Source organism: Xanthomonas phaseoli pv. dieffenbachiae (assembly GCF_008639345.1).
Lineage (GTDB): Bacteria > Pseudomonadota > Gammaproteobacteria > Xanthomonadales > Xanthomonadaceae > Xanthomonas > Xanthomonas phaseoli.
Window position 1 is genome coordinate 2,239,989 of sequence record NZ_CP041380.1, and the last position, 115,343, is coordinate 2,355,331.

Annotated in this window: 87 protein-coding genes, 3 other RNA genes and 6 pseudogenes (2 of these 96 cut by a window edge); 52 read left to right on the forward strand and 44 right to left on the reverse strand. The window is 64.9% G+C overall.

From position 1 onward, the window contains the following. The 3 genes from FLG15_RS10210 to FLG15_RS10220 all read left to right on the forward strand — a co-directional run. Window positions 1-2,367: the 3' portion of a nitrate reductase gene (locus tag FLG15_RS10210; RefSeq protein ID WP_150147618.1), read on the forward strand. The gene continues 381 nt to the left of window position 1, outside the view; 2,367 of the gene's 2,748 nt are visible here — the last part of the coding sequence; its start codon lies off the left edge, out of view; its stop codon occupies window positions 2,365-2,367. Between the two features lie 81 nt (window positions 2,368-2,448). Continuing rightward, entirely contained in the window at window positions 2,449-3,195 is a 747-nt protein-coding gene (gene cobA / locus FLG15_RS10215) for a uroporphyrinogen-III C-methyltransferase (protein WP_170922334.1), read from the forward strand. 785 nt (window positions 3,196-3,980) lie between these two features. Continuing rightward, a complete protein-coding gene (locus FLG15_RS10220) occupies window positions 3,981-4,238 on the forward strand; it encodes a KGG domain-containing protein (RefSeq protein ID WP_005916070.1) in 258 nt (85 codons plus the stop codon). A gap of 84 nt (window positions 4,239-4,322) precedes the next feature. Here the strand turns inward: FLG15_RS10220 and FLG15_RS10225 are convergent. Next, window positions 4,323-4,520: pseudogene (locus FLG15_RS10225) on the reverse strand (hypothetical protein); the annotation flags it as partial. Between the two features lie 360 nt (window positions 4,521-4,880). On the opposite strand from FLG15_RS10225, the gene FLG15_RS10230 reads away from it, so the two are divergent. The 4 genes from FLG15_RS10230 to FLG15_RS10245 all read left to right on the forward strand — a co-directional run bounded on the left by FLG15_RS10230 (window position 4,881) and on the right by FLG15_RS10245 (window position 7,508). After that, entirely contained in the window at window positions 4,881-5,390 is a 510-nt protein-coding gene (locus tag FLG15_RS10230) for a ferritin-like domain-containing protein (protein WP_057679397.1), read from the forward strand. Window positions 5,391-5,491: 101 nt separating this feature from the next. Beyond that, window positions 5,492-6,412 (forward strand): M14 family metallopeptidase, encoded by a 921-nt coding sequence (locus FLG15_RS10235; protein WP_057679398.1) that lies wholly within the window; start codon window positions 5,492-5,494, stop codon window positions 6,410-6,412. Between the two features lie 79 nt (window positions 6,413-6,491). Then, window positions 6,492-6,563, forward strand: a non-coding RNA gene (locus tag FLG15_RS10240) — sX9 sRNA. Between the two features lie 246 nt (window positions 6,564-6,809). Then, window positions 6,810-7,508, forward strand: coding sequence for a DUF1349 domain-containing protein (locus tag FLG15_RS10245; RefSeq protein WP_017158273.1), 699 nt, complete (start codon window positions 6,810-6,812; stop codon window positions 7,506-7,508). Window positions 7,509-7,639: 131 nt separating this feature from the next. Here the strand turns inward: FLG15_RS10245 and FLG15_RS10250 are convergent, their stop codons facing one another. After that, complete coding sequence (locus tag FLG15_RS10250; RefSeq protein ID WP_057679400.1) at window positions 7,640-9,451, reverse strand: EAL domain-containing protein; 1,812 nt, start codon at window positions 9,449-9,451, stop codon at window positions 7,640-7,642. Between the two features lie 744 nt (window positions 9,452-10,195). Here FLG15_RS10250 and FLG15_RS10255 point away from each other — a divergent pair. Then, complete coding sequence (locus tag FLG15_RS10255) at window positions 10,196-20,389, forward strand: autotransporter-associated beta strand repeat-containing protein (RefSeq protein ID WP_150146032.1); 10,194 nt, start codon at window positions 10,196-10,198, stop codon at window positions 20,387-20,389. 293 nt (window positions 20,390-20,682) lie between these two features. Here FLG15_RS10255 and FLG15_RS10260 read toward each other — a convergent pair whose 3' ends face one another. From FLG15_RS10260 to FLG15_RS10290, 6 genes are all read right to left on the reverse strand, one after another. After that, entirely contained in the window at window positions 20,683-21,294 is a 612-nt protein-coding gene (locus FLG15_RS10260) for a response regulator transcription factor (protein ID WP_057679337.1), read from the reverse strand. Next, window positions 21,291-22,313: a sensor histidine kinase gene (locus FLG15_RS10265; protein ID WP_150147621.1), complete on the reverse strand. Its 1,023-nt coding sequence runs from the start codon at window positions 22,311-22,313 to the stop codon at window positions 21,291-21,293. Before FLG15_RS10265 ends, FLG15_RS10260 begins: the two co-directional genes overlap by 4 nt. 118 nt (window positions 22,314-22,431) lie before the next feature. After that, window positions 22,432-23,916 (reverse strand): efflux transporter outer membrane subunit, encoded by a 1,485-nt coding sequence (locus FLG15_RS10270; RefSeq protein WP_150146035.1) that lies wholly within the window; start codon window positions 23,914-23,916, stop codon window positions 22,432-22,434. Beyond that, window positions 23,913-27,005: an efflux RND transporter permease subunit gene (locus FLG15_RS10275; RefSeq protein ID WP_150146038.1), complete on the reverse strand. Its 3,093-nt coding sequence runs from the start codon at window positions 27,003-27,005 to the stop codon at window positions 23,913-23,915. Before FLG15_RS10275 ends, FLG15_RS10270 begins: the two co-directional genes overlap by 4 nt. Next, on the reverse strand, window positions 26,998-28,113 hold the full coding sequence (locus FLG15_RS10280; protein ID WP_057679341.1) for an efflux RND transporter periplasmic adaptor subunit: 1,116 nt from the start codon (window positions 28,111-28,113) through the stop codon (window positions 26,998-27,000). The genes FLG15_RS10275 and FLG15_RS10280 overlap by 8 nt, the downstream gene beginning before the upstream one ends. A 488-nt stretch (window positions 28,114-28,601) precedes the next feature. Next, window positions 28,602-31,337, reverse strand: coding sequence for a S8 family serine peptidase (locus FLG15_RS10290; RefSeq protein WP_150146041.1), 2,736 nt, complete (start codon window positions 31,335-31,337; stop codon window positions 28,602-28,604). Window positions 31,338-32,461: 1,124 nt separating this feature from the next. On the opposite strand from FLG15_RS10290, the gene FLG15_RS10295 reads away from it, so the two are divergent. The 4 genes and pseudogenes from FLG15_RS10295 to FLG15_RS10310 all read left to right on the forward strand — a co-directional run bounded on the left by FLG15_RS10295 (window position 32,462) and on the right by FLG15_RS10310 (window position 36,212). Then, window positions 32,462-32,737 carry a hypothetical protein gene (locus FLG15_RS10295; protein ID WP_057679343.1) on the forward strand — a complete coding sequence of 92 codons (276 nt, stop codon included), beginning with the start codon at window positions 32,462-32,464 and terminating at the stop codon, window positions 32,735-32,737. A 476-nt stretch (window positions 32,738-33,213) separates the two neighbouring features. Then, window positions 33,214-33,630, forward strand: a complete 417-nt coding sequence (locus FLG15_RS10300; protein WP_017155034.1) for a hypothetical protein — start codon at window positions 33,214-33,216, stop codon at window positions 33,628-33,630. Further along, a pseudogene (locus FLG15_RS10305) lies at window positions 33,627-34,940 on the forward strand (PQQ-dependent sugar dehydrogenase). The gene FLG15_RS10300 and the pseudogene FLG15_RS10305 overlap by 4 nt, the downstream one beginning before the upstream one ends. A gap of 237 nt (window positions 34,941-35,177) precedes the next feature. Further along, on the forward strand, window positions 35,178-36,212 hold the full coding sequence (locus FLG15_RS10310) for a Gfo/Idh/MocA family protein (protein ID WP_150146044.1): 1,035 nt from the start codon (window positions 35,178-35,180) through the stop codon (window positions 36,210-36,212). A gap of 333 nt (window positions 36,213-36,545) precedes the next feature. On the opposite strand, the gene FLG15_RS10315 is transcribed toward FLG15_RS10310, so the two are convergent. The 4 genes from FLG15_RS10315 to FLG15_RS10330 form a co-directional block, all read right to left on the reverse strand. Continuing rightward, a complete protein-coding gene (locus FLG15_RS10315; RefSeq protein WP_057679345.1) occupies window positions 36,546-36,824 on the reverse strand; it encodes a hypothetical protein in 279 nt (92 codons plus the stop codon). A gap of 137 nt (window positions 36,825-36,961) precedes the next feature. Beyond that, window positions 36,962-37,384 carry a YqaA family protein gene (locus tag FLG15_RS10320; protein ID WP_057679346.1) on the reverse strand — a complete coding sequence of 141 codons (423 nt, stop codon included), beginning with the start codon at window positions 37,382-37,384 and terminating at the stop codon, window positions 36,962-36,964. A 260-nt stretch (window positions 37,385-37,644) separates the two neighbouring features. Next, window positions 37,645-38,835, reverse strand: coding sequence for an FAD-dependent monooxygenase (locus tag FLG15_RS10325; RefSeq protein WP_150146047.1), 1,191 nt, complete (start codon window positions 38,833-38,835; stop codon window positions 37,645-37,647). 159 nt (window positions 38,836-38,994) lie between these two features. Beyond that, the gene (locus FLG15_RS10330) at window positions 38,995-39,111 is read right to left on the reverse strand and encodes a hypothetical protein (RefSeq protein ID WP_057679348.1); all 117 of its coding nucleotides are present in this window, start codon (window positions 39,109-39,111) and stop codon (window positions 38,995-38,997) included. A 4-nt stretch (window positions 39,112-39,115) separates the two neighbouring features. On the opposite strand from FLG15_RS10330, the pseudogene FLG15_RS10335 reads away from it, so the two are divergent. Further along, window positions 39,116-39,457 (forward strand): annotated as a pseudogene (locus FLG15_RS10335) (hypothetical protein). Here the strand turns inward: FLG15_RS10335 and FLG15_RS10340 are convergent. Together FLG15_RS10340 and FLG15_RS10345 are read right to left on the reverse strand one after the other, a co-directional pair. Then, window positions 39,458-40,465 (reverse strand): RDD family protein, encoded by a 1,008-nt coding sequence (locus FLG15_RS10340; protein ID WP_237377019.1) that lies wholly within the window; start codon window positions 40,463-40,465, stop codon window positions 39,458-39,460. 391 nt (window positions 40,466-40,856) lie between these two features. Further along, the gene (locus FLG15_RS10345; protein WP_057679350.1) at window positions 40,857-41,819 is read right to left on the reverse strand and encodes an AraC family transcriptional regulator; all 963 of its coding nucleotides are present in this window, start codon (window positions 41,817-41,819) and stop codon (window positions 40,857-40,859) included. 80 nt (window positions 41,820-41,899) lie between these two features. Here FLG15_RS10345 and FLG15_RS10350 point away from each other — a divergent pair, with 80 nt between their 5' ends. From FLG15_RS10350 to FLG15_RS10360, 3 genes and pseudogenes are all read left to right on the forward strand, one after another. Further along, window positions 41,900-42,712, forward strand: a complete 813-nt coding sequence (locus FLG15_RS10350; RefSeq protein ID WP_244665561.1) for an alpha/beta fold hydrolase — start codon at window positions 41,900-41,902, stop codon at window positions 42,710-42,712. A gap of 273 nt (window positions 42,713-42,985) precedes the next feature. After that, window positions 42,986-43,558: pseudogene (locus FLG15_RS10355) on the forward strand (hypothetical protein); the annotation flags it as partial. 153 nt (window positions 43,559-43,711) lie between these two features. Continuing rightward, window positions 43,712-44,488, forward strand: coding sequence for a M61 metallopeptidase family protein (locus FLG15_RS10360; RefSeq protein WP_057679361.1), 777 nt, complete (start codon window positions 43,712-43,714; stop codon window positions 44,486-44,488). A gap of 54 nt (window positions 44,489-44,542) precedes the next feature. Here the strand turns inward: FLG15_RS10360 and FLG15_RS10365 are convergent, their stop codons facing one another. After that, the gene (locus FLG15_RS10365; protein ID WP_057679351.1) at window positions 44,543-45,364 is read right to left on the reverse strand and encodes an AraC family transcriptional regulator; all 822 of its coding nucleotides are present in this window, start codon (window positions 45,362-45,364) and stop codon (window positions 44,543-44,545) included. Between the two features lie 218 nt (window positions 45,365-45,582). Here FLG15_RS10365 and FLG15_RS10370 point away from each other — a divergent pair, with 218 nt between their 5' ends. Together FLG15_RS10370 and FLG15_RS10375 are read left to right on the forward strand one after the other, a co-directional pair. Further along, window positions 45,583-46,326: an SDR family NAD(P)-dependent oxidoreductase gene (locus tag FLG15_RS10370; RefSeq protein ID WP_057679352.1), complete on the forward strand. Its 744-nt coding sequence runs from the start codon at window positions 45,583-45,585 to the stop codon at window positions 46,324-46,326. Then, complete coding sequence (locus FLG15_RS10375; RefSeq protein ID WP_057679353.1) at window positions 46,310-46,771, forward strand: nuclear transport factor 2 family protein; 462 nt, start codon at window positions 46,310-46,312, stop codon at window positions 46,769-46,771. Before FLG15_RS10370 ends, FLG15_RS10375 begins: the two co-directional genes overlap by 17 nt. A 14-nt stretch (window positions 46,772-46,785) precedes the next feature. Here the strand turns inward: FLG15_RS10375 and FLG15_RS10380 are convergent. Together FLG15_RS10380 and FLG15_RS23415 are read right to left on the reverse strand one after the other, a co-directional pair. Continuing rightward, window positions 46,786-46,859: non-coding RNA, sX9 sRNA (locus FLG15_RS10380), on the reverse strand. Between the two features lie 458 nt (window positions 46,860-47,317). Next, a complete protein-coding gene (locus FLG15_RS23415) occupies window positions 47,318-47,476 on the reverse strand; it encodes a hypothetical protein (RefSeq protein ID WP_160320940.1) in 159 nt (52 codons plus the stop codon). Window positions 47,477-47,757: 281 nt separating this feature from the next. Here FLG15_RS23415 and tssB point away from each other — a divergent pair, with 281 nt between their 5' ends. From tssB to FLG15_RS10430, 10 genes and pseudogenes are all read left to right on the forward strand, one after another. After that, entirely contained in the window at window positions 47,758-48,264 is a 507-nt protein-coding gene (tssB, locus tag FLG15_RS10385; protein WP_014090188.1) for a type VI secretion system contractile sheath small subunit, read from the forward strand. Window positions 48,265-48,268: 4 nt separating this feature from the next. Further along, window positions 48,269-49,774 (forward strand): type VI secretion system contractile sheath large subunit, encoded by a 1,506-nt coding sequence (gene tssC / locus FLG15_RS10390; RefSeq protein WP_057679355.1) that lies wholly within the window; start codon window positions 48,269-48,271, stop codon window positions 49,772-49,774. Window positions 49,775-49,871: 97 nt separating this feature from the next. Next, window positions 49,872-50,375: an Hcp family type VI secretion system effector gene (locus FLG15_RS10395; protein WP_057679356.1), complete on the forward strand. Its 504-nt coding sequence runs from the start codon at window positions 49,872-49,874 to the stop codon at window positions 50,373-50,375. A gap of 32 nt (window positions 50,376-50,407) precedes the next feature. Further along, window positions 50,408-51,241 carry a type VI secretion system accessory protein TagJ gene (locus FLG15_RS10400; protein WP_057679362.1) on the forward strand — a complete coding sequence of 278 codons (834 nt, stop codon included), beginning with the start codon at window positions 50,408-50,410 and terminating at the stop codon, window positions 51,239-51,241. After that, complete coding sequence (gene tssE / locus FLG15_RS10405; RefSeq protein WP_057679357.1) at window positions 51,229-51,732, forward strand: type VI secretion system baseplate subunit TssE; 504 nt, start codon at window positions 51,229-51,231, stop codon at window positions 51,730-51,732. Before FLG15_RS10400 ends, tssE begins: the two co-directional genes overlap by 13 nt. A 3-nt stretch (window positions 51,733-51,735) precedes the next feature. Further along, on the forward strand, window positions 51,736-53,616 hold the full coding sequence (tssF, locus tag FLG15_RS10410; protein WP_150146050.1) for a type VI secretion system baseplate subunit TssF: 1,881 nt from the start codon (window positions 51,736-51,738) through the stop codon (window positions 53,614-53,616). Further along, on the forward strand, window positions 53,580-54,590 hold the full coding sequence (gene tssG, locus FLG15_RS10415) for a type VI secretion system baseplate subunit TssG (RefSeq protein WP_057679359.1): 1,011 nt from the start codon (window positions 53,580-53,582) through the stop codon (window positions 54,588-54,590). The genes tssF and tssG overlap by 37 nt, the downstream gene beginning before the upstream one ends. Before the next feature lie 36 nt (window positions 54,591-54,626). Continuing rightward, a pseudogene (tssH, locus tag FLG15_RS10420) lies at window positions 54,627-57,363 on the forward strand (type VI secretion system ATPase TssH). A gap of 63 nt (window positions 57,364-57,426) precedes the next feature. Beyond that, window positions 57,427-58,257, forward strand: a complete 831-nt coding sequence (locus FLG15_RS10425; RefSeq protein ID WP_057678996.1) for a hypothetical protein — start codon at window positions 57,427-57,429, stop codon at window positions 58,255-58,257. 263 nt (window positions 58,258-58,520) lie between these two features. After that, on the forward strand, window positions 58,521-59,642 hold the full coding sequence (locus FLG15_RS10430) for a hypothetical protein (RefSeq protein ID WP_150146053.1): 1,122 nt from the start codon (window positions 58,521-58,523) through the stop codon (window positions 59,640-59,642). 31 nt (window positions 59,643-59,673) lie between these two features. On the opposite strand, the gene FLG15_RS23420 is transcribed toward FLG15_RS10430, so the two are convergent. Then, window positions 59,674-59,796, reverse strand: a complete 123-nt coding sequence (locus tag FLG15_RS23420; protein WP_257721559.1) for a hypothetical protein — start codon at window positions 59,794-59,796, stop codon at window positions 59,674-59,676. Between the two features lie 64 nt (window positions 59,797-59,860). Here FLG15_RS23420 and FLG15_RS10435 point away from each other — a divergent pair, with 64 nt between their 5' ends. The 11 genes from FLG15_RS10435 to FLG15_RS10485 all read left to right on the forward strand — a co-directional run bounded on the left by FLG15_RS10435 (window position 59,861) and on the right by FLG15_RS10485 (window position 75,197). Beyond that, window positions 59,861-60,430, forward strand: a complete 570-nt coding sequence (locus FLG15_RS10435; RefSeq protein ID WP_170922394.1) for a toll/interleukin-1 receptor domain-containing protein — start codon at window positions 59,861-59,863, stop codon at window positions 60,428-60,430. Between the two features lie 175 nt (window positions 60,431-60,605). Then, complete coding sequence (locus tag FLG15_RS10440) at window positions 60,606-62,543, forward strand: type VI secretion system Vgr family protein (protein ID WP_057679011.1); 1,938 nt, start codon at window positions 60,606-60,608, stop codon at window positions 62,541-62,543. 8 nt (window positions 62,544-62,551) lie between these two features. Then, entirely contained in the window at window positions 62,552-63,091 is a 540-nt protein-coding gene (locus FLG15_RS10445; protein ID WP_057678998.1) for a DUF6931 family protein, read from the forward strand. Beyond that, complete coding sequence (gene tagH, locus FLG15_RS10450) at window positions 63,088-64,497, forward strand: type VI secretion system-associated FHA domain protein TagH (protein WP_057678999.1); 1,410 nt, start codon at window positions 63,088-63,090, stop codon at window positions 64,495-64,497. The genes FLG15_RS10445 and tagH overlap by 4 nt, the downstream gene beginning before the upstream one ends. Then, entirely contained in the window at window positions 64,494-65,831 is a 1,338-nt protein-coding gene (gene tssK / locus FLG15_RS10455) for a type VI secretion system baseplate subunit TssK (RefSeq protein ID WP_057679000.1), read from the forward strand. Before tagH ends, tssK begins: the two co-directional genes overlap by 4 nt. A gap of 1 nt (window position 65,832) precedes the next feature. Further along, the gene (gene icmH, locus FLG15_RS10460) at window positions 65,833-67,146 is read left to right on the forward strand and encodes a type IVB secretion system protein IcmH/DotU (RefSeq protein WP_057679001.1); all 1,314 of its coding nucleotides are present in this window, start codon (window positions 65,833-65,835) and stop codon (window positions 67,144-67,146) included. 3 nt (window positions 67,147-67,149) lie between these two features. After that, window positions 67,150-70,608, forward strand: coding sequence for a type VI secretion system membrane subunit TssM (tssM, locus tag FLG15_RS10465; RefSeq protein ID WP_057679002.1), 3,459 nt, complete (start codon window positions 67,150-67,152; stop codon window positions 70,606-70,608). Then, a complete protein-coding gene (tagF, locus tag FLG15_RS10470; RefSeq protein ID WP_150146055.1) occupies window positions 70,605-71,255 on the forward strand; it encodes a type VI secretion system-associated protein TagF in 651 nt (216 codons plus the stop codon). The genes tssM and tagF overlap by 4 nt, the downstream gene beginning before the upstream one ends. Continuing rightward, on the forward strand, window positions 71,252-71,974 hold the full coding sequence (locus tag FLG15_RS10475) for a PP2C family protein-serine/threonine phosphatase (protein ID WP_150146058.1): 723 nt from the start codon (window positions 71,252-71,254) through the stop codon (window positions 71,972-71,974). The genes tagF and FLG15_RS10475 overlap by 4 nt, the downstream gene beginning before the upstream one ends. Next, on the forward strand, window positions 71,971-74,874 hold the full coding sequence (locus tag FLG15_RS10480) for a bifunctional serine/threonine-protein kinase/formylglycine-generating enzyme family protein (RefSeq protein ID WP_057679005.1): 2,904 nt from the start codon (window positions 71,971-71,973) through the stop codon (window positions 74,872-74,874). Before FLG15_RS10475 ends, FLG15_RS10480 begins: the two co-directional genes overlap by 4 nt. Then, window positions 74,871-75,197 (forward strand): hypothetical protein, encoded by a 327-nt coding sequence (locus FLG15_RS10485; protein ID WP_057679006.1) that lies wholly within the window; start codon window positions 74,871-74,873, stop codon window positions 75,195-75,197. Before FLG15_RS10480 ends, FLG15_RS10485 begins: the two co-directional genes overlap by 4 nt. Window positions 75,198-75,233: 36 nt before the next feature. Here FLG15_RS10485 and FLG15_RS10490 read toward each other — a convergent pair. The 6 genes from FLG15_RS10490 to FLG15_RS10515 all read right to left on the reverse strand — a co-directional run bounded on the left by FLG15_RS10490 (window position 75,234) and on the right by FLG15_RS10515 (window position 81,737). Beyond that, a non-coding RNA gene (locus FLG15_RS10490) (sX9 sRNA) lies at window positions 75,234-75,309 on the reverse strand. 60 nt (window positions 75,310-75,369) lie between these two features. Then, a complete protein-coding gene (gene tssA, locus FLG15_RS10495; protein ID WP_057679012.1) occupies window positions 75,370-76,398 on the reverse strand; it encodes a type VI secretion system protein TssA in 1,029 nt (342 codons plus the stop codon). 8 nt (window positions 76,399-76,406) lie between these two features. Next, complete coding sequence (locus FLG15_RS10500; protein ID WP_150146060.1) at window positions 76,407-77,390, reverse strand: LysR family transcriptional regulator; 984 nt, start codon at window positions 77,388-77,390, stop codon at window positions 76,407-76,409. 113 nt (window positions 77,391-77,503) lie between these two features. Then, window positions 77,504-79,963, reverse strand: a complete 2,460-nt coding sequence (locus FLG15_RS10505) for a two-component system VirA-like sensor kinase (protein WP_150146064.1) — start codon at window positions 79,961-79,963, stop codon at window positions 77,504-77,506. Beyond that, the gene (locus FLG15_RS10510) at window positions 79,960-80,952 is read right to left on the reverse strand and encodes a cytochrome-c peroxidase (protein WP_150146066.1); all 993 of its coding nucleotides are present in this window, start codon (window positions 80,950-80,952) and stop codon (window positions 79,960-79,962) included. The genes FLG15_RS10505 and FLG15_RS10510 overlap by 4 nt, the downstream gene beginning before the upstream one ends. Beyond that, window positions 80,949-81,737, reverse strand: coding sequence for a response regulator (locus FLG15_RS10515; protein WP_209228157.1), 789 nt, complete (start codon window positions 81,735-81,737; stop codon window positions 80,949-80,951). Before FLG15_RS10515 ends, FLG15_RS10510 begins: the two co-directional genes overlap by 4 nt. 848 nt (window positions 81,738-82,585) lie before the next feature. Here FLG15_RS10515 and FLG15_RS10520 point away from each other — a divergent pair. Continuing rightward, window positions 82,586-83,092 carry a hypothetical protein gene (locus FLG15_RS10520; RefSeq protein WP_150146069.1) on the forward strand — a complete coding sequence of 169 codons (507 nt, stop codon included), beginning with the start codon at window positions 82,586-82,588 and terminating at the stop codon, window positions 83,090-83,092. Between the two features lie 990 nt (window positions 83,093-84,082). On the opposite strand, the gene FLG15_RS23425 is transcribed toward FLG15_RS10520, so the two are convergent. From FLG15_RS23425 to FLG15_RS10545, 4 genes are all read right to left on the reverse strand, one after another. Then, window positions 84,083-84,457, reverse strand: coding sequence for a hypothetical protein (locus FLG15_RS23425; RefSeq protein ID WP_209228158.1), 375 nt, complete (start codon window positions 84,455-84,457; stop codon window positions 84,083-84,085). Next, window positions 84,454-84,807, reverse strand: coding sequence for a hypothetical protein (locus tag FLG15_RS10535; RefSeq protein WP_139791025.1), 354 nt, complete (start codon window positions 84,805-84,807; stop codon window positions 84,454-84,456). The genes FLG15_RS23425 and FLG15_RS10535 overlap by 4 nt, the downstream gene beginning before the upstream one ends. Window positions 84,808-85,057: 250 nt before the next feature. Beyond that, window positions 85,058-85,525 carry a VC1465 family Xer recombination activation factor gene (locus tag FLG15_RS23430; RefSeq protein WP_244665535.1) on the reverse strand — a complete coding sequence of 156 codons (468 nt, stop codon included), beginning with the start codon at window positions 85,523-85,525 and terminating at the stop codon, window positions 85,058-85,060. 266 nt (window positions 85,526-85,791) lie between these two features. Then, complete coding sequence (locus tag FLG15_RS10545) at window positions 85,792-86,100, reverse strand: ArsR/SmtB family transcription factor (protein ID WP_057679727.1); 309 nt, start codon at window positions 86,098-86,100, stop codon at window positions 85,792-85,794. A gap of 260 nt (window positions 86,101-86,360) precedes the next feature. On the opposite strand from FLG15_RS10545, the pseudogene FLG15_RS10550 reads away from it, so the two are divergent. From FLG15_RS10550 to FLG15_RS10570, 5 genes and pseudogenes are all read left to right on the forward strand, one after another. After that, window positions 86,361-87,229 (forward strand): annotated as a pseudogene (locus tag FLG15_RS10550) (MBL fold metallo-hydrolase). 44 nt (window positions 87,230-87,273) lie between these two features. Continuing rightward, a complete protein-coding gene (locus FLG15_RS10555) occupies window positions 87,274-87,666 on the forward strand; it encodes a YeeE/YedE family protein (RefSeq protein ID WP_150146072.1) in 393 nt (130 codons plus the stop codon). Then, a complete protein-coding gene (locus tag FLG15_RS10560; RefSeq protein ID WP_057679729.1) occupies window positions 87,663-88,094 on the forward strand; it encodes a DUF6691 family protein in 432 nt (143 codons plus the stop codon). Before FLG15_RS10555 ends, FLG15_RS10560 begins: the two co-directional genes overlap by 4 nt. Then, on the forward strand, window positions 88,091-88,531 hold the full coding sequence (locus FLG15_RS10565; protein ID WP_057679730.1) for a protein tyrosine phosphatase family protein: 441 nt from the start codon (window positions 88,091-88,093) through the stop codon (window positions 88,529-88,531). The genes FLG15_RS10560 and FLG15_RS10565 overlap by 4 nt, the downstream gene beginning before the upstream one ends. 24 nt (window positions 88,532-88,555) lie before the next feature. Next, the gene (locus FLG15_RS10570; protein WP_057679731.1) at window positions 88,556-89,317 is read left to right on the forward strand and encodes a sulfite exporter TauE/SafE family protein; all 762 of its coding nucleotides are present in this window, start codon (window positions 88,556-88,558) and stop codon (window positions 89,315-89,317) included. 177 nt (window positions 89,318-89,494) lie between these two features. On the opposite strand, the gene FLG15_RS10575 is transcribed toward FLG15_RS10570, so the two are convergent. The 9 genes from FLG15_RS10575 to FLG15_RS10615 all read right to left on the reverse strand — a co-directional run bounded on the left by FLG15_RS10575 (window position 89,495) and on the right by FLG15_RS10615 (window position 98,248). After that, a complete protein-coding gene (locus tag FLG15_RS10575) occupies window positions 89,495-90,298 on the reverse strand; it encodes an SDR family NAD(P)-dependent oxidoreductase (protein ID WP_150146075.1) in 804 nt (267 codons plus the stop codon). Window positions 90,299-90,340: 42 nt separating this feature from the next. Further along, entirely contained in the window at window positions 90,341-91,867 is a 1,527-nt protein-coding gene (locus tag FLG15_RS10580; protein ID WP_057679733.1) for a GMC family oxidoreductase, read from the reverse strand. Continuing rightward, window positions 91,864-93,228, reverse strand: a complete 1,365-nt coding sequence (locus FLG15_RS10585; protein ID WP_057679734.1) for an alpha/beta hydrolase — start codon at window positions 93,226-93,228, stop codon at window positions 91,864-91,866. Before FLG15_RS10585 ends, FLG15_RS10580 begins: the two co-directional genes overlap by 4 nt. A gap of 293 nt (window positions 93,229-93,521) precedes the next feature. Continuing rightward, window positions 93,522-94,190: a glycosyltransferase family 2 protein gene (locus FLG15_RS10590; RefSeq protein WP_057679735.1), complete on the reverse strand. Its 669-nt coding sequence runs from the start codon at window positions 94,188-94,190 to the stop codon at window positions 93,522-93,524. Then, on the reverse strand, window positions 94,187-94,789 hold the full coding sequence (locus FLG15_RS10595; RefSeq protein ID WP_057679736.1) for a class I SAM-dependent DNA methyltransferase: 603 nt from the start codon (window positions 94,787-94,789) through the stop codon (window positions 94,187-94,189). Before FLG15_RS10595 ends, FLG15_RS10590 begins: the two co-directional genes overlap by 4 nt. After that, window positions 94,786-95,544 (reverse strand): PIG-L deacetylase family protein, encoded by a 759-nt coding sequence (locus tag FLG15_RS10600; protein ID WP_057679737.1) that lies wholly within the window; start codon window positions 95,542-95,544, stop codon window positions 94,786-94,788. The genes FLG15_RS10595 and FLG15_RS10600 overlap by 4 nt, the downstream gene beginning before the upstream one ends. Beyond that, window positions 95,532-96,050: an acyl-CoA dehydrogenase family protein gene (locus FLG15_RS10605; protein WP_057679738.1), complete on the reverse strand. Its 519-nt coding sequence runs from the start codon at window positions 96,048-96,050 to the stop codon at window positions 95,532-95,534. The genes FLG15_RS10600 and FLG15_RS10605 overlap by 13 nt, the downstream gene beginning before the upstream one ends. Window positions 96,051-96,905: 855 nt before the next feature. After that, window positions 96,906-97,496 carry an O-methyltransferase gene (locus FLG15_RS10610; protein ID WP_057679739.1) on the reverse strand — a complete coding sequence of 197 codons (591 nt, stop codon included), beginning with the start codon at window positions 97,494-97,496 and terminating at the stop codon, window positions 96,906-96,908. A 272-nt stretch (window positions 97,497-97,768) separates the two neighbouring features. After that, entirely contained in the window at window positions 97,769-98,248 is a 480-nt protein-coding gene (locus FLG15_RS10615) for a BLUF domain-containing protein (RefSeq protein ID WP_017156640.1), read from the reverse strand. Window positions 98,249-98,570: 322 nt separating this feature from the next. Between FLG15_RS10615 and FLG15_RS10620 the strand changes: the two genes are divergently transcribed. After that, a complete protein-coding gene (locus tag FLG15_RS10620) occupies window positions 98,571-98,987 on the forward strand; it encodes a hypothetical protein (RefSeq protein WP_150147631.1) in 417 nt (138 codons plus the stop codon). Between the two features lie 147 nt (window positions 98,988-99,134). On the opposite strand, the gene FLG15_RS10625 is transcribed toward FLG15_RS10620, so the two are convergent. Further along, window positions 99,135-100,289: an epoxide hydrolase family protein gene (locus FLG15_RS10625; RefSeq protein ID WP_057679741.1), complete on the reverse strand. Its 1,155-nt coding sequence runs from the start codon at window positions 100,287-100,289 to the stop codon at window positions 99,135-99,137. A 1-nt stretch (window position 100,290) separates the two neighbouring features. Then, complete coding sequence (locus FLG15_RS10630; protein WP_057679742.1) at window positions 100,291-101,205, reverse strand: NmrA family NAD(P)-binding protein; 915 nt, start codon at window positions 101,203-101,205, stop codon at window positions 100,291-100,293. A gap of 178 nt (window positions 101,206-101,383) precedes the next feature. Between FLG15_RS10630 and FLG15_RS10635 the strand changes: the two genes are divergently transcribed. After that, window positions 101,384-102,025, forward strand: coding sequence for a TetR/AcrR family transcriptional regulator (locus FLG15_RS10635; protein WP_057679743.1), 642 nt, complete (start codon window positions 101,384-101,386; stop codon window positions 102,023-102,025). Window positions 102,026-102,240: 215 nt separating this feature from the next. Here FLG15_RS10635 and FLG15_RS10640 read toward each other — a convergent pair whose 3' ends face one another. After that, window positions 102,241-104,061 carry a transmembrane repetitive protein gene (locus tag FLG15_RS10640; protein ID WP_150146078.1) on the reverse strand — a complete coding sequence of 607 codons (1,821 nt, stop codon included), beginning with the start codon at window positions 104,059-104,061 and terminating at the stop codon, window positions 102,241-102,243. Between the two features lie 13 nt (window positions 104,062-104,074). After that, window positions 104,075-104,674 carry an NfuA family Fe-S biogenesis protein gene (locus tag FLG15_RS10645; RefSeq protein WP_057679745.1) on the reverse strand — a complete coding sequence of 200 codons (600 nt, stop codon included), beginning with the start codon at window positions 104,672-104,674 and terminating at the stop codon, window positions 104,075-104,077. A gap of 88 nt (window positions 104,675-104,762) precedes the next feature. Between FLG15_RS10645 and FLG15_RS10650 the strand changes: the two genes are divergently transcribed. From FLG15_RS10650 to FLG15_RS10665, 4 genes are all read left to right on the forward strand, one after another. Next, window positions 104,763-105,119 carry a 4a-hydroxytetrahydrobiopterin dehydratase gene (locus FLG15_RS10650; protein WP_017156633.1) on the forward strand — a complete coding sequence of 119 codons (357 nt, stop codon included), beginning with the start codon at window positions 104,763-104,765 and terminating at the stop codon, window positions 105,117-105,119. Further along, window positions 105,116-105,538, forward strand: a complete 423-nt coding sequence (locus FLG15_RS10655) for an energy transducer TonB (RefSeq protein ID WP_017156632.1) — start codon at window positions 105,116-105,118, stop codon at window positions 105,536-105,538. The genes FLG15_RS10650 and FLG15_RS10655 overlap by 4 nt, the downstream gene beginning before the upstream one ends. Before the next feature lie 264 nt (window positions 105,539-105,802). Further along, entirely contained in the window at window positions 105,803-106,621 is an 819-nt protein-coding gene (zupT, locus tag FLG15_RS10660; protein ID WP_039574590.1) for a zinc transporter ZupT, read from the forward strand. 292 nt (window positions 106,622-106,913) lie between these two features. Next, window positions 106,914-108,731, forward strand: coding sequence for a DUF3300 domain-containing protein (locus FLG15_RS10665; protein ID WP_150146080.1), 1,818 nt, complete (start codon window positions 106,914-106,916; stop codon window positions 108,729-108,731). A gap of 32 nt (window positions 108,732-108,763) precedes the next feature. Here the strand turns inward: FLG15_RS10665 and FLG15_RS10670 are convergent, their stop codons facing one another. Then, the gene (locus FLG15_RS10670) at window positions 108,764-109,750 is read right to left on the reverse strand and encodes an RluA family pseudouridine synthase (protein ID WP_057679747.1); all 987 of its coding nucleotides are present in this window, start codon (window positions 109,748-109,750) and stop codon (window positions 108,764-108,766) included. 410 nt (window positions 109,751-110,160) lie between these two features. Here FLG15_RS10670 and FLG15_RS10675 point away from each other — a divergent pair, with 410 nt between their 5' ends. After that, window positions 110,161-113,823: a ribonuclease E/G gene (locus FLG15_RS10675; RefSeq protein WP_150147634.1), complete on the forward strand. Its 3,663-nt coding sequence runs from the start codon at window positions 110,161-110,163 to the stop codon at window positions 113,821-113,823. A gap of 521 nt (window positions 113,824-114,344) precedes the next feature. On the opposite strand, the gene FLG15_RS10680 is transcribed toward FLG15_RS10675, so the two are convergent. Together FLG15_RS10680 and FLG15_RS10685 are read right to left on the reverse strand one after the other, a co-directional pair. Next, window positions 114,345-114,992, reverse strand: a complete 648-nt coding sequence (locus FLG15_RS10680; RefSeq protein WP_003489223.1) for a response regulator — start codon at window positions 114,990-114,992, stop codon at window positions 114,345-114,347. Window positions 114,993-115,216: 224 nt separating this feature from the next. After that, window positions 115,217-115,343, reverse strand: partial view of a sulfurtransferase gene (locus tag FLG15_RS10685; protein WP_057679749.1) — the 3' end only. Its footprint extends 635 nt past the window's final position; only the last 127 of its 762 coding nucleotides appear in the window; its start codon lies off the right edge, out of view; it ends in the stop codon at window positions 115,217-115,219.

Below are 115,343 nucleotides of genomic sequence, written 5' to 3' on the forward strand. Positions count from 1 at the left end.
GGCTTGCTCGGTACCAACAACATCGACACCAATTCGCGGCTGTGCATGTCCAGCGCCGTGAGCGCCTACAAGCTTGCGCTGGGTGCCGATGGCCCGCCCACCTGTTACGACGATCTGGAGCTGGCGCACACCGTGCTGTTTGCCGGCAGCAACATGGCGTATGCGCATCCGGTGCTGTTCCGCCGGCTGGAGGAGGCACGCGCGCGCAACCCCGACATTCGCTGGATCGTGATCGATCCACGGCATACCGACACGGCGGCCATGGCCGATCTGCACCTGGCGATCGAACCCGGCACCGACGTCGCCTTGTTCAACGGCATGTTGCATCACCTGATCTGGGAGAACCTGGTAGACGCGCGTTTCGTGGCGGCACACACGGAAGCATTCGATGCCCTCAAGCGGATGCTGCGCGAATACACGCCGCGCATGAGTGCCGAGATCTGCGGCATTTCGCACGAGGATCTGGTGCAGGCGGCCGAGTGGTTCGGGCGCAGCCCTGCAGCGTTGTCGCTGTATTGCATGGGCTTGAATCAGTCCGTGCACGGCACCGACAAGAACCTGGCGCTGATCAACCTGCATCTGGCCACCGGGCAGATCGGCAAGCCGGGCGCGGGACCGTTTTCGTTGACCGGCCAACCCAATGCGATGGGCGGGCGCGAGGTGGGCGGCATGGCGACCATGCTGGCGGCGCATCGCGAGATCGCACATGCCGACGACCGCGCCGAACTGGAACGGCTGTGGGGCGTGCCAGCGGGGCGACTCTCGCCAACGGCAGGCGCACCGGCCGTGCAGTTGTTCGAGCGGTTGCGCGCGGGCACGCTCAAGGCGGTGTGGATCGTGTGCACCAACCCCGTGCATTCGATGCCGGAGGTCGCCGGGATTCGGGCCGCGCTGGAAAACGCCGAGGTGGTGATCGTGCAGGAAGCCTTTTCCGGCACCGACACCGTGCCCTATGCCGACGTGTTGTTGCCGGCCGCCAGCTGGGGCGAAAAGGACGGCACGGTGACCAACTCCGAACGCCGCATCACCCGCGTGCGCAAGGCGGTGGAAGCGCCCGGGCAGGCACGTGCGGATTGGTGGATTGCCAACGAAGTGGCGCGCCGGCTGGAAGCGCGCCTGGCACCAGCGAGCGGGCCGGGCCTGTTCGCATTCAACCACCCTACGCAGATTTTCGACGAGCATCGCGCCCTCACGGTTGGCCGCGACCTGGATATCAGCGGTCTGGATTACGCGCTGCTGGATCATGGGCCGCAGCAATGGCCGTTCCCGGCAGGCAATACGCAAGGGCAGGCGCGTCGTTACACCGACGGCATATTCGCGCATGCCAACGGACGTGCGCGCTTCCACGTCACGCCGTACCGCAAGGTGGCCGAGTCCACGTCGGCACGGTTCCCGCTGCGGCTGCTCACCGGACGCCTGCGCGACCAGTGGCATGGCATGTCGCGCACCGGGCGGGTGGCGGCGGCATTCGCGCATAGTCCCGAGCCGACGCTGCGCATGCATCCAGGCGATGCGCAGCGGCGTGGGCTGGTGGCCGGCGAACTGGTGCAGATCGAAAGCAAGCGCGGCGCGCTGGTGCTGCCGCTGGAACTGTCGGATGAGCTGCGCTCGGGCACGGTGTTTGCCCCCATGCACTGGAGCGGGCAAAACCTGTCCAGCGGCGGCATCAACGAAGTCAGCACGCCGGCAGTGGATGCGCGATCGCAACAGCCCGAGCTCAAACACACGGCGGTGCGGGTGGAAAAGACCACGTTCGGCTGGCATCTGCTGGCAGCGCGGCGCGGGGATGCAATCGCCTTTCAGCAGGCGTTGCAGCCGCTGTTGCGCGACTGCGGCTATGCATCCCTGCGTCTGCATGCCGAGCCCTCGAGCGGCACCAAGCGCCATGCAGCCGGGGATTGGGTCGTGCTGCATGCCGCCTGCGAACGCGCGCCCGATGCCAGCTGGCTGGATCGCCTGATTGCCGCCTTGCAACTGCCAGCTGGTGCGGATGTGCTGGAGTACCGCGACCTGCGCCGCGGGCTGATGCGCCGCGTTGGCTGGCGCATGCAAGACGGGCATCACCATATCGACGGCGTGCTGCTCACTGCCGCGCAACCCAGCGACGCCGATCGGTTGTTGCTCGCCACCGCATTGGCGGGCAAGCCGTGGCGTGAGGCGCGGCTGTCGGTGTTCGCGCATGCCCACAGCGTAGCCAGCGACCCGGTCGTGTGCACCTGCATGCAGGTCTCGGCCGCCGCGATCCACGCGGCCATCGACGACGGCGCCGATGTTGCGCAGCTCAAGCAACGCCTGGGCTGCGGCACCGTGTGCGGCTCCTGCGTGCCGCAACTAACTCGGCTGTGCCGGCAATCGCGGCTTGCGTGAGCGCACCTGTCCTACGAATGCACCGTCCCTCCACACCCAGCGAGATCTCCAATGTCAGTCACACCTTCCTGCGCACGTGATGTGGTGTTGTTGTCCGCCGGCCCGGGCGATCTGGAATTGCTCACCATCAAGGCGGTGAAGGCGCTGGCGTCGGCGCAGGTGCTGCTGCTCGACGATCTGGCCAACCCGGAGATCGTCGAACTCGCACCGCAGGCGCGCGTGATCCGGGTCGGCAAACGTGGCGGATGCCGTTCGACACCGCAGGAGTTCATCTGCCGGCTGATGCGTCGCTATGCGTTGCAAGGCCTGCGCGTGGTGCGCGTGAAAGGGGGCGATGCGCTGCTGTTCGGACGCGCTGGCGAAGAGATCGCCTTCCTGCGTCGTGCCGGTGTCGGGGTGCAGGTGATCAACGGCGTGAGTGCGGCATTCGCTGCGGCGGCCGCACTGGAGGTCTCGTTGACCCATCGCAGCCACTGCCATGGCATCACCTTCGTCACTGCGCACACCCACGACCACGGCGAGCCGAATTGGGGTGCGCTGGCGGCCAGCGGCACCACGCTGGGCATCTACATGGGCCTGCGCCGCGCAGATGCGCTGGCCGCTGCATTGCTGGCACATTTGCCGGCCAGCACGCCCGCTGCCATCGTGCAGGCCGCCACACGGCCGGAGCAGCAACGTCGCCTCACCACCCTGGGCGACCTGGGGATGACAGCCAGCGCGCTGCCGCCGGGTTTGCCGACCTTGTTGCTGGTGGGCGATGCGCTGTCCGAAGCTGCTGCCGGGTGCGACGACCGCGGTGGGCCGATGGTGGTGCAGGCAATGGGGTGAGGGCAGCGCACTCCGGATGACGCGGCTGCAGGGCAGGGCGATTCGGGTTCACGACGTCCGCCTGACATGGTGCGCGTGCGCCCGGGGACTGCTTGCCGGGGCTTGGGGCCAGCCGCATGCGTACATGGACGGCACGGCACGCGTAATGGTTCCGGCCTGGCATCGACGTCGGCCAGTGGTACTGACCTGCACGCAGTCGCGAAGTTTTCGCCGGGCATAAATCAACGCCTGGTGCGTTGAGGGCGCATCAGTGCGCGCCAGGATGTACGCGCAGTCTGGTACGGGCACTGCCAGTTTCGTCCTGTGGCTGCGTCGCCGTCTTGGCATTCCGGTGGCAGATTGATCAAGCGATCTTGCGGGTTACCAGGATGCGCGCTGCGAGGTGTTGCGCACACCATCGTTTAGACGACTGCCTCACGCAGACGATCGAGTGAGCCGAACGCCAGGTCCGATGCCTGACGTGCGTGGCAATCCGACTACGCCAGATTCGAACGTGCCTGGATCAGGGCAGCCGCTTGACCTAGGCACGGCCGCTGTTGCTGCGGCGCCGCGCAAGCCGTCTCGCCACATCCGCACCGCAGTAGCGCCACGTGATAGCGCTATCCACCTATGAGGTAGGCCCCATCGTCCGGCGACGCGAAGGTGTGCAAGATTTGCGCAGCGAGCGCAGCCGTTTTTTCCTGCATCCGTCCGCAATCCACCGCCGGGCCTGCCTTTCCGGGTTGGCACGAATGTTGCGGTTAGCCCAATACCCAGGCGTAACCGAAGCATCGAGAGGAGGCACAGTGGAAGACGGACAAAACACGACCCGTAGCCGGCGCGGCTTTGCCGCATTGGATCCGGAGAAGCGCCGCCTGTTGGCGAGTAGCGGCGGCAAAGCCGCGCATGCCAGCGGCAATGCGCACGAATTTACCAGCGACGAAGCGCGCGAAGCTGGCCGTAAGGGCGGTCAGGCGGTGAGCCGCGATCGCGATCACATGTCGCGGATCGGCAGCAAGGGCGGGCGTTCCAAGCAGGCCAAGCCGCAAGAAGAATCCGCTTAATCCAGCCATCGTCGCGCGATGACGCGCCGGTTTGGGAGCGAATTTTGCGGTTCGTTGGACACAGGCGCTACGCCCACGCGGCCAGCGCCTGTGCTGTTTTAGGCTTGAAGCCAATCGATTGCTCCACGCGGAAATGCGCAATCGATTGCAGATTTTGTGCACGTCATCGTCGCGCGTGATGTCATGCGCACCAGGAAAGATCCATGAGTGCTTGGTGTGCAACGCATCAAGCGCAAGCGAGAAATTTTTGCACTCCTGCATGACGTCCGACATCGATTGCATGGAAAAATTTCCCGCGTGCCCTGTTGCAGCTCCCAACCCGGCAGGATTTGCAGCCCACCGGTGTGTGGCGCTTGCAGCACCGCTTAGGAATAAAGCATCCCAACGACCGGTGCCGGGCATAGAACTAGGATGGTCAGCGCGGTCAGCGGCGCTACGCTGCATGCAGTGCCTCAGTAATCGCCGCGCGGTCCCCAGTTCCGTTGCGATTGCGTACAACCGCCTTTGGATGGCGCAGCCGTCGATTCCTCTGTGCCATGTCAATGCCACGTAGACGTCGCACGCAGCGTTCACTTGGAACAGGCGCGTCTTTCATCCACGCCGCTGCAGGCTGGATATATCGCAAACAAACAGGAGAACCCCATGGCCGAACCCCAAGAAAATCTGATGGACTGGCTGCGCGATGCGCATGCAATGGAGCAGCAGGCCGAGCAGATGCTCAAGGCCCAGGCTGCACGCATCGAGCACTACCCTCAGCTCAAGGCCCGCATCGAGCAACATTTGGAAGAGACGCTCGGGCAACAGCGCTTGGTCGAGTCGTGCATCGAGCGTCTGGGCGGATCACCGTCAATCATCAAGGACGCCATGGGCAAGATGGCCGCATTCGGGCAGGCGATGGGCGGCATGACCACCTCCGACGAAATCGTCAAGGGCGCGATGGCCAGCTACGTGTTCGAGAACCTTGAGATCGCCACCTACACCGCGTTGCTGGGTGCCGCCAAGACGGTGGGCGATGTCGAAACGCAGCGCGTGTGCGAGCAAATCCTGCCCGAGGAACAGGCCATGGCCGATTGGCTGCTGGCGCATCTGCCGGAGTTGACCGAAGAGTTCCTGGTGCGCGACGCCACGCCAGGGGTCACGGCAAAGAAATAAGCGTCAGCAATACAAGCTTCATCGGCCCCGCACTGCGGGGCCTTTTTGCTTCTGTGCGCAGAGCGCTTACCCTTGGCGTCTTCTTAGCACCGGTATCTGCAATGACGACAATCCCCATGTATCCGATCGGTACGCCCGGGCAACCGTGGGGCGAGCCGGAACGCGCCATGTGGCGCGCACGCCAGCTGCAGCAGCGCAGCTACGCGGACGACGTCGTGCAGCAGGTCGCCGCACTGGCCGTGCGGTACCAACGCGTGCGGTACAGCACCATTGCACATGCGCAAGGGGAGTATCCCTTGCTGGCACTGCGCAGCGCGCAGTGGGACGACAGCCTGCCATGCGTGTTGGTCACTGGCGGCGTGCACGGCTACGAAACCAGCGGCGTGCAAGGTGCGCTGCAATTTCTGCATCAGCGTGCTGCCGATTACGCAGGCAAATGCAATTCACTGGTGGCGCCGTGCATCAATCCCTGGGGCTACGAACGCATCCAGCGTTGGAATGCCGATGCAGTCGATCCGAATCGCGCCTTTCGCCACGACAGCCCGGCCGAAGAGTCGGCTGCGCTGATGCGGCTGGTGGCTGCGAACTCCGCGCGAATGCTGGTGCATATCGACCTGCACGAAACCACCGATAGCGACGAGAGCGAGTTTCGCCCTGCGTTGGCGGCGCGCGACGGTGCGGTGTTTGTGCCGGGGAGCATTCCGGACGGGTTTTATCTGGTCGGCGACAGTGAAGATCCGCAGCCGGCCTTCCAGCAGGCGGTGATCGCAGCGGTGGCCCAGGTGACGCATATCGCGCCTGCCGATGCCGATGGGCAACTCATCGGTGCACCGGTGGTCGGGCATGGTGTCATCAATTATCCGGTGCGGCGGCTGGGCTTGTGCGCCGGCGTCACCGATGCGCGGTATCGCACGACCACCGAGGTCTATCCGGATAGCCCACGCGCCACGCCCGACCAATGCAATGCTGCGCAGGTCGCGGCCATCTGCGCGGCAATCGACTACGCATTGGCGCAGCACTGAGGGCAGGGCGGGCGCCTAGAGTAGCCAGCAACACTGCTGTGCAGCCGCCAGGCCGGCGCGGCCGGTGCTCGGAATCGGCATGTACCGCGCGTACCCCGGTTCCTCCGCGCCGTCCACGCCACCTGACGACTGCTCGCTACGTTTGTTAGCCGCTCTCGGGCGCGTACACGACAGGGTTGGCCGGCAAATCGCCGTATGCCGCACGCAGCGATTGCGCGCGCGGATTCGGACCTGGGTCCTGCGGCTGCGTCGCCTGTCTGCGACGCGTCTGCACGGCTGCGCATCGTCGACGCACCGGCGCCTTGCCCGTCTGGCGAACACAGGACGAGCGCACGCATGCAGCCTTGCGCGTACAGCTCGTAGACTACGCGTTCATAAGTCGCAGGAGCGCAGATCCATGCAACACGATGCATTCAATGGCGCACGCAGGCGCGTAGTGGCTGGCGTGGTCGGGATGACGTTCAGTGGTGGCGCGTTTGCACAACAGACCAACCCGAGGAATACCATGGCGCAGGACAGCAGCTGGCACGCCGGAACCTGGCTCAACCGGCCGAAGACACTCGCTATCAACGGCGACACGTTGGATGTGGTCACCGACCAGGCGACCGACTTCTGGCGCAAGACGCACTATGGGTTCACCCGCGATAGCGGGCACTTTCTGGGCATCGAGACGGGTGCAGGCTTCACCGCGCAGTTGCGCGTGCGCGCGCAGTACGAAGCCCTGTACGACCAGGCCGGCATCATGGTGCGCGTGGACGAGCAGCACTGGGTCAAGGCCGGAATCGAACTGAGCGACGGGCGTGCCATGCTCAGCAGCGTGTTGACCAACCCGGTATCGGATTGGGCCACTGGTCCTTACGAAGCCGACCCCAAGGATTTCTGGATCCGTGCCACGGTTGCCGACGGTGTGCTGCGCCTGCAGGTCTCTGCGGACGGCCGTCACTGGCCGCTGGTGCGGTTATGTCCATTCCCGCCAGCAAGCGCCTATCGGGTCGGACCGATGTGCTGCACGCCCGAGCGCGCCGGGCTGAAGGTGCGCTTCTCCGATTGGGCACTGAGCGCGCCGCTGGGCAAGGACCTGCACGATCTCAGTTGAGCAGTTGGAGTATTGATTCAGTGCAGGCGAAAGGGTGGACGTGCATCGCATCGCAAGGCATCGCGCATCCATCCGCACAGCGCGGCGCGGTGTGATTGCCTATGCGGCAGCATCCGCGCGCCGCCGCGGCTTTACGGCAGACGCTGCAGCGCCGCGGCCTGTGTGACGTAGTCGGCCACCAGATGCGCTTCCATGGGTTTGGCGAGCAGATACCCCTGCGCCTCATCGCATCCCCAGCTCCGCAGCAAGGCAATCTCATCGGCATGCTCGATGCCCTCGGCCACGGTGCGATAGCCCAATGCGTTGGCCAGGCGCACCACCGCTTCTGCGCGCATCTGCATGCCGGTTTTGGTGGCGATGCCGGTCACCAGCGACCGGTCCAGCTTGAGCACATTGACCGGCAACTCGGTGAGATAGCCGAAGTTGCTATAGCCGGTGCCGAAATCGTCGATGGCCACGCTCACGCCTGCATCGCGCAACGCGCGCAGCCGCGGCACCGCTTCGACATTGCTGCGCAGCCAGCGGCCTTCGGTGATTTCCAGTTCGATGCAAGTGGTGGGAATCGCCAGGTCCTTGCAGCGGTTGATGACATCCGCTGCCAGATTGATGTTGCCGAAATCGCGCGAGGACAGGTTGATAGAGATGGAAACATCCAAGCCCTGGGCACGCCATTTCGCCAGCTGGACCAACGCGCTTTCGATCACCCAATTGGTGACCGTGCACATCAATGCGGTTTTTTCGAAGAGCGGGATGAACTCGTCGGGACCGATCGGGCCGAGACTGGTGTGATGCCAGCGCAGCAATGCTTCGAAGCCGGTCACCGAGAGGTCTTCAAGATTGATGCGCGGCTGGAACACCAGCCGGAAATCGCCGGCTTTCAGGGCCTGTTCGGCATCCAGCGCCAGGCGGTAGGAGCGTTGGATCGCATCGTCGTGCGACGCGCTGTACCAACACACGATGGCATGGTTGTTGATGGCATCGCCCAGCGCCACCAGGCCCTTGCGCATCACATCGTTGGTGTCCGGCTGCTGCGGGGCGAAGCGCACCACCCCGGCATGAAAGGTCAGCGACATCGGTACGCCAGCGGCATCCACCGGCTTGTGCAACATATCGCGCAGATCCAGCAGCAGGTCTTCCATCTCATCCGGCGCGGAGTTGAGCAGAAAGAACGCAAAGCGCATCGAGGCCACGTGGTAGACGGTGGCCTTGCCGCGCAGGGCGCGCGTCAATACGTAGCTGGCGTGGCGAACCAGCTCTTCCAACGGCTGCATGCCCAGCGCCTGGCGCGCCTCGTTGGCGGCCTGGGTGTCGTAGACCTCGATGAATGCAGCAATGGTGGGCACGCTATGGCTACCGAAGGCGAGGGCGTCCAGATCCGACTGCAGCTGACGCGTATTGAGCAAGCCGCTGTGCGGCTCGCGTCGGCCCGCACCGAACTGCAATTCCAGCTGTGCGGCAGCCACGTTGGCGAACATCAGCAGTTGCTGATGCTCCTGGCTTGCCAGCCGCCGCTCACGCGTGTCGATCACGCACAGGGTGCCGGAAATTCCCGTCTGCGGCGCACCCACGGGCACGCAGGCGATGAAGCGCGCGGGCAAGCCGGGGAAGGCAGCATCGCCGAGTTGCATTTGCGCAAGCGCTGCATGCTCGATCAACTCGATCACGCCATTGGGCGCTGGCGGTACCTGCTGGCACAGCTCCATGGCCTGCCTGACATGACTGCTGCTGATGCCACGTGCTGCCAGCACACGCAGGCGCCCGCCCTCGGTGATGGTCAGCGCAGCAGCCGGTGCAACCAGGGCGTGGCAAAGCAATCGTGCGATTTGTTCAAGCGGCTCCATGCCGCCCAGGTCGATCGGCACCCCTGACCAGTCGAAGTGGCGATCCTGCGGTTTGTCGTCCGGGGCAAGCGTCATGGCATCGGGTTCCGTGTCGAAGATCACACTGCACCGCTACTAGAAACAAACCGAGGTCATCGATAGGTGACGGAATCTACCAATTGCGCATCAGGCCGATCAACTGCTGGGTTGTTGCAAACGTCGAGCGGCCTAGCAGTCCCGACAATAACCGCTGCTGTGGCGCTCGCGATATACAAATACCGTACTCGGCCGGTCGATGTCGACTACAAACTGGTCTTACCCTCTAAAACAAACTCATAAACTGATTGGAGCCCTTGTTCGATGATGTGCGGGCCTTTGCGATGCGGCAATTTTCATTGAAGACGATTGGTTATAAGGCAAGGCGCCTAATTAGTTTAATCCTGTAGAACCCTGCTTCAGGATTCGGGCTCATCCAATCGCCGTCGATGGAAAAACCTCAAATTCCGCTGTCATGGCGCGCATTTGCCGCGGATAGTGTGAGTTGTTACAGATGAGGCTGCAGGAATCCACATTTAGCGGACGCGAGCAAGCCAGCGCACAGATTTGGCCTTTGTCATGGATGAGATTGGAGTTAGTGATATTCGGCACAGTTTCAGGTGTATTGAATCGCCTATTAATTTAGTGGCGCAGTGATTTGAGAGTGGTATTAACTCCGTTGCGCCCTGCAAGTGCTGTCAGCAGCTACTCGCCATGATGCGTCGAGGCGGCCTGGCTGCCTAAACCGGCTCTACCGTTATTCCAATCCCGTCTTTGGAGGCGCGTGCATGGGTGCGCGCCGGTCTCTGCTCGGCAATCAGGGGGAATCAAATGAATCGTGCATTTGCGTTGGTCTGGAACGCAGCCATTGGCAATTGGGTAGTGACGCATGAATTGGTGCGTCGGCGTCGCAAGCCTGGCTCTACCCGTCGCCAATTGCCGGCCCTGGTGGTCCTCGCGGCGGGGGCCACCGCACCGATGCTGGCCTGGGGGGCATGCACGCCGGCCATTCCCGCGGCGGGCGCAACGGTCACCTGCTCGGGTACGCCGGTCACCAGTAACAGCTTTTCCAGTAGCGCCAACAACCTGACCGTGAATGTCGCCTCCGGCAGCCAGATGACCGCAGGTTTGTTGGGCGGCACCGCCATCGCCCTGAGCGGTACCAATTCCACACTCAACAACGCCGGCACCATCGACCCTTCCGTGCTTGGGCTGCTCTCGGTATTGAGCAGCGGCGTGACCATGGGCAATGCCAGCTCCACCGCCGTCACCGTCAACAATCTTGCCAGCGGCACGCTCTATGGCACCGGCGGCGTGCTCGGCGCCAATCTGCTCAATCTCGACGGCATGGCGCTGGGGCTGACGTCGGCCAACAACGGAACGGTGCAGATCAATAACGCCGGCGTGATCGATAGTCGCCCGTTGCTGGGGTTGTCAATCCTCGGGTCGGACACGCCGGTGATCGCGGTGTCCGGTGGAGGCACCGTCAACGCGGTCAATACCGGCACCATCAACGGACGGGTGGGCTTTCAGAGTTCGGCCACTGGCAACACGTTCGTCAACTCAGGCACCATCAACGGCAGTGTTTCGATGGGGGCGGGCAGCACCAACAGCTTCACTGCCGTCACCGGTGGCAGCGTCAACAGCGGGGGAGGGCTCGCCCTGGAATTGCTCGGCCCGGGCGGTTTGCTGAGATTCGCGCAAACCGGTGTGGTGGATGGAGGCCTGGGAGGAAACAACACGTTGATCCTGCAGAATTCTGCGGTCGGTACCGGCAGCGGCAGCACCGGCACCGGGACGTTGAGCACCGCGCAATACATCAACTTCGGCAATTTGCGTGTCAATAGCGGCACCTGGTCGGTGGGCGGGGCGAGCAACTTCGCCAACAGCGCGCTCAACGGCGGTGTGCTGCAGTTCGCCAATCCTGCGCAGTTGGGCACCACCATCACCGCCAACGGCGGCACGCTCGAAGCCACGGCTGCCGGTCTGACCCTTGCACCGACCAATGGCATTGCGCTTGGCGCGGGCGGCCTGACCGTGCAGGGGACCAATAACCTGACCGTGGGCAGCGCAATCACCGGCACCGGTGGATTGACCAAGACCGGCACCGGCGGACTGGCGCTGACCGGTACCAGCACGTTCAGCGGCGGCGTCAATCTGCTCAATGGCGCATTGACGGTGGGCGCCAACAGCGCCTTGGGCACCGGCACGGTCACTGCATCCGGCGGCAGCGTATTGGCAGGTGCCGCAGTGAACCTGACCAATGCGTTTTCGTTGAGCAACACGGTTGGTATTGGCGGCGCAAACACACTGCGAATCGGAGGGACGATCAGTGGTACGGGGGCGCTCAACAAGATCGGCGCCGGCACGCTGACCTTGGGCGGCAGCAATACCTACAGCGGCGGCACCACGCTGGGTGCGGGCAGCGTGCTGCTGGAGACCTCCGGTGCGCTTGGCACTGCCACGGTCACTGCGGCAGGCGGTTTGCTGGATACCACTGCACCGCTGACCCTGACCAACAACTTTGCGCTCACCAATACGCTGGGCCTGGGTACCAGCGGCAACGCGTTGACCTTGAGCGGCACGCTGGCCGGCGTTGGCGGTGTCAATAAACTGGGCACCGGGACGCTTTCACTCAGCGGCAGCAATACCTACAGCGGTGGCACCACGCTGGCAGCGGGCACGCTGCAACTGGGTGCCGCGTCCGCGCTGGGCACGGGTGCATTGAATGTCACCGGCGCATCCAGTCTGAGCACCACTGCACCATTGACGGTGGCCAATGGCATCAGCCTGGCTGCGCCGTTGAACTGGATCGGCACACAAGCGCTCACGCTCAGCGGTGCCATCAACGGTGCCGGCAGTTTGATCAAGAGCGGCACCGGCGATCTCACACTGACCAATGCCAACACCTACACCGGCGGCACCACGCTCAGCACCGGGCGACTGGTGGTCGGTTCGAATGCGGCCCTGGGCACCGGCACGCTCACCGCCAGCGGTGGTGAGCTCGATGCCACCGCAGCGTCCACGCTGGGCAACGCGATTGCGCTGACCGGAACCTTGGGCATCGGCAGTAGCGGCAATGCGTTGAATCTCACCGGCACCATCAGTGGCGCCGGCGCGTTGAACAAACTTGGTGGCGGGACGCTGACGTTGGGTGGTCTGAATACCTACACCGGCGGCACCAGCCTCAACGCCGGCACCTTGCAGGTGGCCAGCGGCAACGCACTGGGCACCGGGACGTTGAATGTCGCTGGCTCTGCGACCTTGCAAAACACCGCCGCTGCCACGCTGAGCAACGCAGTGACGCTGAGCACCGGCGCGCTGACCCTCAATGGCGCGCAAGCGCTGACCCTGGGCGGCACCATCAGCGGTGCCGGCAGCCTGGTCAAGGCCGGCGGCGATCTCACGCTAACCGGCAACAACACGTATAGCGGTGGTACCTCGCTCAATGCCGGCAAGCTCACGGTGGGCAGCAATACCGCGCTGGGTAGCGGAGCCTTGACCGCAGCGGCCGGCACGACGTTGGACAGCGCAGCAGCGAGCACGCTGGCCAATGCAATTGCGCTGGCAGGGCAGCTCACTGTGGCTGGCAGCAACGCACTCACGCTGACCGGGGGCATCAGTGGCGCCGGCAGCCTGGACAAACTCGGCCCTGCCAGCTTGACCCTCAGCGGCAACAACACCTATCTGGGCGGCACCCGCCTGACGGCCGGCAGCCTGATCCTGGGCAGCGATAGCGCGCTCGGGGCGGGCAGCCTGAGCGTGAGTGGCGGCCTGCTCGATAGCACCGCTGCACGCGTGGTGGCCAACAACGTGGTGCTGGATGCAGATCTGCAACTTGGCGGCAACCAGGACCTCACCCTCAATGGCGGCATCAGCGGCGCCGGTGGCCTGATCAAAGACGGCGCAGCAGCGCTGACACTGACCGGCGCCAATACCTTCAACGGCGGCGTGGATCTCAACGCGGGAAGCTTGTCGGTCGGCAGCGGCGCGGCGCTGGGCAGCGGTGTGTTGACCGCAGCCGGAGGCACGCAACTGCAGGCCACCACGGCCACCACGCTTGGAAATGCGGTGGTGCTCAATGGTGCGTTGTCGTTGACCGGCAACAACAACCTGGGCTTGAGCGGTACCGTGAGCGGTGCCGGCAGCCTGGTCAAGCAAGGCAGCGGAGCGCTCACGCTCAACGGAACCAACAGTTACACCGGTGGCACCTTGTTGAACGACGGTGCCGTGGTCGTTGGCAGCAATACCGCGCTCGGTAGCGGCGCACTCGCTGCTGCCAACGGCACGCGGCTCACCGCTGCTTCTGCGGTGACCTTGCAGAACGCGCTCACCACCAATGGTGCGCTGACGATCGATGGACAAAACCTCACGCTCGATGGCGTCATCGATGGCGCCGGCAGCCTGATCAAGACCGGCGCACAAACGCTCACCCTCAACGGCAACAACACCTGGAGCGGTGGGCTGCAATTGCAGAGCGGTTCGTTGCTGGTTGGCAGCAACACGGCATTGGGCGCAGGTACCTTGACTGCCGCAGGCGGTACCACGCTGGATGCAAGCACCGCCGTGGCGCTGGGCAATGCAGTCGCCTTGAATGGCACGCTGACCCTGGCTGGCACGCAGGAGATTGCGCTCGACGGCGTCGTCAGCGGCATCGGTGGCATCGACAAGCAGGGCAGCGCCACGCTGACGTTGAGCAACGCCAATACCTTCAGTGGCGGCGTTGCGCTGGATGCGGGCAGGCTGGTGCTCGGGAACAATGCCGCGCTTGGCGTAGGTGACATGCTGGTCAACGGCGCTGCCGAACTGGATGCCACGGCCGCGTTGACGGTAGGCAACAACCTCGCGTTGAACGATCAACTGACGCTGGTGGGCAGCAACGACCTGGCCTTGAACGGCAGCATCAGCGGCACCGGCAACCTGGTCAAGAACGGCACCACCACACTGTCGCTCACGGCCGGCAACAGCTACAGCGGCGGCACCAGCCTGACCGCGGGCACGATTGCGGTGGGCGCCGACAATGCACTCGGCACCGGCAGCCTGTCGGTGCTCGGCAATTCGGTCTTGAGCAATGCCCTTGCCGTGGCGCTAGGCAACGACATCGCGCTGGGCGCCGCGCTCACCGTGGATAACGCCGCAGACATGTTGGCCAGCGGTGCCATCAGCGGCAGCGGAAGCCTGATCAAGACCGGCCTCGGCACGCTGACCTTGAGCGGCAACAACAGCTACACCGGCCCGCTGGCGATCCAGGCCGGTACCGTGGTGGCCAGCACCGCGGCCTCACTGGGCAACGCCAGCGCTGTCGATGTGGCGGCAGGCGCGCTGTTGAATCTGACCAATGGCGGGCTGATCAACGCGCTCAGCGGTGCGGGCGGTGTCGATACCGAAACCGGCGCCACACTCCAGCTGGGCGGCGGCGATTTCGCCGGCAGCCTGGGCGGTGGCGGCAACATGGACAAGGTGGGGACCGGCACCGTGCGTCTGCTCGGTACCAGTGCGATCGGTGGCAGCACGCAGGTCAGTGCGGGCACGCTCGATGTGGTCGGCAGTCTCGGCACCAGCGCCTTGAACGTGGCATCGGGCGGCACACTGACCGGCACCGGCGCCGCCGGCAATGTGGGTGCGGCGGTCACCGTCAGCGATGGCGGCAGGCTCGCACTCACCAGCGGTGCGTCGTTGAGCGTGGGTGCGTTGACGCTCGCGCCAGGCGCATTCGTCGATGTGGCGTTGGGTGCGCCAAGCGCAACTGGCTTGCTGGCCGTCAATGGCGATCTCACCCTGGACGGTACGCTCAACATCACCGATCTCGGCGGCTTCGGCACCGGCGTGTATCGCTTGATCGACTACACCGGCGCGCTCACCAACAACGGCATGCTGATCGGCCTGTTTCCGGGCAGCGTGGACATCAGCCAGCTCGCCCTGCAGACCGCCATCGGCCAGCAACTCAATCTGGTGGTCACCGCGCCGGGCAGCATCGTGCAATTCTGGGACGGTGTGCAGACCACGGCCAATGGCACTGTGGATGGCGGCGCCGGCACCTGGGGTGCGGCCACCAACTGGACCGGCCAGGACGGTAGCGCCAACAGCACCTGGCAAGGCGACTTCGCAGTGTTTTCCGGTACGGCAGGCACGGTGGGCGTGCAGGGCACGCAGGACATCGGCGGCCTGCAGTTCGTGACCGATGGATATCAGCTGAGCGATGCCGGCGCGGGCGCACTGGCAGTGACCGACCCGTTGACTGCCATCCGCGTCGACCCGGGTGCCACGGCGAGCATCGATGTGGCCATCACCGGCACCGGCGGCGTGCAGAAGCTCGATACCGGCACGCTGGTGCTGAGTGGTCCCAACACCTACACCGGTGGCACTGCGCTGGGCGGCGGTAGCCTGGTGTTGGGCAATGCACAAGCGCTGGGCAGCGGCACGCTGACCGCCGCAGCGGGCACCACGCTCGATACCAACCAAGCGTTGGCGCTCGGCAACGCGGTGGTGCTCGATGGTGCGTTGACGCTGCCTGGCAGCAACGACCTGACATTGGCCGGCGCCATCAGCGGTGCCGGCAGCTTGATCAAGAACGGCACCTCCACGCTGACGCTGGACGGCAGCAACGGCTACCTCGGCGGCAGCGTGTTGAATGCCGGCACCCTGGCAGTGGGCAGCAACACCGCACTCGGCACAGGCAGCCTGTCGGTGCTGGGCGATGCGACCTTGAGCAATGCCATTGCCTTGGCCCTGGGCAACAACGTCAACCTGGGCGCCAACCTGACCATCGCCAGTGCAGACGATCTGGCGTTGACCGGCGTGCTCAGTGGTGCGGGCGCGCTGACCAAGACGGGCCTGGGCACCTTGACCTTGTCGGGCAGCAACCTGTTCAGTGGTCCGGTGTCGGTGCAGGGCGGCGTGCTGGCCACCTCCGCCACCGGCACGTTGGGGACGACCGCCAGCGTGGATGTTGCGGCAGGGGCAGGGCTCTCGCTCGGCAGCAATACCGCGTTGAGCAGCGTCACCGGCCTTGGCAATGTGGCGATCCAGGGTGGCAGCACCTTGCAACTGGGCGTGGGCAACGTCAGCAGCACGTTTGCAGGTGCGTTGAACGATGCCGGCAATCTGGAAAAGGTCGGCACCGGCACCGTACAACTCTCCGGCACCAGCGCGATCGGCGGCACCACACAGATCACGGCAGGCACGCTGGATGTAGATGGCACGCTGGGCAGTGCCGGTGGCGTCACCGTGGGCACCGGCGGCACGCTGAGCGGCAGCGGCGTGGTCGATGCCGCGGTCACGGTGAATGACGGTGGCCGCCTGGTGGTGACCAGCGGTGCGCTGCTGACCACCGGCAGCCTGAGCATGGCGTCCAATGCCACGCTCGATGCGTTGCTGGGAATCCCCAGCCAGACCGGGGTGCTTGCGGTCAACGGCGACCTCACGCTGGATGGCACGCTCAACATCACCGACATCGGCGGCTTCGGCACTGGCGTGTATCGCCTGATCGATTACACCGGCACGCTGACCAACAATGGCATGGGTTTTGGCACAATGCCGGGCACGGTCGACCCCGCCCAGCTCACGCTGCAGACCTCGCTGGCGCAGCAGGTCAATGTGGTGTTGTTGGCGTCCGGTAGCAACGTGCAGTTCTGGGATGGCGCGCAGACCGTCGCCAACGGCAGCGCCGATGGCGGGACTGGCACATGGACTGCCGGTTCCACCAATTGGACGTCGGTCGATGGGCTGACCAACAGCGATTGGCAGAACAGCTTTGCGGTCTTCGCAGGCACCGCCGGCAACGTAGGCGTGCAGGGCACCCAGGGCATCACCGGCATGCAATTCATCACCGATGGCTATGTGCTGAGCGATGCAGGCGGTGGCGCATTGAGCGCCAACGCAGCGAACACCATCATCCGTGTCGATCCGGGCGTGACCGGCACCATCGATGTCGCCATCGGCGGCACCGGCACGCTGCAAAAGCTCGACACCGGCACGCTGGTGCTGACTGCTGCCAACACCTACACCGGCGGCACCGCGCTCGGCGGCGGCACCCTGGTGTTGGGCAATGCGCAAGCGCTGGGCACCGGCACGCTCACTGCCGCAGCGGGCACCACGCTCGATACCAATCAAGCATTGGCGCTCGGCAATGCGGTGGTGCTCGATGGCGCGCTGACGCTGCCGGGCAGCAACGATCTGGCATTGACCGGTGCGATCAGCGGTGCAAGCAGTTTGATCAAGAACGGCACGTCCACCCTCACGCTCAGCGGCAACAACAGCTATGCCGGCGGCACGACGCTCAGCGATGGCACGCTGGCGGTGGCCAGCAATACCGCCCTGGGCAGCGGCACCTTGTCGGTCACCGGCGATTCGGTGCTGAGCAATGCGGTTGCCGCGGCATTGGGCAACGCGGTCACGCTGGGCGCGGCGCTTACCGTCGACAACCCGGCCGACCTCACGCTTACCGGCAACATCAGCGGTAGCGGGAGCTTGATCAAGACCAACACCGGCGTGCTGACGCTCGGCGGCAGCAATACCTACAGCGGTGGCATCACGGTCGCTGCCGGCACGCTGGTGGGAGATGGCGCAAGCCTGCAAGGCGCCATCGTCGACAACGCAACCCTGGCGTTCAATCAGGTGGCCGATGGCGTGTTTACCGGTTCGATCACCGGCACCGGTACGGTGATCAAGGAGGGCGCCGGCGCATTGCGGCTCAACGGCGCCAATGGCTACACCGGTGGCACCACCATTGCGGCCGGCACCCTGATCGGCGATACCGCCAGCTTGCAGGGCGATATCACCAACAATGCAGCGTTGGTGTTCGACCAGATCACCGGTGGCGTGTATGCCGGCGCGGTCAGCGGGAGCGGCTCGCTGGAAAAGACCGGCAGCGGCGTGCTGCAATTGCTTGGCGCCAACACCTATACCGGCGGCACCGTCATCAGCGCCGGCAGCCTGGTCGGCAACACCACCAGCGTGCAGGGCGATGTGGTCGACAACGCGACCTTGGTCTTCGATCAGGCCAGCGACGGCGCGTTCGCCGGGGTGGTCAGCGGCACCGGTAGCGTGATCAAGCAAGGTGCCGGCGCGTTGACTTTGGTGGCGCCCAACACCTACAGCGGCGGCACCACCATCGCCAGCGGTAGCTTGATCGGCACCACCGACAGCCTGCAGGGCAACATTGTCGACAACGCCGTGCTGGTGTTCGACCAGGCAACCGATGGGACCTACGCTGGCAACGTCACCGGCAGCGGCGTGCTGGTCAAGAATGGCACCGGTGCGCTCACCCTGGATGGCGTCAACGGCTACCTGGGCGGTACCACCGTCAACGCGGGCACGCTGGTTGGCAACACCGCCAGCCTGCAGGGCGACATCACCAACAACAGCACGCTGACCTTCCTGCAAACCAGTGCCGGCAGCTACGCAGGCAGGTTGTTCGGGCTCGGTCGCTTCATCAAGCTGGGAACCGGCACGCTATTGCTCACCGCCAACAGCAGCAGCTTCACCGGCCCGACCGAGGTCAATGCCGGCACCCTGAGTGTCGGCAACCTGGCCAACCCCGGCGCGGCACTGGGCGGGCCGGTCACGGTGGGTCCGGGCGGCACGCTCACCGGCAGCGGCAGTGTCGGCAGCCTGGTGTCGTCGGGCACGGTCGCCATCGGTGGTGCCGGTGGCACCATCAGCGTCGGCGGCACTGCCACGTTTGCACCAGGCTCCACGTTGCAGGTAACGCCCGGCGCGGGCGGTGTGGTGACGCCGGTGACGGTGGGCGGTGCAGCCACGGTAGCAAGCGGCACCACCCTGGAGTTGGTGCGTGCGACCGATATGCCGCTGTTTACGGAGATTCCGTTGATCAGCGCCGGCGGCGGTCTCACCGGGCAGTTCACCAACGTCGTCTCCGACTACGCGTTTATCGAGCCGAACGTGAACACCACCGCCACTGCGTTGTCGGTGACGTTCGGGCGCAATACGGTGGGCATGGTGGATGCGGTCACCACGCCTAACCAGCAATCCACGGCGGCAGCGGTGGACGGATTGCCGAACACCAGCCCGATCTATCAGGCCGTGGTGCGTTTGCCCGACGACCCGGAAGCGGTGCGCACCGCGTTCGCCTCGTTGTCGGGCGAAAGCCATGCCAGCACGGCTACCGCCATGCTGGACAGCCGCTTCCTCAACAGCGGCATCGGCAACCATCTGCGTGGCGACAGCCAGGACACGCTGGTCGGCGACACCATGGTGTGGATCACCGGGCGCAGCCTGCCCACCCGTGTCGATGGCGATGCCAATGCGGTGTCGGTACGCCGCGAGGACAACGGGGTGATGGCCGGTGCGGAACGCCGCTTGGGCGAACGCAGCGTGGTGGGCATTGCGGTCGGCAACCAGGATATCGAGAGCTGGTCGCGCGAATGGGGCGACCGTGCCGATGTGGATGGCACCCATGCCGGCGTGTATGGCCGCGCCGACTGGTCTGCGTTTTCGCTGCAGGGCGCGGTGGATTACGCCAGCTACAGCGTCGACAGCACGCGCCGGGTGATGTTGCCCGACGTGCTCGCAGAGCGTCTGGTCAGCCGCTACGACGCCACCGCGGTCACGGTGTCGCTGGAAGCGGCCTGGAATCTGCGCACCGAGGGCGCCGTGTACAGCCCGTTCATTGCGGCCGATTACACCCGCCTGAAGACCGACGGCTTTACCGAACGCGGCGGCATCTCCGCGCTGTCGGTGGACAGTGCCAGCGATACCTTAAGCACCGCCACGCTGGGTATGCGTGGTCACTGGGACCTCGGCCAACAGGCGGCGTTGTATGCGTCGGCAGGCTGGCGGCATGCCTTCGGCGATCGTTCGGTGCAGCGCTCGGCCGGCTTCATCGGCACCGCCTCGGAGTTCTCGGTGCAAAGCGTCACCCTGGCCAAGAACGCGGCCATTGGCGAGCTGGGCGTGAGCCTGATCACCTCGCCACGCAGCCGGCTGGCACTGTCGCTGCAAGGCCTCAGCGGCGACGGGCAGACGGCGTACGGTGGCCAGGTGACCTGGGGAGTGAGCTTCTGAGCCTTGTCTTGCGGCTTGCTTGACACTGGAATGCAAGAACGCCCCGGATGCCGGGGCGTTCTTTTTTGCCTGCGGTTCTGTGTCTGTCGCGCGCGTCGCACGGTGCGCACGCAAGCGTTCGTGTGCGTTGCGGCGATCAGCTCAGTGCATGGCCGAAGACGCGCTGCGCGCGTGCCGCTGCATGGCGCGCTGCCATCCCAAAGCACGCATGCCGTCACGATGGCTGGATGCCCGCCGATGGTGCGTACGCTGTCATGCAGTACAGCACGCCAACAACGGTCACATCGCGCGCATCACAGCCCGATGCGTTCGGCCAGCCGCACCAGTTCGGCCAGCGATCCGGCCTGCATCTTGCGCATGGCCTGGCCACGCCGCACTTTCACGGTGATCTCGCTCAGGTGCAAGCGCGCGGCAATCTGCTTGTTCAACAGGCCTTGCACCACCAGTCGCGTGACATCCTGCTCGCCGCTGGTCAGCGACTCCCAACGAGCGCGCAAGGCTGCGGCCACCGCCTCGCTTTGGCGGCGCGCACGGTCGCGGCGGATGCCGTCCTGAATCGCATCCAGCAGGGCCTGATCGCGAAATGGTTTGGTCAGGAATTCGATCGCGCCGTTCTTCATCGCCTCCACGCTCATCGCGATATCGCCATGACCGGTGATGAAGATGGTGGGCAGGGCAACGCCGGATTCGACCATGCGCCGATGGAACTCCATCCCGCTCTGGCCCGGCATGCGAATGTCCAGCACCAGGCAGGCGGGTACCTCGTGCAACCGATGCGCAAGGAATTGATCGGTGGAACCGAACGCGTAGACCTGCAAGCCGACCGAGGCGAACAGATCTTCCAGTGCAGCGCGCATCGAGGCATCGTCGTCGATGAGATATACCACCGGGGCCAGATCGCTCATTGCCTGCGCTCCGTCGCGACCAGGGGCAGACGCAGGCCGAAGCGCGCGCCGCGTACACCAGCCGGCTCGGCCCAGATCTGTCCGCCATTGGCTTCCATGATGGTGCGGCTGATGCTCAAGCCGATGCCCATGCCATCGTCCTTGGTGCTCCAGAACGCTTCGAACACATGCGCCAGTGCGTCGTCGGACAAACCTGGGCCGGTGTCGTCGATGCACAGGCATGCCCACGTTCCATCGGTGTGCGAGCGTACGTGGATGCTGCGCGCCTCGTCCGGCAGGGTGGTCAGTGCCTCCATTGCGTTGAGCAACAGATTGCCGATGACCTGCTGGATCTGTACGCCATCGGCCAGCACCGCGGGCAGGGCAGGGTCCAGCTCCAGCGACAGCGCGATGCCATGGCGCTCGGTTTCGCCGCGGGTGAGCGCGATCATGTCGAGCACGGTGCGGTTTAGATCCAGCCGCTGGCGTTGGCTGGCTTCGCCACGCGCCAGTGCCCGCATGCGCGCGATGATGGCGCTGGCGCGGCCGGCGTCGGCGAGCATGCGCTCCAGTGCGGCATCGGCCTTGGCCAGGTTGGGCGGTTGCTGCGCCAACCAGCGCTGGCAGGCATTGCCGCTGGTCACGATGGCGGCCAAGGGTTGATTGACTTCGTGCGCGATCGATGCGGCCAGCCCGCCCATGCTGCCACTGCGTGTAAGCCGCAACAGCCGTGCCTGTGCGGCATGTGCGCTGGCTTTTGCCGCTTCCATCTGTACCGCCAGGTACGTGGTGACCGCCACCACCACCGCGCTGATGCAGGAGTTGATCACGCCCACGCGGTAGCTGCCGGCCGGGGTGAGATGGAAGCTGAGCACGATCAGCGCCAGACAAGTGGCAGCCAATGCGACTACGCCTGCGCGTGTGAGCAGGCGTACCGACAGCAGCACCACCAACGTATAGAACAAGGCTGCCGCCACCGCGTAGTCGGTGACGGTATCGGCCACGAAGATCGCCGCCATGCCGGCCACCAGCCCGACCATGCCAAGCAGGTCGGTACGCGTGGGTGGGGAGCGGAAGAGAGAGGTCATGCGCATGGCGGCGATTGTCTCAGCAGGCGGCGCCGCCGTGACACAACCGGCGCTGGCTGCGGCGCGCGATTCATGGAACCGCGGGCTTGGGCGTCTGGGTCGCTGGCGACCACCACGGCCCGCCACCCAGGGCCTGGTACAGCGCCACGGTGTCGGCGTAGCGCGCGGCTTGTGCCTGGACCGTAGCGGCCTGCGTGCTTTGGAAGGCCTGCTGCGCCTGCAGCAGATCTGCCATGCCCACAGCACCGACCGCGTGTTGACGTTGCACCAGCGCCAGGGTGCGCTCGGCCAGCGCCTGTGCATCGGCACAGGCGCGCAGGCTCTGCGCGTCGCCCTGCAGCGCGGTCAGCGCGTTGGAAACCTCGCCGAATGCGTTCAGCACCACGCTGCGATAGTGCGCCATGGCCTGCATGTAGCCAGCTTCGGCCGCCCGTTGCTGATGCGCAAGCGCGCCGCCATGGAACAGCGGTTGCAGCAGGCTGCCGGCCACCGACCATTGCGTATTGCCGGCCGCGAACATGCGCCCGACACTGGATGCAGAGCCGCCGCTGGCCGCGCTCAAGGTAATCGATGGCAAGCGTGCAGCCGCCGCCACGCCGATCAATGCGCTGGCAGCGTGCGCCTGCGCTTCGGCGGCGCGGATGTCCGGACGGCGGTCGACCAACCGCGAGGGCAGCGATAACGGCAGCTGCGCCGGAAGCTGCAACGTGTCCAGCGTCAATGCCTCACCCGCAGCGTCGCTGGGCAAGTGCCCGCCCAGAATCGCGAGCAGGGTCCGTTGCTGTTCCAGCAGTTTTTCCAGCCCCGGCACCGCGGCCTGCGCCTGTGCCAGCGCAGTGCGTTGGGCCAGCACCTGCGCTGCACCGACGGCGCCAAGCGCCTGCTGGCGTTCGGTGAGCGTGCGCAGCTGCTCGGCGATGGCGACCTGCGCGCGCGCCGCATCCAGTTGCGCGCGCACGGACGCCTCGCCAATAGCCGCGTTCACTACGTTGGCGGTGAGGCTCAGGTACGCCGCATCGCGCTGATCGCGCTGCGCCCGTGCCTGCGCATCGGCCGCTTCCACTTGCCGCCGCGTGCCGCCGAACACGTCCAGCGTATAGCTGACGCTGAGTTGGGCGGTGCGTAGCGCATACGGTGTGTCGATGCCGGCATCCGGCGCCGGCACCACCGAGTCGCGTTGCCGGCTGGCATCCACATGCAGATCCGCTTGCGGTAGCCAGGCACCGCGTTGCGCGGCCAGCATCTGTTGCGCCTGGCGGAGCGCTGCGTCAGCGGCCTGCAAGTCCGGATTGGCACGCAATGCCTGCTCCACCACGGCATTGAGTTGCGGCGAACCGAAGGCGCGCCACCAGGCGGCCGGCACGTCCTGCCCGGGCTCGAACTGCTGCGCACCACCATGTGCGGTGTCGGCGGCCACGGTCGTTGCCGGTAACGCATTGGCGGTGTAGCGATCTGCAGCGGGCGGAGCGGGGCGATGAAAGTCCGGTCCCACGGCGCAGGCGGCGAGCGATACCGCCACGGCACTGGCGAGCAATGCGTTGCGAACATCTTTCATGCGGTCGTCTCCTGGCGGCCCTGGCGCGTCGCGACGAAGGCTTCCATCAGGTAGTACAGCGATGGCAACAACACCAGGGTGAGCACGGTGGCGGTGACCAGTCCGCCAACCACCACCGTGGCCAAGGGGCGCTGCACATCGCTGCCCAGGCCGGTGGCGAGCATTGCCGGTGCCAGGCCAAGCGCTGCCACCGTCGCGGTCATCAGCACCGGACGCATGCGGCTCACCGCGCCGGCCACCACCGCCTCGCGCAATGGCATGCCCACGTCGTGGCGCAGCCGGTTGATCTGCGCGAGCATCAGCACCGCGTTCAAGACCGCGACCCCGAACAGGGCGACGAAACCTACCGCGCTGGAGACATTGAGCGTCATCCCGCGCAGGTGCAATGCAGCCAGCCCGCCGATCATGGCCAGCGGCACGGCAGCAAGCACCAATGTCGGCTGGCGCAGGTTGCCGAACGCGCCAAACAGCAACACGAACATGATGCACAACGTGGTCGGCAGCACCACCAGCAGGCGCGCTTGGGCACGTTGCAGGTTCTCGAACTGGCCGCCCCACACCAGCTGCATGTGCTGCGGGTCGACGCGCACTTGTCGCGCGAGCGTGGCCTGCGCATCGCTCAGAAAACTGGACAGATCGCGCCCGCGCACGTTGAGCCGCACGATGATGTTGCGCCGGCCCATCTCGCGCACGATCACGCTCCGGCCGCTGGTGGTCGTGATGCTGGCCACCGCCGAGAGCGGTATCTCGGCACCGGCAGCGGTACGCAGACGCAACGCGCCAATGGCCTGCGGATCGTTGCGATACCGTTGCGGAAAGCGCACGGTGAGGTCGTAACTCTTCTCGCCGAGATACATCTGCCCGATCGGGCTGCCGCCGATGCCGGTGGAAATCAGATCCGACACATCGGCCGCGTTGATGCCATAGCGTGCCGCCGCCGCGCGGTCGAAGCGTACCTGCAGGTTCGGCAGGGGCGGCTCCACATCCACGGCGATGTCCGCAGCGCCCGGCACCTTGTGCAAGGCTGCGGCCACCTGGTCGGCAACGCCGCGCACCTGTTGCAGGTCGTCGCCGAACACCTTCACGGTCAGGTCGCTGTGCGCGCCGGAGAGCTTGTCCTGCACGCCGTCGATCATCGGCTGCATCATGCTCACCGTGTAACCGGGCATCTGCGCATAGCGCGCGCCCAGCGCAGCGATCAAGGCCTGCTTGTCCATGCCGGCCGGCCAGTCTTTGTAGGGGCGCAGGCCCACGCTCGCTTCGGTATGCGAAGGCGTCCAGTAGTCGGTGCCATCGTCGTTGCGCCCGGTTTGGGTCACCACGTACGAAACCTCGGGAAATTCCAGCGTGGCCTTGCGCAAGGCATTGGCCATGGTGGCGGCCTTGTCCAGGGTGATGCCTGGCGGCATCTGCACCTGTAGCCACAGCGATCCTTCGTCGATATACGGCAAGAAGTCGCGGCCAATGCTGCCCCCCAATACCGCCAGCACACACAGGGCCAGCGCCGCGCACGCCAGTAGCCAACCGCGTCGGCCCACACTGCGTTCCAGCACTGCGCGGTAGCGCTGACCCAGTGTTTCCAGGGCGCGGTTGTGCAGCATCTTGCGCGGCTTGCGGAACGCCAGCCACGCCAGGCCAGGAATCAGTGTCAACGCCACCAGCAGCGCACCGATCAAGGCCGCGCCCACCGCGTAGGCCATCGGCGAAAACAGCTTGTATTCGATGCGCTCGAACGCCAGCAGCGGCAGGTACGCACAGCCGATCACGGCCATGCCGAAAAAAATCGGCCGCGCCACCTGCAGCGTGGCGTCGATCGCATCGCGCGCCGTCAACGCACGCTGGCTGTTTTCTTCGCGCAGGCGCAAGACGTTTTCCACCAGCACCACCGCGCCATCGACCAGGATGCCGAAGTCGATCGCGCCCAACGACAGCAGATTGGCCGGAATCTTGAGGTGGTGCATGAAGATGAAGGCGATCAACAACGACAGCGGGATGGTCAACGACACGATCGCCGCCGCACGCGGGCTACCCAGGAAGATCAGCAGCACCACGCACACCAGCAGCATGCCTTCGGTCAGCGTGGCGCTCACCGTGTGCAACGTGGCGTCGATCAACGCGGTGCGGTCCAGGTACGGCACCACCTTGACGTCCTTGGGCAACACGCTGTTGTTGAGCTCCTCCACAGCGCTGTGGATGCCTTGCAAGGCCACCGACGGGTTGCTGTCCTTGAGCAGCAATGCGATGCCTTCGATCGTGTCCGGGTTGCCGTCCTTGCCCAGAATGCCGCGTCGCTCGACATTATCGTAGCGCACCTCGCCCAGGTCCTTGACCAGGACCGGCACGCCATTGCTGCTGCTCACCACCACGTTGCCGATGTCCTGCAACGAATGCAGCAGGCCGATGCCGCGAATCACGTAGCTTTGTTCGCCACGATCCATCACGCTGCCGCCGCCATCGGCATTGTTGCTGGTGATGGCGCTCTTGACCTGCTGCAACGACACCCCGTAACGGGTCAAGCGGTCCGGCTCCAGCGCCAATGAAAATTGCGTGGTGAGGCCGCCGAAGTTGGTGACATCGGCCACGCCTGGCACCTTCTGCAGGCGTGGAATCACCGTCCAGAATTGCAGATCGGACAGCTCGCGCAGGCTGCGTGTCTTCGATTCCAGCGTATAGCGATAGATCTCGCCGGTGGGCGAGGTGTATGGGTCGAGCCCAGGAATCGCGCCATAGGGCAGGGTGACCGCCTGTATGCGTTCCAGCACGCGCTGGCGCGCGAAATAGCCTTCGGTCCCATCGTCGAAGACCAGCGTGATCAGCGACAGGGCGAACAAGCTGCGCGAGCGCAGCACATGCAATCCTGGCGTGCCCATCAACGCGCGTTCCAGCGGCACGGTGATTTGCTGTTCCACTTCTTCCGCACCCAGGCCCGGGACCTGCGTGACCACTTGCGAGGTGACATCTGCGATGTCCGGGTAAGCTTCCACCGGTAGCTGCGTCCAGCTCCATGTGCCGTATAACGCAATGAGTACGAAGACCAGCCAGACGATGCCGCGACGCTGGAAGCAGGTGGTGATGATCGCCTCAATCATTGAGCAGGGCTCCGTCCTGGATCACCACACGCTCGCCGGCCTTCAAGCCGGACAGGATCTCGGTATGCCCCTCCGTTGCGCGGCCGGTGGCCACGATGCGCGAGCGATACACGAACGGCGCGGTTTCGACAAAGACGCGCGTGTACAGCCCCATCTGCAAGAGGGCGCTATCGGGCACCAGCAACGCCTGCTGGGGGCGCGACTGGAACTGGGCGCGCGCAAACATGCCCGGCTTGAGCAGGCCGTCGCGGTTAGTCAAGGCCACCCTGACTTTCAACGTGCGGGTGGCGGGGTCGAGCAAATCATCGACGTGTTGCACGTGGCCGACGAAGCGTTGGCCGGGATAGGCATCCAGGCTGGCAGTGACCGGCTGACCTTCGAAGACCTGGCCGACTTCGCGTTCCGGCACGCTGGCGGTGAGCCACACCTGCGAGATATCGGCCACCGTCATCAGCGACGCTGATGTGTCGTTCCAGAAGCCGCCCAGCGCCGCGCTCAGGTCCACCACGCGACCGGCAATGGGCGCACGCAGGACATAGCGCCGATGCGAGCTTGCCTGCGCAGCCACACCCAGCTGGGCCAGACGATCGCTGGCCGCCCGCGCATCGTTCCCTGCGCTGTCGAAGGCCTGTTGCGCCGCCTGCAGATCGCGTGCAGCGGAAATGCTGTCTGCTGCCAGCGTCTTCTGCCGGGCAAGTTCCAGGCGCGCCTGTTCCAGCGTGGCGCGCGCCTTGCCGGCCTCGCTATACGCATTGGCAAGTTCGGCAGAATCCAGCACGCACAGCACATCGCCCGCATGCACCGTGTCGCCCAGGGTCTTGGGCAGTGCGACCACGCGCCCGGCCAAGGGCGGCACCACCCGCACCAGGCGCTCGGGCTGCACCTCGATCACGGCCGGCATCTGCAGCAGCGGGGCGATGGCTTGGCTGCGGACCGCCTGCACGCGCAGGCTGGCACGCAAGGGCGAGTGCGCCGGCACGCTCACCTGCCCGTTGGTGTGGATCAGCAGCGGCGAGGGAGCAGCCGGTGGCGGCGTGGCTCCGCAGCCAGCCAGCAAACTGCACACACAGGCAGCTGCCAGCGTAGAACGCAGGAAGAGGGACGACATGCGATGACTCGAACAGGGGAGAGGGAAGGCGTTGCACCCGCGGTCGGCGATGCGCGAACGCAGGCCGCGGGTGCAGTGGCAATGGATCTACGCTCGCTGCCGGCAGCGGCGTACATCGGCATCGCCTGGCACCCATGGCGCATCGCCACAGGTGTGAGGTTGCGCGCCAGCCATCGGGGCCGGCGCAGTTGCAACGCGTGCTGCAGCCGCGTCGACGGCGTGCATGGTGCCAGCCGTCGGCGCGCGAAACCAGGGGTTTCCGGGCGTTTTCGCCAGTCCATGGACATCGCATCGATATACCTTCGTATCGTCTGCGCGTGACTGGTACGCAAGACGCCGTAGCAGCCAGGCGCTTGGCAGTTCAGTATTGGCATGCGGCTAAAACCAAAAGACCCCGGACATGCCGGGGCCTTTTGTTGATCTGTCACGCAACGGTCTGCGCGACATCCTCACCTGCATCGCCTGCAGCACCGCTGCATCGGCTGCGATCAGAACTGCCAGCGCAGACCGATATTGGCATTGATGCTGTTGGTGTCCGCACGAGCGCGCTCGGCACCCACGTTGCCGTAGATGGAGAACGCATCGTTGAGCTGGTAACGCAGGCCAACCGAGGCGCGCAGCGATTGCTTGGACACCGGCTCGCCGGCGACATTGAAACGCGCTTCCGGCAAGCCAGTGAACCACGCCGAGAAGTCGGCATTCGGGTTGCCCAGCAGCGAGCGACACGCCACCAGACCATCGAAGCCCCAGTTGCCGCGTGCCAGATGGCCACGCACACCCACCTCGCCGTACCCCGCGCGCAGGGTGTCGCTGTTCGCGCTCAGGCCCAGTCCTGTCACCGAGGCTTCGCTGAAGGCATCCTGGGTCTGGCTCACCACACCGGCGGCCACGAACGGCGACAACCCGGCCTGCGGCATCAGGCCGAATTCCGCGCGCGCCGACCAGTTGGTGTCGTGGCGACGGTCCTGCAAGCGTTCGCCGATGCTGCCGGCCAGCACGTCGCGTTCGGTCTCGACGTTGCTCATGCCGTACGAACCGATCGCCGACAGATACGACTTGCCGATCGGCTGGTACAGGTACGCGGTCATCGCGTACCGGTCCGAACGCAGACGGCTCGAGGACGCCGCGATATGCGCACGGTCCTGACCGGAGGTCACCGCCGCACCGACGATGGTGCCGGCGTTGCCGATCGGGAGATCCACGCCGAAGGTGGTGGCCTGCTGGGTGTAATCGGCCGAATCGAAACCGCGACGGCCCAGGTCGCCGTCCAGGTAGCTGCCCTGCATCCAGGTGGTCAAGCTGGTGGTATCGGCCAGGTAGGGCAGGCGGTCGGCGGCCACACGTGCGTCGTTGAGCGCGGACTGGAAGCCCAGCGTACGCTCGATGCCATGCACCTGGCCGGTCAGGGTCGGCAGCGATGCGGCAACCTGCGCATCGGATGCTCCAATCAACGAACCGGTGGCGCTGATCAGGCCACCCAGGTTGTCGGTGTCGCCCGAGGCGACCCGCGTATCCAGCACATTGACCAACGCATCGGCCTGGTTGGCACCGTTGACCACCGACTGCGGCGCACCGGCTGCCTGTGCGCTGGCCGCGGAGGCATTGCGGGTCAGGGTCGCGGTGACGGTGGTCGGGTCGTAAGACAGTGCCGCGGTCCAGAAGAAATTGTTGGCGTACTGCACGCGGTCGAACGTGCCTTGCAGGACGCCGGCCTTGACGATCTTCTCGGTACTGCCGACGGTGTAGCCGGCCGCTTCCGGCAGCAACAGCAGATTGCCCTTCAAGCTGGCCCGGCCGGTGACGGTGAGGCCCTTGCCCAACTCGAGCGAGGTGGTGCCGGTGTTGTTGACCAGGCTGTAGTTGCCGTTGATCACACCGCCGCGCGATTCGAACGTGGCCGAGTTCAACACGATGACATCCGAACGCAGGCTGCCGGACAGTGCGAGCACGCCGTCGCTGATGCTGGTGCCGCCGGTATAGCTGTTGTTGCCGCTCAGGGTGAGCTTGCCGGTCCCGTTCTTGGTCAGGCTGCCCACGCCGGAGATGTCGTTGCTGAAGGTGCTGTCGTAGCCGGCGGTCACATTCGCCGCCCAGTTGCTTGCGAACTGGCCCGGGCCCTTGATCGCCTTGGCCGCATTGACCAGGCCCCAGCCGTACAGCGCGTCCACACCCGGATCGCCCAGGTCGGTGGCGGTGGTCAGCAAGGTCTGCTGCAGGTTGGAGGCGCTCATCCACGGATACACGCCCAGCACCTGCGCGGCGACACCGCTGACGGCGGCAGTGGAGAACGAGGTGCCGGCAATCTGGCCCCCCAATTCGGTGCCGGCTAGCGCCGGGGCGGTGTAGGTGCCCGGAGCGACCAGGCACCACTGCGCAGCGGCGCCGCAGTGATTGGAATAGCTGGTCAAGCCGGCGGCATTGCCGGCGCTATCGATATTGATCGCGCCCACGGCCAGCCAGTTATTGCGCACGCTGGCTTCTTGCACCGGCGTTGCCGCCGGGTAGGAGGCTTCTGCCGCGCCTTCGTTGCCAGTGGAGGCCACGATCAGCGCATCGGCCTGCACCAACGGGGTCAGAGCGTACTTCCAGGCCAGCGCAGCGTTGGCACTGGCGGTGGCATCGGGGTAGGAGGCGCCGATGGACAGGTTGGCGATCCGCACGCCAGCCGCGGCCAGGTCCACCGCCGCGCGACGGGTCTGCTGCGTGCCGCAGGAATTTTCGGCGCAGATGCGCGCGTAGAACAGGTCCGCATCCGGCGCAACGCCACCGGCAAAGCCGTCCTGCGCGGAGCCCAGCACCAGCGCAGAGACGATCGTGCCATGACCGCGCAGGGCATTGGCCGACGATTCGGGCGTACCCGGGCTGGCGGTGTAATCGTTGAAGCTGTCGACCTTGCCGCTGATCGGTGCGTAGCTCGGCACCAGGTTGTCGTCCAGCACTGCCAGCTTCACGCCTTGGCCGCGCGCGCCCGCCTGCTGCGCCAGATCCGCATTGGTCGGCACCAGTAGATTGCTGCCTACGCCCTGATAGCGAGGCGGGGCCGGTGTCGGGGCAGGCGTGGTCTTGGGCAGCGGGTCCGCTGCCGGCGGCGGAGTCGTCGGGGTCGGTGCGATCACCGTGGTCTGCGGCGGGTCGCTACGCACGTTGCCGCCACCGCCACCGCCGCCACAGGCGGTGAGGACGAGGCAGGAGGCGATGGTGGTAGCCAGTAGCGAGCGATTCATTGGTTGGTCGGTTCCAGTTTTTGGGTGCGCCGCTGCTGCTGGTGATTCAAATTTGGCGCAGAAGGTCCCCGCGCCGGCGATCGCCGACGAAGGCATTTAATTTCACGCGTTATTCATTTATCGGCCGCTGCGCTTTGTCCCCAACGGAATGCGCCCGCGGAGCATCTGAAAAATACGTACGTATTACCCAGTGCTTGCGAAACTGTTTAACGGCGCTATCCAGGATCTCTGAAATCTGAACGGACAGTTGCTATTCAGAGAAAAGCTGCCCAAATAGGGTCTGCCGATTTAATCCATAGCCGAAATGAATTAGTTGCGCACTAGCAGGCCGCGCAGCAGATTAATGTCGAAGCGTGCCCAACAATAATGCGTCACAAATCTCGCGGGGCGGCAATCATAAATGCGACTAAGGTCTTCGGGAATCAGGGAATGCCGTCAGCTTTGTCGGTGAAACCACTACCCCAGTAGCGAGTTCAAGCGCAAGTTAGCGGTTCTAACGGACTCTAGCGCAGTACGTGCGTGGTCGGATTTCTTGCCGGAAAATTATACTAATTTGCGCATTTTGCTTTTTTGTTCCGCTGAATGTATTCCCAGAAATATACTGAGTAAGCTAAAGCGCAAGCGCCCTTTGTGCGTAATCCAACATTTCAGGTGGGTCAAATTCACCAGTTCGGCACCTTGCTTAAAAATCCGGCACAAGTTTCGAATAAAGCAAGCAGCTTTAGGTCGTTGATCTTTCAAGCGGGGGCCCAGCTGAATGGCGCGTGTTTTTTTCCTGCGCGTGGATCTAAATTCCGACACGCGCAGGTGCATTCCCCGACGGCAGGCTGGATCGAACGCCAGCGATGACGCTTATCGTGATGGGCCGGGAGCGTCGTGATGGGCCAGGAGCCCATCGCCTGCCGCTGCGCGGCTGCCTGCGGTGTCGCCGTTCGGCGCACGCTGGCGGCCGAGTTCTGCCACGCCCCACGGCGGTTCTACAGTACGCAAGGCCGGTCCCCGCGCAACGCCACCTGCGCCGGCGACAGGTTTGGCGATACTCCCTGCAGCGCAGACTGCGGTCGTGTAAACGGTTCAAGGTGTGCCGCTGCCGCGCTGACCGATCGTCGCTATGCTCGGTGCGGATGAGTACCACCTCGCCCGAGGATCTGCTGACGATGGAAGGCACGCTGCATGGCGTTGCCTATGCCGTGGTGGCCCGTCAGCTCGAGCGCCAGCGCGTGGTACTGGATACCTTGCAGGTGGGCGGGCAGCCTGTGCCGTTGACGGGCTCTCCCACCTTCGGTTCGCTGCAGGCTGCGGTGGACATCGGCAGCAAACTGGCCGAGCAATACATCGGCGAACTGCTGAAGAAGCAAACGCGCCCGCGCTCGGCCCCGCCCAGCAACGCACAGGGCTAGCGTGCAGATGCCGCGTCGCGCGGGCCGTGCCGGCCATGCTCAGCGCGGTCGCCAGCAGCAACAGCACGATTGTCTTCATCGACCTGTTCCTTCAGTGGATGGAGCGCAGTTTGGAAGCGGAGCCGTGCAGCGCCCAGCGATGCATGACGTGCGGTCGAGACAGGCATCGAACGGTCGGCGGAGCGGATGACCGGCAGCCGTGAGCGAAGGTCTGCGCTGCACGTGGCCGGGCATCGCGTGTTGTCAGGGCGTGGGCGCTGCAGACGCGTGCGCTGCGCGTCCGCAGGCAGCCCGCCAGCAGGTTGCCGAGGGATCGAACGCGACAATAGATGCAGCCCCTGCATGCGTTCGATAGGCAAAGGCCACAGCGGCTCGCGTTATCTGCACGAATCGAGTTGCGCCAATATCACGCTGTTCATCACATGCAAGCTGTCAGCATCGGGGCACGTTTCGCCATTGCCCCCAATGAGTCCGCTATGAATTCAACGACCGTCCTGGTCCGCCCCTGGGCCATCCACCCGTTCCATGCAGCCGTGCTCGGCGGTGCGTGGCCGCTGTTTCTCGGCGCCCTGCTGAGCGATTACGCCTACTGGAGCAGCTACCAGATCCAGTGGAGCAACTTTGCATCCTGGCTGCTGGTAGGCGCGATGGTGTTGACCACGATTGCACTGGTGTGCGCCATCGTCGCGCTGGTGCGCGGAAGCCGTAACCTGATCTACATCATTGCGCTGATTGCTGCGTGGGTCGTGGGCTTCTTCGACGCCTTGCATCATGCCCGCGACGCATGGGCCGTCATGCCGGCAGCCCTGGCGTTGTCTGCGATTGCGACGTTGTTCGCGTTGGTTGCGACCTGGGCAGGATTGTCCGGCCTGCGCGTAGGAGGTGCACGATGAAGCGTCAGACCACCAGCATCATCACCGTCTCCATTCTTGCTGCGGCGCTGGCCGCATGCGGCAAGGCACCGGAGGTCAGTCAGCGCGGCGCGACCCCGGAACTGCCGGAACCGGATCGCGGCCTGCTGCCCGACATGAAGATTGCCGAGCCAACCGCCTGGAACGATCGCAAGCCCACGGTGCCGGCAGGCTATCGCATCACCGCGATTGCCAAGGACCTTGGCATTCCGCGCCAGACACTGGTGCTCCCCAACGGCGACATCCTGGTGGCAGAAGGCCGTGGCGGCGGTGCGCCGAACCTCAAGCCAAAGGATGTCATTGCCGGCGCGATCAAGGCCAAGGGTACCTCCAAGGCCAAGAGCGGCAATCGGCTGACCTTGCTGCGCGACGCGGATGGCGATGGCACCTACGAGCTGAAAACGGTGTTTGCCGACAAACTCAACGCGCCCTACGGGCTGGCACTGATTGGCGACGCGCTGTATGTGGCGAACCAGGACGCGTTGGTACGCTTCGACTATCGCCAGGGCCAGACCCAGGCGAGCGGGGCGCCCACCAAGGTGACCGACCTGCCGTCGGCCATCAATCACCATTGGACCAAGGCGCTCACTGCAAGCGCGGATGGTCGCTATCTGTATGTGGCCATTGGCTCCAACAGCAACATCACCGAACGTGGCATGGCCGTCGAGCTCGACCGCGCGCAGATCTGGCAGGTGGACGCCGCGACCGGCGCGCACAAGCCATACGCGACCGGTATCCGCAATCCCACGGCGTTGGCTATCCAGCCGGGGAGCGGTGCGTTGTGGGCAGTGGTCAACGAGCGCGATGAAATTGGCCCCAACCTGGTGCCCGACTATCTCACCTCGGTGCGCGAAGGCGGTTTCTACGGTTGGCCCTACAGCTATTGGGGCAAGAACGTGGATGCGCGCGTCATGCCGCAAGATCCGCAGAAGGTTGCATCGGCGATCGTGCCGGACTACGCCCTGGGCTCGCATGTCGCCGCACTTGGCGTTGCGTTTTCCTCCAGCGCAATGGGCGCCAAGTTCGCCGATGGCGTCTTTGTCGGCGAGCACGGCAGCTAGAACCGCAACCCGCCGGTTGGCTACAAGGTCGTGTTCGTGCCGTTCCGCGACGGTCGCCCGGCAGGCGATCCGATCGACTTCGTATCCGGCTTCCATGATGAAGACAGCAAGACCCGCGGCCGGCCGGTCGGTGTCACGGTCGATCCGCGTGGTGCATTGATCGTTGCCGATGATTTGGCCAACATCGTCTGGCGCATCACACCAGAGAGTGCGGCCGCTGCGCCGCAGTAAGCAGGACCAGCCGTACAGTGACGATCCCGGTGTTGCACGCTCCGGGATCGTCGCTGCTTTAGGCAGTGTTGGTGGCTGCTTCCAACAGATGACGATGTCGATGACGTGCATTGTCATGCGTTGAGGTACTGCGCGCTAACTCGGACACCAGGCATTGTGCGCAACGCCCTGGATGGACCGTTGACGTCGTTAGTACTTTGCTAGCATCACGACACCACCGATGCAGGGCACAACCTCATGCTGCCGACGACATTCCCGACGCCGGACTTATTCTTGCCAGGCCAGGGCGAACCGGCATTGCGCTGGGGCGTGCTGGGTCCCGGCAAGATCGCATCTGCATTCGTCGATGCCTTGCGTCGCAATACCCGCCAATGTCCATTCGCGGTGGCCTCGCGCAGCCGCGAGCGTGCCCAGACGTTCGCCGACACCTGGGCGATAGAACATGCGTGTGACAGCTACGAGGCGCTCGTCCGCAACCCGGACGTCGACATCGTCTACATTGCCACCCCACACAGCGAACATCTGGAACACGGCCTGCTCGCACTTCGTGCGGGTAAGCATGTCCTGATCGAAAAGCCCATGACCACCTGCGCGCAGGATGCCCGCATCCTGGTGCAGGAAGCGCGTGCGCGCGGACTGTTCCTGATGGAGGCCATGTGGAGCCGTTATCTTCCACACACCTCGGTAGTGCGCAAGCTACTGGCAGATGGAGCGCTGGGCGATGTCCGGCACGTATTCGCAGACCTGAGTCAGTCAGGGCCTCGCGATCCACTGCATCGGCAACGCAATGCAGCACTTGGGGGCGGGGCGCTGCTCGACCTGGGCGTCTACACCGTGCAGTTCTCCTCGATGGTGTTGGGTGCACCCAGTGCAATCACGGCCGTGGGCGCGCTCACCCAGACCGGTGTCGATGCCTATTCGACCGTGCTGCTGTCGCATGATGGGCATGCGCAATCCACCCTGATCAGTTCCATCGTGGCGCGTAGCAGCTCCACCGCCTATGTCACCGGCAGCGCTGGCCGTATCGATCTGGCAGGCGATTTCCATAACCCGACCACACTGCGCATGGTCGGCAACGACTACGCCACCGAACCGCTGCTCTGGAGCGACCCCACCGGCGTCGACGGTTATCGCGCGCTCTCCTGGCAAGCCAATGCAGCCGCTCGCTACATCGGCCAGGGATTGTTGGAATCGCCGCTGCATCCGCTCGATGAGGTCATACAGATCATGACGAAATTGGACGTGGCGCGGTCGCAGCTGGGGGTGGCGTAGGGCCGCAGCCACCTGAGCCGACGGGCGGGTAGGGCGGCCATCCGTCAGGGAAGAATCTGCTCTTGAAGACTGTCGGCAGACGATCGCAGCGCGTCTCCATGGCCAATGGCGTCGCATTCCCTACATGCAGTAGCCGTTTCTGCCAAGAAAGTTATAGAGCGGCCTGTGATTATCCTCGTGGCGAAAAAACCGAACCTCGCACCTGAGAATGCATTTCGCGCATGTCCCGAATTTCAGGATCATGAAAAAGGCGCCCCCACTACAGCAGGGGCGCCAGTCCAGTTGCACATTGCAATGACTCAACCATTGCGGTGCAAGCACCTCAAACCGAACTTACTGCGGCAGATCGCACTTGAGTTTGCCGTCGACGTAGTACGGCTTTGGAACATCCGGATTCTTGCTGGTCTTCTCGAACACCACTTCAAACGAGCCGAGATCCGGCGTGCCGTTGCGCGATGTGCAGGCTTCCTGCAGCTTTTTCTTTACCGCCGCGATGCCTGCATCGCGATTGGCGCCTTCGGAGCTGTTGGTCAGGTTGGCAACTTCGGCGTAGGCCATCGAGCTTAGCCCCATCAGGCAACCAGCCAGGATCATCGTCTGTAGCTGCTTCATACATTCTCCTTTGTCGTGTCGCTCATGCGCTGCAGCTACCCTGCAGCGCCGACAGCATAGGCGGTTCGCGTTAAGCGCTCGTAGGCACCGCAATCTGGTGCTTTCAGGTCGGTGGCATCTGTACAGGCAGGCAGTCGTCACGCAATCGCAAGCGTCGCCCATGCAATCACGGCATAGCGGGCGGTCTTGGCAACGACCAGCAGAGGCACCACCGCACGTAGCGGCTCGCGCATGACCCCGGCGGCAAGCGTGAGCGGGTCGCCGATCACCGGCATCCAGCTCAATAGCAGCGACCATTTGCCATACCTGCGGTACCAGGCCTGCGCACGCAGCAAGGCACTGGGCTTGATGGGGAACCACCGACGCCCCTGGAAACGCACCGCCTCCCGCCCGATCCACCAATTGATCAACGACCCCAGGACGTTGCCAAGGCTCGCAACCACGACCAGGCCAACCGCAGAGCCGCCGTTCAGCAGCAACGCCACCAACACGGCCTCCGATTGCGCCGGCAGCAGGGTGGCCGCAATCAACGACACTGCAAAGAGCGATAAATAGTTCAAGGGCAGCCTGGGGAGACGTCGGTGACAGCAGCATGATACGAATCAAGCTGAAGCCCGGTTGATCGCGTGTTTGCGAGCGGCGAGGGCGTGTCGACCACGCGCGGGAATGGCACCGTGTTGCCCGTTGGGCAGGTGCCATGGTGTCCCTGCGCACGATCTGAAAAGCGCCATCCCTGATGCCGCGACCCATCAGGCAGCAGGCGCACCGCGCCACGCCTGCTGCGGCCGATGTTGCCTTTGTGCAGGCCTTTCGCAGCGGCCTACTCGTAGCGCGGCAGCACGATCGATCTGGAATCCCGCGCGAATCGATCGTTGATGAATTTCTTGAAGAGCGAACTGCCAGCAAGATGCATGGCCCCGCGCAGCAGCGCCAGCCCGGCGCGTGTGTGCGGCCACAGCAGGCGAGGAAGCAGCTTGGGAATATTCTGTCCCTCCTCGACGAACGCCCGCATGATCTGCTCGTAGCGGGCAAACGCGGCTGACGGCGTCTCCGCCTTGGCAAGCTCTCCGGCAAGAACGTAGCCACCGACGATTGCAAGCGTCGTGCCGATGCCGGAGAGGGCGGTGGGGCACCAGGCCGCATCGCCGGTCAGTACCACCTGTCCATTGGACCAGCGTGGCATCCGCAGTTGACGCAGCACATCGAAGTAGAAATCGTCCACCTCCTTCATTGCTTCGACGATGCGCGGGAACTCCCAGCCGAGCCCGGAAAACTGCGCGTGGATGAAGGCACGCTGTTGCGCCACGTTCCAGGTATGTTCGTCCTCCGGCCGTTTCTGGATTCCAATGTGGACGCCCAGCATCCCATCACGCACCGGCTTCACCACTGCGCCTCGTCCACCCGTCGCGTTGTATTGCCGCGCGTAGGCGCTATCGTGGTCCCGTTGCGGAATGCTGAAGTAGGCGATGGTCAGGTCCATCCAGCGCGGTGTATTTTCGCCCGGGAAGACCAGTTCGCGGGTGTGCGAGCCAACGCCCTCGGCCACCACGACACACGTGTAACGTTCCCGACGGCCGCTGGCAAAGGTCACGTGCACGCCGCCGTCGGACTGCTCTACGCGAATGATGTTGTCGTCGAAGCGGAATTTCGCGCCGTTCCGTCGCGCCGCGTCATAGACGATTCGCGCGATGTCGCCACGGCGGATCTCCAGCTCCGCGGTGGGGCCGCTATCGTTGCTGGAATCGGCTGCTTCGAAGCGCGCAACCACACGGTCGTCTTCGGTTACCCAGTCGGTCCCGCGTTCGCGGGTGCTGCGCTCAAGCGCTATCGCTTCCAGGCCCATGCGACGCAGCACTTCGCGCGCATTGCCGCGCACATCGACATTCTGCCCGCCATCGCGAAACGAAGGCGCACGCTCCACCACATCCACATCCCATCCCGATCTGGCAAGCCAGAACGCCGTCGTGGTGCCGGCAACGCTGGCACCTGTCACAAGCACGCGATCAATCATGGCTAGCCTCCAGAAAAAAACATCATACATGATGTAGTTACTCTGGACGCAAGTTTGCGCGCAAGCAGCCCTGCCGGACGCCCGTCGCCGTGCAACGCACCGGCTCGCCGTTTCAGGTCCAGACATCATCTAGAATGCCGCGCTGAATTCACAACGAAGTCACGTCGTCACCATCAGTCCGGCAACAGTGTCGTTCGAACCGAACTGCAACACCGCGTACGCAGCACCATGGCGCTCCTGCGTGCCTTCGCTAAAACGCACTGCCAAGACCGCCAAGCGCGTGGCCGACTACGCCCATCTCACGCTAGCTCGGCTCGACACTTTTGCGCGCGTCCAGGTCCTGCTCCCCCGCGTCGCGAACGCCGGCGTCGGTATTTCAGTCATTGGCGAGGACCAGCTCGGAGCTCTCGCGGCGCACGGCAATCAGCTCGACACCTGAGGGACGTTGGCGCAGCTTTCACCCAGGGCCGCGGAAACGATGACGTCGGCAGTGCACGCGCTGGCCGCCAATCCTCTTGCGAACAATTCAAAACGGTCATGCACCTGCAGAAACCGGTCGAGTTTCGCCATATCGTTGGCGCTTGCTGATGCGGTTGCGCAAAAGAGCAGGGCGACTCCTTGATTACCTTCGCGCGCCGACCCGATCAGGCGCCTGCAACGCCTTGGCGGTGAACTGGTAACTCCTGGAACTCCAGGACGATGCGATGCCCAGGTCGTAGCCGTAGATCATCGTGACCTGGATTGCCGACATGGCGGCCGCCTTTCTGTCGTTGGCGAGGACAAGCTTGGCCAGCCGCTCGGCCAGCGCGTTGTCTTCGATGCGCCGTTCGGAGAGATTCACTCGCACAATGACCGATTCCACATTCGGTGTGCCGAGCGTTGTGTTGTGAACGACCATTGCGGACTGCACACCTGGTACGGCAGTGATGGCGTTATGCGCCACCAACATGTCTTTGTGGTCATCACTCTCGGCCAACTGGCCGGTGAATGCAGGCAGCGCCGCGGCGGCGGCCATCAGCACGGCGACCACGATCAGGTGCACGCGCTTGACCGGCATGGGCCTGACAGCGGCAACCGGACACTGCGCCATGACCACCGAACTTCCCACGACCAGATCATGCAACGAACGACGGCCCTGTCGATTGAAGACATACAGGTAGAGGATCGCGAGCGTCCCGCCGAAAATCAGCAACGACAACACGTAATTGAGTGGCGTCGATGTAACGCCGCCGATCTGGGCACCGTTGAGGAAGAACGGAACGCCCAGCACGGAGTAGCGCAGCAACGATTGCGGCAACGTCAACAGGGCGCCGTGCTTGCCGACCACACGCAGGCCCAGCAGGCGTTTGCCCAAGGTCTGGCCACCGCAACGCCCACTGTTCATCACGCCGAAATAGGCCAGCGCAATGAAGAATCCGAGCAGCCGCGCGTAGCCGCCCATGCGAACGAACACATCCGCCAGTACAACGCCCGCCAAGACACCGATCGCCGCCAGTACCAGGCAATCGACAATAAACGCGGCTAAACGCCGCCAGAACCCTGCCGCGGAAGGCGGAACGGCTGCCGCGTCACTCGTACTCACGTCCATGTAGTTCCCGTCTGCGAATTTTCCCTCAAAGGATGATGCCACGACGGTACAGCCGCGGCTATCTGTCCGATAGTGATGGGCAGCCAACGGAGGTGCGCGGCGCTCGGGCCCTGTCGGATGTGCTGATGCAGTGCTGCGTTGGCATCTCAGCCACGTGCATGGCGCACCGTCTTCGACAGGATTTCCAGGTATCTGGTGGAGTAAAGCGGCGCGTGGTCAGTGGGCATGACTTTCAGGGCCTCGTTGCGGGGGCGCCGCTTCGATCAGCAGTCCGTTGCGCAATGCGCGGGCGCCGTGCGGCCGCAGCGCATTCGCGCGTATGCACGTCAAGCCCGTGCACGCGCCACGGTCTTGATGTGAGTTTGCGGCGCCTGTGCTGCCATGCGTGTCGGCGCCTGGCTCAGGCTTTCGTTGACCGATCGCGCCGACATTGCTAGGTCAATGGTTTGGCAGTATTTGGCGCGTAGCCGAACAGGGCTTTGAATGCGCGGCTGAATCCGGCTTCCGATGCATAGCCAACCCGTCGGGCTGCATCGCCTACGCTGATGCCACCGGAGCGTATCAGTTCGTCTGCTACGGTCAGCCTCCAACGGGCGATGTAGCGTATCGGCGGTTCGCCCGCTATGTCGGTGAACTGCGCAGCGAAGGAGGATCGCGACATGTCCGCGCGGCGAGCAAGCTCTGCTACGGTCCAGCTGCGATAGGCATCCGCATGAATTGCACCAAGCGCTCGGCCAATGCGGGCGCCGGCAGGGCTACCTAGCCAGCTTGCTTGCAGGGGTTCCAGCTCGACCCAGCTGCGCAGGACGCGGATCACCATCAGATCGATGATGCGCGACACCATCAGTGTCGCTCCCGCCTGGACCTGCAGGGCCTCGGCCATGAGAAAGTGCGACAGCTGCGCGAGCCATTCCGGCACGTGCCCTGCGTTGCCGGGGATGCGGATCACCTCCGGCAACGCGCGCATGATGGGCGGTAGGGGCAGGCGCTCGTAACGAAATAGGGCACCAATCAGGCTGGCGCTTTGTTCGCCACTGCCGTGGCGCACCCGAAGACTGTCGCGGTCGAAGGCTGCAGCGTCGAACATGCCGACCGGCGAGGTAGGTGCACGCGGATCATCGCAGAGACGATGGCCCCGACCATGCGGAAGCACGACCACATCCCCGGCGACCAATGGGATGGGTTGCCCCGCTGCTGGAATCAGCCATGCCGTGCCGCGCTCCAGGTAGTGCAGGTGCGATACGCCTGCGGCGAATGCTGCAGCGTAGTGCTGCCCTAGGTGGGCGGTGTAGGCACCATCGCCGCGGAGCCTCACCAACTGCAGCAGCTGCGAGAGTAGATCCGCTGGCGCACGTTGTGGCTGGAGCGCAGGTAGCGATGCTGGATGATCGGTCATGGAAGGCGGGGCCCGTGTCATGGCCCATCCTCGGGCGAGGCGAAACCATATGCAATCCTTCTGCAACGTGGATAGCTGCAATGCGCATTCGACATCTTCTTAAAACAGCGACGCTGTTGATAGCCGCGGTGTTTGCGGCACATGGTGCGTCGGCGGCGCAAAGGCCCTCGACACGACCGACCGTTGTTCTGGTCCATGGTGCCTGGGAAACCGCCGCGGTCTGGCGCCCGGTGGTCGAGCGCTTGCGGCACGATGGCTATCGCGTCATTGCAGTGAACCTGCCCGGGCGGCCCGGGTCATCGACACGCCCGGATCAGGCGAGCTTGCTTGCCTACCGAGACACGGTTCTTCAGGCAATGAGCAAAGAGGCTGCTCCCGTCGTGCTGGTCGGACACAGCTTCGGTGGCCTCACCATCACCAGCGTTGCAGAAGCCGTTCCGGACAGGGTGAAGACGCTGGTCTACCTCGCCGCGTTCGTTCCGCAGCCAGGCCGTTCTTTGATGGAGTTGTCCAAGGGCGATCGCGGCAGTCAGTTGCCAGCGCATCTGCAGGTGGACCAATCGCGTGGAACGGTGTCGATCGCTGCAGACGCACGCGGGCGCGTGATGGCCAACGATGCCAGTGCCGTGCAGCAGGCGGAGCTGGCATCCATCTTGGTAGACGAGCCGCTGCAACCGTTGGCCACGCCGGTTCAGTTCACTGCCGAGCGTGCAGGGCGGGTGGATCGCGTGTATCTGCGCACTCTGCAAGATCAGGCGATAAGCTCGGCGTTTCAAACGGAAATGGGCGTGGCAACGCCGATGCGCGCGACCATCGATTTGGATACGGGCCACTCGCCCTTCTTGACCAAGCCAGATGAGCTCGCTGAGGCAATCGAACGAGCGGCACGATAATGCCGTGACCGAACTCGGCAGCTTGGCAGGCGATGTTCCCTGGGTCCTACGAAGGCAGCAGCGATGCACCGATGACTTGAGCACAGGTGCCGTGCAGACGGCACGCGGCGAGTGCTCGCGTAAATAGCCGCGATCGTTCTTGCTGCATGGCCGCTGCATGTGCTCATCTACCTGGCGGGAGCCGTTTCCTGCCAGCTGTTTCTCGTCCTACTGCCGCGATCGTCATGCTGGCGCTCGCTTGTCGGAAATTCCTCTCCCTATGGACCTGCTTCGATGACCGTATCGCTGTTGAATGGAATGCTGCCGAGCACCAGGATCTGCATTGCCATGGGGCTGCTGTCCTTATCGTTATCCGGTGTTGGCATCGCCAAGCCGGTTGTCGGCTTTGAGGTCATCGTAACGCCCCAGGCCACGCCGGATGGGCGCGTGGGCGGGCTGGAAGTTGAGGAACGCATCGCGATGGGCGATGCGCCATCCGTGCTTTCGCTCGTGCTCCCATTGGCGATGCCAGGTGCACCGCATAATGCCGATGCGATCACCGCCTTGAAGGTCCATGATGCTGGCGGCGACGTTGAGATGAGCAGTGTCGATAGCGAGGGCGAGTCGTTTCCGCTACGCCGCTGGACGGCACAAAGGCCTGTCGTCGGCCAGGTGACAGTGCGCTACAACGCTGGCTTGCAAAAGCCGCAGGCGGGCGGCCCGCCTTACGGGATGAAAGCGGCCGGGAAGGGAGTTGCTGGCAGCACGAAAAGCTTTCTATTGATCGCTGAGAACACGTCAAGCCAGGCCAGCCAGTTCGCATGGGATCTCGCACAGTTGGCCCCGCAGTCTCTAGGCGTCATTACAGGAGGCGAAGGCATACAAGTGATTCCAGGGCCACCATCCGCGCTGGAGGATCATTGGGTGTTGGCTGGACCGGCAGTGTTCCGGCAGCCTCGAACAGATTCGGGGTTTCATGCTTATGTGATTGGCGCAACGCCCTTCGATGCAGCAGCGGAGATGGATTGGGCAGCTCGGGCATACGACGCGCTCGCTGAGGCGTTTGGCTATCTCGGTCGTCCGCCCTATACCTTGATGATCCGTGCGCTGGATATCCCTTCGTTTGAAACTGGCACCGCACGGCTCAACGGCGGCGGCGCCTTAATCACTGTGGGTAACGTCTTTTCCTCCGGCTATGGGGTAGACGAGTTGCATAGCTTGCTCGTCCACGAAATGTCCCATCAGTGGACCGGCCAGCTCACCAGTGGTGTGGAGCCCTGGTTCGCGGAAGGCTTCAATGTCTTCGCCGAATCCACGGTGCCATGTCGTGCCGCCATCATGCCATGGACGGCGTGTGCCGCACGGATCAATGCGCAGCTTGGCGATTTCTATCGCAGCGAAGGTCGGTTGTGGTCGCTGAAGCAAATCAGCGAGGCCGGGTTTGCCCACGAATCAGTGCGCCGCGTGCCATACGCTCGTGGCATGCTGTATTTTGCGAGCATCGACGCCCAATTAAGGCTGCGCTCGGCAGGGCGACGTGGGCTGCTGGATGCGATGCGTCCATTGTTCGCAGCCCGCCAAGCCGGGGCTCGTTTCGAGCAGCGCGACTGGGAGGCGTTTGTAGCGCGGGAGTTGGGGGCAGAGGCGGTCAACACCTTCCGCGCCGTGGTCATCGACGGCAGCCAGAACGTATCAATGCCCGACGACCTGTTCGGGCCACAGCTTCGGCGAGTTGCCTATCGCTGGGTGACACCGGAAGGCGAAGTGGATGGCTACCGCTGGGAAGCTGTCCATTGAGTGCCTGAAAGTCTGGTTCTAAAAGGCGATGGAAGTTGCTGCCGGCATCGCTGTCTAGGGCGCAACTCCGCGCAAGTTGGCCACGATGCGCGCGGCATCCTGCGAGGGAGGCAAGCCAAAGCTGCGTGCATATTCACGACTGAACTGCGTGGCGCTCTCATAGCCGACTTCCATTGCAGCGGTCGTCACGCTTGCGCCATGGACGGTCAGCAGCTGGCGCGCCTGTAACAGGCGTAATTGCTTTTGGAACTGTAGAGGACTCAGTGCGGTGGCCGCCTTGAAGTGGCGATGGAACGCCGACTCGCTCATCGCAGCGCGTTCGGCCAACATGCTGATGCGCAACGGCATGGCGTAGTTGTGGCGCATCCACTCGATCGCAAGACGTATGCGAGCCAGCACCGAGTCGGGCGCGGCAATTTCGCGCAACAGGTGACCATGCGGACCCTCTAGGACGCGATACAGAATTTCGCGTTCGTAAACCGGCGCCAGCGCAGGGATGTCGTGTGGGTGATCCATGAGAGTCAGCATGCGCACCCACGCATCCAGCAGTTCCGGCGTAACAGTCGCAACCGAAAAGGCGCGTGCCGTGCGAGGCAAGTCGGTACGGGCAGGGGGAGGGGTGGGCAGGTCCTCCAACAACGCTCCGATCGCGCGAGCGGACAGATCAAGCGAAATCGCCAAGTAGGGGCGTCCCTCTGCATCGGGATGGACGGTACCTACCGCAGGCAGGTCAACGCTCATGACGAAGTAGGTGGCCGGATCGTAACGAAGCGCCGTGCTGCCCACCGCCATCGACTTTCCACCCTGCAGGATCAAGTTGATCATCGGCGCATACACCGCCGACAACGCGTGCTCGGGGATTTTCCCCTTCACCATGGCAACGCGTGGTATGCCGGTGTCGGTCCGCCTGTTCTGTGCGCGGGCAGCCAGGCGACGGAGTGTTTCAAGCGCTGATGTCATGACCGGAATCAAACCCCATGCACACGGGGCACGCAAGCCGTAAAGCAGGATTAGGCAGACCTTTGCCAAGATTGGGCAGGCCTGGCCACAGGCGGCCTTTTACCCTGGCGCTCCTGGACAACGAGGAGCAGAAGATGGGCGTGATCGTGATTACCGGTGGGAGTCGTGGCATTGGCGCAGGTACGGCACTGGAATGCGCCAAGCGCGGCATGGGTGTGATCCTGACGTACCAGAGCCAGGCCGAGGCAGCAGCCGCAGTTGTCGAAGAGATCAAGGCGAAAGGAGGCCGGGCTGTGGCCCTTGGTCTGGATGTCGGCGATGTCGCGACGTTTGGCGAGTTCAAAGATGCCGTGGCGCGACAGCTTGAAGACGGTTGGCAAGTCAAGAAACTGTCTGGATTGGTCAACAACGCTGGTCACGGGTTGTTCAATGCGATCGAAACAGTGACAGAGCAGCAGTTCGATGCACTGTGCGATGTGCACCTCAAGGGTCCTTTCTTTTTGACCCAAGCGCTTCTCCCGCTCTTTGAGCGTGGTGCATCGATCGTCAACCTGACCAGCGCAACCACGCGTTCAGCCACTGCCGGCGTCGCGCCATACGCGGCGTGCAAAGGTGGACTGGAAGTGCTGACACGCTACATGGCCAAGGAGTTCGGTGAGCGCGGCATCCGCATCAACGCAGTCTCACCTGGCGCCATCCGAACCGAGTTGGGCGGCGGCATGGACGAGGCGTTCGAAGCGGTGTTGTCGTCACAGACCGCGCTTGGACGCATCGGCGAGCCGGAGGATGTCGCACACGTGATCGCGATGCTGCTTTCTCAGGATGGACAATGGATCAATGGACAGTCCATCGACGTCTCCGGTGGCTATAACCTGTGAGAACTCAGCCGAGCTCAGCCTTGATGACAAGAGGAACAACGCGAACATGGTCGCCGCGATGAAGGCATCCGGGATGGCCGCGAACGCGACGCGCAAGGCGGCAAAAAACCCTAAAGCTCTGCAATCAGTGGTCAATGCCTTGATCACTGCCACGAATGCGTTTGACGTGGCGGCAGTACTCGCACTGTTTGCCGAAGACGGCATGATTGACGACCCATCGACAGGGCACGTGTTCATCGGTAAACGCGGCATCCAGCGCTATATCCAGGAGTATTTCGTTGGCTACAACACATCTACCCGGTTGCTGACCGTCCGGAAGATGGGCACAAATCAAGTGCGGGTGCGTGTCGACTTTACAGGCGACTTCGGCCATGAGATTGGGACGCTGCTGATCAGAATTGATTCGGATGGGCTGATCGTGCGGGTTGATGCAGCATTGGAATAGCGTGGATCTGAAGCGGCCAACAAACCGTAGCGAGCAGTCGTCAGGCGGGTGCGGACGGCACAGGAAACGGCGTGTACGAGTGGTACATGCCGATTCCGCGTACCGGCCGCGCCCGTTTGGCGGCTGCGCAGTAGTTTGGTTTGCTGCTCCTAGATCCACGTTTCCGTCCAGCTAACTATCCTTTGCAAGGAAGCGAATGAGTTCTTCGGTCGGTCCCACTTCGCAGGATTGACTGGCTATTGCCCGTGGATCGAATCCACGTGAGCAGTGCTATCGACATGCTGAGGACTGCTACCAAGCCGTTCCGGCTTCGCGCTGCATACCGACGCTGGTGTCGTCAAGTAGCCCGCCATACGCACTGGTCCGCGCATAGACCGTCACAGACCTGCCAATGGAAACAATGCCGCATACAGGCGGGGCGGCAGGTAACGCGTTGCCGGCGGATCGCAAGAGAGACCGCACGTGGCTGCGTCATGGGGCCCCAAGCGCGTACCCGATTGAGGCTGTTGCTTCGCAATACTGCATCGTCGATCCTGGTGTCCAGTTCTACATCCGCATGCAGACAGGCAGGCGGATATCGCATGGCGTGACCGGCCGCGTGATCGCCATGCCATCGGGAATGATCGCGACTGCCTGCTGCGCGTGGTCCAACCTATCGACGAAGCCTGCGTAGAGCGCGATCAGGGTGAACACACGCTTGGCCATACGCGCTTTGCGCGGGCTCGACGCAACCTGCAGATGGGCATTGCCCAAGTACCCTCGCAGGACAAGCGAGCGCACTCAAGCGTTGCGCCGGCATGGGCCGTGGTTGTCGTTGAATTCGGCGACCTGGCCCATCACGCACACCCATACCTGCCATCCCGGCGTTCGATTTCATTCCGCCGACGGCAGCGCACACGATGCACATCCGATGCAAGGGATACGCCTTTGCCACGCGGCCGCTGCAACCGTAGCGTCCAGCAACCACGCAGATCATCGGAGGTCGCATGTCCGTTCGCAGCAGCAGTCAGAAGTTCATTGCCAGGAATCGCGCGCCTCGCGTGCAGATCGAATACGACGTCGAAATCTACGGCTCGCAAAAGAAGGTGCAGGTTCCGTTCGTCATGGGGGTGTTGTCGGATCTGTCCGGTGCCAATACGGAAAACCTGCCGGCGCTGGAAGCACGCGAGGCAGTTGAAATCGATGTCGACAATTTCGACAGCCGGCTGCGTGCCATGCAACCGCGGGTGGCAATGAGCGTTTCCAACACCCTCACCGGCAGCGGCGAGTTGCCAGTCGATATCACCTTCGACAGCCTGGACGATTTTTCGCCCACCGCCGTGGTGAAAAAGGTGGCACCGCTGGCCGAGCTGCTGGAAGCGCGCACCCAACTGGCCAATCTGGGCACCTATCTCGACGGCAAGGCCGGCGCCGAGCGCTTGATCGCCGATGCGATCAAGGATCCCACCCTGCTGCGCTCGCTGGTCGCAGCCCCCAAGTCGACGGACGAGTAACCCCATGGCGACCCAGAATTCTTCCGCTGCCCAAGACCTTGCCGATGCCCAGCCGCTAACCAGTCAATCCGACGACTTTGCGGCGCTGCTGACCCGCGAATTCCGTCCGCGCAGCGAACGCGCCGGCGAAGAAGTGCGGTTGGCGGTGCGTACCCTGGCCGAACAGGTGCTGGAGCGTAGCGACATCATCAGCGACGATCTCGCGCAGACCATCAATGCGTATGTTGCCGAGATCGACCGCAAGATCACCGAGCAGCTCAACCTCATCCTGCACGCCCCGCAATTCCAGGCGCTGGAGGGGGCATGGCGCGGCCTGCACTATCTGGTGAGCAACACCGAATCGGATACGCAGTTGAAGATCCGCGTGCTCAACGTGTCCAAGAAGGAGCTCGCCAAGAACCTCAAGCGCTTCAAGGGCACGGCCTGGGACCAAAGCCCGGTGTTCAAGAAAATTTACGAAGCCGAGTACGGTCAGCTGGGTGGCGAACCATATGGCTGCCTGATTGGCGATTATCACTTCGACCATAGCCCGCAGGATGTCGACACGCTGCGCGGCATCAGCCAGATCGCCGCCGCTTCGCATGCGCCCTTCATTGCCGCCGCCAGCCCCAGTCTGATGGGCATGGAAAGCTGGAGCGAGCTGTCCAATCCGCGCGATCTGGCCAAGATCTTCTCCACCCCCGACTACGCGGCGTGGCGCTCGCTGCGCCAGAGCGAGGATGCCAAGTACCTGGCGCTGGCCATGCCGCGCACGCTGGCGCGCTTGCCGTACGGAGCCAAGACCGATCCGGTGGAAGCGTTCGACTTCGAGGAAGACACCCAGGGCGCCGATTCGTCGCGCTACACCTGGCAGAACGCAGCCTACGCGATGGCAGTCAACATCAACCGCTCGTTCAAGCAGTACGGTTGGTGCACGCGCATTCGCGGCGTGGAGTCGGGTGGGGCGGTGGAAGGCCTGCCGACGCATACCTTCCCGGCCGACGATGGTGGTGTCGACATGAAGTGCCCGACCGAGGTGGCCATTACCGACCGCCGTTCGGCCGAACTCGACAAGATGGGCTTGATGCCGCTGGTGCATCGCAAGAACACCGACATGGCAGCCTTCATCGGTGCACAGTCGCTGGGCAAACCGGAGGAGTACGACGACCCGGATGCCACCGCCAATGCGGCGCTGAGCGCACGCTTGCCATACATGTTCGCTTGCTGCCGGTTTGCGCATTACCTCAAGTGCATCGTGCGCGACAAGATCGGCTCATTCAGCACGCGCCAGCAGATGCAGAGCTGGTTGACCGATTGGGTGATGAACTACGTCGACGGCGACCCGGCCAATTCCAGCGAGGAAACCAAGGCGCGCAAGCCCTTGGCCGCCGCCGAAGTGGTGGTCGAAGAGGTCGAGGGCAATCCCGGCTACTACACCTCCAAGTTCTACCTGCGCCCGCATTACCAGCTCGAAGGCCTGACGGTCTCGCTACGCCTGGTCTCGCGCTTGCCATCGGCGCAAGCCGCCTGATCGGTTAGACGCTTCGCTTCAAGACTGACGACCTGCGACTGACGTAGCCGCGGGATCGGCTTTCCCTTCCTGCACCATCCACCACTGGAGAAGTTTCATGGCTTTCGATATGCATCTCAAATTCGGCTCCGGCGACGTCGAGATCAAAGGCGCGTCCAACCATTCCAAGCACAAGGACGAGGTGCCGATCATTGCCTGGTCGTGGGGCACCAGTAACACCGGCAACCTGCACACCGGCGCCGGATATGCGGCCGGCGGCAAGGCCAACGTGCAGGATATTTCCATCACCAAGTACATCGACAGCTGCTCCAACGCCTTGCTCAATGCCTGCTGCACGGGCGCGCGCGTGGACTCGGCCACGCTGTACGTGACCAACGCCACCGGCGAGCAGACCGATTACGTCACCATCGAGCTCAGCGAGGGCGTGATGATCACCTCGGTGTCCACCGGCGGCAGCGGTGGCGAAGATCGTCTGACCGAGAACGTGACCCTGCATTTCGGCAAGTTCAAGTACTCGTTCCAGCCGCAGGACGACAAGGGCAAGAAGCAGGGCGGCACCAAGGACTTCACCTTCAACATGCAGGAAGTGAAGAAGTCCTGAGCCAACGCAGTCCGACTGGAGCGCCGATGTCGATGTCCGCCGTCCATCCCGAACAGACCTGCGCCCGCCTGCTCAAGGCGGGCAACCCCGAGGCGTCGCTGGCGACTGCCAAGGCGTGGGTGCGGCAATGCCCCGCCGATGCGAATGGGCGTATCGGCCTGTTTCAGTTGCTGGCCGTGGCTGGCGAATGGGAGCGGGCGCAGCAGCAACTCGGGCTGACTGCCGAGCTCGATCAGGGCTGGACTGCGTTCGCAAGCGCCTATGCGCGCATTCTCAACGCCGAGCTCGAACGCGAGCAGGTGCTGGCCGGGCGAATGATGCCGTTGATGCCTGGCCAGGTGCCACCGTGGCAGCACGATTTGCTGCAGGCCTTGCAGCACGATGGTGAGGGCGCTCCGGCGCAGGCCGCGCAGCGGCGTGCGTTGGCGCTTGCGCAGGCCGACGCTGTCGCTGGCCAGATCGATGGCCAGCGATTCGATTGGCTGGCGGATGCCGATCCGCGTTTTGGACCGTGCCTGGAGGTCATCCTCGAAGCGGGCTACGCCTGGGTGCCGTTCGCCCAACTGCGTAGCCTGCGCTTCGAGGCTCCCACCAGCTTGCGCGACCTGCTGTGGCAATCGGTGGAGATCCAATGGCGCAGCGGCGCGCGTACGCGCGGCGTGGTGCCATGCCGTTACCCCGGCAGCCAGCACAGCCAGGACGGCACGATCCGCCTCGGCCAGTGCACTGCCTGGGAGGGCGAGGAGTTGTCTGCACGCGGTCTGGGGCAGCGCCTGCTGGCCGGCGACGCGGGCGACTATCCCGTGCTCGACATCCGCCACATCGCATTCGATACCGCCGTGGTGGGCACGCCATGGCCGAACTGAGTCAACAAGAGCGCTTGCAGCCCTCGCTGCTGGACCGTTTGATCGACGACCGCCGGCACGAGCTGGCGGAGAGTCGCGACGCGCGTGCGATCGGTCCGGCCAAGCTGCGCGACTGCGTCATACGCGACCTGGCCTGGCTGCTCAACTGCACCCGGCACTGGCATGAGGATGCGCTGCAGGCGTATCCGCATGTCGCCACCTCGGTGCTCAACTACGGCATTCCCGATCTGGCCGGCGCCCGCCTGGTCGGGCTGGACGTGGCCGAACTGCAGAATCGCATTCATGCCGCCATCGTGGCCTTCGAACCGCGCCTGGCTGCGGCCAGCCTGCAGGTCACCGCCAAGGTGGATACCGGGCGCATGGACCGGATGTCGCTGTCCTTCGTCATCGATTCCGAACTGTGGGCGCAGCCGCTGCCGCTGGCGCTGTATCTGCGCACCGATCTCGACCTGGAAACCGGTCGCTTCAGCCTGTCGTCCGGGGCGCACTGAGCCATGGACCCGCGCCTGCTCCATCACTACAACCGCGAGTTGCAGCACGTACGCGAGATGGGTGCGGAGTTCGCGCAGGCCTATCCGAAGGTCGCCGGCCGGCTGGGCATGAGAGGCATCGACTGCGCCGACCCGTATGTCGAACGTCTGCTGGAAGGCTTCGCGTTTCTGTCCGCACGCGTGCAGCTCGAGTTGGAGGCGCAGCAGCCGGTGTTCGCGCAGCACCTGATGGAAATGCTGTACCCGCATTTCCTGTCGCCGGTGCCGTCGATGGCGGTGGTGGAGCTGCAGCCGGAGCAGGGCGAAGACATCGGCCCGGCGGGGCATCTGGTGGCGCGGGGCAGCGCCTTGCGCTCGCTGATCGGCCATGGCGATCGTACTGCCTGCGAGTATCGGACCGCGCATCCGGTGACGCTGTGGCCGCTGCGTCTGACCGCCGCCAGCTACCTGGCCTCGCCGGCAGCGCTGGCCACGCTCGGCATACCGGTCGAGCCGCGCGCGCGCGCCGGCCTGCGCCTGGGCTTCAATGTCCATGCCGGCTTGCGCCTGGACATGTTGGCGCTGGACACGCTGCCGATCTTCATCACCGGTGCCGATGGCCTGGCCGGCAATCTCTACGAACAACTGCATGCCAATGCGCTGGGGTTCGTGGTGCGCGCGCGTTCCGCGGACGGGCAACCGCTCAGCCGCACGTTCGGCCCCGAGCATCTGCAGCCGCAGGGCTTCGACGACGAGCAGGCGTTGCTGCCGCGCAGCGAGCGCTCCTTCAGCGGCTATCGGCTGCTGCAGGAATACTTCGCCTGCCCGGAGCGCTTCATGTTCGCCGCTTTCGACGGCCTGGCGCAGGTGCTGCCGCGCGCAGCCTGCGCGGAGTTCGAGATCGTGGTGTGGTTCGATCGCGCCGTGGAGCGGCTCGATAACGCGGTGGATGCGAGCAACTTCCGCCTGCATTGCACGCCGGCCATCAATCTGTTCGCCCAGCGCGGCGATCGCATCCATCTGCACCCGGGCATCTCCGAGCATCATGTGCTGGCCGACCGCACGCGACCGATGGACTTCGAGATCCATGGCGTGGAACAGGTCGAAGGCTTCGGCGACAGCAACACGCCGATGCAACGCTTCGAGCCGTTCTACGGTGCGCAGCCACGCAGCTGGCATGAACGGCGCTCGGCGGCCTTCTATGCGCTGCGGCGGCAGCCGCGACGGCTATCGACCGCGCAGCGTCGCAGCGGGCCACGTTCGAGCTATGTCGGCAGCGAGGTGTTCCTGTCGTTGGTCGATGGCGACCAGGCGCCATATCCGCACCAGCTGCGGCAACTGGGTATGCAGCTGTGGTGCAGCAACCGCGACTTGCCGTTGCATATGCCGGTGGGCAAGTCCAACACCGATTTCGTACTCGATGAAGGCGGTCCGGTAGCGTCGATCCGCTGCGTGGCCGGGCCGACACGGCCACGCTCGGGCATTACCGCCGGCGACACCCGCTGGCGCCTGATCAGCCACTTGCAGTTGAACTATCTCTCGCTGCTGGATGCCGGCGACGACGGCGCCACTGCGCTGCGCGAGATGCTCACGCTGTACCACGACCCGCACGATGCCGCGGCGCGGCGACAGGTGGACGGCGTACGCCGCATCGCCTCGCGCCCGATCGTGCGGCGCATTCCGGTGCCGGGCCCGGCCACCTACGGTCGCGGTCTAGAGATCACTCTAACCTGCGACGATGCCGCCTTCGAAGGGCAGGGCGTGTATTTGCTTGCCTCGGTGCTGCGGCATGTGTTCGCCCGCCAGGCATCGCTGAATTCCTTTACCGAGACCGTGCTGTGCACGCTCGAACGCAACGAGGTCGCCCGATGGCCAGCCCATCTCGGCAATCGACCGATTCTGTAGCCTTGCTGGCGCGGCTGGATGCGCAACCGCAGGACTTCGAGCTGTTCGAAGCCTTGCGTCGGCTGGAGTGCGCGCATCCGGCGCAGCCGCGGCTGGGCCAGGCGGCGCGGCCGCTCGACGAGCCCGTGCGGTTGGGCCAGCGGGCGTCGCTGGAATTTCCGCCGCGCGATATCGACAGCCTGCAGGTCGCTGCGGACGGCCGCCCGCCGACGCTGCGCACGTTGTCATTGGGATTGTTCGGACCGCATGGCGCGCTGCCCTTGCACCTGACCGAACACGCCATCGAACGCGAAGGCGCCGGCGACCCGACCTTTGCCGCGTTCGCCGATATGTTCCACCATCGGATGATCGCGCTGTGGTATCGCGCCTGGGCCGATGCGCGTCCCACCGTGCAGATGGACCGCCCGGGCGAAGACCGCTTCGGCGCGCGGCTGGATGCGCTGACCGGTGTGGACCAGCCCGCGCTGCGTGGGCGCGATGCGATGCCGCTCGCCGCGCGTCGCCATTTCGCCGGCCGCTTCGTCGCCCAGGCACGCAATGCCGAAGGCCTGCGTGCCGTGCTGGTCGGGCTGTTCGACGTCCCGGTGCAGGTGCAGGAGTTCGTCGCCAACTGGCTGCCGTTGCCCGAAGACGGACGGTTGCGCATGGGGCTGGCAGCCGCGCGCCTGGGCCGGGAAGCCACGCTGGGCGCGTTGGCGCGCAATGCCCAGCATCGCTTTCGCCTGCGCATCGGCCCGCTGGACATCGCGCGCTATCGCGAGTTCCTGCCCGGCGGCGACGCGTTGGATGTACTCACCGCCGCCGTGCGTGGCTACGTGGGCGACGAGCAGGCCTGGGACCTGCAGTTGGTGCTGGCACGCCAGGATGTGCCGCTGCCGCTGATGGGGCAGGGCCAGCGCATGGGCTTGTCGCTCTGGCTCGGTCACTACCGTCGCCCGGTCGACGCCGACCAGCTCGTACTCGCGCCGTCCTGATCCTTCTCTCCGCTTCCGCCTTCCCCTGGAGTTCCCATGGCAGACATCAGCCGCGCCGCCTTGTTCGGCAAGCTCAATCCACTGGCCTATCGCGGTATCGAAAGCGCCACCGTGTTCTGCAAGCTGCGCGGCAACCCGTACGTGGAGCTGGTGCACTGGCTGCATCAATTGCTGCAACTGCAGGACTCGGACCTGCACCGCATCGTCAAGCATTTCCAGCTCAATCCTTCCGCGTTGGCGCGCGATGTCACCACCGCGCTGGATGGCCTGCCGCGCGGCTCCACCGCCGTCACCGACCTGTCGGCCAATGTCGAAGAAGCGGTCGAGCGCGGCTGGGTGTATGCCTCGCTCAGCTTCGGGGAGGCGCAGGTGCGCACCGGCTACCTGGTGGTCGGCATGCTCAGCGAACGTGGCTTGCGTAATGCATTGCTGGCGATCTCCAAGGAGTTCGACAAGCTCAAGCCTGCAGTGTTGGACGAGCACTTCGCGCAGATCGTCGCCGGCTCGCCGGAAGGCGGCCTGCTGCCCAGCGATGGATTTTCGCTAGGTCAGTCCGCTGCACCGGGCGAGGCCAGCGGCGCCATCGCCCCGGCCGCGATGGGCAAGCAGGAAGCGCTGAAGAAATTCACCACCGACCTCACCGCACAAGCGCGCGAGGGCAAGCTCGATCCGATCATCGGCCGCGACGACGAGATTCGCCAGGTGGTCGGTATCCTGATGCGCCGCCGCCAGAACAACCCGATCCTGGTCGGCGAGGCCGGTGCCGGCAAGACCGCGGTGGTGGAAGGCTTCGCCCAGCGCATCGCCCGTGGCGATGTGCCGCCTGCATTGAAGGACGTGCAACTGCGCACGCTGGACGTGGGCCTGTTGCAGGCAGGCGCCAGCATGAAGGGCGAGTTCGAACAGCGCCTGCGCGCGGTGATCGACGAAGTGCAGGCCAGCCCCAAGCCCATCATCCTGTTCGTGGATGAAACCCACACCCTGGTCGGCGCCGGTGGCGCGGCCGGTACCGGCGATGCCGCCAACCTGCTCAAGCCGGCGCTGGCACGCGGCACGCTGCGCACCGTGGGCGCGACCACCTTTGCCGAGTACAAGAAGTACATCGAGAAAGATCCTGCACTGACCAGGCGCTTCCAGGCCGTGCAGGTGGACGAGCCGGACGAAGCCAAGGCGGTGCGCATGATGCGCGGCGTCGCCTCGACGATGGAACAACACCACCGCGTGCAGATCCTGGACGAAGCGCTGGAAGCGGCCGTCAAGCTCAGCCACCGCTATATCCCCGCGCGCCAGCTGCCGGACAAATCGGTGAGCCTGCTCGACACCGCCTGCGCGCGCGTCGCGGTCAGCCTGCACGCCACGCCGGCCGAGGTGGACGACAGCCGCCGCCGCATCGAAGCGCTGGACACCGAGCACGCCATCATCGAACGCGAGCGTGCGATTGGCATCGTGGTGGAGGAGCGTGCTGCTACCTGTGCCGGCCTGCTGGAAAGCGAGCACGGCCGCCTACGTGATCTGGAGCAACGCTGGGGTGCCGAAAAGGCGTTGGTCGACGAGCTGCTGTCGCTGCGCGCACGACTGCGCAGCAGCAATGCGCCGGTGGAAGGCACCGGTAGTGCGTTGGAAGCAGAGGCCGAGGCTGACACCGATGCCGATGCCGCTGTCGCACAGGCAGCGTCTGGCGACACTGCCGTACTCGAAGCGCCAATACGCGTGGATCGCGACACGCTGCTCGCACGCCTGCAGCTGGTGCAGGCCGAACTAGCCGCCTTGCAAGGCGAATCGCCCTTGATCCTGCCCACGGTCGACTACCAGGCGGTGGCCGCCGTGGTCGCCGACTGGACCGGCATCCCGGTCGGGCGCATGGCGCGCAACGAGATCGACACCGTCCTGCGCCTGCCCGAGCTACTGGCCAAGCGCGTGATCGGCCAGGACCACGCCCCGCGCCGGCCTGGACAACCCGGACAAACCGATCGGCGTGTTCCTGCTCGCCGGCACCTCCGGCGTCGGCAAGACCGAAACCGCACTCGCACTGGCGGAAACCCTGTATGGCGGCGAGCAGAACCTGATCACCATCAACATGAGCGAGTACCAGGAGGCACACACCGTCTCCTCGCTCAAGGGCGCACCCCCGGGCTATGTCGGCTACGGCGAGGGCGGCGTGCTGACCGAAGCGGTGCGACGCAAGCCGTACTCGGTGGTGCTGTTGGACGAAGTGGAGAAGGCCCACTCGGACGTGCACGAATTGTTCTTCCAGGTCTTCGACAAGGGCTGGATGGAAGACGGCGAAGGCCGCCGCATCGACTTCCGCAATACCTTGATCATCCTCACCAGCAACGCCGGCACCGACCTCATCGCCAGCCTGTGCAAGGACCCGGAATTGATGCCGGATCCGGAAGCCATGGCCAAGGCGATCCGCGAGCCATTGTTGAAGGTGTTTCCGCCGGCATTGCTTGGACGATTGGTGGCGATTCCGTATTACCCGCTCAGTAACGCCATGCTCGGGCAGATCGTGCGGCTGCAGTTGAACCGCATCAAGCAGCGGATCGAGGAGCGCTACAGGATTCCGTTCGAGTACGACGATTCAGTTGTTGAGCTGGTGGTGAGCCGGTGTACCGAGAGCGAGTCGGGTGGGCGGATGATTGATGCGATTTTGACCAATTCGATGTTGCCGGAGATCAGTCGGGAGTTTTTGGCGCGGCAGATCGCGGGTACGCGCGCGACGAGTGTACGGATCACGGGACACGACACACGCTTCTCTTACGCGATCTCGTAACTCAACAAGGAGGATGTGTCGGTGAGCTGGAGGCGAATCAAGTGCAGTGCCTGCGGGGACAAAATGGCGATCGGGTTGGAAACCTTCAATCGCCTTGTTCGCGAGAACCATCACATCGGCTGTCTGGTCGAGCACTGCGTGGGCACACTGCATCCGTTCGGACAGCTGATTACCCGTAGAACCACGGCTGAAGCCGGCCGCCTGTACGAGTTTCAGGTGGCGAGGCGGGACGTAAGCCGCAAGCGCGCACGGGTCAACTATGCAGACGCCTCGGATGACGAGGACCAGATGCCGGATGCCAAGCGCAGAAAGACGCGCGAAAGCGAGGATGACGCCTGGGCCCCGGCCGAGCAGTACACGCCCGCGATGCGTTTCACCACGCATGACATGGAGACCAATCTGCGGCTTGGGCCGCCATCCGGTCTCACGCTCAAGCAACTGCCTCGCACGAGGATCGCAGCGGCGCTACCCGGGGAACGCCAGAAGAACACGAAATTACCCATGGGTGCTGCAGCTTGGGAGCATGCACAGAAATTTGGTGCGCCGAATGCAGGGCGTTTCACGTTGGGCTCGCGCGACCACTACGAGTGGTGCCATCTACAGGCCGTATCGCTTGGAGGATCGACGATTGCCGCCAACCTGGTTGCAGGGCACTACGCACTCAATACGTACATGTCGGTGGTCGAGGAACACCTTCGAGGTAAGACCCATCTTGAAGTGGGTATCGAGGTGCATTGCACGCACGTGGATGTGGCGGACTACATCGTCTACTCGGTGTATCGGGCAACCGACAATAAATGCCTCATATCGCTGAACATGGATGGCCGGATAACGTGCTTCAGCGTGGCGGACCGGGAGCGCGTCAAGGCACGCTTGAAACAGGCATGTGGATGAGCCAGGGACAGACAAGCGTGGGCGTCATCGAGGATGACTGGCGCTGGCCACGGTGAAGCAGACACATGCTGCAGATGTATTGGCCCGGCGCGGGAATGCCGCGAGCGGTGATTCAGGATTTCGCCTTTGTGCGCGATTGCATTCCATCGCACAGCAATCCACCAGATAGGTCTGGACGCGGTATCGGTGGTGCAGATGCGTGTCATCGCCAGGTTTGATTTCCTCGATCGACGCCCTGCCTGTCAAATCATCCCGGGCGTTCTGTGCCCAACGGGACGCGGATTGGGGCCGGCGGTATCGATGCGCCCTCCGCAGTAGGCACGCCCACTACCACGAGGACTTGTATGACCACATCTGCCCTGAGTCGCGAAGAATTCGATGCGCTGGCGGTCGTCGCCAAGGCGCGTCGGAATCTGCTGTTCCAGACCTTCAACGGCACCCGCCTGAGCTTTGGCAAGCGCGGCTACGCGTCCGGCAACGCATTCGGCACCGGCGTGGCGATCTACGAGTTCCAGCAGATGATCAAGGACAAGGTCACAGAGGCGGCCATCCCGAAGATTACCGCGGCGGCAGAGAAATTCGTCGCCGACGCTGCGGACGTGGAGGGCTTCCACGAGATCGTGGCGGCACTTGGATCCGAAGCGGCAGGCGAGTTGTGCAAGGAGATCCTGCCGATCATCGGGATCTTCTACTCCGCCAAGAAGTGGGCCGAAATATCGGCCCAGGTCATCGGCGACACCCATATGCGTTACAAGATGGTGGCCGGCGACTATCGTTCCGGCTTCCGCAGCGGTACGCCGCAGGCAGCGGTGGATTCGGTGCAGCACATCATCGAGACGCAGCTGCTGATCGGCGGGATCGACTGGGCCAATCAAAGTGTCGGCCTGGCGACCAAGTTTGCCGGCCTCTCGTTGGACATGGGCGTCGCCTCGACCATGGGGCCTGGCATTGCCGGGTTCATTGCCGATTTCGTGCTCAAGCTCACCGTCATCGGCATGGACATCAAGGAAATGCGTGCGGGCAACCGCTGGCTGCAGACGCCGTCTTCGCTGAGCATCGAGGTGTTCAGGGATTGCCCGATCCTGGGCTGCTATCTGCTGATCAGTGCCGATACATCGAGCGTGGCCAACCTGTTTGTTGCCGATATCGGACTGCCTGGCTGGATGCGGCAGTTGGAGACGATGCAGGAGAGCAAGATCGCGCCGACGGTCCGGCATGCACGCAAGCTGGTCGAGCGATCGAACCTCCAATTGGAAGGGCTGACCGCAGCGGCGCAGCCGGCGAAAACCCATGTCAAGAAAGATTTCTTCGTGACCAGCAAGAGCAAGGTCGCCCGGATGATGACGGAGGTGCGTGGTCACTTCGGTCAAGGCAACGCGGCGTGAGCCAGACGTGCGCTGATCATGGCCCACGCCCTCATTGCGCCGTTTCCAGTGTGTAGAACGCCGGCAACACCATCAGGCGGAGGTTCGAAAGGCGCTCGGCAAACCGCTTGCCAGGGCGATGCTTGGCGATCTTGCGCAGTTCCATCTGCGTCATCACGCCGCTGACCCGTGCCGGCTAGTCGGCGTCGGCGTGAGCGGCTCTTCCCGGAGGTAAGCGCATGAGCTGCAGGATCCTCACCAGCTTCGCCATGGCCAACCATGGCTCGACCTTCATGCACTGGCTGCGCAGCGAGTTGATGAAGAGCCTTGGCCTGTACGACATCGATGCGGTGTATGTCGATTCGATCGTGTCGCGGTCCATCGACGATCGTGCCAAGGTTGCCCCCGATACCCGTGCGCATATGCGTTCGCCGACCGGCGCACTGCCGATCGGGGCGATGCGCGAGGACTGGAATGCGCTCTACCAGGCGGCGATGCGCCAGGCGCAGTTGATGCTGTTTTGCTACACGGACGAGTTCAGGGACAGCCAGTGGTGCCGGCAGGAATGGGATCAGTTCGTCGGCCAGAAGGCAGGGCGTCCTGCAGAGCGACCGCTGCGCGGGCTGATATTGGAATTCACCACCGATGCATGCACGTTGCCCGGGAGTTGTGGCGATGGTGTGACCCGGATGCCGGTCGCCAAGACCGACGGCGGTCGCTGCGGACTGGCATGGGACAACGGGGATTACATCCTGTCGAGCACGGACTATGCGCGGGTGCTCGCCCAGATCCAGCAGCTGATCCGTTGAGAGGGCATGCCGGGCGTTGAGGCGATGCCATGGCGTGGGCGGAAAGACCTACTCGTCGCCGGCATGTGTGGCATCGCGATTTTCGATTTCCCGCACTCCAGCGCGGCCGGCACAGTCATCGCATGCCATCGATCCCCGCGCCTACGTGCCGCAAGACCACTCCGGGAGCCTGACCATGGCCCATGCCATTACCCTGCAGTCACCGCTAGGCAAGACGCTGCGCTTTGTGCGAATGAGCGCGCACGAAGAATTGGGGCGCCCTTATGCGTTCGCCTTGCATGGGATCAGCCGCGATGTGGCGATCGACCTGCGTGCTCTGCTGGGCAGGCCGATGGCGATCAAGATCACCTCGCCGCAGGGCTATGTGCGGCATTACCACGGCATCGTCGCCGAGGCCGAGCAGACGGGTTTCGAACAGATCGAGGGCTTGCGCTACGCCACTTATGCGTTCTCGCTGGTGCCTAGGCTATGGCTGCTCGGGCAGCGCCGCGATTGCCGCATCTACAAGAACAAGAGCGTACCGGAGCTGGTGCGCGCATTGCTGGCCGACGTTGGCTGCACCGACGTCAAGCTGCGCCTGAGCGCGAGCTACCGGCCACGCGAATATTGCGTGCAATACCGCGAGAGCGGGCTGGATTTCGTCAGCCGGCTGATGGAGCAGGAAGGCATCTATTACTACTTCGAGCACAGCGCCAGCACGCACACGCTGGTGCTGGCCGACAGCCTCGGCGGCCACGAGGCGGTGGCGCCTTTCGCGCAGATTCCGTACTGCCCGCCCGGGCAGAAGGGCAGCCGGATGAAGGACGCGATCACCGACTGGTCGCTGGCGCGCAGCGCGCACAGCACGCGCGTGCGGTTGGACGACTACGACTATCTCAAGCCCAAGGCCTCGCTGCGGGTGGACGAGCCCCCGGCCGAGTCCTCCGGGCCGGCGTTGGGCGAGCTGGAGGTGTTCGATTACCCAGGCGAGCATCTCGATGTCGCGGCTGGCCGCCGACATGCACAGGTGCGCGCCGAAGCGCTCAACGTGGCGCAGGCGCAGTACCTGGGCTGGACCGATGCCTGCGGCCTGCAGGTCGGCGCATTGTTCAAGCTGCGCGACTTCCCGCTGGCCGAGCACAACCAGGAATACCTGGTGACCAGCGCGGACACCGAACTGGTCGAAGTGGACTACGTCTCCGGTGGCGAGACGGTCGCCGAGCCGTTCGCCTCCACCTTCCGTGCGCTGCGCAGCCGACAGCCGTTCCGCACCCCGCAGACCACACCGCGTCCCAGCATCGCCGGCTTGCAGACCGCGGTGGTCGATGGCAAGACGCCGGAAGACATCGCGGTCGACCAACACGGCCGCATCCAGGTGAATTTCTTCTGGAGCCCGCCGGGCACGCCGAACGCCGACTGTTCGTGTCCGGTGCGCGTAGCGCAGGCATGGGCGGGCAAACGCTGGGGCGCGCAGCATATTCCGCGTGTTGGCCAGGAGGTGGTGGTGAGCTTTCTGGAAGGCAATCCGGATCGCCCGCTGATCATCGGCAGCGTCTACAACGCCGACCAGATGCCGCCGTATGCGCTGCCCGAGCACCGCACCCGCAGCGGAGTGAAGAGCCGCAGCCTGTTGGGCGGCACCGAGGACTACAACGAAATCCGTTTCGACGACAAGAAGGGCAACGAGGAGCTGCTGCTGCATGCGCAGCGCGATCTGCGCCACGAAGTGGAGAACGACCATTTCGTCACCGTCGACCGCAACGAGACCGCCGAGGTCAAACGCGAACGCAGCCACAGCGTTGGCGGCAACGACCGTTTGGACGTGGGCAAGGCGCTGCGCATCCAGGCCGGCAGCGAGATCGAGCTGGTGACAGGCGTGGCCCGCCTGCAGCTGAAGGCCAGCGGCGAGATCGTGCTCAGCGGCACCCGGCTCACGCTCGATGGACGCGTCAGCGTCGGCATCCAGGGCGGGGTCAGTGTCGATGTCAGCGCGATGGCCAACTTGACCCTGCGCTCCAACGCCGCGGTGCTGTTGCAATCCAACGCCGTGACCACCGCGCGTGCCAATGCGGCGCTGCTATTGCAGTCGTCCGGTCCGGCCGTGCTCAAGGGCACTCCGCCCATCATCGCCTGAGGACCGCCATGTTGCAGATCCTTCCCGCCGCGCGGCAGATGCGGCTCTCTCCCTCCGCGCACGCCGCCCTGGTGCCGGAGATGGCGCCGGAGACTGCCGTGCGCGAATTGCTGGCGCGCGGGCTTGCCCAGGACGCGTTGCCGTTGGCATTGCGCTTGTTGCCCAGGCCGTATGCAGTGGCGTGGTTGTGCCAGTGCATGCGCGCGCAAACGCTCAGCGGCCACGACAGCGAAGGCCTGCGGTTGGCGCAGGCGTGGGTGCAGCAGCCGGGCCCGACACAGCGCGAGAGCGCACGCGCATTCGCCGCTGACGACGACTACCAATCGGTCGGCGCCTGGCTGGCGGCGGCCGCGGCCTGGAGCGATGGCAGCCTGAGCGACGAGGACGGTCCGCCCGTGGCCGACCACCTGACCGCAGCGGCGGCAGTGGCGGCGTTGCTGCACCTGGCTGGACGCGAGCCTGCGACCTTCGAGGAGCAGTTGGTGCGCTGGAGCGAAGATGCGGCACGTCTGCTGTCGGGACTGCGTGTGCGCGAGCGTGCGCCATGAACGCGGCGTCGCCCAGGCTGACGCTGACGGTTCGCGACGGCCAAGCGCTGTCGGGCAGCGCCCGGCCGCAGGCCAGCTTCGCTGCAGAGGGCGGGCGCATCGGCCGCGATGCCTCCTGCGACTGGGTGCTCGACGGCGAGGGCGTGTCGCGCCTGCATGCCAGCGTGCGCCATCTCGATGGGGTTTATTTCATCGAGGACCACAGCACCAATGGTGTGTTGCATAACGGTGTGCCGTTGCGTGCCGGCTTTCCGGTGCCGCTGCACGCCGGCGACGCCTTGCGTATCGATGCCTTCGAGATCGATGTGGCGGTGTCGGCCGCGGGCGTTACCGAGGTCCCCGCCGCCACGCAGACCTGGAATCACGCCGAACCGTGGACGCTATCGGTAGCGCCGCCGCCGCAGCAATCCTGGCAACCACCGCTGGAGCGCGAGCGCGATGTCTTTGCCGAGCTTGGGCCAGCGTCGACGCGGGCCGCCGACACCGACCCGCTCGCCCTGTTCGCCACTTCGTTCACGCTGGCCGGCAGCCAGGGCGATGCTGCAGCGTTCGGGTTGGGGCATGCGCCGGCAACCGCTGACGCCTACCGTGCCCCCGTGGCCGTGCCGGCTGCCGCGGGTGTGGTGTTGCCGGAGCACTGGGATCTGACGCGCAGCGAATTTGCGCTGCCGCCGGTTGCAGATCCGGTCGCAGGCATGCAAACGCCGCTGCCGTCCGTGCCCGTGGCCAATGCCGCAACGGCGCCAACACCGACGCAGACCCAGACGCAGACACCAGCGCCCGCGCCAGTGCCAACCCCGGTCTCGGCACCGCGCGGCGCCGCGGCGTCGGTGACCGCGGCGGTCCCGGCCACGGTGCAGCCAGCCGTCGCCCCGACGCCAGGCGCGGCCGAACTGCCTGTGCTGTTCGCCGCCATGACCGCTGGCCTGATGGATGTGTTGCGTGCGCGCGCCGAGCTGAAGAACAGCCTGCGGCTGCCGGTCACGCTGATCCAGCGTACCGAGAACAACCCGCTCAAGTTCGCCGCCACCGCGGACGAGGCGGTCGCCCGCCTGTTGGCGCCGTCGAGTCCGGGGTATCTGACCGGCACGGCCGCCATCGACGAGGCGATGGAGGACATCGGGCGTCACCAGTTGGCCTTGCTGGCCGGCATGCGTGCGGCCTTCGAGCACGTGTTCGCCCAGTTCGACCCGGCACGGTTCGAGGACGCAGGTGCCGGCCACTCGGCGCTGCGCGCCTGGGGCAATCGCCCCTGGAAACGCTACGCGCAGCACTACCGCGAACTGCTCAGCGACCCGGACGAGCGCTTCCGCCGCCTGTTCGGCGAGGAGTTCGCCCGCGCCTACGAACAACAGCTGGCCCGCGCCAAGGCGCAGGCCCAACCCGCACACGGCGATCGAGCATGACTCCCTACAACAAGGTGATCTGGAGCGAGGGCTTGTTCCTGCGCCCGCAGCACATGCAACAACAGGAGCGCTATCTCGAGCGCTACATGGAACTGCAGGCCGGTGCATTGCGTCCGCATGCGTGGGGATTCAGCCAATTGGAGCTGGAGCCGGAACTGCTTGCCATCGGCAAGCTCGGCATCCGGCGCGCCCGTGGCTGCTTTCCCGATGGCACGCCGTTCTCCATTCCCGACCGCGATCCGGCGCCGCCGGCGTTGGATGTACCGGCCAACTGCCGAGACCAGGTGGTGAGCCTGGCGTTGCCGCTGCGCGCAACCGCCCAACCCGATAGCGCCTGGCCCGATGGCGATGGCAGCCGGCTGGCCCGGTATCGCGTGGGCGAGGCGGAAGTCGGCGATGCGTCCGGCAGCATCGCCGGCACGGTGCTGCTGGAAGTGGGCGTGCTGGCCAGTCGCCTGCGCCTGCAGTCCGAACCGGGCGAGGGACTGGTGGAGGTGCCGATGGCGCGCATCGTCGAGTGCCGCCCCGATCGGCGGGTAATTCTCGATGATGCCTTCATCCCGACCGCCAGCCGCATCGAAGGCGCGGCGCGCCTGTCCACACTGCTAGCCGAGTTGCTCGGGCTGTTGCACCAACGCGGCCAGGCACTGGCCGAACGCGTGGCCGGCAGCGACCGTGGCGGCGTGGCAGAGATCGCCGACGTGCTGATGCTGCAGGTGATCAATCGCTATCAACCGCTGGTGGCGCATTGGGCAAGCGCACCGCTGGAGCATCCCGAAGCGCTGTACTGCGCGCTGCTGGCGATGGCCGGCGAGCTGGCCACCTTCACCCGCGCCAGCAAACGCAGCGGGCCGTTTCCTCCGTATGCACACGAGGCACTGCAGGCTAGCTTCGAGCCGGTGGTGCTGTCCCTGCGCGAAAGCCTGAGCGCGGTGCTCGAACAGTCGGCGATCTCGGTGCCCTTGCAACAACGCAAGTACGGCGTGTGGGTGGGCATGGTGCCCGATCCGGCCTTGTTGGACTCGGCAGCCTTCGTGCTGGCAGTCAAGGCGGATCTGCGCGCCGAAGACCTGCGCAAGCGGCTGCCCACCGAGTCGAAGATCGGCCCGGTGGAGAAGATCCGCGACCTGGTGAACCTGCAATTGCCCGGCGTGGCCGTGACCGCGCTGGCGATGGCGCCGCGGCAGGTGCCGTATCACGCCGGCTGCGCCTACTTCGAACTCGATCGGCAGTCGTCGCTGTGGAAGACCCTGCGCACCTCCGGTGGCGTGGCGCTGCATTTCGGAAGCGGCTTTCCAGGCCTGGAACTCGAACTGTGGGCGGTGAGGAATTGAGATGAGCAAGACAGTCGACCAGCACGACGACGATGCCACCGTGGTCCGCAGCGCGACTCCGGCGCCGCGCTCCACCGCATCGATGCCGCCACGCCCAGCTGCGACGCGGACGGCACCACCGCCCGATCTGGACGCCGCCATGCGTGCGGCGCCCGGCGCCATGCAGGGCAATGCGGTGGTGTGTACGGCCACGCCGCTGCTGTTGCTGGCGGTGCAGTTGCGACACTCCACGCAGACGCCGGACATCGCCACCTTGCGCGAGAATTGCAGCACGCGCCTGCAGCGCTTCCAGCAGGAGTTGCGGCAACAGGGCATCGACGACAAGACCGGCATCGCCGCGCGCTATGTGCTGTGCACGTTGCTGGACGAAGCGGTGCTGGCCGCGCCCTGGGGCGAGGGCAGCGGCTGGTCGCAGCGCACCTTGCTGGTCACCTTTCATGGCGAAACCTATGGTGGCGCCAAGGTCTTCGATTTGCTCGATCGGCTGGCACGCGATCCGGCGCGGCACCTGGACCTGTTGGAGCTGCTGTATCTGGCACTGGCGCTGGGGTTTGGCGGTCGCTATCGGGTGGAGCAGGGCGGACGCGCGCGCCTGGCCGACCGCCAGGCCGAGCTGTACCAACTCATCCAGCGCCAGCGTCTGCCAGTGCCCGGCGAGCTGTCGCCGAATTGGCAGGGCGCGCAGGCACCGTTGCTGCGCAATGCGGCGGCCACGCCGCTGTGGATTGCGACGTTGGCCTCGCTATGCATCGTGCTGCTGGCGTTCGTGTGGTTGCATGCACGGCTCAATACGCTGACCGCACCGATCAGCGCGCAGCTGGCGCGTATCGGCCTGGATCGGGTGGCGTTGCCGATCCCGGCGGCCAGGCCGGCGACCACAGCGGCGCTGGCACCGCTGCTGGCGGCCGAACAACGTGCAGGATTGCTGAGCGTCCAGACCGAGGGCGATGGTCGCAGCACCGTGCGCCTGGCCAGCGAGTCCATGTTCCCCAGCGGTAGCGCGGATCTGGATGCCGACCAGACCCGTTTGCTCGAACGCGTCGCCTCAGCGCTGGAGCAGGTGCCGGGGCGGGTGGTGGTGGTGGGGCATACCGACGACCAACCGGTGCGTTCGCTGCGCTTCAAGGACAACTTTGCGTTGTCGGCCCGCCGCGCCGAGAGCGTGGGCGCGGTGTTGGCAGCCGGCTTGCGCGATCCGCGCCGCGTCCAGACCAGCGGCGCCGGCGATTCCCAGCCCATCGCGCTACCGCCGCAATTGCCCGGCAACCGTGCGCGCAATCGGCGCGTCGAGATCCTGTTGATTCCCGAGACCTGACCCATGCGCTTTGTGCTCGATTTCCTGCGCGCCCGCTACGTCGCAAGCGCTGCCGTCCTCGGTCTGCTGGCCATCCTCGTCTGGGTCGGCGGGCCCTATCTCAGCCTGGGCCGCTCGCAGCCATTCGCCAGCGTGAGCGGGCGCTTGCTTGCCGTGGCCGTGCTGCTGCTCGCATGGGCGGGGTGGCGCTATCTGCGCTGGCGCCGCGAGAACGCCAAACAGCAGCGCATGGCCGGCGAACTGGTCGGGCAGGGCGTAAACGCCGAGGACGCCAGCGGCAACGACAGCCGCGCGCGTGCCGCACAAGAGCAGGCACGCCTGCGTGCGCGCTTCGCCGAGGCGATGGCCGTGTTGCGCCGTCGCCGTCGCAACGGTCCTGGCCTGCACGTGTTGCCCTGGTATCTGCTGATCGGCGCGCCCGGCTCCGGCAAGAGCACCTTGCTGCAGGCCTCGGGCCTGGAGTTCCCACTCAAGGAACAGGGCAACCACGCTGCGCTGGAAGGCGTCGGCGGCACGCGCAACTGCGACTGGTGGTTCGCCGACCAGGCGGTGTTCCTCGACAGCGCCGGGCGCTATACCACCCAGGATTCGGACGCGATCGCCGATGCCGGTGCCTGGCACGGCTTCCTCGATTTGCTGCGCAGGCACCGCCGGCAGCCCTTGAACGGCGTCATCGTCACCGTGAGCGTCGCCGAGCTGCTGGAACTTGATGGCGATGCCGGTCTGTCGCATGCGCGCGCAGTCCGTCACCGGCTGGACGAACTGGTCGACAAACTACGCGCACGCGTGCCGGTCTACCTGGTCGTGACCAAATGCGATCTGGTGTCGGGATTCGCCGAGTTCTTCGCCGACCTGGATGCGGCCGGGCGCGCCCAGGTGTGGGGACTGTCGTTCCCGCAGGCGCATGCCGCCGGTGAGACCGATCCGTTGACGCTGTTTCCTACCGAGCTCGAACGCCTGCTGGAGCGGATCGATCGGCGCGTGCTGGAGCGCCTGCATCGGGCGCGCGATACCCGTGAGCGTGCCGCGGTGCTGTCCTTCCCGCAGCAGCTGCGGTTGCTGCAGCCGGCGCTGATGGAGTTCGTGCAGACCGCATTCGGCCGCCATGGGTACGCCGGCCAGCCGTGGCTGCGTGGTGTCTATCTGAGCTCGGGCACGCAGCAAGGCCATCCGATCGATCGCGTCATCTCGGCGGTGGCGCGACACTTCGGCGTCGCCGCTGCCGGGCTGCCGCCCGCGGTCAGCGCCCCACGGAGTTATTTCCTGCCACGCCTGTTGAAGGAGGTGGTGTTCGCCGAGGCGGGCCTGGCCGGCAGTCAACCCGGCAGCGCGCAGCGCCGTCGGTTGCTGCAGCTGGCCTGCTGGGCCGTGTTGACGGCCGCCACGCTGGGCGTGCTGTCGGGCATGGCCGGCAGCTACACCCGCAACGTGCGCCTGATCGGCGAGGTGCGCGACGCACTCGATGCCTATCCCGCCGGTCCGCTGCCTGCCGATGCCGGCGAGGCCGCGTTCTATTCCAAGGCCTTGCAGCGGTTCGACGCGCTGGCGCGCGCGCGCGATGTGGCGCTGCCGCCGGGTGAGTCGATCCCATGGTCGCAACGTTTCGGGCTGCATCAGAGCACCGCCTTGGCGCGCGATGTGCAGGAGGCGTATCTGCGCGACCTCAACGGCGCGTTGCTGCCGGCATTGGCGCAGTCGCTGCGACGCACGCTGGAGCAGTCCAGCAACGATCCGCAACGTTTGTATCCGCTGTTGAAGGGCTACCTGATGCTGGGCGACCCGGCCCGCCGTAATGTGATGCATCTGGCCACGCTCGCAGGTACGGTCTGGCGGCAGGTGTTTCCCGCCGATGCGTCAGTGCGTGCGGGGTTGAACCGGCACCTGCGCGCCTTGTTGGGCCCGGTCGACGGCGCGCGCGCGCTTCCGTTGGATCGGCAGCAGATCGAGCAGACACGGGCGAGCTTGCGTACCGCCGAACTGCCGGCATTGGTCTACGGTGGCCTCAAGCTGACGCAACCCGGCGTCGATCCGGCTCAGGTGCCCCGCCTGGACCGCCGCCTGGGTCTGCTGGGCGATGTCTTCGAACGTCGCAGTGGCCTGCCGTTGTCCGCGCCGCTGCCGCCGCTGTTCACCCGCCAGGCGTTTCAGGCGCAAACCGGCGGTGGCATTGCGCGTGGCGTGGAGCAGTTTCTTGCCGACGATTGGGTGTTGGGCACGGCACCGCTGGATCCGCTGGCGCGCTCGCAACTGGAACGCCAGGTGTTGGCGCTGTATCAGCGCGATTACATCGCCGCCTGGGACGGCCTGCTGGCCGATCTGGTGCTGCGGCCGGTCACGCAGACCGGGCAGGCCAGTGCGGTGGCCGCCAAGCTGGGCGGACCGGCATCGCCATTGAAGGCGTTGCTGGTGTTGCTGCGCGAGCACACCCACGCACTGGGACGCACGCCACCGGCGAAAGCAGGTGCCAACGGCGCAGCTGCCGCAGAGACGCCTGCTGCGGCCGAGCCCGACCTGGCGGCCGAACCGATCGAACGCCATTTCGAGCCGCTCAATCGCCTGCTTGATGGCGGGCCGGGCGCCAGCCCATTGGACGAAACCCTGGCCGCGCTGACCCAGATGAGCCGCACCTTGTTGGGAGCCGCTGCGGGCGTCGCTGCCGATCAGAACGACCCGGCCTTGCTGATCGCCGCACAACAGGCCGAACAACTCCCGCCGCCACTGGGCAACTGGATGGCGGCCCTGTCCGGCCGTGGTCGGGAATTGACCGCCAGCACTGCAGGCGAGGCACTGCGCAATGCGCAACGGCAGGCGGCCGGGCGCGAGTGCGCGCTGTTGGTGAGCGGGCGCTTTCCGTTCGTGCCGGCTAGCAGCAACGACATCCCGTTGCGCGACTTCGCCGAACTGTTTGGGCCGGGCGGGCGCATGGATCGGTTCGCGCAGCAGGCCTTGCTTGGCAAGGTCGATACCAGCGGGCGTCGCTGGCAGTGGAACGCAGGCATGGCGGCGGTGGGCGCCGACGACGTGCTGGAGCGCGCGCAACTGGCCGACGAGATCAAGCAAGCGTTCTTCGCTGGCGGCGGCGCGCAGCCGCAGGTCGCCTTCACCGTCTCGATTCCGCCGCAAGCGGCGATCAGCCGACTGCAACTGGAGGTGGATGGGCAAACCCTGGAAGTGCGCGATGGTGCGCGCGCCACCCAGCAGATGACCTGGCCCGGCCCAACGCCGGGTCTGGTGCGTCTGGCAGCATGGGACGCCAGCGGACAGGCATTGCCGGTGCTCGAATACCGCGGTCCCTGGGCCTGGTTTCGGGCGCTGCAGGCTGGGCGTCTGCGCCGCAGCGGCGATCTGGACTACACCGCCAGCGTCGCACTCGGCGGCGCCGCAGTGCGCATGGACGTACAGCCGGCCAGCCTGCGACATCCGTTTGCGGCGTCGGCCGTGCAGCGGTTCAGCTGCCCATGAGCGCCATGCAAGGCCCGCCGGGCTTCTACGGCAAGCTGCCTGCAGTCGGCGATTTCGTGCATCGGCGCTTGCCGGAAACCTTTGTCGAGCCATGGCACGCAGCAATGCAAGGCTTGCTGTCTGCTGCCGGGGCAGCGATCACTGCACCCGAATACCGCCCAGCCGTCTGGCGTTTCGTGCTGCCGCCTGGCCTCGCTGGCACGCTCGCCTGGGCCGGGGCGATGCGCGCGAGCGTCGATCGCGTCGGTCGCGCTTTCCCCTTGGTCATCGCCGCGCCGCTGCCTGCAGGTGATGCCGATGGCATGACGGGTGTCGCCATGCCGACCCATCTGCATCTCCCTGCATGGCTGGATGCCGCCGATACGGTGTTGTGCGACGTCGGTGCAGAGCGACAGCAGGATGGCACCTGGTTGGATCACGCGTGCATGGCGCTCGCCCAGCACGTGCGCAACCCGGCAGCGCCGTTGGCTGCGCCGCTGCTTGCCGCCCCCACCACCGCTGGCAGCAGCCTGTGGTGGACCGCCATGACAGCAGCTGCGCCGGGTGCGTGGATTCAGCTCGCCGGCTGGCCTGCGGCTTGCCATGCACGCGTCCTGCTTGGCTCCTTGCAGAGACCGAGCGCATGCGGTGCAGATGCACTGCAATGAGTGCCTGCTACGAGTCCGCCGGTCGTACCGAGCAAGGCAATGTCAGGCGCCAGAACGAGGATGCGATCCTGCTGCGCGACGATCTCGGTCTGTGGGCGGTGGCCGATGGACTGGGCGGCCACAGCGCCGGCGACCTCGCCAGTCGCATGGTCGTCGATGCGCTGGCCGCGTTGCGGCGCGACGGCGACCTCGCCAGCTTCGTCGATGCCATCGATGTGCAACTGAGCCAGGTCAACCAACAACTGCGTGCATTGGCGCGCGCGCGGCGCGTGGACGTGATCGCCAGCACCGTGGTGGTGCTGGTGCACGACCACGACCTGCTGATGTGCGGCTGGGTGGGCGATAGCCGCGCCTATGCCTTCGAGGAAGGCCGGCTGCAGTTGCTGACCCGCGACCACGTGGCCGGCGACAAGGACGAGCTGACCCAGGTTGGTCGGGCGCAGCCTGCTGGCGGCGCTCTCACCCGCGCGATCGGCGCCGACGATGCGCTGTACGTGGATTGGATGGTGCGCGCGCGCCGGCCGGGCCAGCACTACCTGCTGTGCTCGGATGGAATCAACAAGGAACTCAGCGACGAAGAGATCGCCGCCCATTGCCGGCGCGAGCGTCAGCCCGCCGCGCTGGTGGCACGCCTGTTCGATACCGCGCTCGGCCGTGCCGGGCGCGACAACGTTTCGGCCGTGGCCTTGCGCCTGGCCCCACGGAATGCCACGCCATGACCACCCGCGATCACGACACGACCGGCCGCACCTCGCCGCCGGATGACGACCGTACCCGCGTACGACCTGCCCGCGACCTCGCCGATACGCCGCCACACCCGCCGGCTGCTGACGACGATGCCACCCGGATTGCGCCGCTCACCGAGCAGCGCGCTGCGCAGGCGTCGGCCGATGCGGCGACCCGGGTCAACCTGCCACTGCACACCGACGACAGTGCCGGCGCGTCGAGCTGGCGGCGGGTGGCGCAGTTGCAGGGCGAGGCCCAGGTGGGCGTGGGGATGGTGCTCAAGGCGCGCTTTTTATTGGTGCGCGAAATCGGCCGCGGCGGCATGGGCGTGGTCTATCTGGCGCGCGACGAGCGCAAGGTCGAGGCACGCGATCGCCATCCCTATATCGCGGTGAAAGTGCTCAACGACGACTTTCGCCGTCATCCGGATTCGCTGATCGCGCTGCAGCGCGAATCGCGTCGCGCGCAGAGCCTGGCACACGACCATATCGTGCGGGTGTACGACTTCGACAAGGACGGCGCCATCGTGTTCATGACGATGGAGTACATCGAGGGCGACGACCTGCGCGGGCTGATCCGCAGCCGGCTGGGCGAGGGCATGCCGCTGGACGAGGCTTGGCCGCTGATCGAGGGCATGGGGCGCGCACTGCAACGCGCGCATGCGGCTGGCATCGTGCATTCGGATTTCAAGCCCGGCAACATCATGGTCGGCACAGGAAATGTTGCCAAGGTGTTCGACTTCGGTATCGCCCGCGCCGCGAAACTGGCCGGCGCCGAATCCGGCGATGACCACACGCTATTTGACGCCGCCACCCTGGGCGCGCTGACCCCTGCCTATGCCAGCATGGAAATGTTGCGCGGCGACGAGCCGGCGTTCGCCGACGACGTCTACGCGTTCGGTTGCGTGGTGTACGAGCTGCTGTCCGGCCGTCATCCCTTTGCCAAGCAATCGGCGACGCAGGCGCAGGCGCAGCAGCTGCGCGTGGCGCCGTTGCCGACGCTGAGCCGCCGGCAGAACCGCGCACTGCGCAGCAGCCTGGCCTTTGCGGCCACCGCACGACCGACGATGACGGCCTTGCTGGAGCAACTGCGACCCCGCAGCCGCAGCGAGCGCGTCATGCCGTACCTGCTGGCGGGCGTGCTGTTGCTGGCTGGCGGCGCCGGTGCGGCGATGTGGCTGCAGGTGCATGCGCAGCGGGAGAAGGTGGCCGGCGTGCTTGAGCGCTTCTCGCCGCAAGCACCGAACCGCTTCACCCACGAAGCGCATGCACGCGCGGCACTATGGGCGCTTGGAGAAGACGACCGCCGGCGCCTGATCCTCGACCGCAGCAGCACCATCGAGGCGTTCCTGCTGAGGCGACTGGATCACTATTGGCAGCCGGCACGCGGCCGCGAAGACTATGTGGGCGCGCAGCGCATCCTGAGCTTGCGCGACCAGTGGAAGCTGTTTTCGCCACGCCTGGAGGCGCGCCGCAGTGCCATGGAGCAGGAGCGCGATGGGCTGCTCAATGGTCTGGACACCGCGCTGACTGGCGCGATCGCCGCCGGTGCGCTGTTCGAAGATCAACCCGGCAACGTGGTGGCGCTGCTCGACCGCGTGCGCCGCCTGGCACCGGACAGTGGCCTGCTGCGTCATGCCGAACTCGAATTGCGTTACCGCCGCGGATGCGCCGATGCGCTCAGCGCGGGCCACATCGATGCAGCGCACCGCTGGCTGGAGACCGGGCGCCGCGTGTTCCCGCACTCCACGCAGCTGCAGGAGTGCGCACACGAGCTCGACGCGGCGAGCGTCACCGCGTCCGCCGCGCCGTCTGTCCCGCCGCCGCCGCTGCTGGACGATGCGCAAGCCCAGCTTGCCGCGCAGATCGCCACGCGCATCGAATCGGTGCGCACCGCAGCAGCCGCCAACGATGTCGCCAAGGTGAAGAATCAACTGGCGCAGATCGCGGCCAGCAGCCCGGGCCATCCCTTCCTGCGCAGCGAGGGCGCACAACGGCTGACCGATGCCTATCTGGGGCTTGCCCGCGGTCTGTGCCGCGAAGGACGCTGGAAAGACGCCAGCGCCGTCGTCGGGCAAGGACTGGACGCACAGGACGCGCCACGCCTGCGCCAGGCGTTGGCGCGCTACCAGTTCGCGATGGAGCTGGAGCAACTCGGCACCGCGCTGCCTGCGCCGGCCGTGCTGCAGCGTCTGCGCGAGCGCAGGACGGCGCTGCAGGCACAGGACGCCGATGGCTTCCGGGCCTTCCAGAGCGATGTCGCCAAGGCCGGCCGGCAACGCGCGTCCTATACGGCGACACTGCTGCCGAAACTGGAGCCGGTCGCGGCCGTGCCTGCACCACCGGCCACGCCGGACGACCCCTGCCGCATCTCCGCTCCGTCCGGCGGCGCGGCCACCTGCAGCGACACGCTGGGCAAGCACGGCCGCGGCCCGGAGCTGGTGGTGTTGCCCAAGCCTGGACGTGCGCTGGCGATGATGCGGCGGGAGATCAGCGTGGCCGACTTTGCGCTGTTCTGCGCCGATACGCAGCGCTGTCGTGTGTCGCGCTGGACCCGCAAGTCGGCGCCTGTGGACAAGGTCAGCGTTGCCCTGATCGGCGACTACGCTGCCTGGCTGAGCCGCGCCAGCGGCCGTACGTATCGCCTGCCACGCGATGCCGAGTGGCTGCGCGCGGCGCGTGCCGGCGAGGACGGCTGCGCAGCGACGGTGTCCAACAGCTGGGGGCTGCTCGACATGGCCGGCGGCATCGCCGAGTGGGTCCAGCAAGGCGAGGGCGTGGCCGTGCGTGGCAGCCAGCGCGGCGTTGCTGCCTGTGCCGGTCCCGGCACGGTGAGCTCCAACGGCGAGGCCGCGCGCGGGATCGGTGCGCGTCTGGTGAGAGACGTGGAATGAACGACTGGGAAACCCAGGCCAACCTGGTCCTGCAGGACTTGAACGCCGCGCAGGCGGAGCGGCGCCTGGATCCGGCCGAATATCGACGCCGTCGCCTGCAACTGCTGCAATCGATCGTGCGCTGCGCCGGCGCGCCAACCGCGCGCCGGCGACGCGTCGCAACGCCGCTCGACTTGCCAACCCCGGTGGTGACGGTGCGACGTGATCGTCGGCCGCCGACTGCCCTGCAGGCAGCCTTGCGCTCGTGGACACTACGGGTCTGGGCGGCGGTCATGCTGCTCGGCGCGGCCTGGGTGTACTGGCATGGCATCGCCGCGTTGTGATGCCGGCCGTGCAGGCCGGCAACGCAGACTGAGAGCGGCTGACACAACGTCGCGAGCAGCGGCCAGGTGAGCGTGGACGGCACATCGGAAACGGAGTGTGCGAGGGCTATATGCCGATTCCGGGTACCGGCCGCGCCTGCCTGGCGGCTGCGCCGTCGTTTTGCTGGCTGCTCTAATCGGAATGGTCCTGGCCTGACACCACCTGCAACTCGTCGATCCCGCGCGGCGCGAGATCGCGCATCAATGCGGCAAAATCCAGGCCGACCAGGCGTTGCGCGCGCCGCAACAGCAACGGTATCGGGCTGGAAGGCTCGCGCCGGGCGTAGTAGTCGCAGAGCTGGTCGAGCATGCGGCGAACGTCTTCCGGATGCTCCAGCGTCTGCGCCCGTGGCGCCGACGCACTGAGGTTGTCGGCGCTCGGCGCTGCGTCGTCGGTCGCTGCGGCCGCAGAGCCCGACCGTTCGGACACGTAAGGTCGCAAGAATCCGCGCAACTCGCCCAGGTCGTGCGTCAACGGCGCCAGCTCCGGTCCATATCCCGGGGTGCGCTCGGCAAACAGGCCGGCAACCGCGGCGATATCGTCCTGCGCAGCGGCCAAGGCCGCATCCAGATCCAATAGCGCGTCCAGTGGACAGTCGCGCAGGCAGGCATCGATGGCGCCCGGCTCCGGCGCCTCGCCGGGGTCGTCCGCAGCGCGCTTGAGCGTGCCCTGCACGATACGCAGATCGCGCAGCGAAAAATGCCCGGCATGCAGTCCCTTGAACAGGCGCACATTGCGCAGCTGCGTCAGCGTGCGCTCGCTGTCGGCCAGCGCCGCGATGGCGTTGACGCGTTCGGTCGGGTCGTTGTCCTCATCGGCATCCAGACGAGGATGGACATCGTCCCAGAATCGCTCCAGCAGTTGCCGGAGCAGGCGAACGCTGCCGGACCAGCCCACCAGGCCGTCCTGGTGCAGGCGGGCGATGCTCAGCAAGATCCCCAGTCGCAAGTCCTTGGAGCGCAGCAACAACTGTTCGGCGCTGTCGGCGACCTGACGCCATTCCGGCGCCTCGGGCACCAGCACGCCCGCGCCCAGCGCGCGTTCCTGACGCGGGCGCGCCAGCTCTTCCAGGCTCTGGAACTCCGGCGTGTATTCCAGGTTCGGACCGGAGGGCGCCTGGTCGTCGACCGGCTGCAGCAGTTGTTCGCTGTCGATCGGCATGGCGCCGCTCACGAGACCGACAGCACGAGATCGCCGCGGCTGGCGGTGCGTCGCGATGCGGGGGGCGCTGCCGGTGCGGCCGGTACTTCTGGAGCCAGCAGTTCCAGCACGCGTTCGCGCAACCAGCGATGTGCGGCATGGCCATCGTTGCGTCGGTGCCAGGCCATTGCCAGTGCCATGTCCGGCAGCGGGAAGGGCAGTTCGAAGCAGTCCAGCGGTGCATACCCGCTTTCTGCTGCAAGCGTTGCCGGCACCGTGGCAACCATGTCGGTGCCAAGCACGATGTCGCGCGCAGTCGCGCACTGCGACACGGTCACCGCGATCTGTCGGGCGTGGCCCAGTTGCCGCAGTTGCGCATCGATGGCGAGGTTGCAGGCTTGTGCGTGTGCCACCTGCACATGCGACAGGCGGCTGTAGCTCGCCGCGCTGAGCGCTGCGGTCCCGCGCGGGTGGCCACGGCGCTGCACCAGCACGTAGCGTTCGTCGCGCAAGCGGCACAGGCGCAGCGCGGCAGGAACCGCTTGCGCATGATCGATCAGCAGATCCAGCTCGCCGCTTTCGAACGCGTCCAGGTGCGTGTCGGCACCCACATGCACGAACTCCAGGCGCATCTTCGGATTGCCCTGGGCCTGGATCAATCCCGCCAACCCCGCACCCAGCGTGCCGATCGCATCGGCGGCGGCGGCAATGCGGAAACTCGCCGAAGACATCGACGGATCGAACGCGCTGTCCTTGCCGAGCAGGCTCAACTTGCCGATGGCTTCGCGCAGTGGCGAGGCCAGTTGATCCGCACGCGGCGTGGCCACCATGCCGCGACCGGTGTCCGAGGGCATCAGCAAGGGATCCTTGAACAGGACGCGCAACCGCGCCAGTTGCGAAGACAGTGCCGGTTGGCTCATGTGCAATCGCTGCGCCGCGTGGGTGACGTTCTTCAGCTCGAGCAGGGCGTCGAGGGACACCAGAAGAGGTAAGTCGCTTGGTCGGATATTCATGTAATGGATCGCTCGTAGTGGGAACCAGACGGCCTACTGCGCCTGGGCATCCGCTACGCTAGGCAGCCCGCGCTACGTTCCGGTGTCGTTTCGCGGCGACTGTGTTTCATTTGTCACAGAGCAGGGGTGCTTTCATCCTGCGTTGTAACTTCCATCCTGCGACTCAGCGCACGTTCCAGCGCCATCGCCAGCGCGCCAAGATCGAACGGCTGCGCGATGATCTCGGTAATGGCACCGCCCAGACCCTTGCGCGTGGCCAGGCTCGTCGCACGTGTGGCGAGGATCAGTGGCAGCGTGGGTGCCGCGGCGTGCAGCGCGCCGATGGCGCGTTCGGCATCGCCGGCGCGGTCGCGCTTGAGTAACACGCCATCGAAGCGCATGGGATCGGCGGTGGCCATCGCGACGGCCGCCGGCAGCTCCAACATGCCGACCGGTTCGTGCCCGAGTGCGGCCAGCATTTCTTCCAGGCGGTCGAGCTCGGCCGCGTAGTCGCACAGCAACAGCAAGCTCGCATGGCGCGAGCGCGTCTTCGGCAGGGGTGAGGCCTGGGGCGCGGCTGCACTGCCTGTGCGCAGCGGCAGCTCGACCACGAAGCTGGTGCCGACACCTAGTTCGCTGTCCACATCGATCCGCCCGTCGTGGTTGTCGATGATCTTGCGAACCGTTGCCAACCCCAGGCCGGTGCCGCCGCTGCGGGTAGTGAAGAACAGATCGAAGATGCGATCCAGTTGGTCCGGAGGAATGCCGATGCCGTGATCGCTCACACGCAGTTGCGCGATGCGCCGGGGCGTGCCGTCGGTTGCCGTGCCTTTTCCGGCCGACAGTTGGACCGTGACCGTGCCGCGCATGTCCATCGCTTGCGCAGCGTTGCTGGCCAGATTGAGAATGATCTGCTGCAGTTGCGCCGGATTGCCCAGCGCGTGCAGCGGCTCCTGCTCCTGCTGCAGGTCGATGGCCACGGTCGATGGCAGCGAGACCGACAGCAGCGAGACCGCGCCCTGCAGCAAGGCGTTCAATTCGACCGGCTGCACGTTGTAGTTCTGCACGCGGCCGAAGCTGAGGATGGATTCGATCAGATCGTAGGCGTGGGCGGTGGTATGGCTGATCTCGAGTAGGTGCTCCGAGGCCGGCGAGTGCGCGTCCAGCTTGGACAGTGCGATCTCGGCATTGCCGCGGATCGCGCCGACGATGTTGTTGAAGTTGTGCGAGATGCCGCTGGCCATGGTCCCCAGCGTTTCCATCCGTCGGGCCAGTTCCAGGCGATGTTCCAGCGCCAGCGCTTCGTCTTCGAGTCGCCGCCGCTCCAGCGCATCGAACAGCGTATCGAGCGCGATATGCAACTGCGGCAACAGTTCGGCCACTGCCGTCAGGCCGCGTCTGCGGCGCGCCGCCACAGGCGGCAGCCGCAAGCACAGCAGCGCAACCGTCCCGGCGTCTGCGTGTTGCCGCAGGCACAGCCATTGCGCACCGTGCATGCGTTCGGCCTTGCCCAACACGGCGACAGTGCCGTTGGCGTCTACGACCACTACATCGCTGGCGGCGATCGGTTGGGCGGACGCCACCGCGGCAAGCATCGCGCGGAACGTGTCGTCCGGCGGATCGGGCCAGATCCGCGCGTCGCGGCCAACGGGGGCCAGGCCCAGGCGAGCGCTTGGCAGCTTGGCCCACTTTGCCAACCGCACCAGTCCGGCCTCGATACCGGCGTCGAGGTGGTGGCGATCATTGGCCACCAGGCGGCGCGACACCGCGACCATCAAGCGGTCGAACTCCGCGCGTCGGCGCAACACCCGTGCGCGTTGCCGCAGCAGCTTGCCCAGATACAGCAAGGCGCCCAACATGACGATGGCCAATGCCAGCAACAGGAAGCGAACCTGGCGTGCGGTGGTCTGCTGGCTGGCCTGCTGCTGTTGCAGATACGTCTTGAGCTGGCCATACGAGGCCAGCGACGCGATCGGGCGCATGCGGCGGATGGTGGTATCGGTCTCCGGCAGCAGCTTCAGCAGCATGCGCCCGTGCGGGAGCAGCGGGGCGCTGGTCGTGCGTTGTGCCGCTTCGTCCAGACGTCGGCGTGCCAGTGCCACTGCATCGCCGGTGGTGTCCAGACTCAGGCGTTGTACCGCGCTTGCCAGCATGCTCGCCGCACGTGCCTCAGCGGGATCTTCGCCTTGCCGGATCTGCGCGCTGCTCTCGCTCCAGAAGTAGGCCAACGAATTGGACAGCAGCGAGTTCTGCGATTTGAACAGTTCCCGCTGCAGCGATTTCTCGTTGTAGTCGGCGTCCAGCGCCGCGATCGCCCGGAACAACGCAGGGTCGTGATCGGCCAGATGGCGCAGGTGCTGCAGGATGGCGCGTGCGCGGGCATCGCCGGTCACCAGCGAATCGTAATCGCGCAACAGGCCGATGCGTGCCTTCAGCACGTCGTTGTCCAGATTGGTATCGACCATGTCCAGCGCATCCAGTGCGTCCAGTGCGTGACCGTAACGCTGCGTGTCGCGATCCAGCGCCGCCATGCACAGGCTGAAGAAGATCAGCCCCGCCAGCAGCACGGCGCTGAAGATCGTCGCCCACCTCATGGTTGGGGTGCCGCCAGTTGCCGACCCTGGTGCTTGCCGGTCAATGTCTGCAGGAATGCGGCGATGTCCGCCACATCCGCCGGGCTCAGTGTGACGCCCAGTTGCGCCGTGCCCATGGCCTTGATCGCCTGGGGCAGGGTGGCCGCGCTGCCGTCGTGGAAGTAGGGCGCGGTAGTGGCGACATTACGCAGGCTGGGAACCCGCAGGATCGGGGTACCGTCGCGTGCGGCGGGAGCGAAGATGCCGCTGCGCTGGAACAAATTGCCGCCCACGTTGACGCCCTGGTGGCAGGAGATGCAGCCGATCGACTTGAAGGTTGTATAGCCGCGCAACTCCTGTGCGCTGAGTGCAGTGTCGCTGCCTTGCAACCACAGATCGAAGCGACTGCCCGGCGTGACCAGCGAGCGTTCGTAGCTGGCAATGGCATCGAACAGCGCGGCACGGTCCGGTGGCCTGCCATAGGCTGCGCGAAAGCGCTGATTGAGCACCGTGTCTTGTTGCAGTCGTCCGACCACCGTCGCGATATCGGCCCGCATGACGCTGGGGTTTTCCAGCAACGAAGCCGTTTGCGCCTCCAGGCTGCGGAAGTTGCCGCGCCAACCCATGCGGAAATTTGCAGCGGCATTGAAGACAGTCGGTGTGTTGAACGCTGGTCTCGCGCGCCCGGGCATTGGGGTCATCGCATCGGCAGCGGCACCGTTGCTGGCAAGGTGATGGCAAGACGTGCAGGCAACGCGATTGTCGCCCGACAGTCGGCGATCATTGAACAGCAGCGCGCCGAGTGCGACCTTGCGGCTATCCAGGCCGGTTGCTGGCTGGATGGCGTGGATGGGCTCGCTCGTACGCACTGATGGCGCTGTAATCTCAGCTGCTGGCAGGCACGGCATGACCAGCAACGCTGCAGAAGCGAGCGCGACTCTAAGGATTGACGCTGGCGACCACCGCCATTCGCGACGGTCTGGCCAAGCTCGCGCTGACGGTTGCGTCATCGAGCGTGCTCGACCGGTGGCGTGAAGACGTAACCGGCGCCGCGCTGGGTCACGATCAGCGTCGGCTCGCGCGGATCCTGTTCCAGCTTGCGTCGCAGGCGCAGGATCTGCACGTCGATACCGCGATCGAACACGTCCTCATGAAGACGCGTGGCACGCATCAGGTGCTCGCGGCTCAGCGGGCGGCCGGGGGCATCGACGAAGGCGCGCAACAGCGCGTACTCGCCCTTGGTCAGCGGAATGGCAGGCGTATCCGCGCGCGCAACCGTGCGGGCCTGCAAATCAAATTCCCAGGCAGCAAAGCGCACCCGGCCTTCGCCCGCATCACGCGCCACCGCCACCTTGGAGGCGATATGGCGACGCAGCACGGCACGGATTCGTGCGGTCAGTTCATGCAGCCCGAACGGCTTGGGCAGGTAATCGTCGGCGCCCAGCTCGAGACCTACCACGCGATCGATTTCATCGCGGCGATGGCCGGTCATGATGATGACCGGAATGTCGGATTCCTTGCGCAAGGCGCGCAACAAGTCCAGGCCGTCTTCGTGTTTGAGCATCAGGTCCAGTAACAGGATATCCGGCTCGCGCCGACGCAGCGCCTCGGCCAGTTCGCTGCTGTTGGTGGCGCCAAACGCTTCCATGCCATGGGAACGGATATGGCCCATGACCACTTGCGCCATGGCCTGGTCGTCATCCACCACCAGCACCTTGGCGACTTGGGCAGGGCGTGAAGTGGATGCGTCGGAGTGGGAGGGCGGGGAGGGCGAACGGGAATGCAGCTTGATCATCTACTCTCAATTCCGGCATGACCGCCTTTGCGGACAGATCCCGAATGTCGACCGGTTGCGATCACCGACTCGATCATGTGGGGCAATGGCGTCCATGCGCGGGGTGCAACGATACGCTGTCGCGGTGGGAGATATCGTGGTGCAGGATGCTAGGAGGTTTTTGTGTCCGCTTGCCACGTCAACAAGTGTGTCCGCCCGATCTGCGCGGCGATGGACGACAACTTTTTCTCGATCTTGTGACCAGCCACTCGCTATGCGACGACGCAAGCGAAGCGCCAACGACGATGTGTTCGGGTGGGCCTTATTGTCGCGTCTGCTTTCGCACAGTGTTGGCCCACGACGCCACGCTTGGCCACTACGCGTCAGGTCAGCCTGTTGTTGCGCTGATTATGGAGTTGGCTTTTGTCGTAGCGGCACGTCCAGCGTGGTTGATCACGTTGGACACGATGGGAACCGGGTGAGGAACATGTTGTGGCATCCCCACAATCTGGCGACATCCGCAGCGACACGCGTTTCATGTGCAAAAAACATGGCCTAAGCGAAGGCCTCTTCTCGGGAAACGATCACGGTCAAGCTCGGCTCGATTTTTAGGTTGGGTGGTGCAGGCGTTCACCGAACGCGGCCATCTCGATCGGCATCGGCGAACTGCATCGGCATCGGCCTCGAACATTGCAGCCGTTGTTGGCGAATCCGGCTTTCGAGTTGGACGGACGTAGGAATCTAACCCGCGGGCGGGTATCGCTGACTAGCTCGGACATGGGAGCCAAGCCCCGTGACTATCGAGCGCAGCCAGACGACCAGGCCGACCCGGTTGTCGTGCACGCCGCCCAACGATCACCGCGCTGCCCATGGAGAGCCGACCAACACCTTATGTCAGCTCAAAAGGAGATCGTTTTCGGACCAGGAGCGTTGGCCAGGTCAAATATGCCGGCAAGACCGATTACGCCGCCAAGCACCTACCGCGTTTCGACACGATGCCGTGGACCGCCGAGGTGTTTGACCAGCGGCCGGTCGTGGCCGATCCGCAGGTCTTCTGCATGTCGAGCATGCCGGCTGCCTCAGATCCTCGCGAGGCGTCCTGTACATGCATGACAGAGCAGGGCACCCGCTATGAGCTATCGCAGCCGATGTGCCGCACGCTCGCGCGCAACGGAGCGCCCTACAACCCGTACAAGGATGTGCGCCAGCAGCAGCAACAGCAACAGTCGCAGACCGGGCAGGTGGCCCAGCAGAATCAACCACTTCAGCTCGGCGGATCTGTCATTGCCAGAGGCACACGTGAAGTCGGCAGCTTCCCTGAGTCGAAGCCGTACGCTACTGCTAATAGCGTTCAGTCGACCACCGCGGATCTTTAGAGCATCAGCAGGGATCGTGCGGTAGCTGCACCCAACCATTTGACACTCGCTTGAAGCGGCGACCCTGTAAGCAGCGCTCGCCGTCGTCTAAGGGCCTTGGTGGTGCATAGTCCCGCACGTCCTCCGCTTGCTTGGTTACCGGCACGGTCTGTGTGAGTGCGCGCCGCATCTGCTGTGTCGCTAGTTTCGATTCTTTCTCAAGCTGCGCCATCGCTTGGCGAGCTTCGTATCTGCTGTACAGCCCAATGACGATGCTATGCGCTAGTAGTGCGATGAAGCCGCCGAGAGCGATCTGCCACCATAGATCTGATGAGTCTGCTTCCCTATATCTGCGTTCCATGCCGCCCCCGTTCTGTGAGCCGGCATTGTAGAGCTGGGGTGTAGGGGCATAGCCCCCTACGGATAACGCCTATCCCGCAGAGCGTCCGAAGTGGCGTTCTCGCCATCCGCCAAGATCCACAACAACCTTGACCATCGACTGCTGAACCGCCTTGCGCTTTGCGTTCCGGCTGCGAGCCGAATCCCGTATGTCGCTGGCATTGGCATGCCAAAGCAATCCGCGCAGCCGGCATTCTGGAATGCGTTCCCCAGTCAGTGCGACGAGATCCCGACCTGCCAACCTCCACCCAGCCCATGGGCCTGTGAGTCCCACATGGTTCCTGACGACGCGGCGATGCAGATCCTCTGCGCAGCTGTTTGGGCATTGGGTTCCCACAGGCCAGCACGGTGGGCGGCGGTCTAGGTTGTAGGTGTCAGTCATGCGGCGATTTCCGTTTCGCTAGGGGAACGGTTCGGCAGGCAAGTTTTGATCCAAAGCAACACCCAGCGGAGTCGCGCCCGTACCGCCCTCCATGCAATTTCGCATAATGTATAGCGTGCCGAGTTAATCGACATAGTTAATCACCCCTGTGCAGCGATTATTATCATGGATTATCTCAACCGGCAATTCATTCCATTTTAATTGGCAGGAAAAGCGGTCTGCGTGAGATGTTATGTCCGGACCTGAAAGGCCAAGAGGCCGGGTCCGGACCGGCAAAAGGCGGCGCATCCATGCGCCATAGCCGCAGGGGTTCCACCCCTGCACCCCAGGCACCCGGTGCTCACTGGCAGCGCCTGGGGACGCTGCCAGGGGGCAGGGCGGGCCTGCCTGTTTGTCTGCCGTGAGGCGGTCTGGATGAGCTTCTCGATGCCGTCGATGTTGCTGACGAGGTCGCCACGCATACCGCGCACGGCTATACGCCGCCGCAAGCTGACAGATCCCTGTTGCTGCTCGTGGGTCCACCACTCATCGAGCTGATCGAGCATCTTGTAAAAGGTGGCCAGGGTGCCCTGATAGGCGGAGATGTCGTGCGCCTGGTAGCTCATTTGACACCTCGAAACTGATGGCCATGAACTCGTGCGTGCTCCTGCAGAGCAGCAGCGAACGTATGCATCAAGGTGTCGTAGAAGGCCTCAGCAGTCGCATAAGGAAGCCCGGTCTCGGCATCAGGATCAACGAAGGGTTGACCCTCAGGAGGCGTGACAGCGGCCATTGCTGCGCGGTGTGCACCCTTGACGAAACGTCCGATGGTTTGCTGACCAACGAAGGCGCACTGATCCGGACTCGTATAGCCGGTGGTGTGCCATTGCCAGCCGACAGTACTCTGACGGAGAACCAATTCGCGCTTGTTGCGGGGAACAACACCGCCAGCGGAATAAGGGGGACGATTGGTCATTTGCACACTCCCTTGAGGCGGGGAGCGGCTGATTTCGGGCGGTCTTCGGGGGTCAAGCTAAGGCCCCCCAAACCCCCCAAAGTGCCGAGGTGTTTGACTGCCTTAGTTGGACCCGCGCCGGCGCACGCTTGCGTGCCTTTTTTACTCGTTCCGGTGTCGCCCAGGGGTTCAGCAATGGAGCTTGCTGCCTGCGGAGCCCCGCTGCTGGTCTTGCGACCGGGGAGGCTAGATGGTGCCGATCGTACTTGCTTCAGGAGCGACTTGGCAACGGCCACGAGCTCGCCGGGCTCGGGGCTGGCGCAAGCGCCAGCCCCGAGCCTGCCGTGGCGTGTGCGCGTTCGGCCTGACGCTTCTGGCGCGAGAGCGTGCGGAACGCCTCGGCTTGCCGGAACAACAGTGACCACCAAGCGAGGTCAGCCGCCGGAAAGGTATGGCCCTCGGGGGTGATGAGCGTATCGCCACGGACATGGAAATTCTTCCAGGCCGGGCCATCCAAGTGCTTGCAGCTGGCCAGGAGCCTGACCAATTTGAAGGCCGAATGGGGGATGCGGGTTCGGCCGGACTCCCAGTTCTGGACCGTGCGCACGCTAACGTCCAGCAGCTTGGCAGCGGTGAGGTGGGTCAGCCGGAGCCGATAACGGTCATCCTGGAATCGCTTTGCGCGGTCGAGCCGACGCAATAGCTGCCGGTTGGGGTGCCGCGTGACCCCGTCTGCCATTTCGCATAATGTATATTATGTCAAAACAGTGCTTGCGGTTCCAAAGGTCTTTTCTCTTCCGATCCACACGATCCCGAGAAATCCTCGATGTTCAAGACGCACATCACCAGCACACCTCATCCCGGCCGAGTCGCGTGCCGGACGTCAGATGGCTGCCGTCCTACCGCGACCCTCCTCTTATTCGTTGTGCTTGGGTCCACCGATCCTTGACTGATCTTCGCTAACACCAGAACAAAAACGACGGCCGCCGATTGCATCCATGCGTATTACTCGAGGATGCGATCACCGTGCTCATTCTCTGCACAGAAGATCGCATGCATGGCGCTCAGCAAGGCTGCCACTTTTGGGTCGGCCAGGCGATAAATGATGGATCGTGATTCGCGACGCGTCAGGACCAGCTGCCGCTGCCGCAGGTCGGCCAGTTGCTGCGACAAGGCCGGCTGCCGAATGCCTGTCGTCGCTTCCAGACCGCTGACGGTAGATTCGCCCTGCGACAACTGGCACAGCAACAGCAGGCGCGGCGGTGTGGCGATGAAACGGAGCAGCTCGGCCACGTCTGGGACGCGCTCCTTCATGGCGGCAAGAGCATCGGTGGAGAAAGCAGATTCGGTCACGAGGCGTGGGCATTACGGATCAGGGTTGTAGAGGGTAACGGCTAGGCACGGCTGCGACTGAACGAGAAAGGCCGGTGCTTGCTCAATAGTTGCACTGTAAATGAAACTATGAGATTGTTGCTTTACTCCTTCTCGACGCTGCCATCGTGAGCCATCTGACTGCACCCGATATCTGCTTGGCAGCAGCCTGCGCTGTCGTGGAGGACACCCACTCCGGTCGCATGGACGCACCGCACGTGGCGACGTTCTTCGACCCTGTGACCTTTACCGCCAGCCACGTGGTCCGGGATTCTGGCTCGTTGGCCTGCGCCATCATCGACAGCGTGCTCGACTTCGAGATGGCATCTGGCCGCACCGCGACCGGCTCGGCGCAAGCGCTTGTGCACTACGTGCGCGACCAGGGGTTGCAGGTGCAATGGCACCTCGAAACACATGCCCACGCAGACCACCTGTCGGCGGCGCCGTGGCTGCAGCAGCAGGTGGGCGGACAGCTCGCCATCGGCGAGCGCATTACGTCCGTGCAGCAAACCTTCGGCAGCCTTTTCAACGCCGGTACGGAATTCAGCCGGGACGGCAGCCAGTTCGATCATCTCTTCGCTGACGGCGCAGCATTCACCATCGGACATCTGCACGCGGTGGCGCTGCATGTTCCCGGACATACGCCCGCATGCATGGCGTACCTCATCGGCGACGCGCTGTTTTTTCGGGCGACACGTTGTTCATGCCGGACTACGGTACGGCACGCTGCGATTTTCCGGGCGGCTCTGCACGCCAGCTCTATCGCTCCATCCAGCGGCTGCTGGAACTGCCCGACGCCACGCGTGTCTTCGTCTGCCACGACTACAAGGCCGCAGGCCGGGACCAGTTCGCATGGGAAACCACCATCGGCGCGCAACGCAGCGCGAATGTGCATCTGCATGCGGGCGTTTCCGAGGCGGACTTCGTCCAGATGCGCGAGACACGCGACGCCACGCTTCCCATGCCGCGCCTTCTGCTTCCATCGGTACAAGTCAATATGCGCGCCGGTCATCTGCCCGCGCCGGAGGACAACGGCGTGCGCTATCTGAAGCTGCCGTTGGACGTGCTATGACGCTTCCACACTTGGCGTAGTATTGGCCGCTGATCGGTGGGCTGATGATCGGCACCGCCTCTGGCGCGTATTTGTTGCTCGTCGGCCGCATCGCCGGCATCTCCGGCCTGCTTGCCGATGCGCTTGGTCTGCACGCTGGCGGTGCGCGCTCGCTGTCCATCCTGTTCCTGGCCGGGCTTCTGACAAGCGCAGGCGCGGCACTGGCGCTCAAGCCCATCGCGCTCGCGCCGCTAAGCGGCACCGACCTGCCTTTGCTGATCGTGGCCGGCGTGCTGGTGGGCTATGGAACCCGTCTGGGTGCCGGCTGCACCAGCGGACATGGCGTGAGCGGGTTGGCGAGACTGTCGCCGCGCTCGATCGTCGCCACCACCGTGTTCATGCTGCTGGGCATGGCAACGGTGATGGCCGTGCGGGCCGTCGCTGGAGCCGGCGCATGATCCGCGTGGCTGCTTTTCTCTGCGGGGCGTTGTTCGGGCTGGGCCTGGTGATGTCGGACATGGCCAACCCTGCGCGCGTCCTTGCTTTCCTCGATGTCGCCGGCGCCTGGGATTACTCGCTGGCCTTGGTGATGGCAGGCGCGCTGATCCCTTCGGCCATCGCCTACCGATGGGCGCGCGCACGTCGCACTCCCCTGCTCGCCCCGACACTGCAGCTGCCGCAACAGCGGCGCATCGACCGCAAGCTGGTGATCGGTGCGGCGCTGTTTGGCATTGGCTGGGGGCTGGCCGGGGTCTGCCCTGGCCCGGCGATCGCGCTGCTGGCGACCGGCCAGGCGTTCGCCTTGGTGTTCGCTGCCTCGCTGGTGACCGGAGTTTTCCTCCACCGGTTTCTCCATCGTTCCGTCGCGGGGAAAAACGTTGCATGAAACTGCGATCGCTTTCGCCCACCCTGCTGGTGACCAGCCAGTTGTTACCTGCCGATCTTCCTGCACTGGCCAGCCTGGGTGTGGCCAGCGTTATCTGCAACAGGCCAGACAACGAGCAGCCGGATCAACCCGATCATCTGGCCATGCAATCCGCCTGCACGCGGGCGGGCATGCGTTTCGCTTATCTGCCCGTTGTCGCCGGCGCCCTTTCGCAGGACGACGTGCAGCAATTTTGCGACGTGGTGGAGCAACTTCCCGCGCCCATCGCCGCGTATTGCAGGACGGGAACGCGCTCGACGTCGTTGTGGGCGCTGGCGCAAGTACGCACCAGCAGGCTCACGGCAGACCAGGTTCTCTCGATCGCCGCCGGCGCAGGGTACGACCTTTCCTCGCTCGCTCCGCGTCTCCGTCGCGACGCGCCATCCAGTCACGAGTAAACATCGGTCATGCAAAGCCTTTCATTGCTGCAGCTCGCGCTGGGTGGGCTCTCCGGCGTGCTGGTCGGCTTCGTGCTGGGACTGGTCGGCGGCGGCGGCTCCATTCTCGCTGTCCCGCTGATGCTGTATCTGGTCGGTGTCGATAATCCGCATGTGGCCATCGGAACCAGTGCATTGGCCGTCGCTGCCAACGCGCTGTCCAACCTGTTCGTGCATGCGCGCCGTGGCAATGTCAGGTGGCCGTGCGCCTCGGTCTTCGCCCTGGCCGGCGTCGCCGGCGCCTACCTTGGTTCGAGCCTGGGTAAGGCCGTCGACGGACAACGGTTGCTGGCGCTATTTGCGGTCTTGATGGTGGTGATTGGCCTGCTCATGCTGCGCAAGCGCAACGCGCAAGAGAATGCGGCTGCACGCATCAGCAAGGAAAATGCGCCCGCGTTGGTTGGGCTGGGCACGCTCGCTGGCGGATTTTCGGGTTTCTTCGGCATCGGCGGCGGTTTCCTGATCGTGCCAGGCTTGATGACTGCCACCGGGATGCCGATGTTGGCGGCGGTGGGCAGCTCGCTAGTAGCGGTTTCCGCCTTCGGTCTGACCACCGCGTTGAACTACGCCCACTCCGGATGGGTGAACTGGCCACTGGCCGCCGCGTTCATCGTTGCCGGCAGCGTCGGTGGCATGGCGGGAGCGCGGGCTGCAGGGGCGCTCGCCGGGCATCGGGGATTGCTCAACAGCGCCTTTGCCTGCCTGATCTTCCTCACTGCCGGCTACATGTTGTGGCGGGTGCTCTGACTGCGTTGTTGTCTAATTTGACAGCCCTACGCAGCTTCATCGGGGCGGCACCGTCGGTTCGATCGCGGCGACCGGCGATCTGCCCTGCCCTCGCTTGCGCGAGGGTTTTGCCTGGATCAGGCGTGCAGCGGTACCGTCAGGCGACACCCGCGCGGGCCGCTGCACAGCGCCGTCGCCTCAGCCAGCGATGGTGAAGGCCGAGCCCGAGTCCACGCGCACGCCGGCGCCGTTGATGAAACTGGCCCGCTCCGAGCACAGGAAGGCAACGACGGAGGCCACTTCCTCTGGCCGGCCGCGCCGCTTCAGCGCCATGCCTGGGCGTTCTTCGTCCAGGAACGAGGCGATGGCTTCTTCGACACTGGTTCCGTTTTCTTGTGCGCGCTTTTGCATCATCTTGTCGGTCATCGGCGTTGCGATGAAGGCAGGCGACACCGTGTTGACCAACACATTGTCGGCGCCATAGGCCTTTGACAGCCCCTTGGCCAGGCTCAGGATGCCGGCCTTGGACGCGCAGTAGGCCAACTCATCCACGTACGGCTGCACGGCATCTTCGGACGCGAACAACACAATCCGCCCCCACTGCTTGCGGCGCATGGCAGGAATGGCCTGGCGGCACATGCGCACCGCGCCCATCAGGTTGATGTCCAGCGTCTCGAGCCAGCCGGCATCGCTAACCTCAAGGAAATCGCCGGTGGCGCCAGTCACGCCGGCGGCGTTGACGTAGATATCCGGTTCGCCCAGCTGCGCGCGCACCTGGGTCCAGATGCGGGTAACGTCCTGCTCCTGCGTCACATCGCCTTCGATGGCGATGATCTCTCCCAGTCCGGATAACTCGGCCACCGCCTGGTCGAGCGTGCCGTTGGGAAGATCGGTGATCGCCACGCGCACACCGGCTTCGAGCAGCTGGCGCGCAGTCTCCTTGCCCATGCCGGAGTCGCCGCCGCTGATGAGGGCGATCCGCTGTTTGATTCCGAGATCCATGTTGAGCTCCTGGTCGTTGAATACGTGGTGGCGCAGGTGCCGCTAGCGCGCGAGGAAACGCTCTGCGGTACGCAGCGCGAGTGCCATCTGGGTCAGGGCCGGATTGGCTGCCAGTGCGCTGGGAAACACCGAGTTGTCGCAAATGTAGAGATTCGGTACGTCGAAGCTGCGGCCATCGGGATCGACCACGGCCTGTGCAGGATCGGTCCCCATGCGGCAGGTACCGAGCGTGTGGGCCGAGCGCGCAGCCGCGAAGATATTGCGGGCGCCAGCGGCCTGCCAGATCGATCGAAGCACTGCGCGCGCATGGGTGTCGATGGCCTGCTCGTTGGGGCCATAGCTGAAATCGATGCGCGCCTTGCGCTGGCCGAAGGCGTCCCGCTCGTCGGACAAGGTCAGGCGATTGGCGTCCTGCGGCAGGCATTCGCCATTGATGCCGATACCGGCCAGGCGGTTGTAGCGCAGCAGCGTTGCGACCAGATCCCTGCCCCACATGCTGGCACCGCGTGCCAGCGTGTTGGCGAGCGTGATCGGCTGTACGCCCAGGCTCTGCACCAGATAGCCGCCGATGAAGTTGGCATCGGCCGGGCGCACCATGTCTTCGGTGATGAGCGAAGACGGGTAGCCTCGATTCATGCGCATGTCTGCGTCGAACTGACCCCATACCTGGGTTGCCACGTGCGCCATGAAATTGCGGCCCACCTGCCCGCTGGAGTTGGCCAGCTCCAAGTTAAGCAACAGGCGCGGTGTCTCCACACCACCTGCGCACAGGAAAACGGTGCTGCAGCGCTGGCGATGCTCCCGCCCCTGCTGGCGGTAGATCACCGCGGTCACTACGCCGCGTCCGTCGCGTTCCAGATCGATCACCCGGCTGTCGGTGCGCAATTGCGCGCCATGCGCCCTGGCCAGCGGAAGCCATGTGGTGTCCACGCTCACCTTGGCGGCGTTGCTGCAGCCCTGGTGACAGGCACCACAGTTGTTGCACGCTGCACGTTGGCCCCAATGTGGCTGCTGATGTGGCCGGGTGACCAACGCGGCCGGTGCGTCGGTGGTCAGGATGCCAAGCGCGCTGCAGCCGCGCTCCATGGCGATGGCCGATGCATTGCGTTGCGGTGGCCGATAGGCATAGCTGCGCTCGGGGTCCCATGGGTAATGCACGGGACCGGAGACCCCGATGAAGGTCTCCACGCGACGCACGTAAGAGACCAGCTCATGGTGCGGGATCGGCCAATCGGCGCCCTTCCCCGTTTGGGTGCGAAGGCTGAGATCGCGCTTGTCCGGCCGAGGGCAGAACGCGCCCCAATGCAACGTCGAACCGCCGAGCCCGGAGCCCGAATTATTCGGACCGAACGCAGTAGGCGTTTGCCCGCCGCTCAAGCGCTCGTCCATCCAATAGATGCCGGTGGTCAACTCATCGGGAAGATGCGACTCCGGCGTAAATGCCGCGCCGGCTTCCAGCACGACCACCGAAACCCCCGCTTGTGCAAGCCGCGCTGCAAGCGGGCCGCCCCCCGCTCCGCTGCCGACCACCACCACATCGACGCTGTCCTGGCCACCAGCGTTGCTCATTGGGCAGTCTCGGGCATACGCAGTTGCCAGTGTTCATGCCGGCCTGCTGCGGTTTCCACGTAGCCCACGGGGCCATTGCCGGTGTCGTTGCCGACGGCAAAACCGTCGTAGCCCAGCGCGGCCATGGTGGCGGGAAGGCTGGTCCAGGTGCGCACCACATCCGCACGTACATCCTCGAACCAATGCGCGAATTGCCCGGCATCCAGGCCATGCGCAGAGTTGTTGCCTACCATCGCATGCGCGATCTCCTGCAGCCAACGATCCTGGTCCTGTGCCGACTGTTCGGCAAAGCCGCCTGCCAATGAATCGAGTGCATCCAGGCCGAGCGCAATCGCCAGGCAATCGTCTGGCAAGTCTGCATACCGCCAACCATCTCCCGTGCCTTCTGCAAGCTGCAGATCGATACGCCGCGCAATCTGCGCCGCATCGCCCGCACCATCCAGCACGCGTGCAGCCACGGCCGCGAGCACATTCAACTGCCGCGAGCTCAACACGCCCTTGCCCGAAGCCGGTGGACCAGAGTGCCGGGCGAGCAAGATCTTGCGCATACGCGGCGCCACGCGCTCGGAGTTCAGCAAGGCAATGAAGTCCTCAGGCAGGCAGTTCTCAATGCAGCGCTCTACATGCGCTTCGATCAACTGCGCCAGTTCCTGCGGTTGTTCATAGGGAATCAGATGCGCCGCGTTGGCCGCGGTGGCGAGCTGCGCATGCGCATAGTGCGGAGCGTTCAAGTGCCGCTGCGCAGTCTCGCCAAGATCGCCATCCTGGCCGCCTGCGACAATCACTGCCGGCACGCCGATGCATCCGGCCTGTGCGGTGCAGTCTTCGCGACTGCCGTGTGCGAGCCATGCCATCCATGCACTGGGTGTGGTGCGCAGAACGTCGTTGATCGCGGCGTCCCTGAGTTCATCAGGCAGCGGAGAGGCGCAGTTGGCATCGACGAACTGTGCAGCCTCCATGCGCGTGGGCTGCCCTGCTTCGAACCAGGCAAGCATGGTGCGCCGTCGCGATTCCTGCATGGGTTCGGGTGCTGGCGGCGATGCAGCAACCAGCACTACGCCCGCCAGACCGGCAAGACCCGCCACACCGTCGCGCGCCCGAGCTGCCGTCAACGAGGCAATCTTTCCGCCCATGCTATGCCCCACTACAAACCAGCATGCCGGTTGCCGCTTGATGACTTCAGCGCTGAACCAGTCGACAAGCGCGCTCGTGTCGAAGTGGTCCAGCGCAGGCGCATCGCCGAATCCAGGGATGTCCAGCGCAATACAGTCGAAGCGACTACCAAACCGCGCGATGACACGGCTCCACTCATGCCGGCTGGCGCCAAGCGCATGCAGGAAGAACAACGTTGGCTTGGCCATGTCGCACCTTGTGTGTCGGTTCGGCATGGTGGCGCACGCTTCGTCCACGTCTCGTGCAGATGAGGTCGACAGCCGGTTAGCAGGTGTCAGGCGTTGGGCGGCGACAGGCCGTGGTTCGACTGCGGCGATGGAGAAGGCGCGGATGCACTTCAAATCGCTGGTCTGGCCAGGCCGTCGCACTGCGATGGTTGAAGCGACGAACCCTCTGGCCAGGGGCGCCTGCTGAACGAACCGAATCCATGCGGCAGGACGATGACGTTTCTAAAAGACAGTTCCAAGCATTGCGCCAGCCGCTACGCAGGCACGCAGGTCGCGGCTTCCAATTGTTTCAAAAAATCAGAGAAACCGCCGACTGCCCGTGCCTGCCTGCGGGCACTGGTCCACACCACCGAGCGTGGCGACCAGGCGATCGATGCATCGATCGCCTGCAGCGCGTGGACCAGCGCAACGTCTTCGCTGCAAGTCAACGCAGAGAACCCACCGCATTGTTCATAGAGCGCGGTGCTCACACCGAGGTTGGCGCCATGAATGCGACCATGACCTTGTCCGGTTGCCTGGCTCTGTTCGAACCTGCAGCGCACCTCATCGGAATAGTCCAGCCAATCCTCCACCTGCACGACACCGCAGAACACATCCGCGTCGGCTCTGCGCTGTTCCACCAGCCAATCGGCCGGGACGCGCGAATCGGCGTCGGTCACGGCCAGCCAATCGGCGCCCAGTGCAATGGCCTTGGAGGCTGCGGCCGCCCGCGCACTGCCGACACCGCCGGGTGCGGGTACGTCGATCACGTGCGCGCCCAACGCCAGTGCCAGCTCTGCGGTTGCATCCGTGCAACGGTCCACTGCGACGATCACCTCCACAGGTTCGTGCAATTCGGGATGCGATGCGGCGCGAAACACCGATGCGAGGCAGGCCGCCATGCACTCGGCCTCGTTATGCGCGGGAATGATGACGGCGATCATCGCAAGCCTTCGTGTTGTGCCACCGACAACGGTTGCGCGGTCCACGCTTCCAGCAGGAAATCGCTGTCTTCATAGCGATAATTCAGCGGCAAGGTGAGCCGTCGGGCGATACAGGCATGGACCGCGATGCCATCTTGTTGTGCCTGTTCGAAAGGATGCTTCCAGTGGCAGGCGACCAGCAGTCCCTCCGGCGTCAGCGCCTGTTGCAGGCGCGCGATCAGCTCGTCGAGTTCGGAAGCGGCGAGGTAGTAGCCGATCTCGCTCAGAACGATCAGGTCGAAACTTCCCACCGGCCACTGCTGCGGATGGCAGGCCTGCACGATTTCGACGTTACTTCGCTCCCCTACGCGTTGCTTGGCCTGTTGTACCGCAGCGGCCGAGATGTCGGTTGCCAGCAAGCGCTCGCAGCGTGCAGCGAGCCCACAGGTTGCTTCGCCGTTGGAACACCCCAGTTCCCATCCGCGTGCAAACGCCTGCCTGGGCAAGGTTGCCAGCAGGATGTCGCGTTTGCGTTTTTCGTACCAACGTGTCGCATAGCCGAACGGATCGTGTTGCAGATAGATGCTGTCGAAATAATCGGCATTGGCCTGGGCGTTCATGGGAGATAGACCTCAAAATCGCGCCGAAACCTGGCCAGCGCCCAGTCGGGAAGGATGGGGTTGCGCAGCGCAGGCGTGACGTGACCGGTCTGCGTCTTGAACGCGGACATCGCCTGCATTTTTGCAGCGTGCGCATCGGCAGAAAGCACTAGACGCGTGGCCGATGCCAGCATCTGACTGTGGTCGGGGTCGTCCCAGTGCCATGCCCAGATCGGAAACTGGATCAATCGCGCTCCGCAGCGTGCAACTGCGTTGCTCGCCGCATCTGCACAAGCTTCGTGGTCGGGGTGGCCATCGCGCGCATACGTCACCAGCACCGCATCGCGCGCTTGCAGCAGATCGGCCAGCCGCGCACCGAGGGCATCAACGCCCGCGCGTACCTGGCCATCTCCCGCATCCAGCCTGACGATGCTGCCTGAATCGATGCCCAGGCACGCCAACGCATTACGCAGCTCCTCACGACGCGCAATTGCCAGCCGCGCGGGCGGCCATGCGTCGTCCTGCGGATAGGCCGCTTCGCCATCGGTAACGGAGACGATCAGGACCTGTCTTCCCGCTGCGATCGCCATCGCAAGCAGCCCGCCACATCCCAGCACCTCGTCATCCGGATGCGGAGAAACCACCACGACACGGGTGGTGGTGCCCAGCAGCTGTTCGAGGCTGCTGGTGGGCAGCACATTCAACTGGGGCGATGCGCGCCAGCGCTGTTCGCTGACGCCTTGCCCTGCGATCTGCTCGCCCCTCACAGCAGCCATGGGTTGACCTCGCTTGCGTGCAATTGCTCTCCCAGCCACTGCTCGTCTTTTTGGCCGTGGGACTGGCGAACGAAGGCAGCCAGGTCGGCGCACCGCTGCGCGTGCCCGGCATCGCAGCACAGTGAGGCCGGCCCCAAGGCCAAGGCGGCACGTTCGATCACGTCCCGGCAGATGCGGTCCATCATGCTCCGTAACCGAATGACAGCCAGTTGATGGCTGTGGTTTGGAGCGTCGTCGATCGCCTTCGCCAGGTCTTGCAGCATCAGCCGCGCACCGGTCAGCTGTTCGTCGATGGCGCCCAGGTGTGCTGCCGCAAAAGGGTTGTTCGCCACGCGGGGCGAGCGGCGTACATGCTCGGCAATGGCTGCGGCAGCGCCATACCAGCAGGCCGCGATGCCTGCCCCGCCATGCCAAAAACCCGGCCGCTGCAAATAGAATTCCGGCTCACCGAGCAATCTTGCCGGCGCATTCGCGAAATGGCCGTTGCCAGTCGGAATGCCGAGCATGCCTGGTCCGTGCCACTGACTTGCATCGAGCGCGAAGCATCCCTGCGCTAGCGTCACGGCGGCAAGCGGCTGCCGATCACCGACTCGGACGGTCACCAATGCGTGCGTCACAACGTCCAACTCCGCGCTGCACCACGGTTTGATACCGGATACCGTGCTTGAGTTCGCTTCGTACGTTGCGGTGTCATGCGGCCCGCCCGCTGCCCACACGGCCCACACCGCTCCATTCGAAGGTAATGGCTGGCCGGTCTCGGAAAAAATCGACACAGCGTCGTAATGCGCCTCCAGCACTTTGGCAAGCGGCAAGCTCGCGGCACCCAGCTTGCTCAGCGCCTGCCATCGCGCGTACGTGCGTCCTGCGCCAGGATTGGGAAGTTGCGGCGTCAGTCGTACGTACTCACGCACGCATTGCGCGAGCACTGGATTCGGCGATATCGAAGGTGTGCCCGGCAGATCGTCGCGGGCCAGTGCTGATTGATACATACGCCAACCTAAGCGATGGCTCGTCAATCCCAAGTGAGCCAATGACCAAGTCCATCACCGCAACAGCCGTTGGATAAAGAAGACTGCCTGGCGATGGGCGCACGTTGTCGATGCGAGCGTGGCTTTAAATCATCAGCACCGATCGCAACACCGCGCAAGCAATGTCACGCGGGGTCTATGTTCGTTCAAGAGTGCGAACAGAGGTTTTGCGATACGCTCGAACCGGACTCAGCCGAGAAGAGCAATCGTGCGGCCGGATGTCACATCAAGCCGGAAAGAATCGAGATGAACCGACGACTCAGCAGAACAACGCGCAACAGCGTCAGTTGGAATCGTCGGGCGCTTGGCCGCCGCGCAGACGCCGCGAGCCCTTCAGTCTGCAACCCGCACCGCCATGAACTGTCCGTTGCCGACCGGTACGTCGCTGCATCGGAAGGAGATGTCGGCGCGGACAGCCTGCATGAAATCTGCCATCTCCGTTGCGTGCGAGGTGGCGTTGTCCACCACCATCAGACCGGTGCCGGGCTTGAGCACACGGCGCAGCTGCGGCCACCACCGTGCATAGGCGCTGCGGTCGGAGTCCAAGAACAACAGATCCACGTTGCCATCGTCGGCGGTCTCCAACCACGCACCTGCATCGCCCAGCACCTGCGTGATGTGCGCCTGTAGTCCGGCACGCACGAAGTTCGCAGCCGCCAGGGCGGCCTTGTCTTCGGCATGCTCCAGCGTAGTGACATGTCCACCAATGGCGATGACAGCTTCGGCCAGCCACAGCGTGGAGTAGCCATTCGAAGTGCCCACCTCCAGCACCTGCCGCGCCCGCGTTGCATGTACCAGCAGGGCGAGCAGCTCGCCGGTTTCTGGGGTGATGTTCAACATGCGTTTGCCACGCGCGGGTTCCACCGCGTCGTTGCTGGTTCCAAAACGCGATAGCTCCTCTTTCAGATCCTGCAACGCGCTCATGCCTTGACTGCCTGTTGACTGTTGCAGTGTGGGCGATGACCTAGGCAGCGCCCTTCAATGCCTGGTGCACCGCATCGTGATGCGAGCGAAGCGGATGCTCGACGCGCCTGATACAAGTGCTCGCTATTGGCTATTCTCCGCAAAGAACGCTCTACCTCGCTTTCAACATCGCTTGCAACAAAACAACTGTAGGCATGGCGCACGCAATCAGTCGCAAGAGCTTCCCAGCCTGCGCACTCTCACGATGGGGTACTCCGCCGACGCGCCCTCGGTCATAGATCAGCTGTCGGCGGCATGGCCCCCTCCCAGAATTCCAGCAACCGGGACACAGGCTCCGGCTTTTTTCCCGCAGACCACAGCGCAAGGCGTGTGCGCGACCAGCGTTGTGCGCTGAGCTCGACAATCGACCCGGGAAGCACTTTGCGGCACGCCATCTGCCAGTCGGGAAAGTAACGCTCGACGATGGAGCCGTTGTAGACCTCCGCGATCACGTGATGGCGCGAAGACCGCTTGATGCGATCGTAGGTGTGCTGCACCCCGGCAGGCGGCCCCTCGAAATACTGGAAGAAGCGAGCGCCGTCGTAGAGCAGGACGCCAGTGATGGCGGCCAGCGAGTTGTGTGCACTGGAAGAGACAAGCAGCCGGTCGACCTCCCCCATCGACATGGGGCGACGCACCTCGCTCACGTAAGCGATGGCCTGCAGCGGTGGATTTGCCAAGAACTCGTCTCGATAGGTGATCTGCTCCAACATCCATTTCTGCAGAGTCGTCAGCGCCGGCTCCTCCTGAGGTCGCTGCGAGCGCCAGTATCAGGGCGCGACGCACCGATTGGCAATGCAGGAATTACAATTTACTTATACATAGCGGCGATGTGCGGCCACGGGCCAGCTTGCTCAACCCGTCTCGGCGCGTGCAGTGCCACGCTGGAAGGCCAGTCGATCCGATGAGCGCTGAGCGAAGACGCTGGCGCATTGCAGTGGCTGGCCGAAGACGTGGCCCGCGATATCATCAGAAGAAAGGCGATCAATGCGCGCATCGCTCCAAAGCCACCCGCAACCTCAATCGGGCCAGACGATGATGACCGGCAACGATGAACTTCAGCGCGCCACGTTGCTGCCAGTGGCATTGCTCGCCGTCATGTCGCTTGGCGGATGCGTCACCACGTCCCCGGCAACGGGTCATCTCGTTGAGGGACCTGTGCGCCTGGGGGAGATGGCAGCAGTCGATGGTCCCAGAGTGCGGCCCGACCGAATCGTCGAAGACAGCCGGTGCCCTGCTGATGTTCAGTGCATCGTGGAAGGCCGACTGATCGTGCGTGCGACGGTACTGGGTGGTGGCTGGTCCAAACAGGTTGACCTGACGTTGGGCATCCCGGTCCCGATTGCCGATGGCATGTTGACGCTGGTAGACGCCACGCCCGCGCCCATCGCCCCGGAAACCGCCGCCCGCGCTGCGGTACGCTTCACCTGTAGATTTCAAGGCGGTCGCTAGCCAAGCATGCCCCCAGGCTGACGATCCGCATCTTGCATTAGCGGAACTTCCACAGGTTCGCAGTGGTCCGCCCTGCGTTCGTCAAATTGCTCGACGCAGCCAGGTGCACTGGATTGCCGCTGCGGAGCCCGATCGGCGAGTCGGCCTCTACCGCAGCGATCGAAAGGTTTCCCGGAGGTGGTCGACCAATGCAGGCGGGTTTTCCATCGCAGCAAAATGCCCGCCCCGCTGCGCTTGTGCAAAAAAGCGAAGATCCGCGAAGCGTCGTTCTGCCCAGCGCCGGGAGATGCGCACTTGCTCCCCAGGGAACATGCTGATCCCGGTTGGCGTTGGCATTGGGTGCGTGGGCATCGCAGTCCCGGCTTCATGCGCAGCTTCCCAGTAAAAACGCACCGAGCTGGGCCCGGCATTGGGGAGCCAGTACAGCATGATGTCGTCGATGAGGTGATCTAGCGCGATCACGTTTTCCGGTTCGCCATCGCTTTGGGAAACGTCCTGGAAGAGCGCGTACAGCCACGCAGCGATGCCGGCTGGAGAATCAGCCAAGCTAAACGCCACCGATTGCGGTCGTGTGCTTTGCAGCCGCATGTAGCCTGCAAATTCGTTCTGATAGCGCTTTGCGTCGTCGAGCATCCGCTGCTCTGCTGGCGTGGCGTTGGCAATCTCGTCGGCGCTCGGGTCGAACATCACCATGTTCAGATGGATACCCAGCAAGCCGGGCGGCTGCATGAACCCGAGCGCGGTCGTGATCGCGCTGCCCCAATCGCCGCCCTGGGCAGTCCAGCGTTGGCCATATCCCAGCCGGCGCATCAGTTCGACCCAAGCCGCAGCCGTTCGCCCCACTCCCCAGCCGCGGGCAGTGGGTTTGCCAGAGAAGCCAAAGCCGGGCAACGATGGGATCACCAGATGAAACGCATCCGACGCCTTCCCGCCATGGGCCACCGGGTGACTCAGTGGGCCGATCACGTCGCGAAATTCCAGAATCGATCCCGGCCATCCATGCGTCAACAGCAGCGGCAGCGCGCCCGGCTCCGGCGAACGCACATTCAGGAAATGGATATCCAGCCCATCGATGGCGGTGCGACTGCTATTCCAGCCATTGAGCGACCGCTCTGTGGCGCGCCAGTCGTAGCCCGTCCGCCAACGCTCCACCAGGCGTCGAATGCGCGCCGATTGTGGGCCCTGGCTTTGATCGCTCACCGTTTCCGGACCGGGCCAACGCGTTTGCCCAAGACGTTGGTCGAGATCATCCAGCTCGGCCTGCGCGATGTTGATTTGAAACGGTGCAATGCCGTCAGTCATCTCAAGCCTCCGGTGCGTAGGTGTGCGCCAAGGTCTGGCGGGCCGACTGCCACGCGCGCGCGCCGTAACGATCATTGTCCAGAGGGAACAACTTGCCGCGTCCACTCATCATGTCGCGCAGGTACTGCATGCCCTGCCAGGGTGGGAACGGGTCATCGCTGGTCGGCGTCAGTGCACGCACGACACGGATGATGGCCGACATCGTGCCGAGTCCGCCTGGCCTGAGCATGCGATATCGCTCGCCCGTGAGCTCGTTGAGCAGACGTGCGATGTCGTATGGCGAAATGCTGTTGCCGGCAATGCGCAGATCGCGTGGAGACTGCGGATCCAGCGCTGCCGCGGCGGTGTAGCTGGCGACATCGTCTTTGGCAGTGAAATCGAGTTTCTGGTTTGCGTCGCCAAAATGCAGGACGCGGCGGCCCGGTACGACCAGGCGCGCACTGCCCTCGAGCAATTCCAGAAAGCCGCCACACAGCACAGATGTGGCCGAAATGGGGGTGGCATCCAGCTGGTCCCTGAAACGGCGCCGCAGGTCCAGATTGCGATTGTCGCCTGGCCGCGTCTTCGTGTAATCCAGCGAGAAATCGGATGGGATGAAGCGAGGAACGCCCGCAGAAACCGCTGCACGCAACAGCTTTCCCTGTTGACCCAACATCACCTCTTCCAAGCCGTTGAGTGCGCAAACAACGCAGTCCGCACCCATGATCGCGTCGCGTAGCCGCTCGGCGTCGTCGAACTCAACACGTCGAACCTGGACACCCCGCCCTTCCAACGCCGTAACGCGGCTCTGTCCTGCACCGTGCCGCACCAGTGCAACCACTGCCGCGCCCTGATCCTTGAGTGCAGCCGCGATCCGGTAACCCAGATTGCCGGTGGCACCTGCGACAACAATCTGCGAACTGGTCTGTGTATTCACGTGCTTCTCGCTTGATGGTTGGTGTGCCCAAGGGGCGGGCAGCCGATGCAACAGGGAGGCACTGGCGCCCTATTACCTCGGCTGTCATGCGTTGCGCTGGCGGAAGCGATCGTGCAGCGAACAACTGAACGGTATCGTTCAGTTGTTGAAAACACAAGCGGCGTGTAGCTTTTCGCCGATGAAGGCAGTCAAGCAAAAATCCAAAGGCGGCAGGCCGCCACCCGATAAAGCCGGCGATGTCGATCGGCGCCTCCTCGATGCGGCTTTACAGCTCTTCCTGGAGCGTGGCTTCGAGCACACCTCGTGCGAGGACATCGCGCGACTGGCAGGTGCGGGCAAGGCCAGCCTTTACGCCCGCTATGCCAACAAAGACGCCATTTTCGAGGCAGTGATTCGCCGTGATGTGCAGACCCAGCCCCTGCCAGCCGCCAGCAGCGCCCCGCTGGATCTTGAGGCTCGGCTAAGGCTCGCAGGTCGAGCAATACTTGCGCATGCGTTGCAGCCGCAAACCGTGGCGATGATGCGCTTGGTCGTCGGCACTTCCATCCGGGCGCCGGAGCTTGCTGCGGAAGTCAACCGCATCGGCTGGGAAGGCGGGCTGCAACGCGTGCGCAAGGCGATCCTCGATGGCCCGGATCAACCCGCCGATCCCTCTGCGTTGGCAAGCCAATTCGTCGATCTGGTGTTTGCGCCGCATCAACTCCGTGCGCTGCTGGGAGAACACCCGGCACGCCTGGTCGACTCCGCGGCAGACCGCGTGGAGTGGGCACTGGGGCTGCTCAGCGCTGCAGGCCAGCTGAAGACGAAACGTCCTCGCTGACACGCGCTCGACGCCCGAAAACTGCATCGCGCCTTCGAGGCGCCTGCCGACCGGTTGCAGGCGCCATCACGTCGGCACAAACGCCATCGCGATGACTGCCGCCCTCTTCTCACGATCGATCGATGCCGCATGCAGTTGCCCGGCATGCTCATGTGGGGCGCAGGGCCGATCTCTGCACTCAGGCAGACATCGCCACACGTCAGCGCGCGTCTCACTTACCCGCCGTTGCGGGGCAGCGCACCCTTGTCTTCCTGCAACTCACGCTTGAACGGCACGTCCGGCGGCGGGCGTGCGGTTGCCGGTTGATCGTTGAGATTGGGATCGCTCAGGCCGCAACCGCCGCCCAGTTGCAGGAGGGACACCACGCAGCTGATCTTGGTGGTCGTGCCAGGAATCGGAATCTCGATCTTCTTCAGGCCGCGCCGCACCCACTCCTGCAGCAGCGTCTGGTTCGGCATCCAGTATTTGTCCAGCGATGTCGGCGTATAGCCGTACGGCGGATGTTTAAGCCAGGTACCGCCCTGCGTAATCTGGTCGCGGGTCCAGGTATCGGTCTCGCTGCCCGGTGGCCCGCGGTCACCGGCACCCTTGCCGGCATCGCCCGCCCCGCTGGCCACCTTGACGCTGCCATCTGCATTGAACATGCCGTTGCGCTGGGCGTTGCCACCTGTCGTGTCGCCTTGCCGATTGCGGTCGGATTTGCTCCAGTCGTCGGCGTTGGCGGCCACATCCCACCCGCCGCTGCGATCGGCAGGCGCCGGGCCGGCATGACTGCTGGCGGCTGGCTTGGCAGGCATCGATGCAGCGGCGGCCGCGCTGCTGGAACGCTCGGACTGGGCAGGACTGGCCTGCGACGGTGCAGGTTGTGCGGCTGCCTGCGCAGATGGTGCCGCCACGGGTGCCGGCCGCGGGTCGGGAGTCGCAGGCGTCGCTGGCACGACAGGTGCCGCCGCCACTGGCGCAGGCGCCGGATCCGGTACGTTCGGCAGCTCTGCCGGACGCACCGCGACCTCAGGCATGCGCACCGTCGGCGAGATCTCACGCAGGCGTGCAGCCGGCGCGGCGATTTGCGGGCGCTCGGGGATGACGATGTCGCGCTCGCGCACCGCTGGGGCCGTGGCAGAGCGCACCGCCACATCAGTGGCCGGACGTTGCAGTTCGCGCACCTGCGGGCGCTCGGTCACCGTCTGGATGTCGCGTTGACGCACCTGGACCTGCGGTGCCGCCCGCTCGATTGCACGCGGCGTCAGCGTGATGGTTGGCGGCGGTGGGACGACAAAGTCGTTGGTGGCGACCGGGGTTTCGGTGACCTGCAGCGGCGATTCGATCGTCACCGGCGGCACCTGCACCGTCACCTGCGGAATCTCCGCGGTGATGGGTTCGCTGGCAGCTTGCACCGGTTCCGGCGCATTTTCCGGTGCTTGGGCCATGTCGGGGCGTTCCACAGGGTCGGTCGCTGGCTGCGCTGGCATCGGTGTTGGCGATGCAGCCGGTTCGCTTTCCGCCGCCGATACACCTGCGTGCGCCGGCGAAGACGCCGCAGTTGCCGCCGCCTGCGTCGATGCCTCGGACGTAGGTTGACCTTCCCCGCCGCCCTGCACTTCAGCCCCATCGCCAATCAAGGTCATGCGCACCCGCGACTCCTCGCCGGGTTTGGTTTCGTCAGGCGCCCAGCGCACGGTGACCACCCAGATGAGCAGCGCAATAAAACCGAGGTGGATGAGAAAACTGCCAAGCACCGCCAGCCAGTGCTGCCGGCGCTGATCCTTCGGCCGCGGGTCCCAGTGCTGCCACCACAGGCTGCGGAATGCCTGGAAGGGCGACAGCAGGGAAACGCCGGCCACATCGCGCCGAGCCGGTTGCCCACGCGCCAACAGCACATCCATGACATGGTCATCGTTGAATGGCGCAGCCGCGTGCTTGCGGTTGCCCATCCAGATACCCCAGCCATACGGAAGGCCGGTGCGCCGATCCAGAATCAGCTTGCCGGGCATGCGCGCGCGCAGTGCCTGCAGCAGATCGGCAGCCGTTGTCACCGGTGGTGCGGAATCAGGCCGCGCTGTCGCGCGGAATGTAGGGGGCGTCGCCGGTGGCGTGGTCGGTCGCGTCGCGCACCGCAATCACGCCGGGCACGCGCCCCATCAAGGTCTTTTCGATGCCCTGCTTCAAGGTCACGTCGGCCATGCCGCAGCCGTGGCAACCGCCGCCGAAGCGCAGCAACACCACGCCGTCGGCGGAGACTTCCTGCACGGCCACGCGCCCGCCATGCGATGCCAGCTGCTGGTTGATCTCGTTTTCCACCACCCAGCGCACCCGCTCGACCATCGAAGCCGACTCTGCAGGCGCTTCGCCCTTGATCTTGGGCGCCTTGATGGTGAGTTGCTGGTTGCCGGTGGACTGGGTGACGTAGTCGATCTCGGCCCCATCCATCCACGGCACACTGGCAGCGACCACATACAAGGTGAAACCGTCGCAGTCGATTGCCCATTCGTCACCGCTCAGGTCCGCCGGTTCGGCAAACTCAAGCCGGGCATCGGCGCGTGGGGTGCCCGCGTCCACCGCGCTCAGGCGCACACCCATGCCGGGCACGCCCTCGCGTTCGATGAGCTTGCGGAAATAGGTCTGGGCTTTGTCGGATATCTGGATCATGCGGGTTATTCTACCGCTCAAAGCGCCCTCGCTCATGGAACACCGTGATCCTGGCGGGCGCGCCGTCCGCCACCCCTGCGAGACCGTCATGACCGATCTGATTCCCCTGGAGCAGGCCCATTGCCTCCCCCGCAAGGGCAGCGACCACAAGCTGGGCGAAGCGCGCCTGGCCGAGCTGCTGCCGCAGGTGCCTGGCTGGGAGCTGGCCGAGGCCGGCATGGCGCTTACGCGCACGTTCCGCTTCACCGACTATTACCGCACCCTGGCCTTCGTGAATGCGCTGGCCTGGATCGCCCACCGCGAAGACCACCACCCCGACCTGGGCGTGCATTACGACCGCGTGGTGGTGCGCTATTCCACCCATGACGTGGGCGGGCTGAGCGAAAACGACTTCATCTGCGCGGCCAAGACCGCGCAGCTCTACGACCAGGGAATCACTGCATGAACATGTATCGCGCTGCGCTCGCCGGCCTCATCGTCGCCACCGGCCTTGGCGGTTGCGGCAAGTCGCCCCAGCAGGCTGCCGCGCCCACCGTCGCGCCCACCGAGCTGGCTGCCGTGAAGACGCCTCCGCCGGAATATTCGCCGCAGCTGGCTTGCGCCGGCGTCGGCGGTACCACCGTGCTGCGGGTCGTGGTCGGCCCCCAAGGCTCGCCGACCGACGTCTCGGTGGCCCAGAGCAGTGGCCAGCCCGTACTCGACGAAGCGGCCCAGACGCGCGTGCGCGAGTGGCAATTCAAGGCCGCCACCCGCAATGGCCAGGCCGTGGCGCAGACCATCCAGGTGCCGGTCTCGTTCAAGCCGCCGGTGCCGCGTCCGAACGAATGTTTCGCCATCGAGGAGCGCGCACGCCGCGGCGGCTGAGGACCGCGCAGGTCGGTGGCGCCTTGTTTCTGCACGACACAAGCGCACCGACACCCATGCATGGGCAACAGCGCCCTGTTCGCGCGCGCGTGTTTTGCCTGCGTCTGACGCTGGCGCGGATGCGTTACTTTTCGTCTTCAACACGACGTCTTCGTCATCGCGGCATGGCCATCCTGCTTCCGCGGAGGGGCATGGGTATCTGGCGAGCTACGGTTGCCACGCTCTCTCCAGGAAGTTCTTCATTCCCCCAGGACGTCGCGCCACATGCTTGCAGTGTCATCGCACAATCTCTGGATCGCGCTTGCGGTCACGCTGGCGGCCGGGCTGGCAACCGGGCTCGGCAGCCTCATGGTGGTGTTTGCCAAAAAGCCCAACCCGCGGCTGTTGGCATTCGGCCTGGCCTTCGCCGGCGGCGCCATGGTGTACGTATCGCTCACCGAGATCCTCAACAAGTCGATCGCCGCGTTTTCCCAGGCCTACAACGACAAGCTCGGCTTTACCTTCGGCACACTGACCTTTCTTGGCGGCGTGCTGCTGATCATGGTGATCGACCGCCTGGTGCCGAATCCGCACCAGAGTTTGTCCAGCGACGATCCGCACTTTCGCGAAGACAACCGCGCCTATATCCGCCGGGTCGGCCTGATGACCGCCGTCGCGATCACCGCGCACAATTTCCCGGAAGGATTGGCGACTTTCTTCGCTACGCTTGAAAGCCCGGCGGTCGGCATGCCGCTGGCGTTCGCGATCGCCATCCACAATATTCCCGAAGGCATCGCGATCGCGGTGCCGGTGTATTTCGCCACGCGCAACAAGTTCTATGCGGTGGGCGCCAGCCTGCTCAGCGGGTTGGCCGAACCGATCGGTGCGGGCATCGGATATCTGGCCTTGGCCAGCGTGCTCTCGGATGCGGTCTTCGGCACCGTGTTCGGGCTGATCTCCGGGGTCATGGTGTTTCTGGCACTGGACGAGTTACTGCCGGCTGCCAAGCGCTACGCCCAGGGTCACGAGACTGTGTATGGCCTAGTTTCGGGCATGGGTACGCTGGCGATCAGCCTGGTGTTGTTCCGTTTCGCAACGCCGTGAAGCGCGTCGTGCGCTGGCAGCTCGTGATGACCTGACCGCAAGCTCTGCCGCGTGCGCGGCTGCAAGCCTTCTTCAGCAATGCCATCGCTGGCTTTTGAATGACAAACCGATGCGCGCCGCCTGCCTGAACTCAAGCGCGCGTCGCAGTGCCCCTTCGTTGGCAAGCGGTTTCCCGCACGTCTGCTGAACACCGTCGCGCCTGGTTGACTGAAGCCAAGTTTTAGAAAGGTTCCAGACACTCAAGCCGGCGCATGGTACGCGCGTCATCAACGCACGCACAGCGAGGTGCCGTATGCAACGCACATGGTCACAAGGGCGCCTTGCCTTGGCGCTGTCGATCGCATCCACCGCTACGATTGCACTCGGCGGGTGTCAACGCACGGACGCACCCGCGCCGGCTGCAGCCGAGCCTCCGCCGCCTCCCAGCGCGATCGCAGCGCCGGCTTACACGCCGCCCACGGCAGACCAGCTCTATCAACTGGTTGCGCCGATTGCCCTGTTCCCAGATAAGTTGCTGGCGCAAACGCTGGCGGCATCGGTCTATCCCGATCAGGTGGTCACCGCACAGGAATGGCTACGCAGCAATAGCGGCTTGAGCGCTGCCGATCGCGCCCAGGCCACGGTGTCGCAATCGTGGGATCCGAGCATCAAGGCACTGACCGCCTTTCCCGATGTGGTGGCCCAACTGGCCGGCAATCTGGATTGGACGCGTGCGCTCGGCGATGCCTATGCCCACGACCCCAACGATGTGCTCAACGCGGTGCAGATCATGCGCCAACGCGCCCAGGCCAGCGGCCATCTGCGCAGTACGCCGCAACAGCAAGTGCAGGTGGCGCGCCATGTGGTGGTGACGCCCATTTTAGATGAGGGCCGCATCCCGCCGCCCTCGCAGGTGATCACCATCGAACCGGCGCAACCGGACGTGGTGTACGTCCCGCGCTACGACCCCGGCGTGGTCTACGGCACGCCGGTCGATGTCTATCGGGAGTATCGCTACCGCCCGGTCCGCTGGTACGACGAAGGCGACGTCGTCACCACCGGCCTGGTGTCGTTCGGCGTCGGCGTATTGGTGGGCGGCGCGCTCGAGCACCACCACGGCTGGTTCGGCTGGGCCGAGCCGGCGCCTGCCTGGCACCGCTGGGGCTGGAACAGCTGGGGCGTGGACTGGAACGCGCCGCCGGCCGCACCGCATTACGTGGTCTACCAGAACCATGTCTATGCCCCGCGCACCACCATCATCAACAACCGAAATACCTATATCGATTCGCGCGCGTATGTGAATCAGGATCAGCGCCATTGGTCCGCTTCGATCTCTGCGCCTGTGGCCGGGATCTCCCCAGCCAGCTTCCACGCAGCGCAGGCGGCCGCTCTACCTGCAGCAGTCGCCGGCGCGCGTGGGCTTGGTGCCTTTGCAGGAGCCACCACGCCAGCGCCCTCGCCTGCCCAGCCGCATCGTGCGCCCAACTATGCGCATCTGGCCACACCGCATTTCAATGCGCAGATGCTGCAGCCAGGGCGCCCGGTCGCGCTGAACGCATCGCCTTCGCCGCATGCTGCGCCCCTGACAACTGCTGCCCACCCGATGCAGCCAGTGACCTCCGCACCGCGTTCACCGCGCGTGCAAGCACCGGCATTCGCATCGGCTGCAACGCCTGCACGGGTGAATGACTTGCAGGCCGCACCGCAGCATATGGCGCAGGCACGCGCAGAGCCGCGGACAGCGCAGGAGCAGGCAGCTGCTGCTGCAGCCAGCCGCGCACATGCTGGCATGCCGCCGCGCGATGCATTCGCCAGCCGCGACGCCCGCGACAGCCAGTTCCGAGCGCAATCCCAATCTGCGCAATGGAAGCCGCCCGTGCAAGCGCAACGACAGCTGCCGCCCCATCAGCAGTTTGCGTCCGCAGCATTGCCGCGGGCCGAACATGCGCAGCAGTCGCGCCCGCGTGACGAACCGCGCCCGGTCATGAAGGCAGAGCCGCAGCAGCACATGCAGCGGATGGCGTCCTTCGCCCCACCGCGTGCCGCTCCGACACACCAGGCCGATATGCACCAGCAGCGCCCGCATCCGTCGGCGCAGCCGCAGCATCACGACCACCGCCACGAGGGCTGAGCCAGCGCGCTGGCGCAGCCGCCATGGCTGCGTCAGCGACCGAGCTGGTCCAGCGCCTCGGCCAGCTCTGGCGCCAGCGGCGCGCTCAACACGTACGGTGTCTTGCCTGCATCCAGTGCGAATTCCAGCGATGCGGCATGCAGGAACAGCCGCTTCAAACCAAGCTGGTCGCGTAGACGCTTGTTGACGTCCGCCTCACCGTATTTATCGTCGCCGGCCACCGGGTGCCCCAGGTGCTGGGCATGTACGCGAATCTGATGGGTGCGACCGGTCTCGATGCGCACTTCGCAATAGGAATGCCCGCCGCGCCGTTCCAGCAATTTGAAATGGCTCAGCGACGGCTTGCCGATCGCATTCACCTGCACATGCCGCTCGCCTCCCTGGCGCAGTCCGATGTGCAGCGGCGCGTCCACGCTCATCACGCCGTCGGGCATGCGGCCCACCAGCAGGGTCAGGTAGCGCTTGGTGATGCCGCGCCCGTCGACGCGGTCGTCTTCACGCATCAAGGCCTGCAGCTCGGTCAGCGCCGAGCGTTTCTTGGCCACGATCAAGAGGCCGGACGTATCGCGATCGAGCCGGTGCACCAGTTCCAGGCTCTGGTTCGGCCGCAGCGCCCGCAGGGTTTCGATGGCGCCGAAGCTGATCCCGCTACCGCCGTGGCTGGCAACCCCGGATGGCTTGTTCAGGGCGAGCAGGCGCGCGTCCTCGAAGACGATCGCCGCCTCCAGCCGGGCCATGAACGACGACGGTGGCGCCGCCTTGTCGCCCTCTTCATTGATGCGCACCGGCGGAATCCGCACTTCTTCGCCGCCCTCCAGCTTGCGCTCGGCCTTGGCCCGCCCGCCGTTGACCCGCACCTGGCCGCTGCGGACCAGCTTGTAGATCAGGCTGCGTGGAGCCCCCTTGAGCTGGCCAAGCAGGAAATTATCCAGCCGCTGCCCAGCACGGTCTTCCGGAACTTTGAGAATGCGCACGCCGACGCGGTCGGCCGGTGGCTTGGGGGGCTGGGGGTCGGTCATCCGGCTCTTTAATTCTGTTACACTCGGCGAGCGAGATAAGGGTTTGATTTTGTTGGAAGTTGATTGGCCAGAAGCCTGACTTCCGATGATTCCGGCACAGTGCGCGACCACCGCCCCCGGGGCGGCCATGTTAGCGGCTCACCGGCCTACCCGGCCATCGCCGGCGGTTTTTGACCGCTGCGCTGAACATGTCCCGTGCGCTGCCCCGGTGTTTCCGGACGCGGCTGCCGGCCCTGAAACACCTATAAAACTTAAACAAGCGCTCCCGCGGCCTGCCGTGGTGTTGCAGCGCTGGAAACTCTGGTCAGGCCTGTCCGCGCGTTGCGCGAAGGGCCGACAAGCTGTTCCAGAGGCGAAACGTCACGGCGTTCCGCGCGGTAGAGCGCGTGAGGAACGCAACAATGAAGCGAATGCTGATCAACGCAACGCAGGCCGAAGAGCTGCGCGTGGCGATTGTGGACGGCCAGACCCTGTACGACATCGACATCGAACAGCCGTCCAAGGAACAAAAGAAGTCCAACATCTATAAGGGCCGCATCACCCGGCTCGAGCCTTCCCTGGAAGCGGCGTTCGTGGACTATGGCGCCGAGCGTCATGGCTTCCTGCCGCTGAAGGAAATTTCCCGCGACTATTTCCAGGCCGGCGTCGACCATAACAAGGCGACCATTCGCGAATTGCTGCGCGAAGGCCAGGAAATCGTGGTGCAGGTCGACAAGGAAGAGCGTGGCAACAAGGGCGCTGCCCTGACCACGTTCATCTCGCTGGCCGGCCGTTACATGGTGCTGATGCCCAATTCGCCGAGCGCCGGTGGCGTTTCGCGCCGCATCGAGGGCGAAGACCGCGCCGCGCTGAAGGAAGCGCTGGACAAGCTCGATATCCCCGACGACATGGGCGTGATCATCCGCACCGCCGGTGTCGGCCGTGATGCCGAAGAACTGCAGTGGGATCTGGATTACCTGCTGCAGACCTGGAAGGCGATCGCCGAAGCTGCGCTGAGCAAGCCGGCGGCGTTCCTGATCTACCAGGAATCGCGCCTGATCATCCGCGCCCTGCGCGACTACCTGCGCGCCGACGTCGGCGAAATCCTGGTCGATACGCCGGAGCTGTACGCCGACGCCCAGGAGTTCATGAAGCAGGTGATGCCGCAGAGCCTGCGCAAGCTCAAGCACTACACCGACGATATCCCGCTGTTCAATCGCTTCCAGATCGAATCGCAGATCGAAGGCGCCTATGAGCGCAACGTGCGCCTGCCCTCGGGCGGCTCGATCGTGGTGGACCAGACCGAAGCGCTGACGGCCGTCGACGTGAACTCCTCGCGCGCCACCAAGGGCAGCGATATCGAAGAAACCGCGTTCCAGACCAATCTGGAAGCGGCCGAAGAAGTTGCACGCCAGTTGCGCTTGCGTGACCTGGGTGGCCTGGTGGTCATCGACTTTATCGACATGGCCTCGTCCAAACACCAGCGCGAAGTCGAAAACAGGCTGCAGAACGCGCTCAAGTACGACCGCGCACGCGTGCAGCTTGGCCGTATCTCGCGCTTCGGCCTGATGGAAATGAGCCGCCAGCGCCTGCGTCCGAGCCTGGGCGAATCCAGCCAGATCGTGTGCCCGCGTTGCGACGGCCATGGCCGCATGCGCAGTGTCGAGTCGCTGTCGCTGTCGATCATCCGCGTGGCCGAAGAGCACGCCATGAAGGAAAACACCGGGCAGGTGCTGGTCCAGGCCCCGGTGGAAATCGCCAACTACCTGCTCAACGAAAAGCGCAGCGCGCTGCGTGAAATCGAGCAGCGCCATGAGTCGCCGATCATCATCGTCGCCGACGAGCAACTGCATACCCCGCACTACGAAGTCACGCGCCTGCGCGAGAACGAACTGGGCGAAGAAAGTGGCAAGCCGAGCTACCAGCGCGGCACCCCGCGCAAGCTGCCGGTGCATGCGCTGACCAAGGCGCAGTTGAATATTCCCGCAGCGCCGGCGGTCACGTCGATCAAGCCGAGCCAACCGGCACCGGTGCGCGAAGAGGCCCCTGCCCCGGTCGCGCCTGTCGCGGCGCCGGCGCCGGTGGTGACCGTGCCCATTCCGGCACCGGTCACCACCGGCGTGGTGGGCTGGCTGAAGCGGATCTTCGGCGGCGTCGAGCCCGTTGCCCCGGCCCCGGAGTCGGCCCCCCGTCCGCGCCAGAACGATGCCGGCCGCAACACCCGCAGCGAACGCGGCGAGCGTGGCGGTCAGCGCCGCGATGGTCGCGATGCCCGCAGCGGTGGTAACGGTGGCAACCAGCAACGCGGCAATGGTGGCAACGGCAACGGCGCCAACAAGGAACGCCGCGATGAACGCCGTCAGCCTGCCAACGGCCAGGGCGCGCAGAACGGCGCACAGGCACCGCAGCACGTGCAGGCGCCAAAGCCGCCGCGCAATGAAACGCAGGCGCCAAAGCAGCAGCCGCAGCAGCAGAAGTCCAAGCCGCAGAACCAGAGCCCACGTCCGCCACGTGCGCCTGCACAGCAGGACGGCGCCCCAGCCGAGCGGCAGCCGCGTCCGGCCCGCCAGGATGAGGGCACGGCAGCGGCGCAGACCCTGACCTCCACTGCCGCAACGGCAACCACGTCGAGCGTGGTGTCCGCCATTGCCGATACCGCTGCACCCACCAACGCGCAGACCAACGCGAATGAAGCGGTCCAGGCGCATCCGGTCGATGTCACCGTGACCGAATCCACCGCTGATCGCGGTGCCGACGCGAATGCGACTGTACCGGCCCAGGATGCCGCAGGCGACGATGCTGCCAATGGCGAAGGCGGAAGCCGTCGCCGCCGCGGTCGTCGTGGTGGCCGTCGTCGTCGTCGTGGCGCCGGTGCCAACGGAGAAGGCGGTGCCAGCGTCGATGGCCTGGAAGGCGACGATCTGGACAGCGATGCCGACAGCGATCTCGATGGCGACAGCGAAGGCGACGACGCCGGTGCTCATGCGCATGTTTCGAGTGCACCGCGCGCCGGCCAGCCGGAGTTCGATTTCGACGATGACGCACCGGCACCGGCCGTGCGCGCCAAGCCGGAACCCGCAGCCCAGGCAACCGCCAAGCCGCGTCCGGTTCCCAAGGAGCGTGCAGAGCCACAGCTCGGCAGTGATACAGCCTCGACCACCGCGCCGGTTTCCAATGCCGTGCCGGCATCGCAATCGCCAGCAGCAAAACCTGTTGCCAAGGCTGACACCGCTCAGGATCGCCCTGCTGCGCCCGCCGTTGCGACGGACACACCTGCCAAGCCTGCGCTTGCTGCGACAGCGTCGACTGCCGTCAGCACCGATAGCGCGACATCGCAGGCTGCAGACCAGCGCCCCGCGCCGGTCGGTCAGCAGGCATCCGCTGCCCCGGCCCCGGTTGCAGCCTCCGCACCTGTAGCCTCCACGTCGGCACCTGCGGTGACTCCCGCCGCCGGGACGGCACCGATGTCTGCTGCCACGGCTTCGGCACTGGCTGTTGCATCGCCTGTGACCAACGATGCGGCGACAGGCGGCCAGCACCAGCCTGCGCCGGCAGATGCGCCTGCACCTGCCGCCGAGGCCGAGGCCGAGGCCGCGAAGGCCGACCAGCAGCGGCGCGATGCGTCGGCGGACGTGGCAACGCCGTCGGTGCAAGCAGCGCCGGTGCAGACGGCGCCTGCAACGCCTGCTGACGACTTACCGGCACCTGCGGCAGGTGCGCCCGCGTCGCAGGTCGCAGTAGTCACGGTCACGTCGCCGCACGCCGAGCAATCTGCTTCGCAGGCGCCATCGGCCGAGGTGGCAACGACCTCGACGCTTGTGCAGGCAAGCCCAGGGGCAGAGACCACGCCCGTGCGAAAGCCGTATGCTCCGGTACAGACCACCATGCTTGATGCGTTGGGCCCGAACGATGCTGCGCCAGCAGTCTCCTCGGCCAGCGAGGCTCCGGCAGCCCGTGCAGTAGCGCAGCCCTCGCAGGCAGACAAGCCGAAGCCGACGGTAGTTGTGTCCGAAGCAGTCAAGCCGGTTGCGCCATCGGACCAAGCCGAGCAGGCGCAGGATGACGACAGCAACAAGCCGCGTGGCGATCACTGATCGCCAGGTGACTGGATCGAGTGGCCTGGTCGGGTAACAGGTCACGTCAACATCAAAAACAGCGGCCTTCGGGCCGCTGTTTTTTTTGGCCCGCCTGCACTAACGCCAAGCCGCATCCGCCGGTCATGATCCCGGCGAGGCATCGACGCACCTCGTTCTTCCACATGAGCGGCGAGGTTTATCGCCACTGGTGGTGAGTGGTTGCAAAAAACCTTCGATCAGGGAGTTCGGCGACGCCAGATTTACTGGCACATGACGACAATCAGCGCGGAAAGCTTCCTGTGCGGACGTGTATTCATGCGCATTGCAGGGACGTCAGGAAACACAATGCCTGTTTCGACGCCTGGCGCGCCTCCAGCAGGCCAGGCTAATTCGCGTACCCGTGCGTTGACGCAATCCAGCAACCGCTGCTGAGTGAGAGGCGCGTCATTTCTCAGCACGCAATGAGCCTCTCTGCACGATGTGGTTCGCTCTGACCTTGCGATGCAGCGCAACCACTGCGCCGCACTCAAGGCAACGGTTCACAGCACCCTGGAGGGATCGGTCAGACCGTATTGATTGGCTAGCCGCGCCAGCGCAATGTTGTCCTGGATGCCGACCTTCTCAAACAGGCGTGCCTTGTGCGTGTTGATGGTCTTGGCGCTGAGGTTCAGGCGCTTGGCGATGTCTTCCTGGCGCAGGCCCTGGGTCAGCAGCAAGGCCACTTCCAGTTCGCGGGGCGACAACGCATCGAACGGTGAACCGCCACCTTCCAGATTGGAAAGGGCCAGATTCTGCGCGATCGTGTTGCCGAGATAACGCCGCCCTAATGCGACTTCACGCACCGCGCGCAGCAACTCGTGCGCGTCACCGCCCTTGCCCACATAGCCGGAGGCGCCTGCCTCAAGCAAACGCTTGGGCAATGGCCCGTCTTCGAGTACGGAAACAATGATGACCCGCGTGCCGTAGTCGCCCTTGACGATGCGCTCGGTAATTTCCAGGCCGCTGACGCCGGGCAAATGCAGGTCGCATAGCACGATGTCCGGCTTGAGTTGACGAATCTGCGGCAATGCGGCTTCGCCGCTCTCTGCTTCACCCACTACATCGACGTCCACTTCCTTGGACAAAATCATCTTCATGCCTGTACGCACGAGTGCATGATCGTCGATCAGAAAAACTCTGATGGTCATCCTTGTTGTCCTCGCTAGCGGCTGGCTGATGCAGCCTATCTCCGTGAATAATTCAGGGCAAGCTCGATGCGACGTATTACGCCCAAGTTATAGCGTTATGACGCCTCACTAGAGCATGCATGACGTGCGCGTGGCGCGATGTCTCAAGGCAAGATGTTGCAACGTGTGCCGATGATGCGGCCGCCTGAGCCACCGGTGACATCGGGCAATGCAGTCGCGCTCGGTCAGATTTTCACTGGCGAGGCGGTACGGTCGGCGTCCACCAGGGGTTTTAATTCGGGATCCAGTGCAACGCGTTCGTCGAAGACGAAGCAGCGGCCGTCGTAGCCTTCGCCACCGACCTCTTCGAAG

Excerpts from the sequence above, each read along its gene's own strand:
- FLG15_RS10230 (WP_057679397.1), top strand. The coding sequence starts at position 4,881 with ATGGCCGAACCCCAAGAAAATCTGATGGACTGGCTGCGCGATGCGCAT.
- FLG15_RS10235 (WP_057679398.1), top strand. The coding sequence starts at position 5,492 with ATGACGACAATCCCCATGTATCCGATCGGTACGCCCGGGCAACCGTGG.
- FLG15_RS10245 (WP_017158273.1), top strand. The coding sequence starts at position 6,810 with ATGCAACACGATGCATTCAATGGCGCACGCAGGCGCGTAGTGGCTGGC.
- FLG15_RS10255 (WP_150146032.1), top strand. The coding sequence starts at position 10,196 with ATGAATCGTGCATTTGCGTTGGTCTGGAACGCAGCCATTGGCAATTGG.
- FLG15_RS10260 (WP_057679337.1), bottom strand. The coding sequence starts at position 21,294 with ATGAGCGATCTGGCCCCGGTGGTATATCTCATCGACGACGATGCCTCG.
- FLG15_RS10265 (WP_150147621.1), bottom strand. The coding sequence starts at position 22,313 with ATGGTCGGGCTGGTGGCCGGCATGGCGGCGATCTTCGTGGCCGATACC.
- FLG15_RS10270 (WP_150146035.1), bottom strand. The coding sequence starts at position 23,916 with ATGAAAGATGTTCGCAACGCATTGCTCGCCAGTGCCGTGGCGGTATCG.
- FLG15_RS10275 (WP_150146038.1), bottom strand. The coding sequence starts at position 27,005 with ATGATTGAGGCGATCATCACCACCTGCTTCCAGCGTCGCGGCATCGTC.
- FLG15_RS10280 (WP_057679341.1), bottom strand. The coding sequence starts at position 28,113 with ATGTCGTCCCTCTTCCTGCGTTCTACGCTGGCAGCTGCCTGTGTGTGC.
- FLG15_RS10290 (WP_150146041.1), bottom strand. The coding sequence starts at position 31,337 with ATGAATCGCTCGCTACTGGCTACCACCATCGCCTCCTGCCTCGTCCTC.
- FLG15_RS10295 (WP_057679343.1), top strand. The coding sequence starts at position 32,462 with ATGAGTACCACCTCGCCCGAGGATCTGCTGACGATGGAAGGCACGCTG.
- FLG15_RS10300 (WP_017155034.1), top strand. The coding sequence starts at position 33,214 with ATGAATTCAACGACCGTCCTGGTCCGCCCCTGGGCCATCCACCCGTTC.
- FLG15_RS10310 (WP_150146044.1), top strand. The coding sequence starts at position 35,178 with ATGCTGCCGACGACATTCCCGACGCCGGACTTATTCTTGCCAGGCCAG.
- FLG15_RS10315 (WP_057679345.1), bottom strand. The coding sequence starts at position 36,824 with ATGAAGCAGCTACAGACGATGATCCTGGCTGGTTGCCTGATGGGGCTA.
- FLG15_RS10325 (WP_150146047.1), bottom strand. The coding sequence starts at position 38,835 with ATGATTGATCGCGTGCTTGTGACAGGTGCCAGCGTTGCCGGCACCACG.
- FLG15_RS10345 (WP_057679350.1), bottom strand. The coding sequence starts at position 41,819 with ATGACCGATCATCCAGCATCGCTACCTGCGCTCCAGCCACAACGTGCG.
- FLG15_RS10350 (WP_244665561.1), top strand. The coding sequence starts at position 41,900 with ATGCGCATTCGACATCTTCTTAAAACAGCGACGCTGTTGATAGCCGCG.
- FLG15_RS10360 (WP_057679361.1), top strand. The coding sequence starts at position 43,712 with ATGGATTGGGCAGCTCGGGCATACGACGCGCTCGCTGAGGCGTTTGGC.
- FLG15_RS10365 (WP_057679351.1), bottom strand. The coding sequence starts at position 45,364 with ATGGTGAAGGGGAAAATCCCCGAGCACGCGTTGTCGGCGGTGTATGCG.
- FLG15_RS10370 (WP_057679352.1), top strand. The coding sequence starts at position 45,583 with ATGGGCGTGATCGTGATTACCGGTGGGAGTCGTGGCATTGGCGCAGGT.
- FLG15_RS23415 (WP_160320940.1), bottom strand. The coding sequence starts at position 47,476 with ATGGCCAAGCGTGTGTTCACCCTGATCGCGCTCTACGCAGGCTTCGTC.
- tssB (WP_014090188.1), top strand. The coding sequence starts at position 47,758 with ATGTCCGTTCGCAGCAGCAGTCAGAAGTTCATTGCCAGGAATCGCGCG.
- tssC (WP_057679355.1), top strand. The coding sequence starts at position 48,269 with ATGGCGACCCAGAATTCTTCCGCTGCCCAAGACCTTGCCGATGCCCAG.
- FLG15_RS10395 (WP_057679356.1), top strand. The coding sequence starts at position 49,872 with ATGGCTTTCGATATGCATCTCAAATTCGGCTCCGGCGACGTCGAGATC.
- FLG15_RS10400 (WP_057679362.1), top strand. The coding sequence starts at position 50,408 with ATGTCCGCCGTCCATCCCGAACAGACCTGCGCCCGCCTGCTCAAGGCG.
- tssE (WP_057679357.1), top strand. The coding sequence starts at position 51,229 with ATGGCCGAACTGAGTCAACAAGAGCGCTTGCAGCCCTCGCTGCTGGAC.
- tssF (WP_150146050.1), top strand. The coding sequence starts at position 51,736 with ATGGACCCGCGCCTGCTCCATCACTACAACCGCGAGTTGCAGCACGTA.
- tssG (WP_057679359.1), top strand. The coding sequence starts at position 53,580 with ATGGCCAGCCCATCTCGGCAATCGACCGATTCTGTAGCCTTGCTGGCG.
- FLG15_RS10425 (WP_057678996.1), top strand. The coding sequence starts at position 57,427 with ATGGCGATCGGGTTGGAAACCTTCAATCGCCTTGTTCGCGAGAACCAT.
- FLG15_RS23420 (WP_257721559.1), bottom strand. The coding sequence starts at position 59,796 with ATGACGCAGATGGAACTGCGCAAGATCGCCAAGCATCGCCCTGGCAAG.
- FLG15_RS10435 (WP_170922394.1), top strand. The coding sequence starts at position 59,861 with ATGAGCTGCAGGATCCTCACCAGCTTCGCCATGGCCAACCATGGCTCG.
- FLG15_RS10440 (WP_057679011.1), top strand. The coding sequence starts at position 60,606 with ATGGCCCATGCCATTACCCTGCAGTCACCGCTAGGCAAGACGCTGCGC.
- FLG15_RS10445 (WP_057678998.1), top strand. The coding sequence starts at position 62,552 with ATGTTGCAGATCCTTCCCGCCGCGCGGCAGATGCGGCTCTCTCCCTCC.
- tagH (WP_057678999.1), top strand. The coding sequence starts at position 63,088 with ATGAACGCGGCGTCGCCCAGGCTGACGCTGACGGTTCGCGACGGCCAA.
- tssK (WP_057679000.1), top strand. The coding sequence starts at position 64,494 with ATGACTCCCTACAACAAGGTGATCTGGAGCGAGGGCTTGTTCCTGCGC.
- icmH (WP_057679001.1), top strand. The coding sequence starts at position 65,833 with ATGAGCAAGACAGTCGACCAGCACGACGACGATGCCACCGTGGTCCGC.
- tssM (WP_057679002.1), top strand. The coding sequence starts at position 67,150 with ATGCGCTTTGTGCTCGATTTCCTGCGCGCCCGCTACGTCGCAAGCGCT.
- tagF (WP_150146055.1), top strand. The coding sequence starts at position 70,605 with ATGAGCGCCATGCAAGGCCCGCCGGGCTTCTACGGCAAGCTGCCTGCA.
- FLG15_RS10475 (WP_150146058.1), top strand. The coding sequence starts at position 71,252 with ATGAGTGCCTGCTACGAGTCCGCCGGTCGTACCGAGCAAGGCAATGTC.
- FLG15_RS10480 (WP_057679005.1), top strand. The coding sequence starts at position 71,971 with ATGACCACCCGCGATCACGACACGACCGGCCGCACCTCGCCGCCGGAT.
- FLG15_RS10485 (WP_057679006.1), top strand. The coding sequence starts at position 74,871 with ATGAACGACTGGGAAACCCAGGCCAACCTGGTCCTGCAGGACTTGAAC.
- tssA (WP_057679012.1), bottom strand. The coding sequence starts at position 76,398 with ATGCCGATCGACAGCGAACAACTGCTGCAGCCGGTCGACGACCAGGCG.
- FLG15_RS10500 (WP_150146060.1), bottom strand. The coding sequence starts at position 77,390 with ATGAATATCCGACCAAGCGACTTACCTCTTCTGGTGTCCCTCGACGCC.
- FLG15_RS10505 (WP_150146064.1), bottom strand. The coding sequence starts at position 79,963 with ATGAGGTGGGCGACGATCTTCAGCGCCGTGCTGCTGGCGGGGCTGATC.
- FLG15_RS10510 (WP_150146066.1), bottom strand. The coding sequence starts at position 80,952 with ATGACGCAACCGTCAGCGCGAGCTTGGCCAGACCGTCGCGAATGGCGG.
- FLG15_RS10515 (WP_209228157.1), bottom strand. The coding sequence starts at position 81,737 with ATGATCAAGCTGCATTCCCGTTCGCCCTCCCCGCCCTCCCACTCCGAC.
- FLG15_RS10520 (WP_150146069.1), top strand. The coding sequence starts at position 82,586 with ATGGAGAGCCGACCAACACCTTATGTCAGCTCAAAAGGAGATCGTTTT.
- FLG15_RS23425 (WP_209228158.1), bottom strand. The coding sequence starts at position 84,457 with ATGAGCTACCAGGCGCACGACATCTCCGCCTATCAGGGCACCCTGGCC.
- FLG15_RS10535 (WP_139791025.1), bottom strand. The coding sequence starts at position 84,807 with ATGACCAATCGTCCCCCTTATTCCGCTGGCGGTGTTGTTCCCCGCAAC.
- FLG15_RS23430 (WP_244665535.1), bottom strand. The coding sequence starts at position 85,525 with ATGGCAGACGGGGTCACGCGGCACCCCAACCGGCAGCTATTGCGTCGG.
- FLG15_RS10545 (WP_057679727.1), bottom strand. The coding sequence starts at position 86,100 with ATGAAGGAGCGCGTCCCAGACGTGGCCGAGCTGCTCCGTTTCATCGCC.
- FLG15_RS10555 (WP_150146072.1), top strand. The coding sequence starts at position 87,274 with ATGATCGGCACCGCCTCTGGCGCGTATTTGTTGCTCGTCGGCCGCATC.
- FLG15_RS10560 (WP_057679729.1), top strand. The coding sequence starts at position 87,663 with ATGATCCGCGTGGCTGCTTTTCTCTGCGGGGCGTTGTTCGGGCTGGGC.
- FLG15_RS10565 (WP_057679730.1), top strand. The coding sequence starts at position 88,091 with ATGAAACTGCGATCGCTTTCGCCCACCCTGCTGGTGACCAGCCAGTTG.
- FLG15_RS10575 (WP_150146075.1), bottom strand. The coding sequence starts at position 90,298 with ATGGATCTCGGAATCAAACAGCGGATCGCCCTCATCAGCGGCGGCGAC.
- FLG15_RS10580 (WP_057679733.1), bottom strand. The coding sequence starts at position 91,867 with ATGAGCAACGCTGGTGGCCAGGACAGCGTCGATGTGGTGGTGGTCGGC.
- FLG15_RS10585 (WP_057679734.1), bottom strand. The coding sequence starts at position 93,228 with ATGGCCAAGCCAACGTTGTTCTTCCTGCATGCGCTTGGCGCCAGCCGG.
- FLG15_RS10590 (WP_057679735.1), bottom strand. The coding sequence starts at position 94,190 with ATGATCGCCGTCATCATTCCCGCGCATAACGAGGCCGAGTGCATGGCG.
- FLG15_RS10595 (WP_057679736.1), bottom strand. The coding sequence starts at position 94,789 with ATGAACGCCCAGGCCAATGCCGATTATTTCGACAGCATCTATCTGCAA.
- FLG15_RS10600 (WP_057679737.1), bottom strand. The coding sequence starts at position 95,544 with ATGGCTGCTGTGAGGGGCGAGCAGATCGCAGGGCAAGGCGTCAGCGAA.
- FLG15_RS10605 (WP_057679738.1), bottom strand. The coding sequence starts at position 96,050 with ATGCTCGGCATTCCGACTGGCAACGGCCATTTCGCGAATGCGCCGGCA.
- FLG15_RS10610 (WP_057679739.1), bottom strand. The coding sequence starts at position 97,496 with ATGAGCGCGTTGCAGGATCTGAAAGAGGAGCTATCGCGTTTTGGAACC.
- FLG15_RS10615 (WP_017156640.1), bottom strand. The coding sequence starts at position 98,248 with ATGTTGGAGCAGATCACCTATCGAGACGAGTTCTTGGCAAATCCACCG.
- FLG15_RS10620 (WP_150147631.1), top strand. The coding sequence starts at position 98,571 with ATGATGACCGGCAACGATGAACTTCAGCGCGCCACGTTGCTGCCAGTG.
- FLG15_RS10625 (WP_057679741.1), bottom strand. The coding sequence starts at position 100,289 with ATGACTGACGGCATTGCACCGTTTCAAATCAACATCGCGCAGGCCGAG.
- FLG15_RS10635 (WP_057679743.1), top strand. The coding sequence starts at position 101,384 with ATGAAGGCAGTCAAGCAAAAATCCAAAGGCGGCAGGCCGCCACCCGAT.
- FLG15_RS10645 (WP_057679745.1), bottom strand. The coding sequence starts at position 104,674 with ATGATCCAGATATCCGACAAAGCCCAGACCTATTTCCGCAAGCTCATC.
- FLG15_RS10650 (WP_017156633.1), top strand. The coding sequence starts at position 104,763 with ATGACCGATCTGATTCCCCTGGAGCAGGCCCATTGCCTCCCCCGCAAG.
- FLG15_RS10655 (WP_017156632.1), top strand. The coding sequence starts at position 105,116 with ATGAACATGTATCGCGCTGCGCTCGCCGGCCTCATCGTCGCCACCGGC.
- zupT (WP_039574590.1), top strand. The coding sequence starts at position 105,803 with ATGCTTGCAGTGTCATCGCACAATCTCTGGATCGCGCTTGCGGTCACG.
- FLG15_RS10665 (WP_150146080.1), top strand. The coding sequence starts at position 106,914 with ATGCAACGCACATGGTCACAAGGGCGCCTTGCCTTGGCGCTGTCGATC.
- FLG15_RS10670 (WP_057679747.1), bottom strand. The coding sequence starts at position 109,750 with ATGACCGACCCCCAGCCCCCCAAGCCACCGGCCGACCGCGTCGGCGTG.
- FLG15_RS10675 (WP_150147634.1), top strand. The coding sequence starts at position 110,161 with ATGCTGATCAACGCAACGCAGGCCGAAGAGCTGCGCGTGGCGATTGTG.
- FLG15_RS10680 (WP_003489223.1), bottom strand. The coding sequence starts at position 114,992 with ATGACCATCAGAGTTTTTCTGATCGACGATCATGCACTCGTGCGTACA.